This window comes from Streptomyces sp. NPDC048106, assembly GCF_040706415.1.
In the GTDB taxonomy this organism is placed as follows: Bacteria; Actinomycetota; Actinomycetes; order Streptomycetales; family Streptomycetaceae; genus Streptomyces.
Window position 1 is genome coordinate 1 of sequence record NZ_JBEZND010000029.1, and the last position, 115,343, is coordinate 115,343.

The following is a 115,343-nucleotide window of genomic DNA, read 5'->3' on the forward strand; positions in this document are numbered from 1 at the left end:
GCCGTGCATCGCAAGGCGGAGGAGGGCGACATGGCGGAGCCATGGCAACCGACGACAACGCCGCGAGGCGCGGTGCCAGGGCCCGCGAGCCCGGCGTGATCCAAACGAGAGGCCCTAGGAGTCGCCTCGGGCGAAACACGCCTCAGGCCCCCGGCGGCTTCTGGCCTCGGGCGTGGCGGGGGGCCAGCAGGCCGGCGTCGCGGGCCTGGGCGATCAGGCCCAGGGAGCGGCGGCGGCCGTGTCCGGTGGCCCGCATCACGGCGAGCACCGGATCGGCGCCCGCCTCCTGCGCGGCGCGGTACTCCCGGGCGATCAGCAGCCGGCCCTCGGCCCCGCGCGGCCAGGCCGGGCGGGCCCGCCGCCGGGTCGCGCGCGGGGTGCCGGGATCGTCGTGGTGCGCCGTCGCGGCCGGTGCGCGGCCCGCGGCCCGCTCGCCCGTCGAGAACGCCTCCAGCAGCGGCTCCTCGATCCAGTCCGCGAGCACCGCGAGGTCGTCCAGGGAGAGGGCGGGGCGGGCGCGGATGTCCTCGACGGAGACGCTGCCCCCGTCGCTCACGACGGCCAGGGCGTCCACCCCGGCGCCGTCGGGGAAGTCCAGCCGGACGTGCAGCCAGGACAAGGTGCCGCCGTGCTCGCGCACCTCCCACGCGGGCCACACCGACAGCTCGCCGTCCTCCGCGTTCCGCTCGCAAAGATCAAGAAAGGATGCCTCGAGCATCTGCGCAACGTATCCGCGCGCCCACCCTCCATCCGGTGGGACACGCGCCCGCGTCACCCGGCGGGCTCTGCCCCCGTGGGCCCGTCGGTGGGATCCTTAAGTCGTCCGGGCACTCTCCTCTCGCGTCAGGAGTACCGCAGTGCTGCGAGTCGCCGTCGTCGGATCCGGACCGAGCGGGTGCTACACCGCCCAGCACCTGGTCCAGCAGGACCCCGAAGTGCGGGTGGACGTGCTGGACCGGCTGCCGTGTCCCTACGGCCTGGTCCGCTACGGCGTCGCCCCGGACCACGAGAAGATCAAGTCCCTGCAGTCCGGCCTGCGTACGGTGCTGGAGCACGAGCGGGTGCGGTTCCTCGGCGGGGTGCGGGTGGGCGGGCCGGGCGGGGTGCCGGTGAAGGTGCTGCGCGGGCTATACCACGCGGTGGTGTACTGCGTGGGCGCCGCCACCGACCGCCGGCTCGGCATTCCCGGCGAGGAGCTGCCGGGCTGCTGGTCGGCGACCGAGTTCGTGGCCTGGTACAGCGCGCACCCGGACGCGGCCGACGCGGGCTATCTGCGGGGCGTGCGCTCGGCGGTGGTCATCGGCGCGGGCAACGTGGCGGTGGACGTCACCCGGATGCTGATGCGCGGCGCGGCCGAGCTGCGGCCCACCGACATGCCGCAGGCGGCGCTGGACACGCTGACGGCGAGCGGGGTCGAGGAGGTGCGGATGGTGGCGCGACGCGGTCCCGCGCAGGCCCGCTTCACCACCAAGGAGCTGCGCGAGCTGGGCACCCTGCCCGGCGTCCGGGTCACCGTGGATCCGGGCGACGTGGCGCTCGACCCGGCCGCCCCCGAGACGCTGCCCGCGGTGCAGCGGCGCAATCTGGAGGTGCTGCGCGGCTGGGCCGGGGAGCCGCCCGCGGAATCCGGCCGGCACATCGGGCTGCGGTTCTTCCTGCGTCCGGTGGAACTGCTGGCGGACGGCGACAGGGTGGGCGCGGTCCGCTTCGAGCGCACGGCGCCGGACGGGCACGGCGGGGTGACGGGCACGGGGCGGTACGAGGAGTTGCCCGCGCAACTGGTGCTGCGCTCGGTCGGCTATCGCGGAGTGCCGCTGGAGGGGCTGCCGTTCGACGAGCCGAGCGGCACGGTGCCGCATGCGGCGGGGCGGGTGGTGCGCGACGGGGCGGCCTCGCCCGGGGAGTACGTCGCCGGGTGGTTCAAGCGGGGTCCGTCGGGCGTGATCGGCACCAACCGGCCCTGCGCCAAGGAGACGGTGGCCGCCCTGCTCGCGGACGCCCCCGAGCTGGCGCGCGCCGACGTGCCGGCGGACCCGGTGCCCGCGCTGCTGGCGGCCGGGATCGAGCCGGTGGCCTGGGACGGCTGGCTGGCGATCGAGCGCGCGGAGTCCGAGCTGGGCGCGCGGCTGGGCCGGCGGGTGGTCAAGCTGGCCGACTGGGACACGCTGCTGGCGGTGGCGCGGCCGGCGTCGTGAAGGCGCGTGCTCAGGCTTCCTCGCCGAGCCGGGCGTACTGGCCCTCGACGGCGGCGAGGAGGGCGTCGAGCAGGCCCGGGAAGAGGTCGTCCAGGTCGTCCCGGCGCAGGCCGCTCATCTTGGCCGTGCCCCGGTAGCACTGCCGGATGACGCCGCTCTCCCGCAGCACCCGGAAGTGGTGCGTGGCGGTGGACTTGGTCACCGGCAGTTCGAAGCGTGAGCAGGACAACTCGTCGGCCGCCCTGGAGAGTTCGCGGACGATGCGCAGTCGTGCCGGGTCGGACAGCGCGTGCAGCACGGTCTCCAGCCGGATCTCCGCCCGGTCGGGGTGCGGCAGGACCCGCCCGGGGGCGGCGGTCTCGGTCACGGCGGCCCACCTTCGTCGCGGGAGTCTCGGGATGCCTTGTGCTCCGGATTGTACGAGAATCGTCGTAGTTTGACACTCCTCGTATTACGAGGCTTATCGTACGAGCAGACCTGTGGTCCCGTGAGGAGTGGAGTCCGTCGTGAGCGTGCTGTTCGAGCCCATCACCCTGCGAGAAGTGACCATCCCCAACCGGGTGTGGATGCCCCCGATGTGCCAGTACTCGGCCGAACCGGAGGGGCCGCTCGCCGGCGCGCCGAACGACTGGCACTTCGCCCACTACGGCGCACGGGCCACCGGCGGTACCGGCCTGATCGTGTGCGAGGCCACCGCGGTCTCGCCGGAGGGCCGGATCTCCCCCTACGACCTCGGCCTGTGGAACGACACCCAGGTGGACGCCTTCCGCCGGATCACCCGTTTCCTCTCCGCGCAGGGCGTGGTGCCCGCGGTCCAGCTCGGGCACAGCGGCCGCAAGGCTTCCACCGAGCGGCCCTGGAAGGGCGGCGCGCCGATCGGCCCGGAGGGCCGCCGCTGGCAGCCCCTCGCCCCGAGCCCGCTGCCCTTCGCCGACGGCCACCCGGTCCCCACCGAGCTGACGGTCGATCAGATCCGGGAGATCACAGGCCAGTTCGGGCAGGCGGCCCGCCGGGCGCTCGACGCCGGATTCGAGATCGTGGAGATCCACGGCGCCCACGGATACCTGGTCGACGAGTTCCTCTCCCCGCACTCCAACCACCGCACCGACGCCTACGGCGGCTCCTACGAGAACCGCGTCCGCTTCGCGCTGGAGGTCGTGGACGCCGTACGGGAGGCGTGGCCTGCGGACAAGCCGCTGTTCTTCCGCGTCTCGGCCACCGACTGGCTGGAGGAGGGCGGCTGGACCGCGGACGACACGGTCCGCCTCGCCCGTGACCTGCGCGCCCACGGCGTCGACCTCCTCGACGTCTCCACCGGCGGCAACGCCTCCGGTGTCAGCGTGCCGGTCGGGCCCGGCTACCAGGTCCCGTTCGCCGCCCGGGTGAAGGCCGAGACCGGGCTGCCGGTCGCGGCGGTCGGGCTGATCACCGAGGCCGAGCAGGCCCAGAAGATCGTGGCGAACGGCGAGGCCGACGCCGTCCTGCTCGGCCGCGAGCTGCTGCGCAACCCCTCCTGGGCCCGGCACGCCGCACGGGAGCTGGGCGGCGACGTGCGGGTGCCGGACCAGTACCTGCGCTCGGTCTGAGCGGGGGCCGTTCCGGGTCCGCCTCAGCTCGGCAGCAGCCGTACCACCGTCTCCTCCAGGCGGGGCAGCGCGCGCTGTCCCGCCAGGGCGAGGGCGATGGCGGCGGCCACACCGGCCCAGGCGACCGGGCCCAGCGGGGTGCAGCCGAAGGCCCGGCTGAACCCCGGGGTCTGGACGACGGCGACGAGCACCGCGGCCGAGCCCAGCGAGGTGATCCGCACCAGCCGGCTGTCGCGCCGGTCGAGGAGGGTCTGCACCAACTGGGTGCCGACCACCCCGCACAGCGCCATGGTGCCGGAGCGGCGGGCGGTGCCCGGGGTGAAGCGGCCGATCAGCCAGGCGATGAGCGCGCCCAGGCAGGTGGTCAGCGCCCGGTGCCTGATCTGCCGCAGCAACGGGTCGCCCAGCACCCCGGCGGCCTCCTCGACGTGCGCGAGATCGGCCTCGCCCTCCTTCTCCGTGACGGCGACCGCCATCGACGGGAACAGGTCGGTGAACAGGTTCACCATGAGCATCTGCCGGGTGGACAGCGGCGCGCGGCCGGACAGCAGGGTGCCGATGAGGCCGAAGCCGACCTCGCCCGCGTTGCCGCCGATGAGGATGGCGATGGCGTCGGCCACGCTGTGCCACAGGGCGCGGCCCTCGCCGACCGCGTCGATCAGGACCGTGAGGTCGTCGTCGGTGAGCACGATGTCGGCCGCGTTGCGGGCGGCGGCCGAGCCGCGGGCGTTGATGCCGACGCCGATGTCGGCGGCGCGGATGGCCGCGGCGTCGTTGGCGCCGTCGCCGACCATGCCGACCACCCGGCCCGCGTCCCGCAGCGCCTCCACCACCTGGAGCTTCTGCTCGGGCGCCACCCTGGCCACCACGCCCGCGTCGCGCAGCATCCGGGCCCGCGCCGCCCGGTCCGCGGCCGCCAGTTCGTCGCCGGTGACCACCACGGTCTCGGCCGGCCAGCCCAGTTCGGCGGCGATGGCCCGCGCGGTCTGCGGATGGTCGCCGGTGAGCACGACGGGTCGTACGCCCGCCTCGTGCAGTCCCTTCACCAGCGCCGTGGAGGTGTCGCGCGGCACGTCGGACAGCGCCAGGACGCCCGTGAACTCCAGCTCCCGCAGCGGCCGTTCGAGGACGTCCGACTCGTCCTCGCCGGTGCCGAGGCGCCGTTCGGCCACCGCCAGGACGCGCAGTCCCGAACCCGCCAGCTCCTGGGCCGCGTCGGCGGCTCCCGCCGGGAGGCCGGTGCAGGCGGGCAGTACGGTCTCGGGGGCACCCTTGACCACGAGGACGCGCGGGCCGTCCCCGGCCCGGCCGACGGCGGCCGCGTAGCCGCGGGCGGCCTCGAAGGGCAGCCCGGCGAGCTGGGTCCAGCCGGGATCGGGGCGGGCCGCGTCCAGGACGGCCTCGTCGGTGGCGTGCACCGGCCGTTCGGAGCCGCCGTTGGAACGGGGGCAGGCCCGCGCGGCGGCCCGTACGGTGTCCGCGGACCCGGCGTCGGCGACGGCGCGGACGGCGCCCCGGACGTCGGAGACCCGCACCAGCCGCAGCCGGTTCTCGGTGAGCGTGCCGGTCTTGTCGAAGCAGATGGTGTCCATCCGGCCGAGCGCCTCCAGGGTGCGCGGGGTGCGCACCAGGACGCCGCCGCGGCTGAGCCGGCGGGCCGCCGCCAGCTGGGCGACGGTGGCCACCAGGGGCAGCCCCTCGGGCACGGCGGCCACCGCCACCGCCACGCCGCCGCTGACCGCCTCGCGGATCGGGGTGCCGCGCAGCAGTGCCACGCCGGTCACCGCGGCGCCGCCCGCCAGGGTCAACGGCAGTGCCTTGCGGGTGAGTTCCTGCAGCCGGGCCTGGACGCCGGCCGCCGGGGGCGTGCGGGCGGCGAGGTGCACGGCGCGGGCGGCCTCGGTGTGCTCGCCGGTGTCGACCACGACGGCACGGGCCTCGCCCGCCACCACGGTCGTGCCCTCGAAGACCATGCAGCTGCGGTCGGCGACGAGGGCGTGCGGGGTGGGGTCGGTGTCCTTCTCCACCGGCAGGGACTCACCGGTGAGCGCGGACTCGTCCACCTCCAGGCCGTCCTGCCACAGCAGCCGCGCGTCGGCGGGCACCACGTCGTCGCCCTTGAGCTGGATCACGTCGCCCGGTGTGAGCTTGCCCGCCTCCACGGTGCGGGTGCCGCCGGCCGGGGCCTCCTCGTCCGGCGGCACCAGCCGCGCCTTGCGCTTCTGGTCCGCGACCAGACCGGACAACGCCCGCTCCGCGCGCAGCCGTTGGATCCCGCCGACGAGGGCGTTCAGATCGAGGGCGCCGACGACGAGCAGGGCGTCCACCGCCGAGCCGAGGATCGCGGACGCGGCCGAGCCGACCGCGAGGACCGGGGTGAGCGGGTCGTGGAGTTCGCCGCGGACGGCCTGACCGAGCTGGTAGGACCAGCGGACGGGGGCGACGAGCGGATGCCGGGAGACCCCCAGGGCCGCCTTGCGCAGCCCGCCGGTCAGCGGGTCCCACGGGGCGCGGTCGGCGCCGGGCTGGTGTTCGAGCCGGTCGCGGGCCTGGTCCGGGTCCAGCTCGTGCCAGTGCACCCGGGGCCGGGGGTGCGGGGCGCGGGCCACCGCCACGCCGAGCGCGCAGCGCATCCCCGACAGCAGGGCCATGGCGGCGCCCGCGTCGACGGGCGCGTGCCGCAGCCCCGGCAGCATGGCGAGCCGTCCCCGCCCGCCCTTGGCCTCGCCGACGGCCACCAGCAGTCCGGACAGCGCGGCGCCGGACCGGGCCATGGTCTGGGCACGGCCGCCGACCGCGCGGGCGGGTGGTATCGCGGTCAGCAACCGCCACACGTCGGGCAGCCCGTGCAGCGCCAGCATGTCCGCGCCCCACACCACCGCGCCGTCCCGGTCGGTGAGGGCGACGGCGACGTCGCTGCCGCGCAGCGCGGCCAGGACGTCGCTCTCCTCGGCCGAGCGCACCCGGGCGACCGTGAGCACGGCGTGCGTCTGGCCGCGTGCCTCGTAGACCACGTCGTCCAGCGGCCGGCGGGCGTCCACGACCTGGTCGGCGAGGCCGGTGAAGTCCTCCAGGGCGGGATCGTCCACGATCACCACCCGCAGCCCGGCCCGGCGGGCGGCGTCCAGCACCGGCTCGGCCCACGGGTCCGCCTCCCCGTCCGCGCCGCGCAGCGCTCCGGCGTGCAGGACGACGGTCCCGGCCATCTCCAGCTGGCGCAGCCGCTCCGGGTCGCGCACCAGCACCCCGGTCCGGGACAGGGCGGCGCCGAGTACGGCGTGGAAGGCGGCGGGGCCGTAACGGGCGGCCTTGGGCGATCCGGCGAGCACCGCCTCGGCCGCCTCGCCGCCGTCGTGCTTGACCAGCAGGGTGGCCGCGGCGCCCAGCAGGCTGCCCGCCGAGGCGTGCGAGGCGTACTCCTGGGCGGGCGACTCCCGCAGCGGCGGCCGCGGCTCGCCGCCGGGGGCGAGGCTGACGCGGCCGGGGGCGCACAGTTCGTCGTGCACCGCGTCGAAGGCGACCGCGCGGGCCACCGTCTCGACGACCTGGCAGGCGCGCAGGGTGCCGTCGAGCAGCAGGGAGGCGGGGGTCTGCCCGGCCCCGTGCACGGCGGCGTTGGCGGTGGCCAGCACCAGGTCCATCCGCTCGGGACCGAGGCGGGCGCGCAGCCAGGCGCGGAAGCGCGGGTTCTCCCGCAGCAGCGTCACCAGCGCGGTCAGCACCCGCGGCGAGGGCGGCAGCCGCAGCGCGTACCCGGTGACCGCGACGACGATGCCCAGCGCGTCGGCCGTGAGCGCGGCCATCGCGGTGCGCACCCCGGCGGGGTCGGCCGGGTGGGTGCTCTCCTCCACGTCGGCGGCGGCCAGTTCGAGGCCGTGGCGAGCGGCGAGCCGGGCGGCGTGCTCGACGACCTCGTCGGTGGCCTCCTCCTCGGTCGCGGCCACGACCAGCCGGGCCAGCCCTTCGTCCCAGTACGCGAAGAGCACGTCGGGGCGGTCGGCGAGGGTTGCGGCGATGCGGCGGGCGAGGTGGTGGGTGGGGTGCGGAGGCGCGGTGTCGTCAGGGGGCTGTGGAGGCGACTGGGGGGCCGGGTGCTCCGTGTCGGCCGCGTGGGCGTGGGGCGGGGTGCCGGTCGCGGGGCCGGTGTCGGGGCCTGTGTCGGGGGGCGTCGTCGTGTCCGCGCGGCGCGGTGCCGGGGGGCGCGCGCCGTGCTCGTGCTCGCGCGCCGGGGGCGCCGTCCGCTCCGGCTGATCGGGCACGGTGGGCTCGGTACCGGGGGCAGGGGGCTCGGTGGGGGCCGTGGGCCCGGATGTCGCGGGGCGCAGGGCGAGGTGGGCGCGGTTGCCCGAGCGCCAGTGGTCGCCGGCGCCGGGGAGGGTGTTGCGGGCGACGCGGGCGACCCGTACGGCGGTGTCGACGCCGCGCACACCGGCGCGCGCCGTCCCCGCGGCCGCACCGGCGGCCACCCCCACGGCGGGCGCCGCGGCGCGGCTGAGCAGACGTGGTGCCGCGGGCAGCAGCCGGAGTGTTGCCCGCGGCACGGTGAAGAGACCGGGCAAGGGGCCCTCCTCAGCGGGTGGTGCGGTCGGGACGCGCGGTCGGGCCGAGGGGGCCGGTCGCCGTTCTCGGGGTGGTGTCCTGGGGACCGTCGGCGGGGTTGGCTCCGTGTCCGTGTCCGTGTCCGTGTCCGTGTCCCTGTTCACCGTGGTGGCGGTGGGGCTGCCGCTCGGGTCCGTGGGTGTGCGGGTCGGCGCCGGAGCGGAGCGCGGCGGTGCCGAGATCGTGCGGGGCCGCCGCCTCGTCCTGCCGCGTCCCGTCTCCGGGCCGGGGCTGGGTGAGCCAGGCCACCGCCGCGCCGGTCAGGGCCACGGGCCACTCCACGACGCCCGCCGCGCCGAGGACGCCCGCTCCGGCGTACACCGCGATGCGCCGCCCGCGCGGGGAGACGGCACCCACCTTGTCCAGGGTTTCCTCCGCGACGCGGCCCACCGCCGTGGCACCCGGCACCTTGCGCAGCACCGAGGCGGCACCGCGCAGGGGTGCCGTGAGGGCCGACGACGCGTTGTGCTCAGCCATGACTCTCCTCGGGTGAGATCCTCCTCCCCCACCCCACCGAGTGCCCGCGACCGGCCTGGTCATCCTCCTTGTTCCCAGGGAACGCCCTGGGAAGCAGGGGCGCCACCTGCCCGAGGGGCGGTGCGCCGGCGCGGGCAGGCTCCGCGTTCCGCCACGGGGGCGTGCTCAGCGCGGCCCCTCACTCCTCCCCCGCTCCCGCCACCCCGCCGACGCGGCCACCTCCCGCTGATACCCGGCGTACGCCGTGCGCAGTTCGGGGCCCGGCCAGTCGGGGGGCAGCAGGGCCGGCGGGAGGACGGGGTCGCCGAGCAGGTGGCGGACGATCGCGGCGAAGGCGGTGAGGCGGTCGGCAGGACGGGGTGCGCCGGCCGCGTGGCGGAGCAGGGCGCGGGCGGTGGCCGCCCAGGCGTCCAGCGGCCACAGGCGGACGGCGAGATCGGTTGCGGGCTCGTCGGGGCGGGCGGTGTACGTCGCCGCCACCTGGTGCAGCTCGTCCGGCAGGCCCCGGCCGAGGTTGGCCGGGCGCAGCCACACTCCCTCGCGCAGCTCGGCCAGGCGCAGGGCGGTCAACCGGGCGCGCAGCTCGGCCCGTTCGGCCGCGCCGCGCCCCGTCGCCGTGATGACCACCATCTCCCAGTCGCCCTGCCACGCGCGGGTACGGGGGTGGACCGCGTCGTCCTGGCGGCGTTGCCTGGCCAGCAGCCGGTCGCTGAGCCCGTAGACCGCGTCCCCGCGCCACAGGTCGCCCGCGGCCACCATGCGGCTCAGCGCGGCCCGCAGCGTGGAGCCGCCGACACCGAAGGGCTCGACCAGGCGTACGAGGTCCTTGACCGGCAGCTCGGGCGGATGCACGGCGAGCAGCATGCTCAGTACGACCGACCGCGCGGACAGAGGCCGCAGGCCGGCCGTCGCGGGCCCGGCGGACACGTTCATGCGCATGGGCACGTACTTTACGTCCGCCTCCTTGTTGCACTATTGCTACAGCCGCAGAGGAAGTGCAACATGGCGCGTATGACCTCGACGCAGACAGAGACGCAGACGCAGACGCGGACGCCGTTCGCGGCGCACGACGCGGTCCCGGCGCACGACGCGGTGCCGACGCACGACCGGCCCGCGACCCACGACGTCACCAACCAGCCCCCGCCCCTCGCCCCCTACGACTCCGCCGCCGACGCCGCCCTCCTGGAGGGCCTGCGCCGGGAGGGCGCGGAGTGGGCCGAGGACGACATCCGCCGCCTCGGCGCCCGCGCGGGCAGCGCGGAGGCCCAGGAGTGGGGCGAGCAGGCGAACCGGAACGAGCCGGTGCTGCGCACCCACGACCGCTACGGCAACCGCGTCGACGAGGTCGACTACCACCCCAGTTGGCACCGGCTGATGCGGGCGGCGGTCGAGGCGGGCCTCGCCGGTTCGGCCTGGGCGGACGAACGGCCCGGCGCCCATGTGGCCCGCACCGCGGGCGGGTTGGTGTGGGGGCACACCGAGGCGGGGCACGGCTGCCCGGTGTCGATGACGTACGCCGCCGTACCCGCGCTGCGCGCGCAGCCCGAACTGGCCGAGGTCTACGAGCCGTTGCTCACCAGCCGGGAGTACGAACCGGGACTGCGGGTGCCGACCGGGAAGGCCGGGCTGATCGCCGGGATGGGCATGACCGAGAAGCAGGGCGGCTCGGACGTGCGGACGAACACCACGACGGCCACGCCCACCGGTGAGCCGGGCGTGTACACCCTGCGCGGGCACAAGTGGTTCACGTCGGCACCCATGTCCGACGTCTTCCTGGTCCTGGCGCAGGCGCCCGGCGGGCTGTCCTGCTTCCTGGTGCCGCGGGTGCTGCCGGACGGCAGCCGCAACACCTTCCGCATCCAGCGCCTGAAGGACAAGCTGGGCAACCGGTCCAACGCGTCCTCCGAGCCGGAGTTCGACCGGACCGTGGCGTGGCTGGTGGGTCCCGAGGGGCGGGGCGTGAAGACCATCATCGAGATGGTCAACTGCACGCGGCTGGACTGTGTGATGTCCACCGCGACGCTCATGCGCAAGACGCTCGTCGAGGCCGGTCATCACGCCCGCCACCGGGCCGCGTTCGGCGCCCGGCTGCTCGAACAGCCGCTGATGCGCAACGTGTTGGCGGACCTCGCGCTGGAGTCGGAGGCGGCGACCACGCTCACCCTGCGGCTGGCCGGTGCCGCGGACCGCGCGGTGCGCGGGGACGCCGGGGAGCGCGCCTTCCGGCGGATCGCCACGGCGGTCGGCAAGTACTGGGTCACCAAGCGGGGGCCCGCGTTCACCGCCGAGGCCCTGGAGTGCCTGGGCGGCAACGGCTACGTGGAGGACTCGGGGATGCCCCGGCACTACCGGGAGGCCCCGCTGCTGTCGATCTGGGAGGGCTCGGGCAACGTCAACGCGCTCGACGTGCTGCGCGCCCTCGGCCGGGACCCGGAGAGCGCCGACGCCCTGTTCGCCGAACTCGCCCTGGCCCAGGGCGCGGATGCCCGCCTGGACTCCGCCGTGGCCGCCCTCAGGACCGAGCTGCCCAGGGCCGACCAGCTCGGTGCCCGCCGCCTGGTCGAGCGAATGGCCCTCGCCCTCCAGGCCTCTCTCCTGGTCCGCCACGCTCCCCGACCGGTCGCGGACGCCTTCTGCGCCACCCGGCTGGCCGGCGACTGGGGCCACTCCTTCGGCACCCTGCCTTCCGGGACGGACCTGGACGCCATCCTGGACCGGGCCCTGCCCGACCGCGGCTGACCGGCGTCTCGGACGCGCCGGGCAGGCGGACGGCCGGTGCCGACCAGGGGATCGCACCGGCCGGCGGGCGGTCGCGTCACTCGACGTCGACCCGCACGGGGTCGCCGAACAGGTCCTCGCTGAAGGTCACGTACTTGGGCGTGAACGTGCCCTTGCCGGTGACGGTGCCCGAGATGTTCTCGCCCGGAGCCAGGTCCACGGTGTCGATCTGCTTGTCGTCGACGCCCAGTTCGTCGGTGTGCTTGGTGCCCTTGGTGTCCGTGACCGTGAAGTAGAGCGGGTTGACGCTGACCTTCTTGCCGCTGTTGTTGCGGATCGTGACGGACACGCTGGTGTAGGCGTCGCCGTCGGCGAGGACGCTCTTCGTGAAGGAGGTCTTCTTCGCGGTGATCTCCACGGGCGCCGGCTTCCCCGCGGACTTGGACTTGCCCGGTTCCGGCGAGGACGCGGCGCTCGGAGCGGCGCTCTTGCCGGCGTCCGCCTTGTCGTCGCTCTTGCCGCCGCCACCCGCCACGGCCGCGGTGACGCCGATCACGCACATGTCATCGCGGCACGAGCATCAGGGGGGCACATGAGTCGGCAGTACCCGCAGCGGCCCGGTGGAGACGCCCCGCAGCAGGGCTGGGGTACTCCGCCCCCGCCTCCGCAGCCGCCGAAGAAGTCGAGCACCGGGAAGATCCTCGGCTTCGGCTGCCTCGGCATTGTCGCGCTCGTTCTCCTCGCCATGCCGTCAGCGGACGACCCGGTCAGACCGTGCGTCCCCACTGCGGCCCGAGACGGGCCCACTCCGCGCCCCAGGCGGTCATCCGGCGGCGCTCCAGCCGAGCCCGCAGCAGCAGCCCGCCCGTGAAGGGGACGAACGCGGCGCCGAGCCCCGCCAGGACCCCGACGAGGCCGGCCCGGAAGGCCGCCTGGCCGGACGTGACGGGGCTGCCCACGAGGTGGCCCCGGGAATCGGTCCAGACCGTGATCCTGGTACCGGCCTCATTGCCGTGCACCACCCGGACCCGGCCGGTGTGCACGGAACCGTCGGCCACCGTCCAGCGCACCTCGGCCCAGCCCTGGTCCCCGTCGGATATGTGCCGGCGCTCGGCGGACAGGTCCGGGACCTCGGCGACGACACGGGCGGCGACGGGGCGCCAGTCGGCGCGTTCACGGGCCAGCCCCTGCCCCACCGACCGGGCCGCCGCGAACCCGGCGAGCACCCCGGTCAGCACGGTCAGCAGCCAGACGCCGAGCACCAACCAGCCCTCCAGCACATCCGCCCGGCGCCTGAGCGGATTGCGCCGCCACCGCCAGAGCCACACCCTCGGACTTCGGAACGCCCTCAACGGCATCCTCCTCGCGACCGCACGGACCGACCGGACCGCACACCTCGCGGGCGGCGTCGTTCCGCTGCTCATGACAGACCGTCGTCGACGTTCGCACGGCGGGCCCGCCTCGCGCAGGCGCATCGGGGAACGGAACCCGCGGATCCTCCCCGACGGCCGACGACACCCCCTGTGAACTGGGGCGATGGCCGCGCCAGGGGAGACTGTCAGTGGTGGGGTGCAGACTGGCCGATATCTGACGGCGACCCGGGCGAAGACGCCCCGGAGGTGATCGGCATGACCGAGGTACTGCTGGCGGTGGGCACCCGCAAAGGCCTGTTCATCGGGCGCCGGCGGGGGCCCGGCCCGTGGGAGTTCGACGAGAGCCCGTACTTCAACGCGCAGGCGGTGTATTCGGTCGCGATCGACACCCGGGGCGCGCGGCCGCGGCTCCTCGCGGGCGGTGACAGCGCGCACTGGGGGCCGTCGGTGTTCCACTCCGACAACCTCGGCCGCACCTGGACCGAACCGCCCCGGCCGGCCGTCAGGTTCCCGAAGGACACCGGCGCCTCCCTGGAGCGCGTCTGGCAGCTCCACCCGGCCGCCGCCGAGCCCGACGTGGTGTACGCGGGCACGGAACCGGCCGCGCTGTACCGCTCGGTGGACCGCGGCGAGAGCTTCGAGCTGGTGCGGCCGCTGTGGGAGCACCCCACCCGCTCCCGCTGGGTGCCCGGCGGCGGCGGTGAGGGGCTGCACACGGTGCTCACGGACGCGCGGGACAAGGCGGCGCTGACCGTGGCCGTCTCCACCGCCGGGGTCTTCCGCACCACCGACGGCGGGGCGAGCTGGGCACCTTCGAACTCCGGGGTGGCAGCGGTGTTCCTGCCCGACCCGAACCCGGAGTTCGGCCAGTGCGTGCACAAGGTCGCCCGGGACGCGGCCGCACCGGACCGGCTCTACCTCCAGAACCACTGGGGGGTGTACCGCAGCGACGACGCGGGCGCGCACTGGACCGACATCGGCGCGGGCCTGCCGTCCACCTTCGGCTTCGCGGTCGCCACCCACCCGCGCCGCGGCGACACGGCGTACGTCTTCCCCATCAACGCGGACATGGACCGGGTCCCCGCCGACCGCCGCTGCCGGGTCTTCCGCACGGCCGACGCGGGCAAGTCGTGGGAGCCCCTGTCCCAGGGCCTGCCGGCCGGGGACCACTACGGCACGGTGCTGCGGGACGCCCTGTGCACCGACGACGCGGACCCCGCGGGCGTGTACTTCGGCAATCGCAACGGAGAGGTGTTCGCCTCGGCGGACGACGGCGACAGCTGGCGGCAGGTGGCCGCGCACCTGCCGGACGTGCTCTGCGTGCGCGCGGCCGTGGTCGGCTGACGAAAAAAGGGGGGCACAGTGGTGTCGGCGGAACGGGGTTCCAGGGGGCCGGGGGCGAGGGGCGTCCGGCCGGGTTCGGGCCATGGGTTGATCATCGGCCGTCCTACGGCAGTAGGGTGACGCCCGTGGCACCACGACCCTTGCATGAAATCGTCGAACCGGGCTGGGCGAAGGCCCTGGAACCCGTGGCCGGACGGGTCGCCCAGATGGGCGACTTCCTGCGCGCGGAGATCGCCGCGGGACGCACCTACCTCCCGGCCGGCAGCAATGTCCTGCGGGCCTTCCAGCAACCCTTCGACGACGTAAGGGTCCTGATCGTCGGTCAGGATCCCTACCCCACCCCGGGGCACGCGGTGGGGCTGTCGTTCTCGGTCGCTCCCGAGGTACGACCGCTGCCGCCGAGCCTGATCAACATCTACCGCGAGCTGACCAGCGACCTGGGGCTGCCCCAGCCGTCCAACGGCGACCTCACCCCCTGGACCCAGCAGGGCGTCCTGCTGCTCAACAGGGCGCTGACCACCGCGCCGCGCAGTCCGGGCGCCCATCGCGGCAAGGGCTGGGAAGAGGTCACCGAGCAGGCGATCCGGGCCCTCGCGGCCCGTGGCAAGCCACTGGTGTCCATCCTGTGGGGCCGTGACGCCCGCAATCTGCGTCCGCTGCTGGGGAGGCTGCCGGCGGTGGAGTCCTCGCACCCCTCGCCGATGTCGGCCGACCGCGGGTTCTTCGGCTCGCGGCCCTTCAGCAGGGCCAACGACCTGCTGATCGAGCAGGGCGGACAGCCCGTGGACTGGCGTCTGCCATGACCGTCGCCGGGTATCTCGCCGTGGACTCCGGCGGTTCCGGCCTCCGGGTCGCCGTCGGCGTGCCGGGGCGGGCGCCCTCGGCGCAGCGGGAGACCCGGGAGCCGGTCCGCACCGGCGAGCGGGGCATCGACCCGGCCCATCTGATGTCCCAAGTCGCCCCGCTGGCCAGGGCGCTGGCGGCGGAGGCGGGCGTGGACGAGCTGGTCACGGCCGTCGTCGGCGCCGCCGGATTCGCCAGCCTGGGCGACGCCCTGCGCGCCGAACTGCCGGATGCCCTCGCCCGCGAACTGGATGTACGGCAGGTCGCGCTCGCCGCCGACGCCGTCACCGCGTACGCCGGGGCCCTCGGTTCGGGGCCGGGCGCGGTGCTCGCGGCGGGCACCGGGCTGATCGCGATCGGCACCGATCTCACCGGCTGGCGGCGGGCCGACGGCTGGGGGCATCTGCTGGGCGACTGCGGCGGCGGCGCGTGGATCGGCCGGGCCGGTCTGGAGGCGGCGCTGCGGGCCCACGACGGCCGCGAGGGCGGCTCGGCCGCGCTGCTCGGACGCGCCGAGGAACAGTTCGGGCCGGTCCGCGAACTGCCCGGCCGGCTCTATCCGAGGACCGACCGGGCGGCCGTACTCGCCTCGTTCGCGCCGCAGGTGGCCGATTGCTCCGCACACGACCCGGTCGCGGCGGAGATCCTGCGCGCGGCGGCGCGGCACATGGCCGACTCCGCCGCGGCCGTGTGCCCGGCGGACGGAGCGCCCGAGGTGGCGCTCACCGGCGGCCTGCCGAAGCTGGGCGAGCCCCTGCTGGTGCCGCTGCGCGAGGAGTTGGCGAGACGGCTGCCGCATGCCCGGCAGGTGCCGCCCGAGGGCGATCCGCTGCACGGCGCGGTGCGGATCGCGGCGGCGCTGGCGGCCGGGCGGCTCACACTGCCGGGTGACCCGGCGATGCTCCACGTCGTCGCCGCCACCCGTAAGCGGTCAGACAAAACCGGACGGATACCGCTCACCTGCACCCTCCCCGAACAGGGGCATCCGGGAAACCAGTAACATGCGGCGCCATGAGCTCCTCCACTGGACCCGAGTCCGGCCTCCCAGTACGAATGCCGCGACCCCGCCAGCCGGGACGGCACCGTCGGCCCGAACCGCTGGTGGCTCCCGAGGGCGCGCCCGCGCTCGTCCTCGCGGTGCCCGGTGTGCCCAGCGCTGCCACACGTGGCCTCGTCGAGGAGGTCGTGAGCATCGCCCGTTCCGAGTTGCCCGGCCTGGATGCCAGGGTCGGCTACCTGGACGGTGACGACGCCGAGTTCCCCTCGCTGCGATCGGTGCTGGCGCACGCCGCCGAGCAGCGCACCGCCCGTTACGAGCAGGCCGTCGCCGCCGGCGTCGAGGGCCTCCGGGAGCCCGACGGCCCGGTCGCCGTGGTCGTACCCCTGCTGGCCGGTCCCGACAGCGCCCTGCTGCGGCAGATCCGGCAGTCGGTGAACGACAGCCGGGTCGCCGCCGAGCTGACCGATGTCCTCGGCCCGCACCCGCTGCTCGCCGAGGCGCTGCACGTGCGGCTGTCCGAGGCGGGCCTCGCCCGCGCCGACCGTGCCCGGCTGTTCACCGTGGCCACGGCCGCCGACGGCATCATCCTGGCCTCCGTGGGCGGTGAGGAGGCCGTGCAGGCGGCCGGCATCACCGGCATGCTGCTCGCCGCGCGCCTGGCCGTGCCGGTGATGGCGGCGGCCCTGGACCAGGAGGGCTCCATCTCCTCCATCGCCGAGCAGCTGCGCTCCTCCGGTTCGCAGCAGCTGGCGCTCGCGCCGTACCTGATCGGTCCGGAGATCGACGCGGCGCTGCTCACGGCCGCCGCCGAGGAGGCGGGCTGTGCCACGGCCGAGCCGCTGGGCGCCTACCCGGCGATCGGCAAGCTGGCCCTCGCCAAGTACACGACGACCCTGGGTATCGCGCCGCAGCCGGCGCAGGGCACCCCCGCCCGCTGACCGCACGGCACCGAACGAGCAGGGCCCGCTCCCCTCGGGGGGCGGGCCCTGCTGCTTGGCGGATGCGGTGTCCGCCGCGCTTACCCGAAGACGACGCAGGAGGCCGCGGCGACCTGCACCGAGCCGTCGTAGCGCGGCATGCCGGTCGCCTCGTCCACGGCGAACCAGCTGACGTCGCCGGAGCGCTCGTTGGCCACGTAGAGGTAGCCGTCCCGCTCGGCCAGGGCGCGGGGCCAATGGCCGCCGCAGGGCACGGTGCCGAGCGGTCTGAGGCCGTCCGCCTCGACGGCGAGCACCGACAGGACGTCCTCGCCGCGGGTCGCGGCCCACACGAAGCGGCCGTCGGGGGCGACGACGATCCCCGAGGGGTAGGCGTCGCCGGCCGGGGCGCCCGGCAGCAGGGGGACCTCGGTGAGCGGCTTCAGGGAGCCGGCCGAGGCGTCCCAGCGGCACACGGTCACCGTCGGGGTGAGTTCGTTGACGACGTAGGCGTGCTCGCCGTCGGGGTGGAAGGCCAGGTGACGGGGGCCTGAGCCGGGCCGCAGCGCGCACTCGCGGTGCAGGGCCGGGGCGCCGGCCTCCAGGGTGCACACCCGCACCGAGTCGGTGCCGAGGTCGACGCTCACCGCCCAGCGGCCGCTCGGGTCCGGCTGCACCTGGTGGGCGTGCGGGCCGCGCTGGCGGCGGTCGTGCGGGCCGGAGCCGGTGTGCTGGAGCCGGCCGGAGGGCTTCGCGTCGAGGGTGCCGTCCGGGCGCAGCGGTACGGCGGTGACGCTGCCGCTGCCGTAGTTGGCGGTGAGCACGTGCCCCGCGTACAGGCTCAGGTGGGTGGGCCCGCTGCCGTCCACCGGCACGGGCGGCCCGGCGAGTTCCGGGCGGCCGCCGTCGACACGGTAGGCCGCGACGGCGCCCTCGGCGGTCTCGCTGACCGCGTAGAGCAGGTCGCCGCCCGGGGAGAGGGCCAGGTAGGAGGGGTCCGGTACGTCGTTGACGGCGGCGACCAGCGTGAGCGCGCCGCCCTCCGCCGCGACCTCGGCGGTCACCAGACCGGGCCCGCCCGCCGCCGTGAACGAACCGATGAACGCCCGCCGTCCGCCCGTCCTGCCGCCACCCTGCACCACCGCTGACCCCTCTCGTTCGACCCCGTCACGGCCCGACGGTAGCAGCCGGTCCACTCCGGTCTAGACCAAGAGGGCGGCGTGGGACCGGAGTTCCTCATTCCGGTTGTGGCGTCCCGCGCGGGCGGGCCGAGGCCGGACCGGGGGATCGCCCGCCGGTCGCGGTTCCCCGGCGGCCGGAGCACCGCCACCGGCCACGACGGGCCCGTACCCGCGGCGCTCCCGCCGGTACCCCGGCGCCGCCAGGCGTCACACCCCCACCAGCCGCGACCCCGCCGGCGCGCGCAGCGGCTCCGCGAGCGCGGCGAGCGCGTGCTCCAGGCCGTGCACATGGGCCAGCGCAGGCGACGCCGGAGCCTCGGCGGCAGCGGACGCCGGCCCGGCGGATCCTCCCGTCAGCGCCTCGACCGCCGACTCCACCCGCCGGCACGCCGCGGCCAGACGCGCGTCGTGCGAGGCCTCCGGGTCCGCCGCGACGGCGGCCAGGCCCCGGATCTCGCGGGCACAGTCGTCGAGCAGCTCCAGCACCCTGCGGGCCCGCCGCTTGCGGGCCCGCAACGGGTTCAGCGGATGCACCAGCGGCGCCACCGACAGCCGCACCCGGCCGAGGAGCTGCTCCAGCTCGGCCATCCGCACCGCGGGGTCGGCCGTCGCTGAGCCCGCGAGCCGTGCCGCCGCCTCCGCCGTGCAGGCGTGCACGCACCGCAGGGCCCGCTGGATCCACGCGTCCGTCGTGGCGTGCGTGGTGACCGGCAGCAGGAGCAGCACCGCGAGCGCGGCGCCGAGCGCCCCCACCGCGGTCTCGCCGAGCCGCAGGGCCAGCAGCCCGGGGGTGAGGACGCCGAGAAGGCCGTACAGCAGTTCCGCGAGGACCGTCACCCAGAGCATCATCCAGGTGTAGGAGACGGCGGCGGAGTAGAAGATGCCGAAGACGGCGACCGCGAGCAGCACGGCCGTCGGCACGGGCGCACCGTGCAGGGGGACGGCGACGAGGAAGCCCAGGCCGACGCCGATCAGCGTGCCGAGGACCCGGCGGAAGCCCCGTACCAGCGTCTCGCCGCGCGAGGCGGTGTTGACGAAGACCCACCAGGTGGCGCCGACCGCCCAGTACCACCGCTGGCCGGACACCAGCTCGCCCACGACCAGCGCGAAGCCCGCGCCCGCGACCGCCTGCACCGCCTGGCGCGTGGTCACCCGGGCGAGCCCGGCACCGGCGGGCAGCGGCGCGGGGGCGGCGACCGGGGGCAGGCGGCGCTCGTAGCACCACAGCCCGAAGCGCACGACGGCCGCGCTGAGCACCGACAGCAGCACGGCGGCGGACAGCTCGGGCAGCCGGCCGGGGGTGGCGTGCAGGAACTGGGCCGTGAAGAACATCATGAACGCGAACACGCCGAGGCTGTGCCCCCGCGGCCCCCAGCGGCGCGCGTACACGCCGGCGCCGACGACGGCGAGGAAGGCGAGGTCCCGCGCGACCGGGTACGGGTGCAGCGCGGCCGCGGCCGCGAGCACCGGCAGGCCCACGACCGGCAGCAGCGCGGTGGTGATCCGCTGCCCGCGCACGGTGGGGTCGGCCACGGTGAACAGGGCGAGCAGCGCGGCGAGGCCGCCGGTGACCGCGCCGACGACGGACTGCCCGACGAGCAGGCAGACCACCACGGCGAGCCCGATGCCGAGGACGGCCCGCGACGCCCAGCGCGACCGCGCCCGCCCCGGGTCCGGAGCCACGAACATCTTCTTCAGCACTGCTGCCCTCCCCAAGGGACACCTTGGAACACCAAGGAAGCCGGAAAACAAAAGGCGCCGCGGGGATCCGCAGCGCCATCGACCCGTCCATAAGAGCATCCTCCGCCGCACTGGCTCAAGTGATGCCCGATTCACTGGACCAATGGCCCACCGAAAGCCCTTGTCGCGAACGTCCGGCGGATCCAACGGCGCAGGTCCAGGGGTACACGGGTCCGAGCGGGTACTGGGCCATTGGTACAGTCGTACGTCATGGCCGTGGACGAACTCGACACCCGCATCCTGCGGCTGCTCCTGGAGCAGCCGCGTACCAGCGTGCGCGAGTACGCCCGCGTCCTCGGCATCGCACGCGGCACGCTCCAGGCCCGGCTGGACCGCATGGAGCGTGACGGTGTGATCACCGGCACGGGTCCCTCCCTCTCCCCCGCCGCCCTGGACCACCCGGTGCTGGCGTTCGTGCACATCGAGGTCACCCAGGGCCACCTGGACGACGTCGGGGACGCGCTGGCGGCCGTGCCGGAGATCGTGGAGGCCTTCTCGATCACGGGCGGCGGGGATCTGCTCGCCCGGGTGGTGGGCCGGGACAACGCCCATCTGGAGGACGTCATCCAGAAGCTGATCAGCCTGCCGGGCGTGGTGCGCACCCGCACCGAGGTGGCGCTGCGCGAGCGCGTCCCCTACCGGCTGGGGCCCCTGGTGGAGTCGGTGGGCCGCGCCGCCCGCGCCTGACCCCGGCATGCTGGAGCGCATGAGCGATCTCGGCGCCCTCGCGGTCATCTTCGATCTCGACGGAACGCTCGTGGACAGCGAGCCGAACTACTACGAGGCGAGCCGGCGGGCCCTGGCCGAGTACGGCGTGCCGGGCTACACCTGGGGGGACCACGAGAGCTACGTCGGCATCAGCATGCCCGAGACCGTCCTGCTCTGGCGACAGCGCTACGGCCTGCGCGCCCCGGCCGCGGAGCTGCTGGCCGCGGCCGACCGGCGCTATCTGGAGCTGGCCCGCGACCGCACCCGGGTGTACCCCGAGATGCGCGCCTTCCTGGAGCTGCTGGCCGCCGACGGCGTACCGACGGCGGTGGCCTCGGGTTCCACCCCCGAGGCCGTGTCCGCGGTCCTGACCGCCACCGACCTCCAGGGTCTCCTCCGCGTGGTGGTCTCGGCGGCCGACGTGCGGTGCGGAAAGCCCGCGCCGGACACGTTCCTGGAGGCCGCCCGGCGGCTCGGCGCCGATCCGCGCGACTGCGTGGTCCTGGAGGACGCGGCCCCGGGCGCGGCCGCGGCCCACGCCGCCGGGATGCGCTGCATCGCCGTCCCGTACGTCGCCGGACAGGCCGACGAACCCGGCTTCGGCACGGCGAGCCTGCTGCTGCGCGGCGGGCAGCGGGAGTTCACGGCACGGTCGGCGTACGCGTGGCTCCGGGAGACCACGAAAGACCCGTAAGCCTTGTCCAGGGACATGAACCGACGCGCCGGGTGTTCCTCTCTTACCCGCTCAAGGCCCGGCCGCTGCTTAGCGTGGCCCCATGACCATGGACATGGCCCGGCCGGCCGACGACCGGCGCTGGCAGGCGCTCTGGGTCTGTCTGACGGCGGGCTTCATGACGCTGCTCGACAGCTCGATCGTGAACGTCGCCCTCCCCTCGATGGAACGCGGCCTCGGCGCCGGCACGGCCGCCCTGTCCTGGGTCGTCTCGGGCTACGCGCTCACCTTCGGACTCGCCCTCGTGCCCGCCGGGCGGCTCGGGGACCTGCGCGGGCGGCGGACCGTCTTCCTGTTCGGGCTCGCCCTGTTCACGCTGACCTCGGCGGCCTGCGGGCTGGCGTCCGACGCCGGCTGGCTGGTGTTCTTCCGGCTGTCGCAGGGCGTGGCCGCGGGCATCCTGGCACCGCAGACCACGGGGCTGATCCAGCAGATGTTCCGGGGCCCCGAGCGGGCGCGGGCGTTCGGCATGCTGGGCAGCGTCGTCGGGCTGTCCACCGCGATCGGCCCGACCGCCGGCGGACTGCTGATCCATCTGTTCGGCACCGACGACGGCTGGCGCTGGGTCTTCTACGTCAACCTGCCGATCGGCGTCGCCGCCTTCTGCGCGGCGCTGCGGCTGCTGCCGCGCACCCCGCCCGCGACCGGCAGGCGGGAGGGCATCGACCTGACCGGTGTGCTGCTGCTGGGCACCGGCGTGCTCGCGCTGATGCTGCCCCTGGTGCAGGAGCAGCAGTGGACGGGGCGGCTGAAGTGGGCGCTGCTGCCGGTGGCCGCGCTGCTGCTCGCCGGGTTCTGGGCGTGGGAGCGGTGGCAGGGGTGGTGGGGCCAGGCGCCGCTGCTGGACCTGCGGCTGTTCGCCCAGCGGTCCTTCTCGCTCGGCGTGCTGCTGAACCTGGTCTACTTCGCGGGTTTCACCACGCTCTTCTTCGTCTACACGCTGTTCCTCCAGAACGGCGTGGGCTACACCGCGCTCGCGGCCGGGTTCTCCTCGCTGCCGTTCGCGTGCGGTTCGGCGATCGGCGCGGCCGTGAGCGGCCGGCTCGTCGTGCGCCACGGGCGCAAGCTGGTGATCGCCGGTCTCGGCGTGGTGGCGCTGAGCCTGCTCGCGGTGGTCGCGGCGGTGCAGCTGGTGCCGGGGCGGGGCGTGGCCTGGGCGGCGGCACTGCCCCTGTTCGTCGCGGGCCTCGGCTCGGGCATCACCGTCTCCCCCAACACCACGCTCACCCTGGCGAGCGTTCCCGTGCGGCGCGCGGGGGCGGCGGGCGGGGTGCTGGTGACCGCCCAGCGCATCGGCTCGGCCGCGGGGATCGCCGCCGTGGGCAGCGTGTACTTCGCCCATCTGGCCAACCACGGCAGCCCCGCGGGCGCGCTCCAGCTGGGCCTGCTGTCGGCCGTGGGCATCATCGCCGTCGCCCTGGTCCTCGCGGTGGCCGACCTTCGGGAACGGCAGGTGGAGCCGGTGGGCGCGGTGCGGGGCGCGGCGCGGCCGGAGGAGCACGATCCGGCGGCTTGAGAGGGTTTCGACCGGCGCCGGCGGCCAAGGCCGCCTCGTCCGGTGCCGGAACCAGGCGGCTTACGAGTGCCGCCGCGGCTTCCCGCGCTTCGCCGCCGGCTTGGCCCCGCCCGTGCGGGCCCGCTGGCCCCGGCCGCCCGACGACTTGGCGGCGGGCTTCTGCCGGGTCCCGGACTGCCCGGCGCCGCGGGGCTTCTTGTCGGGCTGGGACTTGCCCGCCGACCCGGCCGTACGGCCCTCCTTCGTACCGCCGCCGTCCGCCGGGCGCCCCCGCGTGCTGTTGACCGTGCGGCCCCGGACGATGCCGATGAAGTCCTCGACCAGGTCGGTGGTGGCCTCCTGGGGCCAGGACAGGGCGACACCGGACTGGGGCGCGTCGGTCACCGGGCGGTAGGTGAGGTCGCGGCGGTGGTGGAGGCGGGCCAGGGACTGCGGGACGACGAGGAGGCCGACGTTCGCCGCGACCAGCTCGATCGCGTCCTGGGTCGTCGCGGGCCGTTCGAACGCGGGTTCGCCGGGCGGCTGCTCCCAGTCGAAGACGTCGTCGAGGGGGTGGAAGAGCACCTCGTCGGCGAGGTCGGCCAGGGTGACCTCGTCGGCGGCCGTGATCACGTGGTCCTTGGGGACGACGACCACACTGGTCTCGGTGTAGAGGGGGATCGCGCTGAAGAAGTCGCGGTCGACGGGCAGTCGTACGAGACCCGCGTCGGCCTCGCCCGCGCGCAGCAGCTCCGGCGCCTCGGCGGCGGGGACCTGGACCAGGGTGAGCGGGATGCCGGGCAGGCGTTCGTGCCAGACCTTCACCCATTTGGCGGGCGTCACTCCGGGGACGTACGCGAGCCGGAACGACGGTGTTTCCTCCGAGCCTGTCACCAGGCCAGGTTACCGGCCGTCGCCGCACCCGTGTTCACCGGCCGTGATCCCCCTCGTCCGCCCCGGCTCGTGGTCGGCCCCCGGGCGCACGGCCGATACCCTTGTCCTCATGAAGTCGCAGCAGAGCACCCAGACGATGAAGCCCGCGACCGCGGCGAAGAAGCTGGGTGTGTACCTCCCCGCCACCCCCGCCTCCTTCCAGGAGGGTGTGGTCTCGCGCGCCGAGCTGAACGAGCTCCAGGCCAACCCGCCGCAGTGGCTGCGCGAGCTGCGAGGCAACGGTCCGCACCCGCGTCCGGTGGTCGCCGAGAAGCTCGGCGTGTCCATCGCCGGTCTGGCGCGCGGCGGGGTCACCGAGGCGCTGACCACGGAGCAGATCGATTCGCTCAAGCAGGAGCGGCCCGAGTGGCTCCAGAAGGAGCAGGCCACCCAGGCCGAGGTCCGCAAGGAAGCGGCTCGCATCAAGAACCTGAAGCGGCAGAAGGCTGCCGCCGAGGACTCCGCCCAGGGCTGACCGCCCGCCCCGTCCACGGCCCTCTCCCCAGCGCCCTCCGCCCGCCGGAGGGCGTTGTCAGTGGTCGCCCCTAGAGTTCCCGTCACTTGATCACTTCGGTGCGGGGAGGCACGTGATGGGGTGGGTGTCGGCCGGTGACTACGAGGTCGCCCTCGACGGCGGAAAGGTGGTGTGCCGCAACGCGTCCGGGCGACGGCTGAAGTCGGTGCCGCCGAAGATCGCGGACGATCCGGCGGTCGTCGGCCTGAAGCAGCTCGTCGAGTGGCTGGAGCGGCACGAGAAGCAGTGCCTGGCCGATGCCGAGCGGTGGATGGTCCGCTCGCTGCCGGTGCCGTTGGACGTGATCACCGGTGTGTGGCCGGATCCCGCCTGGCAGTCCGCGCTGCGCGACCTCGTCGTCACCGGCGCCGACGGAGCGGTCGCCGGATTCCTGCGCGACGCCGACCCCGAGCGGGGCCTCGGCCTCGTGGACCTCGACGGCGACACCGTCCGCATCGCCCCCGAGCTGGTCCGCATCCCGCACCCCGTACTCCTCGAAGACCTGGAGGAGCTGCGGGAGTTCGCGGTGGAGCTGGGCGTCGAGCAGCGCGCCCAGCAGCTGTTCCGCGAGGTCTGGCACCGCCCGGCCGCCCCCGACGCCAAGGCGACGCAGATCGAGGAGTACGCGGGCGGCGTCTTCAAGGAGCTGCGCTTCCTGCACGGCCGGACCGCCCAGCTCGGCTACCGCGTGCGCGGCGGCTACGCGGTGTGCTCCGTGGTGGAGGACGGCCGCGCCGTCGAGGCCCGCGTCTGGATCGGTGACTACGACGGCTATGCGCGCACCGAGACCGGCCCGCTGGCCTGGTCCGAGCCCGGCGGCCGGGTGCTGAGGCTGGACCAGGTCGGGTCGGTGGCCTGGTCGGAGGGCATGCGCATGGCGGCGGCGCTGTACGCGGGGCGGGACATCGAGGACGAGGAGCGGGCGGCATGACGTACGACGAGACCACGGTCACCGGGCTGCTGGACGCCGGCGCCGTACTGCCGCCGGGCAGCACCGCGCGCGAGGACGCCGACAGCCTGACGGTGCGCACGTACACGCATCCCGCGCTGGACGAGCGCCGGGTGGTCCGGCTGGTGCCGGGCACCCTGGGCGAGGCCGAGGACCTGGCGCTGGAGTTCCTGGGCCTGGCCCGCGAGCCCGAGGCGCCGGAGGTCGGGCAGGTGCGCCGGGAGACGCTGGGCTTCCCGGCCTGGGCGCTGGTCCACGACCCGGCGAACGGGCATCACGCGCTCGCCCTGGTGAAGGACGTCGAGCGGCTGGCCCGGCAGGCCAAGTCCCGTCCGGGCACCGCCAAGGAGGGCTTCGAGACGCTGGGCGAGCGGCTGGGGCGGGCGGTGCCGCACTTCCTGCCGACGTTCTACGAGCAGGCCGCGCGGGTCTTCCTGGAGCACGAGAACACCACGTACGCGGCGGCGTTCTTCGGCAAGGCCCGCGAGGCCGAGCGGGTGCACGCGCTGGCGGTGGACGAGGAGCGGCGGCGCGCGGTGTTCCTGGAGTTCGCCTTCGCCGGGGCGCTGACCGTCAAGGCCCTCAAGGAGTACGTCAAGGACCTCGCCGCGCGGCTCGAACCGGCCACCGCGTGGGCGCAGTTCCGGCGGCTGACCGTGGAGCGCTGCGCCGCCGGCATGCCTCCGTACGCCTCGCTGCCGCAGGACGCGCGCGGGCTGATCAAGGCGGCGGGCCTGGACCGGGTGACCGAAGAGTGCGCGCTGGTCGCCGAGTTGATCGCCTCCCCGGCCGCGGTGCGCGCCCCCCGGTCCTTCTGGACCGCCTACCGCGCGGTCCTGCCGGTGCTCGCCGAGCGCCGGCCCGAGACCCGGACGCGGCTGCTGGAGATCATGCCGGCCGGGCTCGGCCGGGACGTCGAGGACGACGAGTTCTGGCTGGCGCTGCTCGCGGAGACGGGGGCCGAGCGGCTGCTGACCGAGCCGGCGGCGGCCGCGGCGCACGGGGTCGATCCGGCGGACTGGCTGAGCCGTTGGGCGTCCTTCCGCAAGCACGGCGGGTCGTACTCGCGGCGCTCGCCGGGCACTCTCGCGCTGGTCGAGCGGATGACGCCGGGGCTGGTCGCCGCCGGGCGCCCGGTGAGCCTGTTCGCGGGCGGCTGGCACGCGGGCGCCGACCTGGACCTGCTCGACCTGTGTCTGACGGAGGGCATCGCGCTCACGGTGCCGGGCAGCGGCGAGCGGATGTTCCTGCCGCTGGCCGACTGGCTGACGGACACCCGGCAGGGCGCGCGTGACCTGGCGGCGGTGGCGGCCGACCCGCAGCTGCGGCGGCTGCTGCACACGGCCCTGGGGCCGGTCGGCGGCCATGCGCACTCCACGCGGATGCTGGACACGATCGCCGGGCACCCGGTCCTCCGCGAGGTGCTGCGGGAGTGGCTGGAGGAGGCCGCCGACGCCTTCACGGACGCGGTGGGCCTGCCCGGCGCCCAGCAGGCGCTCCACCGGCTGAGCCCCTTCCGGGGGATCGCCCCGGAGGTCAACCCCGAGGCCGTGGCCCAGGTCGCCGGACACCCGACGGCCCCGGTGCTCGCGCGTACGCTGCGCGCCGGCATCCTGGACGAACTGGGCTGGGCCGCCCTGGACGAGGCGATGGCCGTGCTCGACGCGCAGACCCGCGTCCGGCTGCCGGGGAACCGGCAGGCCGACTCGATCTCCGTGCACGAGGCATGGCCGGCCCTGATCGTCTCGCGCGGCCACAAGGCCATCGTGGTCGGCCCGGACAAGGTGCTCCTCGACCACGACCTGCGGCTGCCGCAGGACCTGGACCGCTGGCAGCAGCCCCGGTTCCGTTACGTGGACGGCGAGTTGCTCGTGATGTGGCGGCAGGGCAGCAAGCAGTTCGGCTACTGGTCGGCCCGGCCCGCCGCGGTGTTCGAACTCGGCGGCGAGCAGCTCCCCTCCTGGTGGAACCCGAACGAGTCGCTCGTCCCCTCGATCCCGCTGCCGGGCGGCGGCCGCGCGAGCGGCGGCAAGGCGCTGCACGCCGGTGACACCGTCCTGCCGCCGACGCGCGGCCTCCTCGGTGACGGCAGCACCTGCTGGCGCCAGGGCAGGGACGGCCGGCGGACGGTGTGGCTGGAGTACGACCCGGCCACCGGAACCCACGGCCGCGCCTCCCTGCCCGCACTGCTGCGCGCGGGCATCCGCGAGGACGCCGAGCTGCTGACCGAGCGCTGCGAGGTGCTGCCGCTCCAGCCCGGCCTGGAGGACAGCCCGTTCGGGACCGACGGCACCGTGCTCGGACACTGGGTGCGCGCGCAGGGCGAGGGCGACGGCAAGCTGCGCACCGCGGGCACGCCGGACGGGCGGACCGTGTCGGTGCCGGCGGCCGCCACCCAGCCGGAGGGCATACCGGTGGGCGCGCTGCGGCTGCCCGGCGGCGCCGAGCCGGTCGTCGTGGACAGGTTCCGCGGCATCGGGCTGATGACCCTGGGCGGCGACGGGTCCGGCCCCGGCGAACTGGGGCGGGTGACCCCCCAGGGCCAGGGCGGGGAGTTCGCCGCGGGCACCCGCTTCGTGCCCCCGCTGCCCTTCTGGCACGCCCTGCGCCCGCGCGACACCGAGGGCTCGGCCGTGCTGCGCGCCCTGTCCGACGAGCGGACCGCCGAGGTGCTGCGGATGGCCGCCGAGGCACTGGAGGAACGGCAGGAGGCGCTGGCCCGCGCCGGGGACGACGAGCAGGCCAGGGCCGCCGTGCCGAGCGCGGACCAGGTCGTCCGGCAGACCGTGGCCCGCGCCCTGCCGGGACTGACCGACGCACGACTGCTCATCGGCGTCGCCGCGCTGGTCAGGTCGGCGCTGCGGATCACGGACTCGGCGACCGCCTTCGCCCGTCCCCGGCAGGAGCGGCCGCGGCCGCCGCGCAACCGGACCGAGGGCATGTTCGCCGACTACCGCCCCGCGCACGGCGACGACCACAGCGTGTACGAGGCCGTCTCCGGGCTCGGGCCCCTGCACGGCTGGTGGCAGCGGGAGGTGTGGAACGCGCTGCGCCAGATCCGGTCGGTGAACCAGGTGCTGTCCGGCCACCCGGCCGACGGCAAGCCGCTGCCCGAGGGGAAGCGGCTCGGCGCCCTCACGGACGGCTGGGACAGCGAGGAGTTCACCGTCCCGGACATCGGAATGACATGGCCGTCGGTACTGGGCTCGCTGCGCGCGCTGGCCTACCGGGCCGCCTCGCCCGCCCTGACCGACGCCCAACGGGAGCCGCTGCTCCTGCTGTTCGAGGCCCTCGCCGAAGGACCGCTCGCCGAACCCGGCGGGACGGTTAGGCAGTTGGTCCTCACCGAGCCGCACGACAGGCAGCGGCGCGCCGGACAGGTGCTGCGCCGCGCGGGTCGCACGGTGGTGATCCTCGGCTGCCAGAACATCGACACCCAGCGGGGCCGCGTCAACTGGCTGGCGCTGGACCACGATCCGAGCGGCACGTTCGGCGCGGTCGCCCACTTCACGCTGAACCACGAGGTCCGGTACGACACCACGATCAGCGCCGGGGACCTGACCGCGCTGACCCGCCTGGTCCGGGAGAAGGGCGCCGCGCCCTGGACGGCCGGGGCACCCGAGGCGCTGGTCACGGCGAGCGGCGGCGGCCTCGGCCCCGTACAGGCCGCCGTCCTGCTCGCCGGCCAGCCCCAGGACATCGGGGCCGAGGGCCTGGCCGTGATCGGACTCAAGCCCAGGCAGCGGAAGTTCGGCGACGCCCTGCTGCGCGGCCTCGGCGCGGAGCCGCGCACGGCACTGCTGGGCGCGCTCCTGCCCGCTGACCCGGCCGCGCTGTGGTCGACCGGCCCGGACGCCGACGCCGCGGGCCGGGTGTGGGCCGAGCGGCTCGGCTCGCTGGTGCGCGTGTCCGAGGACATCAGGACCGAACTGACCGGACTCCCCGTCGGACACGCCGAGGAGGTGCTCAACCCGGCCCGCACCCCGTGGCTGAGCCGCACCACGGTCCTGCGGCCGGACAAGGACGGCAACCTCGTCCCCGAGGACCCGGCGGCGATGCCGTCCGGACGCGGCCTGGCGGACGCCGTCGACGGGCTCGCCGCCCTCGCCTACGGCCTGCCCCACGGTCACCCGCTGCGCTCCGCGCTGCCGGCCGGACTCGCCGCCGTACGCCACCGGCTGACCGACCCCGAGCTGATGCTCGGCCTCGGTGTCGAGCGGACGGAGAAGGGCACCCCGACCGCGGCCGAGCTGCGCAAGGCGTACGGGCTGCCCGCGACCGGCGGCGCCGACGCGCACGGCCTGACCCGGGTGGGCGAGGCGATCGTGCTGCGCCCCTGGTACCAGGACGTGGAGACGGTCCTGATCCGGCCGGCCGGGCTCGACGGGCCTGACGACGCCGTGTTCGGGCTGCTGGAGGGGCTGGTCGGACCGCACCAGGGGCGGCCCCTGAAGGCCGTACGCACGCTGCTCGGCGAGGAGTTGGGCCGCGCGGTCGCGGTCGGCGCGGAGGGCCTCTCGGGGTATGCGCAGGACCCGGCCCGCAGTGTGCCCGCGCTGGTCGCCGAGGTGGCGGAGGCGCACGGGCTGGGCGAGGACGCGGCCGTGCTCTACCTCCAGTTGCTCGCCCTGCCCGATCCGACGGACCGCAACCGCGCCCGCTGGACCGGCTGGCGGCCGGCCCGGCTGAAGAAGGCCCGCGCCGAGCTGGCCGCGACGGACCTGGTGGTCGAGGCCAAACGGCCGCGCGCCGGGCGGACGTTGTTCCTGCCGTGCGGCTGGCGCGACCTGAAGTCGCCCGCGCTGCCGGTGGAGACCTGGAAGGAGGGCCTGTACCCGGTGCCCCCGCACCAGCGCGCGGTGCCGCTGCTTCCGGTGCCGGAACTGTTCGCCCGCGCCTGGGACCGCGTCCGGGCGGGCGATGCCCCGGCGTACGAGGAGCTGCGGACCCGGGCGACCCGGCGGGGGAGGCGGCGGTGAGCGGCGCCGCCGGACGGTACGGCGGGGTCTCCCGCGACCGGGGCGTCCTGGTCGCCGGGCATCCCGTTGCCGGCTCGGTCCGTCCCGCCCACCGCTCGCCCTCCGCCGGCGCCCTCGCCCCATCCGCTTCCCTTTCCACCCGTACCTCCCTGAAGGACTCCCGCCGATGACGACCGTCCTCGCCCCCGACACCACCCGCCAGATCGTCCCGCCCGAGGACCGGTACGCCGCCGAGCTGGCCTTCCTCGCGGCGTACGACGCCGGTCCGCGGCCGCCCGCCTGGCGGCTCACGCCCCGTGCGGTGGTCACCTTCGTGATGGGCAGCGGCGGGCAGGCGCTGCGTCTGCCCGAGGACGCCGAGGTGCCGAAGGGGGCGCCGCGGCGGCTGGAGATCAGCGGCAAGTTCGTCGGCGACCGCGCGCTGGTGGAGCGGTGCGTCGTCACGCTCGCCGGGGAGCGGGGCCTGCTGCTCGTCGGCGAGCCCGGCACCGCCAAGTCCATGCTGTCGGAGCTGCTGTCCGCCGCCGTGTGCGGAACCAGCGGGCTGGTCGTGCAGGGCACGGCGGGTACCACCGAGGACCAGCTCAAGTACGGCTGGAACTACGCCCTGCTGCTCGCGCAGGGCCCCAGCAGGACGGCGCTGGTGCCGTCGCCGGTGCTCACCGCGATGACCCGGGGCGCGGTCGCCCGCGTCGAGGAAGTCACCCGGTGTCTGCCCGAAGTGCAGGACGCCCTGGTGTCGTTGCTGTCGGAGCGGCGCATCGCGATCCCCGAACTCGCGGGCGGCGAGGACGCGTTGGCGCACGCCGCGCCGGGCTTCAACCTCATCGCCACCGCCAACCTGCGGGACAAGGGCGTCTCCGAGATGTCGGCCGCGCTCAAGCGCCGCTTCAACTTCGAGACGGTCGGCCCCATCGGGGACCTCGACGCCGAGACCGCGCTGGTCCGCGGGCAGGCGCGGACGTCGGTGGAACGGGCGGGCGCGCCCTTCCAGGTCGACGACGCGGTCCTGGAGGCCCTGCTCACCGTGTTCCGCGACCTCAGGGAGGGCCGTTCGGCGGAGGGCTGGGAGGTGGAGCGGCCGTCCACGGTGATGAGCACCGCGGAGGCCGTCTCCGTGGCAGGCGCGCTGGGGCTGGCCGCCGCGTACTTCCCGGGGGACCGTGACGTCCTCGGGCTGCTGCCGGGCCATCTGCTCGGTGTCGTACGCAAGGACGATCCGGCGGACGCGGCACGGCTGCGCGGCTACTGGGACGGGCCGGTCCGGCGCCGCGCCGAACAGGGCTCCGCCACCTGGCGCACCCTGTGGGACCTGCGCACGGTCCTGGAGGGCTGACGGCCGTGCCGTACGAGACTCCGGACGCGGCCGTCGCCGCCCTGACCGACCCGGCGGCGCCCTACCTCATCGGCGTGCGCCACCACGCGCCCTCGCTGGCCGCGGCCGTGCCCGACCTGCTGGACGCGGCCGCGCCGGACGTGGTCCTGGTGGAGCTCCCCGCGGAGCTGGAGGAGTGGCTGCCCTGGCTCGCCCACGAGGACACCCGGGCCCCGGTCGCGCTCGCCGCCGCCCCGGCGACCGGGGCGGGCGGTCCGGCGTTCTACCCCTTCGCCGACTTCTCCCCCGAACTGGCGGCGGTCCGGTGGGCGGCGCGGCGCGGGATACCGGTGCTCGCGTGCGATCTGCCGTTGGCGGACCGGGCGTGGTCGGGGTCGCCGGAGGAGGACGAGCTGCCGGAGGAGCGCGCCCGCCCCGAAACGCCGGAGGGCCGGCTCGGGCTCGCCTCGGCGCTGCGCGAGCGCCTCACCGGGCGCCCGGGAGACGACCTGTGGGACCGGCTGGTCGAGGCCGCCGCGCCCGGTTCGCCGCCGGAGGCCCTGCGGCGGGCCGCGTTGCTGACGGGGTGGGCGCTGCGCCGGGAGGCGGTGGCGTCCGGCGGTGTGCCGGCGCTGGACCTGCGGCGTGAGCGGTGGATGCGGGCGTGTCTGGCCAGGGCCACGGCGCGCGGACAGCGGGCGGCGGTCGTGGTCGGCGCGTTCCACGCCCCGGCGCTGCTCGCTCCCGCGGACGGCGCCGCCGGGGACAGCGGCACCACGGCCGAGGAGCCCCCGGTGCCCGTCCCGGCCTGGACCACCTCCCTCATCCCGTACACCTACACCCTGCTGGACGCGCGGTCCGGCTACCCGGCCGGGATCCGCGACCCGGAGTGGCAGCACATGGTGCTGGACGCGGCCGGCGATCCGACGGCCCTGGAGGACGCGCTGGTCAGGGCCGCCGTACGGATCTGCGCCGCGCTGCGTGCGCTGGGGCATCCGTCCGGGCCCGCCGACGCGCGGGAGATCACGCGGCTCGCCGGGGACCTGGCCCGCCTGCGGGGGCTGCCCGCGGCGGGCCGGGGGGAACTGGTCGAGGCGGTGCAGACGGTGCTGGCCCAGGGCGAGCCGTACGGCCGCGGGCGCGCCGTGGCGAGGGCGATGGAGAAGGTCCTCGTCGGGACACGTACCGGCCGGCCCGCACCGGACGCGCCGCGCAGCGGACTGGCCCCGGCGGTGGAGGAGGAACTGGCCGCGCTGAACCTGCCCGGACCCACGGACCCGGCCCCCGGCACCGCCCGGGACCTGCGTCTCGACCCGCTCCGCTCCGACCTGGACCGGCGCCGCGAACTCCTGCTGCGCCGACTCGCGGTGTGCTCGGTGCCGTACGCCGAGCCGAGGGCGGTGACCGGCACGGGCGGCGCCGACGCGCTGACCTCGCGCTGGGAGGTGCGGTGGACCCCGGCCACGGCGGCCATGCTGACCGTGGCCGGCATCCGCGGGGTCACCCCGGCCCAGGCCGCCGAGGGGGTGCTGCGGGAGCGGCGGCGCCAGGAGCGGGACGAGGGCGGCCCCACGGCCGCGCAGGCCCTGCGGGGCCTGGAGGAGGCGGCGGAGTGCGGCCTTTCCGCCCTCGCCGACGAGCGCCTCGCCGAGACCGCCGAGGTTCTCCCGGACACCGCCACCCTCCCCGAACTCCTCGCCGGGCTGGCGCTGTCGGACCGGGTGCGGGCCGGGCACATCGCCGGGCTCGGGGCGGACGAGGAGCGTGCGGGGCGGGCGGCGGCCGTCGCGGGGACGCTGACCGCCGCCGCGGTACGGCAGCTCGACGGGCTCACCGGTTCCGAGGACCCGGCCGACGCCCGCGCCCTGCTGGAACTCGCCCAGCGCGCCGACCGGTCGGGCGGCATCCGGCTCGCCGACGCGCTGGCCCGGCTGGCGGCCGACGGTGCACCGCTGATGCGCGGCGCCGCCGGGGCCGTACGGGTGCTGCTGGGGCAGGAGGAGGCGCAGGCGTTCGGCGACCGGGTGGCCTCCTGGGTGGACGGGGCCGGGGACCCGGAGTCCCGTTCGGCGCTCACCGCCCGCCTGACCGGTCTGCTGACCGCGGCCGGTCCGCTGCTCGAATCGGCGGCGCCCGCGCTGGCACCGCTGCTGGGCCGGGTGTCGGAGCTGTCCGACCGTGACTTCCTCGACCGGCTCCCGGCCCTGCGCGGCGGCTTCGACACCCTCAGCCCGGCCGCGCGCGAACGGCTCCTTGCCGCCGTCGGGGAACGCCTGGACGGCGAACACCCCGCCGACACCGGTGACCTCGACCCCGTGGCCCTGGCCCGCTGGACCCGGGCCGACCTGGCGGCCCGCGAGGCGCTGGCCGCGCTGGGCCTGCTGCCAGCCGGCCGGTCCGCCGGGGACGGCCCGGCCGAGGACCCCGCGGACCGCATCACCGCCGCCATCGAGCCTCCAGCTCCGCCCACGGCCGACCCCGGCCCTGCCCCGACCCTCGCCCCCACCTCCACCTCCCCCCACCACCTCTCCCCCGCCGACCGCTGGCGTCTCCTGCTGGGGCGCCAGAGCAGCCGGCTCGCCGTCTCCGCCCGCCCCTTGGCGACCGCGCTCGACGAGCTGTACGGCAGCGGGCGCGGCGAGGGCAGCCGGGGCGACATGAGGGAGCCGGGGCGCGCCGGGCGCGAGGCGTCGTACCCCGGTGCACGGGAGTGGTCGCAGGAGCTGGCCGCGCTGTTCGGGCCGGGCATCCGGGAGGAGGTGCTGGCGGCCGCGGCCGCCGCGGGCCGGCGGGACGTGCTCACGGAGCTGGACCCGGACGCCGTACGGCCCTCCGTCGACCTGCTGCGCTCGGTGCTGCGGCACGCGGGCGGACTGCCGGAGGCCCGGCTGGCGGCGCTGCGTCCGCTGGTGCGCCGGCTGGTCGAGGCGCTGACCCGGCAGTTGGCCACCCGGCTGCGTCCCGCGCTGCACGGCACCGTCCTGCCCCGGCCCAGCCGGCGCCCCGGCGGCGGCCTGGATCTGCCCCGCACCCTGCGGGCGAACCTGGCCACCGCCCGCCGGAGGCCGGACGGCACGGTCCTCGTCGTCCCCGAACACCCCGTGTTCCGCAGCCGTGCCCGGCGCGCGGCCGACTGGCGGCTGGTCCTGGTCACCGACGTGTCCGGGTCGATGGAGGCGTCCACCATCTGGGCGGCGCTCACGGCCTCGGTGCTGGCCGGGGTGCCCACGCTGTCCACGCACTTCCTGGCGTTCTCCACCGAGGTGATGGATCTGACCGACCATGTCGAGGATCCGCTGTCGCTGCTGCTGGAGGTCCGGGTCGGCGGTGGCACCCACATCGCGGCCGGGCTGCGCCACGCGCGCGAACTGGTCACGGTGCCCTCGCGCACCCTCGTCGTGGTCGTCAGCGACTTCGAGGAGGGCTATCCGCTCGGCGGGCTGCTCGCCGAGGTCCGCGCCCTGGTCGGCGCCGGCTGCCATGTGCTCGGCTGCGCGAGCCTCGACGACTCCGGTCGCCCGCGCTACTCGACCGGTGTCGCGGGCCAGTTGGTCGCCGCGGGCATGCCGGTGGCCGCCCTCAGTCCGCTCGAACTCGCCCGCTGGGTAGGGGAGAAGATCGCATGAGCCCGCAACTGCCCCCGGTCGCCCCGGCCGTGACCGCCGAACTCGTCGCGGCGCTCTCACCCCGGTTGCGCAAACGCCTCGACTCCGGGATCGCCAAGCTGGCGGACCGGCCCGTGGCCCGCGAGGGCGACGTCGTCCGTATCGCCGTGGACGACGACACGGACCTCGAACTGCACGCTCCGGACGGTGCGGTGAGGGCGGCGGACGCCGTCCGCTGCGGCTGTCTGCTGGCCCCGGACTGCCTGCACCGCGCCGCGGCCGCCTCCCTGGCCCCGGTCGCGGAGGATGCCGGCTCCCCTGCTCCACAGGGCGGTTCGGAAGAGGAACAGCCGGCGGAGGCGGCCGTACCCGCCGAGACGGCCACGCCGGAGCAGCGCGCCGCCGCCCGCGCCGTGCAACTCGCCGCGTCCGCCGTGCTGGAGGCCGGTACGGACGGGGCGGGCGCCGTGCTCCAGGCGGAGTTGCTGCGGGCCGCGCACACCGCGCGGCTCGCGGGCCTGCACCGGGCCGCGGCCCTGGCCGTCTCCGTGGTCACGGCACTGCGCGCGGCCCGCGCGGCGGATCCGGCGTACCGCCTGGACGATCTCGTGGACGGTCTGTACGACGTCCTGTCCGTGGCCCACCGCCTCCCGAGCGCCTCGGGAACGGAGCTGGCCGCCCTGCGCGGCACCGCACGACAGCCCTACCGACCGGACGGGTCACTGCGTCTGTACGGTCTCTTCTCCGAACCGGTGCTCGCGGCGAGCGGCTACGCGGGCGCGGTGACCTGGACCGCCGACGCGGAGGGCCGGCTGTACCAGGTGTCCGACGTGGCCCCGGGCGGCGCCGGGCGGGCGGTGGGCGCGGCGGACCGGGCCGTACGGATCGGCGACACCGCGCTGACCCACCGGGAACTGGCCCGCGCCGGCCTCGCGGTGTCGGGCGCCACCGTCTCCCCCACGGGCCGGCTCGGGGCGGGCGCGGGGGTGCGGGCCGTACGGGCCCCCGGTGCCGGCTGGCACGAGGACCCGGTGGCCCGGCTCTGGGCGGAGCCGGTGTCCGAGCAGGTCTCCCGCGCCCTGACCGGCGGCCATGACCTGCTGTTCCTGGACGTCACCCTCACCGGCAGGGCGGCGGAGGCGGCGGGCGACTGTCTCCTCGCCGACTACGCCGGCGTGAGCCTGCGGCTGACGGCGGCACACGATGATCCCGCGCTCCCCCACCGCGACAACCTGCGCCTGCTGTCCGCCGCCCGCGGCACCCGGCTCCGGGTCGTGGCCCGCCTCGTGGCGGCCCCGCACCCCCGGGCCCAGTTGCTCGCCGCCGAGCACCCGACCGGGGCCGGCGCCCGCCTCGACATCGGCCTGGACCGTCTCCAGGGCGCCGACCTGCCCGCCGCGCCCGTGGCCCCGGCCCGCTCGGCGCCCGTCCCCGACGAGGCACCGGTCCATCTGCTGCGCCGCCGCGTCCACCAGACGGTCTCGGGCGGCCGCGCCGTCCTCGCCGTTCCCGGTGACACCCGCGCCGACGCCCGGCGCCTGGGCCGGTCCGGGCTCTCCACGGCGGCCGACCTGCTCACCGGTCTCTGTTCCGCCGCGGCGGACCGGGGCCATGACGTCTTCGGCCGGCTCCGGCCCGCCGACGCCGACCGCTTCGCCCGCGCCTGGCTGACCGCCGCCCACTACACCGCAGAGCTGGACCGCGCGCTGTGCCTGGCCGCCTGGGCGTCCTGACCGCGCTGCCGGCGGGGCGGGGCGACGGCGCCGGCCGTGCCCCGCCCGCCCGTGGCGGACCTCAGCTGGCGGCCGCCAGACCGAGGGCGATGTCGACGATCATGTCCTCCTGGCCGCCGACCAGCCGTCGCCGGCCGCATTCCATCAGGATGTCGCGCACGTCGACCTCGTACCGCTGCGCGGCGGCCTCCGCGTGCCGCAGGAAGCTGGAGTAGACGCCCGCGTAGCCCAGCGTGAGGGTCTCGCGGTCGACCCGGACCGGGCGGTCCTGGAGCGGACGGACGATGTCGTCGGCGGCGTCCTGCAACCGGAACAGGTCGCAGTTGTGCTTGAAGCCCGAGAGGTTCGCGACGGCGATGAAGGCCTCGATGGGGCAGTTGCCCGCGCCCGCTCCGTGTCCGGCGAGCGAGGCGTCGACGCGGTAGACGCCGTTCTCGACCGCGACCACCGAGTTGGCGACGGAGAGCGAGAGGTTCTCGTGGGCGTGGATGCCGATCTCGGTCGCCGGGTCCAGGACGTCGCGGTAGGCGCGGACCCGGGCGGCGACGTCGTTCATCGTGAGCCGGCCGCCGGAGTCGGTGACGTAGACGCACTGGGCGCCGTAGGACTCCATCAGCTTGGCCTGTGCCGCGAGCTGTCCGGGCTCGGCCATGTGGGAGAGCATCAGGAAGCCGGAGACGTCCATGCCCAGCTCCCGGGCGGCGGCGATGTGCTGCGCGGAGATGTCGGCCTCGGTGCAGTGGGTGGCCACCCGCACCGAGCGGACGCCGAGGTCGTAGGCGTGCCTCAGCTCGTCGATGGTGCCCACGCCCGGCAGCAGCAGCGTGGTGAGGCGGGCGTCGCGCAGGACCGAGGCTGCGGCCTCGATCCACTCCCAGTCGGTGTTCGAGCCGGGGCCGTAGTTGAGCGAGCTGCCGGCGAGGCCGTCGCCGTGGGCGACCTCGATCGCGTCGACGCCGGCGTCCTCCAGGGCCACGACGATGCGCTTGACGTCCTCGGGCGTGATGCGGTGCCGCACGGCGTGCATTCCGTCGCGGAGGGTGACGTCCTGGACGAAGATCGGGGTGCTCACTTGGCGGCCTCCTTCGCGGCGGCGATCTTCTCGGCCATCTGCACGGCGGCCGAGGTCATGATGTCGAGGTTTCCGGCGTACGCCGGGAGGTACATGCCCGCGCCCTCGACCTTGAGGAAGACCGACACCTGGTGGGTCGGCCGGGCGGTCGCGCCCTCCGCCAGCAGGGTCTCGACCGGCTGGTCGGCCGGGATCCCGGTGATCTGGACGTCCTGGACCATCCGGTAGCCCGGCACGTACGCCGAGACCTCGGCGACCATCTTCCGGACCGACTCGGTGATCTGCGCCTTCGCGGTCTCGCCGTCCTCGCCCTCGGGCAGGGTGACCAGCGCGAAGACGGTGTCCCGCATCATCAGCGGCGGCTCGGCCGGGTTGAGGATGATGATGGCCTTGCCCCGCTGGGCGCCGCCGACCTGCACGATCGCCGAGGAGGTCGTCTCGGTGAACTCGTCGATGTTGGCCCGGGTGCCGGGGCCGGCCGACTTGGAGGCGATCGAGGCGACGATCTCCGCGTACGCCACCGGGACGACCCGGCTGATCGCGGCCACGACCGGGATCGTGGCCTGGCCGCCGCAGGTGACCATGTTGACGTTCGGCGCGTCGACGTGTTCTTCGAGGTTGACCGCCGGGATGACGTACGGACCGATCGCGGCCGGAGTCAGGTCGATCATGCGGATGCCGAGCGGGCGCAGCTTCGCGTCGTTGTACGTGTGCGCACCGGCCGACGTGGCGTCGAAGACGATGCCGATCTCGTCGATCTGCGGCGACTTCAGCAGCCCGTCCACGCCCTCGGCGGTGGTCTCGAAGCCGAGGCGGGCGGCGCGGGCCAGCCCGTCGGAGGCGGGGTCGATGCCGACCATGACCCCCATTTCGAGGTGCTGCGCGTTGCGCATGATCTTGATCATCAGGTCGGTTCCGATGTTGCCGGACCCGATGATGGCGACCTTGGTCTTGCTCATCGTCGTTCCTTACGCGGAGAAGGTGACCGACACCGTGCCGAGGCCGGTGACGGTGGCGTGGACGGCGGCGCCCGGCGCCACGGGACGCATCGGGCCGAGGGCACCGGAGAGGACGACCTGGCCCGCGCGGAGCGGCTCGCCCAGTTCGCGGGCCTGGCGGGCGAGCCAGACGACGGCGTTGACCGGGTCGCCGAGGCAGGCGGCGCCGCTGCCGGTGGAGACGGTCTCGCCGTCGACGGTCATGGCCATCTCCGCGGCGACGGGGTCGAACCCGCTGAGCGGGACGCGCTGGGTGCCGAGGACGTAGCCGCCGGCCGAGGCGTTGTCGGCGACCGTGTCACCGAAGCTGATGTCCCAGCCGGCCACCCGGCTGCCGCAGACCTCGATCGCGGCCACGGCGTGGTCGATGGCCGCGCGCACCTGGGCGGCGTCGAGCGACCCCTCGGCCAGGTCGGCGCCGAGCACGAAGGCGATCTCGGCCTCCACCCGCGGCTGGAGGATCGCGTCGGCCGGCACGGCCGAGCCGTCGGCGTACTCCATGTCGTCGAAGAGGAAGCCGAAGTCGGGCTGGCCGACGCCGAGCTGCTGCTGCACGGCCGTGGAGGTGAGGCCGATCTTCCGGCCGACGACCGTGGCACCGGCCTCGATCCGCTCGGCGGTGAGCAGCCGCTGCACGGCGTACGCGGCCTCGACGTCGTCGCGTCCGATCAGGTCGCGCACGGGGGCGGCGGGGGTGCCGGTGGCGGCGGCCGTGCGGAGCCGGGCCGCGGCGGCGGCGATGCTGTCGGTGCCGACAGCGGCGTGGTTCTGGGACATGCCGTCCAATCTGCGGCATGGGGCGGGCGGGCTCCATGAGAGCGTTCCACTCAGCGGTACGCTCTTTTCCATGGAGGACAGCAACACCGTCCTGGGCAAGGCACTGGCGATCCTGCGCGCGTTCGGCCCGGCCGATTCCGTGCTGCCGCTCGCCGAGCTGGTGCGGCGTACCGGTCTGGCGAAGGGCACCGTCCACCGCGTCGCGGGGGACCTGGTCCACCACCGGCTGCTCGACCGGACCGACCACGGCTACCGGCTCTCCGGGGGCCTCTTCGAGCTGGGTCTGCGGGCCGCCACCGAACGCACCCTGCTGGAGCTGGCGATGCCGTTCCTGCAGGATCTGTACGAACGCACCCACGAAACGGTGCACCTCGGCGTGCTGGAGGGCCGGGAGGTCGTCTACCTCGCCAAGATCGGCGGGCATCGCCAGGCCAAGGCGCCCTCCCGCACCGGTGGGCGGATGCCGGTCCACTGCACGGCGATCGGCAAGGTGCTGCTGGCGCACGCCGGGGAGGACGAGCAGGCCGCGGTGCTGACCGCCCCGCTCGAACGCCGGACGCCGCACACGGTGATCGCCCCGGGCCTGTTGCGCCGGCAGCTCGTGAACGCGGTCGAGACCGGCGTCGCCTACGAGATCGAGGAGTCGACGCCGGGCCTGCTCTGCGTCGCCGCGCCGGTCCTCGCCCCCGACGGCCGGACAGCGGTCGCCGCCATCAGTGTGACCGGCCCGGTCGGGCGTTTCCGCCCCGAGTCCCATGCGAACGCCGTGCGCGCCGCGGCCACGGCCCTCGGCTCCACCCTCGCCCGCCGGCGCCCCTGAAAACGCCGTGGCCGGGTGTGACGCATCGCGTCACACCCGGCCACGGCGCACGAGGCGCGGGGGTCAGGCCGCCAGCTCCTCGACGGGCGCCGAGGAGAGCGGGATCGGCGTGAACATCTCGGGCTCCTCGTCCGGCGTCAGCGCGGTCGGGCCGTACACCCAGTCGGTGAAGGCGTAGTCGTAGGTGTCGCGCGCCCGCATGATCGCGTTGCGCCGGAGCCGGGCCTCCCCGTCGAGGTGCCACAGCTCGCCCCAGGCGCGGGCCGTCGTCTGCACCCGGCGGCAGTGCTCCACCCGGACCGCCTCGTAGGCGGCCAGCGCGCCGTCCCACTCCGGCTCGGCGCCCGCCGGGGCGGCCTCGGCCAGCCGGGCGTAGTGCCGGGCGAGCACCCAGCCGTCCTCGATCGCCATGATCGCGCCCTGCGCCATGTACTGGAGCGGCGGGTGGGCGGCGTCGCCGAGCAGGACGATCCGGCCGTGCACCCAGGTCTCGATCGGGTCGCGGTCGAACATCCGCCACCAGCGGTCCCGCCACATCAGCGGGATGCCCTTGTCCACCGTGTCACAGCTGCCCTCGAAGGCCGCGTCCAGCTCGTCCGGGGTGCCCCAGTCCTCCTGGCCGGCGATGGCCTTGGGCGACTCGAACACGGCGACCTGGTTGAACATCTCGCCGCCGCGCAGGGCGTACTGGACGAAGTGGCGGTGGGGACCGACGTAGACGGTGACGTCCTTCTCCGCGATGCCGTTGTCCTTGACCTGCTCCATCGGGACGGCCGCGCGGTAGGCCACGTAGGAGGAGCTGACCACGTCGTCGCCGATGAGCTGACGGCGCGCCACGGAGTGCAGTCCGTCGGCGGCGACGACCAGCGGGGCGGACTCGACCCGTCCGTCCTTGAGGAGGACCCGGGCACCGCCCGCGGTGTTCTCGTAGCCGACGACGACCTGGTTGTTCAGCAGCTCCACACCGGCGCGCTCGCAGGCGCGCAGGAAGATGCCGTGCAGGTCGCTGCGGTGGATGACCATGTACGGGAAGCCGTAGCGGCGTTCGAGGTCGCGCAGGTCGAGCCGGGTCAGCACCTGGGAGTCCAGCGCGTCCCGCATCACCATGTTCTCCGGGACCACGCCCAGCGACTTGGCCTCGTCCAGCAGGCCGTACTCGGCGAGGATGCGGGTGCAGTTGGGCGCGATCTGCAGGCCGGCGCCGACCTCGCCGTACTCCGGGGCCTGTTCGAGGACGCGTACCCGCAGTCCCTGGCGGGAGAGGGCGTAGGCGGTGCTGAGGCCGCCGATGCCGCCGCCGACCACCAGGACGTCGGGCTGTCCGGCAGAGGTGGGTTCAGTGTTCATGTGCTGTTCCTTCGGTGGGGCAGGCCCCGGATCAGAGCCAGGCACCCAGCGCGGGGACGGGTGAGCCGTCCGCGGTGCGCAGGTCGGCGTGCCGTCCGGTGAGGTAGGCCGCGATGTCGTGCAGTTCGCCGGTGACCGGGACGGGCTCGCCGTCGCCCGGCAGTTCCCAGGTGGCGCCGGTGGCCGGTACCCGCAGGGTCACGGCCGGGCCGGGGGCCGCGGCGCGCTTGCCGGTGACGTCGTCGCACAGGGCGGCGAGGAAGTCGGCCGGCAGGTCGGCGAAGGAGACGCCGGTCAGCAGGTCGACGGCGTGGACGCACACCTCGCGGGAGCGCATCCAGGGCAGTTCGGTGGCGGGGACGGTCCGGCCCTGGGCGGTGACGACCTCGTGCCGCCACTGCTCCTCGCCCAGCTCGTCCATCCGCGCCTCCAGCGCGTCCGCGGAGCGGCGCAGCCAGGCGGTCAGCCGGCCGGCCGGCAGGGCGCGGCCGCGTTCGATGCCGGCGGCGCGCTCCTCGGGCGAGGCGTACATCGGGGTGGGCTCGCCGGTGGCGGCCCAGTGCACCAGGTTGCACAGCGCCTCGGCGTTGGCGGCGACATGCGCGGCGACGTGCGCACGGGTCCAGCCGGGCAGCGCGCTGGGCGCGGCGTAGCCGGCGTCGTCGAGCCCGTTGACGGCCTCGGAGACCAGCTCGGCGCCGATCAGGGCCCACCGACGGGCGTCGGCGAAGGCGCGGGTGGTGCTCGTCACGCCTCGACCACCTTGTTGACGCAGGCCCCGAGGCCGGCGATCTCGGTGACCACGGTCTGGCCGGGGAGCAGGAAGACCTTGGGGTCGCGGGCGTTGCCGACGCCGGCCGGGGTGCCGGTGGCGATGATGTCGCCCGGCCGCAGGGTGATGACGGTGGAGATGTAGCGCACCAGGAAGACCGGGTCGAAGAGCAGCGTGCCGGTGTCGTCCTGCTGCATGACCTGGCCGTCGACGACGGTGCGGACCTGGAGGGCGGGGCGGACGCCGCCGACCTCGTCGGGGGTGACGACGTACGGGCCGACCGGGGTGGTCGCCTCCCAGATCTTGCCCTGGGTCCACTCGATGGTGCGGAACTGCCAGTCGCGCACCGAGATGTCATTCATGACGGTGAAGCCGGCGATGGCGTCGGCGGCCTGCTGCTCGTCGGCGCGGCGCACCTGCTTGCCGACCACGACGGCCAGCTCGACCTCCCAGTCGAACGCGTCGGTCTCGGCCGGCTTGACGATGTCGTCGCCCGCGCCCAGCAGGGTCTCGGCGAACTTCGGGAACAGGGTCGGGTAGCTCGGCAGCTCCCGGCCCATCTCCTTGATGTGGTTGGTGTAGTTGTGGCCGACGCAGACCACCTTGGACGGGCTGGGGACGACCGGCGCGAAGTCCGCGCCCTCGACCGGGTAGGTGGTGCCGGAGGCGGCGGCGGCCTTGGCCTGCCAGTCGGCCTCGGCGAACAGCTCGCCCAGGTCGGCGTAGCCGAGGTCGACGTGGACCTCGCCGTCGAGGCGGACCGCCCGGGTGCCGGCGGCGGTGCGGATGGTGGCGAGCTTCATGGTCAGGCGTCCTTCTGGGTGCGGTTGAGCTTGAGCGCCTCGAAGACGGGCGCGTCGGAGAAGCGGAAGAGGTCGAGGGCCCCGGAGTCGGAGTCGGTCCCGCCGGCCTCGGACCTGGCGGAGAACGGCTCCCAGGACGGGACGACGAACAGGTCGCCGCGGCCGACCGTCCAGGACTTCTCCCCGACGGTCACCACGCCGGAGCCGTCGAAGACCTGGTAGACGGAGGAGCCGGTCTCGCGCACCGGCGCGGTCTCGGCGCCGCGGGCCACGCGGTGGAACTCGGCGCGGATGGTCGGCAGCACGTCGGAGCCGTCGTGCGGGTTGGTGTACCGCACCGCCGCGTGACCGGGCTCGACGGTGCCGCCGTAGCCCTCCCTCTCCAGCAGTAGCTGGTCGCGCAGGGCGGCGTCGGTGTACTCCCACTTGTAGGAGAGCAGCGGGCTGCCCGGGGTGGCCGGGGCGGCGGACAGCGGGCGCAGGCCCGGGTGGGCCCACAGGCGCTCGGAGCGCGACCGCCGGGGGGTGATCCGCTCGGCGTCGCCGATCTCGTCGCGGCCGAACTCGAAGAACTGCGCCTCGGTGACGTACTGGAACGGGATGTCCAGGCCGTCGATCCAGGCCATCGGCTCGGAGGTGGCGTTGTGGTGGGCGTGCCAGTTCCAGCCGGCCTGCGGGAGGAAGTCGCCGCGGTTCATCGGCACCGCGTCGCCGCCGACGACGGTCCACACGCCCGAACCCTCGACGACGAAGCGGAAGGCGTGCTGGGTGTGGCGGTGCTCGGGGGCGTCCTCACCGGGCATCAGGTACTGGATGGCCGCCCACAGCGTGGGGGTGGCGAACGGCCGCCCGTTCAGGGAGGGGTTGGCCAGCGCGATGGCGCGGCGCTCGCCGCCGCGGCCGACCGGGACGAGGTCGCCGGCCCGGGCGGCCAGCTCCCGCAGTCGCTCCCAGCGCCACAGGTGCGGTACGGCGCGCGACCGGGGGTGGGCCGGCATCAGGTCGCCGATCTCGGTCCACAGCGGGACGAGCAGCTCGTTCTCGAAGCCCCGGTACAGCTCTTCGAGCGCCGGGGTGACCTCGGGCTGCCCCTCCGCGGCGACGGCGTTCAGCCGCACCGGGGAGCCCGAGGTGGTGTCGTGGGCGAGGGAGGAGTGAGTCACAGGCGCTAGCGTGCGCCGTTTCTCCATGAAGAACATGTAGATTCTGTACAGCAGAACAAGCACGGGAAGCAGACCATGGACAAGCCGCTCAAGACCCCGCCGCCCTACCCCATCGCCAGCGTGGACCACGCGCTGCGGGCCGCGACCATCCTGCAGTTGGAGGGCGGCGCGAGCGTGTCGCAGATCGCCGAACGGCTGGGCGTCGCGAGGTCGACCGCGCACCGGATCCTGGCGATGCTGGTGTACCGGGACTTCGCCGTCCAGGGCGAGGACCGCGTCTACCGGGCGGGCCCGGTGCTGGAACTCGCCTCGCACTCCCAGTCCCTGGTCTCACGGCTGCGGGCGGCGGCCCTCCCGCATCTCCAGCGGGTCGTCGACCTGCTGGACGAGACCGCGAACCTGATCGTGCGCACCGGGGACACGGTGCGGTTCATCGCCAGCGTCGAGTGCCGGCAGGCCCTGCGGGTCGGCTCCCGGGAGGGCATGGTGTTCCCGGCCCACCGCACCACGGCGGGGCTGCTGCTGCTCGCCGAACTCTCCGACCAGGAGCTGGCCGAGGTGTACGCCGCCGAGCCGTCCCAGGAGCGTCCGTCCGACCGCCCGGATCCCGACCGGCTGCGGGCGGAGCTGCGGCGGATGCGGCGCAACGGCTTCGCCGTCAACCGGGGGCGGTCCGAACGCGGTCTCGTCGCCGTCGGCGTGCCGGTGCGCGACCAGGACGGCACCGCGCTGGCCGGTCTGTCGGTGTCGCTGCCCAGCGTGCGTTACGACCCGCACCGCCTGCGGTCCCTGGTCGCCACCCTGGAGGCGGCGGCGCACGCCCTGGAGCAGGACCTCGCCGACGAGGGCCCCTGAACAGGCGGACGGGCCTGTACGACACCGCCGCGTCGGCGGCGGTGTCACACAGGCCCGTCCACGCCGGCCCGTCGCTCAGTTGTTGGCGACGAAGTCGGTGACCAGCCGGTTGAACTCGTCGGCGTGCTCGATCATCGCCCAGTGGCCGCAGTGGTTGAGCACCACCAGGCGGCTGTTCGGGATGTTCGCCAGCAGGAACAGCGAGTTCTCGTAGGAGACGACACGGTCGTCGCGGCCGTGGATCAGCAGGGTCGGCACCTGGATCTTCGGCAGCAGCTCCGGCTCGACCCACTTGGGCAGCGGGGCACCCTTGGGCATGCCCTCGACGTAGTTGCGCAGGTGCTCGGGGCGGGCGAGCGCGGCGTCCGAACGGGCCTGGCACAGCTCGGGAGTGGCGAACCGGGCCTTGTCGAAGACCATGATCTCGACCAGCCGGCGCATGTTCTCCGGGCTGGCGTCGCGGTAGGCCTCGATCAGGACCTTCAGGCCCTCGGACGGGCCGTCGCCGGCGCCGAACAGGGTCGGCCGGATACCGACCGGCGGGCCCATGGTGACCAGGTGGGAGATCCGCTCGGGGTGCTCGGTGGCGAGGCGGAGCGAGGTCTGGCCGCCCATCGAGTTGCCGACGAAGGCGGCCTTGTCGATGCCGAGGGCGTCCATGAACTGGACCGCGGTCTCGACGTGGTCGAGCTGGTCGACAGTGGCGGCGTCCGACTCGCCCCAGCCGGGCATGTCGACCGCGTACACGTGGAAGTGCTCGGCCAGGGCCTCGATGTTGCCCGCGAAGTTGCTCCAGCCGGTGGCGCCGGGGCCGCTGCCGTGCAGCAGGATGACCGGGTGCCCGGAGCCCGCCTCGTAGTAGCGGAGCTTGAAGTCGGCGAGTTCGACGGTGCGGGCGATGTCCTGCGGGTCGAGGGTCATCAGTGGTTCTCCTCCATCGGGTTGGGCGGGGCGGCGAGCAGGCCGGCGACGACGCCCGGAGGGCGGTGGCCCCAGCTGTGCAGCCGGTCGAGCGTCCTCACCTCCCAGGTCTCGTCGTCGATGATCAGCCCGCCCCAGCCGTACTCGATGCTGAAGCCGGACGGCGTGAGGACGTAGAAGCTGAACATGTGGTCGTTGGGGTGCATGCCGAGCGTCATCTCGAACGGCTGCTTGGCGTCCATGCACCGGTCGTAGGCCAGGCCGACGTCGCGGATGTCGGTGACCTCGACCATGAAGTGGTGGGTCTTCTTCGGCGACGGCATGTCGCCGAAGGCGACGGTGTGGTGGCGGCCGTTGCAGTGCAGGAAGATCAGGTCCGCGACGATCCCGGGGGCGAGTTCCTCGACGATGATGTCGCTGATCCTGAAGCCGAGCAGGTCCATGTAGAAGCCCAGGTAGGTCTCCCGGGAGACGCCGTGGGTCATCAGGACCTGGTGGCCCGCGCCGCCGGCGCCGGTCACGAAGCCGCCGAGCAGCGACGCGGACTCGAACGGCGTGGCGGCGTCGGCCAGGCCGTTGACCAGCTCGACCCGGTTGCCCATGGGGTCGGCGGTGACGAAGATCCGGTCGACCTTGCGGGCGGCGGCGAGCGTCGCGTCGCCCTCGGTGACCTCGATGCCGGCCGCGCGCAGTTTCCCGACCAGCGCGTCGAGCGCGTCCGCGCCCTCCACCTCGTAGCCGGTGGCGACCAGGTCGTCGGCCGGGCCCTCGGTGACGATCCAGCGGTGGGCCTTCTCGTCGGTGCGCAGCGTGAGCCCGTTCGCGGTCTTCTCGCCGAGCTGCATGCCGAGCAGGGTCACGCCGAAGTGCTCCCAGTCGGCGAGGCTGCTCACCTCGTAGACGACGTATCCGAGTTCCTTGACTCCAGACAAGTCCTTCTCCTTCTTCGCGGGCTCGATCAGACGGCGGGCACGGCGAGGCCGTGGGTGTCGGCGGCGGCGACGAACCTGTCCGGACGGACCGCGACGACACGGGCGCCGTACCGGCGCATCCAGGGCAGGAGCGTCTCGTCCAGGTCGACCAGTTCGTCCGGCCCCTGGGTGTGCGCGGTCTTCGGGCGTACCGCGCGGTAGCGGGCGCCGAGCTGGTCCCAGCCGGCCTTCTCCTCGGCCGACAGCACGGCCGCCGGGTCGACGTCGTCGCCGAGCAGCACGAAGTGGTCGCCGAGGTGGTGGTCCAGGCGGGCCATCCGGCCTGCGGTGTCACCGATGACCGGCTGCGGGATCATGCGGCCGATGACGCTGGCGTCGCCGGTCTCGCCGCGGATCCAGCCGCCCTCCAGGACCGGCGGTGCGGTGAGCGGCGGCTCGTACGGGGTGACCGTGTTCTCGGGCACCGCGTTCATCGCGGCCTGCTCCTCCTCGGAGGCCTCCTGCTTGATGACCCGGCCGAGGCCGACCGCGAGGCCGGTGTAGAAGGCGGCGCTGGGGCGCCGCTCCGCCTCGTAGGTGTCCAGCCAGCTCTCGGGCAGCTCGCCCTTGATCACCCGGGCGAGTTTCCAGCCCAGGTTGTAGGCGTCGCGCATGCCGGTCTGCATGCCCGCGCCCGCCCACGGCGGCATCATGTGCGCCGCGTCGCCGGCCAGGAACACCCGTCCCTGGCGGAAGCTGTCGGCCATCCGGACGTGGTGCTTGTAGAAGGCGTGCTGGTGGATCTCGACGTCGTCCTCGGAGACGCCGATGGCCTTGAGCAGCGGCCAGATCTCGGCGCTCGTGGGGTAGTCCGCCGGGGTCTCGTCGGGCTTGAGCGTGAGCTCCCACCGGTGGTTGCCCGCGGACAGGGCGATGTCGACGACCGGGCGCTCCTTGTCGGACCAGAAGGTCAGGAAGTCGCGGTCGGGCCACCAGCGCTTGACGTGGCAGTCGACGACCACCCAGGTGACGTTGTCGGTGTCGCCCACCAGCTTGCAGCCGATCCGGCCGCGGGTGGCACTGCTGCCGCCGTCGGCGCCGATCGCGTAGCGGACGCGGGTGGTGCGGCTCGCACCGTCGGCGTTCGAGGTGATGGTGACGCCGTCGGCGTCCTGCTCGATGCCGGTGACCTCGTCGCCGTAGTGGACGGTGACCAGGTCGTCGTACTTCTCCTGGATGGCCGCGCGCAGCTCGGCCTCCATCGTCGGCTGGTAGATGTTGTAGAAGCGCGGCGTGCGGCCCAGGGTGGACGGCGGATGCTCGATCCGCATGATCTCCGTGCCGTCGTAGGTCATCCAGCGCAGAGCCCGCTGCGGGTCGATCACCTTGTCGACCCGCTCGTCGACACCGAGGTCCTGGAAGATCCGCATCGTCCAGTCGTTGACCGTCACGGCACGCGCCCGGGGGTAGATGTCCCGGTCGCGTTCGAACGCCACGGCGGAGATGCCGAATCTGGCGAGGGTGAGGGCGGCGATCACACCGGTCGGGCCGTAGCCGACGATCGCGACGTCCGCGTCATAGGTATGGGTCATGCGCTGGCTCCGTTGCTCACGCTTGAACGCAGAGGAAAGTTTTGGACCGATCGGTCGGTACATTTTGAAGGCACCGGCGCCGGTTCCGTCAAGAGATTGCGGGCAGGATTTTCCGCACGCCGAAAGCCGTCCCCGGTCGCGGGCCGCGGTGATCGGCCCTGGTGGGAGGCGCGCGCCGGGCGTCGCCTAGACTCCGGAAGGTGGAGAAGATCGAGCCGCTCGCGCCGGAGACGCGCACCAACCGCCGCGGCCGCCGGTCACGGCAGGAGATCCTTGAAGCGGCCGCCCGCGTGATGTCCGTACGCGGTTACGCCGGTACGTCGATGTCGGCGCTCGCCAAGGAGACCGGCCTGCCGAAGAGCGCCTTCTACCACCACTTCGAATCCAAGGCGGGGCTGCTCTCCGCCGTCATGGAAAAGGGCGCGCACGGCTTCTTCGACGCCATGCGCGAGGCCCACCGCGATCCCCCGGCGGGCGGCACCCCGCACGAGCGGCTCCGCTGGTACCTGCGCCGGACCGGCGACGTCATGGAGAACGGCGAGGAGTTCCTGCGCCTGCTGCTCGTGCTGGTGATGAGCCGCGAGGCGGCCGAGGCGCCCGAGGCCCTCCAGACCGTGATCGCGGTCCGCGACGAGGGGCGCGACTACATGGCGCACATGATCCGCTCGTCCTTCCAGAGCGCGGGCGAGGAGACCGCCGAGAAGATCGGTCAGGCCCTCGCGCCCTTCGCGATGGCCGGCTACGACGGCGCCTTCGTCGCCGTGCAGTCCGAGGGCGGCCGATCCGTCTCGGCATGGATGGACCAGCTCGCCGACTCCATCGCGGCACTCGGCGCGGCGATCATCGCCGCCGGCTGACGGGACGGCGACGGCCCCGGGCGGGGGGCGGGCGGACACGCGGCGGCACGTCCGCCTCGTTCCCGGGCTCGGGCCGTCTCCCGCGCAGGGGTCCGCGGCCGGTGTTCCCACCCGCATGGCCGAGCCGTCGGAACACCCGCGCCACGTTGGGCGTTAGAGCCTCCATGGCAACTCTCGGACTCATTGGCAGCGGACTCATCGGCGGCACCCTCGCGCGCCTCGCGGTCGACGCGGGGCTCGACGTCGTCCTCAGCAACTCTCGCGGGCCTGAGACGCTCGCGGACCTGGTGGCCGAACTCGGCTCGCGGGCCCGTGCGGGCACCCCCGCGCAGGCCGCCGAGGCGGGCGACTGGGTCGTGGTGACCATCCCGCTGAAGGCCTACCCGCAGGTGCCGGTGGAGCCGCTGGCCGGCAAGACGGTACTCGACACCAACAACTACTACCCGCAACGCGACGGTGCCATCGAGGAGTTGGAGTCGGGCGCGGCCACCAGCAGTGAACTGCTTCAGCGGCACCTGCCCGAGGCACACGTGGTCAAGGCGTTCAACAACATCTTCTACAAGCACCTCGCCGACCTGAACCGCGCGCCCGGCGCCGACGACCGCACCGCCCTGCCGATCGCGGGCGACGACGCGACGGCCAAGGCCCACGCCAAGGACCTGCTCAACACCCTCGGCTACGACACCGTCGACGCGGGCCCCCTCGCGGAGGGCTGGCGGCAGCAGCCCGGCACGCCCGTGTACGGAGATCCGTACGCCCTGAAGCCCGGTCCCGACTTCGCCGAGCAGCCTTCCGGGCCGGCCTCCGCCGCCACGATCGGGGAACTCCTGGCGCGCGCCACACGCTGAACGCGGACAGCTCAAAAGGGGCCCGGCATCAGCCGGGCCCGCTCAACCGACCGTGAGCACGATCTTGCCCTGGATATGTCCTCGCGCGGCGCGTTCGTGCGCCGCCCGGGCGTCCGCGAGCGGAAACGTGCTGTCCAGGGCGACGCGAACCGTGCCCGCGTCCAACAGGCGTCCCGCCTCGGCAAGTTGCGCACCGTTCGAGCGGACCTGGGTGCCCGAGACGGTGACACCCAGTTTCGCGGTCTCTTCCTCGTCGTATTCGCCGAAGAACACGGGGAACAGGGCGCCGCCGCGCTTGAGCGTGCGCAGGAAGCGGCTGCTGTCGCGGCCGCCGACGGCGTCGAGAACGAGGTCGACGTCGCCCACGAGTTCCTCGGGGCGGCCCTTGGTGTAGTCGATGAACTCGTCAGCGCCGAGCCCGCGCAGAAACGATTCATGCGCGCCCGACGCCACCGCGACGACCCGTGCGCCCTGCCACTTCGCCAGTTGCAGCGCGAAGTGCCCCACGCCGCCCGCGGCGCCGTTGACGAGCACCGTCGTGCCGGCGTCGAGCGCCACCGGGCGGTGCCGCGCCGCCTGGAAGGGCGAGGGGTGATCGTGTCCGAGCTCGATCAGGAACTGCCACGCCGTCAGCAGGGACATGGGCGCCCCGGCGGCGTGCGCGTGATCGATGCCGGCCGGCTTGCGTGCGAGGTCGGACGCGGGCGCGGCCACGTACTCGGCGTACGCCTGGCCGTCGAAGCTGGGGAAGCGGAGCAGACCGAAGACCTCGTCACCGCCGGAGAAGCCCGCCACGTCCGCGGCGACGGCCTCCACGACGCCCGACACGTCCGTCCCCGGGATCACGGGCAGGTCGAACTTCGGCCTCGTCTCCGGAGGTATGTTGCGCAGCCCGTCGCGCAGGTACCAGTCCGGGGGGTTGATGCCGACCGCGTGGACGCGGACGAGTACCTCACCCGGCTTCGGCTCGGGAATCGGCACCTCGTCGTACCGCAGAACCTCGGGGCCGCCGTGCTCGTGCAGTCGGACGGCCCTCATCGTGCGTGCTGGCATCGTTTTTCCTGCCTCTTCCGGGGAGGGGTACGCTGACCGGATCAGCGATCCGGTTATCCGGATCACTGATCCGAATATATGGACCACTGATCCGGATAGTCAAGGGGGACAGATGCGGGCCGACGCCAGGAAGAACCGTGACCGCCTGCTCGCAGTCGCGGGCACCGTCATCACCGAGCAGGGCGCCGAGGCATCGCTGCGCGACATCGCGCGCAAGGCCGACATGGGGCTCGCCACGCTGCTCCGCCACTTCCCCACCCGCGAGGCGCTGCTCGACGCCCTGCTTCGCACGAGCTTCGACGAGTTGACGGCGAAGGCCGGCGAACTCGGATCATCGAGCTCGCCCGACGTCGCCCTCACCACGTGGCTACGCGACTGCGCGGCGATCGCGCACAAGTACCGGGGCGTCACGGAGCTGATGGCCGCCGCCATCGAGGAACCCGAGTCCGCACTGCACGCCTCGTGCGTCACCATGCGCGCGGCCGGCGCGGGGCTCCTCGCCCGCGCCCAGGCCGCGGGCACAGCGCGGACGGACATCGACGGCACCGATCTGTTCGCACTGGTGGCGGCGCTCGCCTGGCTCGGCGACCAGCCGTCGCTCGCGCCACGCGCCGATCACCTTCTCGATGTCGTCGCGAGCGCGATCCTGACGAGCTGAGGAGCCGAGGAGCACAGGGACCGCCTGCGACGAGGAAGTCGGCGACGCCCTGGCGGCACTGCCCCGGTGTCAGAACTGGCTGGCCCCGCCGTCGACATGGACCTCCGCGCCGGTCATGAAGCTGCTGCGGTCGGAGGCGAGGAAGGCCACGACGCCGGCGGTCTCCTCGGGCCGGGCGAGGCGGTTCATGGGCACGGTCGCGATCATGGCCGCGCGCTCCTCCTCGCCGTAACCCGTCACCCCGAGCAGGCCGGGGGTCTCGGTGGGACCGGGGGCGATGGTGTTGACGCGGATGCCCCGACCGGCCAGCTCCGCGGCGAAGGTGCGGCCGAGGGAACGGACGGCGGCCTTGGTGGCGGCGTAGACGCTCATCGCCGGCGATGCCTTGATGGCCACGTTGGAGCCGCAGAGGATGACCGACGAGCCGTCCTTCAGCAGCGGCAGCGCCTTCTGGACGGTGAACACGATGCCGCCGACGTTGGTGTTGAACGTGTCCGTGAAGTGCTCCCAGGTGATCTCGCCCAGGGGGGCCACCTCGGCGACGCCCGCGTTGGCGAACAGGATGTCGAGGCCCCGGCCGCTCTCCCCGACGGCCGCCATGACCCGGTCGAGGTCCGCGAGGTCGGTGACGTCGGCCTGGATCCCGGCCGCCCGGTCGGCACCGATCCCGGCCACGACCTCGTCCAGCTTCTCCTTGCGCCGCCCGGTCACGAAGACGTACGCCCCCTCGGCCGCGAGCGCTTGAGCCGACGCGAGGCCGATGCCGGAGGTGGCGCCGGTGACGAGGGCGGTCTTGCCGTCGAGCTGACCCATGAGGTGACTCCTTTTTTTGAACCGTTCGGTTGCACGCCACCGTAACAGCTTTCTGTACCGATCGGTTGGCGAGGGGGCCATCATTTTTGTACCGAATGGTAAAGTGGGCGCATGAGCAGCACCGCTTCCTATCGCGGCAGGGGGCGTCCGCGCGGTTTCGTGGAGGACGAGGCCCTCGACCGGGCGATCCATGTCTTTTGGGAGCATGGTTACGAGGGCGCTTCGCTGAGCGATCTCACTGCGGCCATGGGCATCAACAAGCCGAGCCTGTACATCGTGTTCGGCAGCAAGGAAGAGCTGTTCAAGCGTGCCGTCGCCCGTTACCGGGACACCTATGTGGCGTACGCGGCGGGCACCTTGGAGGAGCCGACCGCGTATGCCGCGATCGAGAGCTATCTGCGCGCCGGTGTCGACGCACTGACCGGCAGCGGTCATCCACCGGGCTGTCTGTCCATCCAGGGTGGCCTGTCCTGTGCGCCGTCGAACAGCGGTATCTCCGAGTTCCTGGCCGACTACCGGGCGGTCTTCGAGGGTGAGCTCGCGCGGCGGCTGGCCCGGGCGGAGCAGGAGGGCGACCTGGCGGCCGGCACCGACACCGCCGCTCTGGCCCGTTTCGTCATGACGCTGAGCCAGGGCCTGGCCGTCCACGCCGCCGCCGGCGCGAGGCGTGAGGAGCTGCAGGCCGCGGTGGACGTCGCGTTGCGGGCGGTCGCCGCTTACGCTGTGCGGACTTGATCAGCCTTCTCCTGCGCACTGATGCCTGGCTCTTGCGTACGCAGGCGCTGCCGGTACCGGAGGGGTGACAGTCCGACCTGGCGCTTGAACGCGGTGCTGAACGCGCTTTCGGACGTGTATCCCAGCTTCGAGGCAAGGACTCCGACCCGGACGTCACCGTCACGCAGCGCCTGTCGCGCGAGCAGCATCCGCCAGCGACCGAGGTAGGCCAAGGGCGGGACGCCCGCCACGGTCCGGAATCGTTCGGCGAACGAGGTGCGTGACATCGCGGTGGCGCGGGCCAGTTCGTCCAAGCTCCAGGGCTTTCCGGGATCGGTGTGCATGAGGGCGATCGCCGGACGCAACCGCTCGTCGGTCAGCACGCGCAGCCAGCCCGGGGGCAGTTCGGCCTGGCCGGCGTAGGCGCGCACCATCTCCAGCACCAGGAGCTGTACGTGCTGGCGGATCGCGAAATGTGCGCCGATCCGGCGTGTGCTCACCTCGTCGAACAGTCGATGGATGGTGCCGCGCAGGTTGTTCGCGGCGGCGGCCGATCCCCGCACGTGCCCGACCGGGGGGAGCGCCTGCACCAGCAGCGCCTGACCGGTCGGGTCGAGGTCGACTCGGCCACCGACCACGACGTCGTCGGTGTCGAAGTCGACTCCGCGGAGGTCGGTCGAGGGAGCGTTCTCCTCGGGCAGGATCTCGCGGGGCGGCGCGTCGCCGGTGCCGCCCCGGAGCTCCAGCCACGACCGGTTGTTCAGTACGGCGACGTCGCCCGGCTCCAGTTCGACCGGCGCGTCGATGCCGTCCGTGGTCAGCCGCGCACGACCACTCACCAGCGCGAAGAACTTCAACGGGGTCCCGAGGGCCCCGCGCGCGACCCACGGACCGCGCGCCGCGAACCCGCCGGAGAGCACACCGCGGACCTCGATGAGGTCGAACACCTCGGAGAGCTGATCTCTGTCCACCTCCGTACTCTCGCGAAGAAAACGCGGACTGACAAGTATTCAGAATCCCATCGCGACGGCACAGGCTGGAGGCATGACACCAAGCACCACGCACGATCAGCGCCCCATCGGATCCGGCTTCACTCCCGCGTCGACGGTCGACGACGTCATGGCGGGCATCGACCTCACCGGCAAGAACGTGATCATCACCGGCGGCCACTCCGGCCTCGGACTGGTGGCCACCCGCGCGCTGACCAAGGCCGGCGCCTCGGTCACCATCGGCGCCCGAAACCCCGACCGTGCCGAGAAGGCGGTCGCCGGAATCGCGGACGTCGAGGTCCGTCGGCTGGACTTGCTCGAACCGGCGTCGATCGACGCCTTCGTCGCCCGCTACCTCGACTCCGGCCGGCCCCTCCACATCCTGATCAACAACGCGGGCTACGCGGGCTCGGCCGAGATCGAGCACGACGCGCGCGGCTACGAGGCACAGTTCGCGGCCAACCACCTCGGCCACTTCCAGCTGACGCTGGGCCTGTACCCCGCACTGCGCGCGGCCGGCGGCGCCCGGGTCGTCAACACCACCTCGGGTGCCCAGCGAATGTCCGACATCCTGTGGGACGACCCGCATTTCACCACCGGCCGGTACGATCCCGCCCTCGCCTACCCCCAGTCGAAGACCGCCAATGTCCTGTTCACGGTCGAGTTGGACCGCCGCTGGGCCGCCGACGGAATCCGCGCCTACGCCCCGCATCCCGGCATCGTGCCCGCCACCGCCTTCAACAAGGCGGTGGGCGAGGAGGCACAGCGGGCCATGGGCCTCATCGACGAGTCCGGTGAGCCGGTCATCGACCCGGACCGTGGACAGAAGACGCCGGAGCAGGGCGCCGCGACCATCGTGTTCGCGGCCACCAGCCCCTTGCTCGCCGACATCGGTGGCGTCTACCTCAACAACAGCGACATCTCACCGCTGGACGAGGACCCCAGGCCCATCGACCTCACCGACCCCGACACCGAGGTCCCGGTCGACGTCGTACCCCACTCCATCGACCCGCGGTCCGCCCAACGCCTGTGGGAGCTGAGCGAGCGGCTGACCGAGAGGCCTTCGGCCTGACTTCACCCACTACCGCTCTCGGGCCGTGCCTGTGGCGGCGGGGCGGTCGCGGAGAGGGTGCGCAGGTCGTCGAAGGCTCGGCGGAGGTGCGCGTCCAGGTTCCGTGAAGGGTCGTCGATCCAGGCCTGGGCCGCGTGGTGAAAGGCGGCCCAGCCGGTCTGCGCGGCCAGGCCGGCCAGCCGGTCCGCGACACCGCGCTGCCGCAGCGCCTCCGCGACGGCTTCCGTGAGCAACGCGGCCTTGGCCAAGTCACGTTCGCGAAGTGCCGGCGTCACCGCGATGATCGCCAGGCGCGGTTCGGAGAACGGGCGGTTCTCCTCCAGGATCCGTCCGGCTTTTCGGAAGGCGCGGAGCAGCGTCTCGAGCGGCTGCAGACCATCGGGCGCCTCGGCCACCGCCGCCATCAGCGCGGCACGCAGATCGGCTTCGCCGTCGAAAAGCACCTCGCGCTTGTCCGGGAAGTGCCGGAAGAACGTGCGCTCGTTGACGCCGGCCCGGGCGGCGATCTCCGCTGTGGTGGTCTGATCGAACCCGCGTTCCCGGTACAGCTCCAGGGCCGCCTGCTGAAGGCGGCGACGCGCTTCTGCTCCGCTCCGTGGCACCCCCCGAGAGTACCGCATGTGTCAGTCACTGGCACTACTTGACGCCAGTCACTGACACTACCTAGGGTCGGCGACCGGCGCACGTAGCGCCAGTAACTGACGTTAAACGGGAGAGGGTTCCATGCATGTCTTTGTTACCGGCGGATCCGGCCAGACCGGCCCCGCAGTCGTCGCCGAGCTCATAGCGGGCGGCCACACCGTCACCGCTCTGGCGCGCTCGGACGCCGCAGCCGCCCGGCTGGAGTCACTGGGCGCCACACCACACCGCGGCTCTCTGGACGACCTCGACAGTCTGCGCAGCGGCGCCGCAGCCGCCGACGGCGTCCTGCACATGGCCTACGGCGGCGACTTCTCCGACCTCGACGACATGATGAGGCGCGACCGGACCGCGATCGAGACGCTCGGCCGGCCGTTGGAACACTCGGGCAAGCCGCTCGTCGTCACCTCCGGCACCCTGGTGATGCCCGCCGGCCGGGAGGCCACGGAGAACGACGAGCCCGACGCGGCCGGCATCGCCGCCTTCCGCATCGCGGGTGAGCGGGCTTGTCTGGGCTTCGCCGCCCGCGGCGTGCGCGCGAGCGTGGTCCGCCTCGCCCCCACCGTCCACGGCCCCGCGGACCACGGCTTCATCCCCATGCTCATCGCCACCGCCCGGAAGACCGGCGTGTCGGCCTACATCGGCGACGGCAGCCACCGCTGGCCCGCGGTGCACCGGCTCGACGCGGCGGTCCTGTTCCGCCTGGCACTGGAGAAGGCGCCTGCGGGCAGCGTGCTGCACGGAGTGGCCGAAAGCGGCGTCACCCTGAAGAGCATCGCCAAGACCATCGCCCGGGGTCTCGATCTGCCCACGGTCTCACTCACCCCCGAGGAGGCTGCCACGCACTTCGTCAGCCCCTTCATGGCCACCGCCTACGGCCACGACGGGCCTGCAGCCAGCTCGTGCACCCAGGAGCTGCTCGGCTGGTCACCCACCCACCCGACGCTGCTCGAAGACCTGGAACACGGCGATTACCTGGCCGTGCCTGCCTCCTGACCCCCTCATGAGCGACGCCGAAGGCACCCGGCGCTGAACGAGCCGGCCGCCTCGGCTCCCCCGGGCCCGGCGCTCACCGAAGTCCGGGACGGCTCGGGCCGGAGGGACGAGCATCGGACGCGCCGCCGGGCCGGCGCCGGCCCGGCGGTTTCCCGGTGGTCGCGGGTCAGGGCTGCAGGGGCATGGTCCAGCAGTTGGACGTGACGGCTTCACCGGCGAGGCGGTCGGTCAGCCAGGAGATGGCGTCGCCCTGGTCGGTGATGAGCGGCACCATGTGGTTGGTGAGGATCTTGTCGCCGAGGTTCGGCAGATTGATGGCGTCGTAGGTGACGTTGCCGCCCTTGCGGCACCAGTCCACGGCCAGTTGCCGGGCCTGGGCGTGGGGCACGATGTCGTCCTGGACGCCCGTGGCCACGCGGACGGGGCCGGCGGGCTTGAGGGTGCCGATGCGCTGCTTGTCCAGGGCGGCCTGCGCGCGGGGGTCCGCGGCGATGACCTCGCTGAGGGACTTGCCGCTCTTCGTCCACTTCTTGCTGCTGGTGAAGCCGTAGCCGAAGAGCGCGTCGCCGACGCACATGGTGGACGCGTCCGCGAGCGCCGCCCTGCCGGTGTCGCTGATGTTCGCGTCGACGACCGCGCGCAGATCGGGGTCGGCCTGGGCGAAGCCGTTGACCGACCAGGCCAGCGCACCGGCCAGGGCGCTGCCGTCGATGCCCTTCATGGTCGCGGTCAGATCGGCGGGCGGTGCGCCGGCGTAGGTGCCGGCGAGCGGGACATCGGGGGCGTAGGAGGACTGGAGTTCGGCCGCCGCCGCGCTGGCGCCGCCGCCCTGGCTGTAGCCGTACAGGCCGGTGGCGGAGGACGAGGTGACGGAGGCACCGGGCACGGCGCGGGCCGCGCGGGCCGCGTCCAGCAGGGCGTGCCCCTCGTCGACGCGGTTGACGTAGGTGTGCAGACGGTCGGTGGTGCCCAGGCCGACGTAGTCGGTGAGGACGACGGCCGCGCCGGTGGCCAGGATCCGATAGACGGCGAGCGCCTCGTAGCCCACGGACATGGTGTCGCCGGTGAGGGTCAGCGGGTGCTCCAGGGAGTACGACGGCGCGCACTGGTCGCCCTGGCCCATGGTGCCCGACGCCATCGCCACCAGCGGACGGGGGCCGGACTTCTTCCACGCCGCCGACGGCTCGATGTAGGTGCCGGTCACGGCGACGGGCTGCCCGTTGGAGTCGGTGGACTTGTACATCAGGCGGGTCGCGGTGCCCGGCATCGGGCGGCCGTCCAGGCCCGGGATGCTCAAGCCCAGCGACATCGGCTCGGTCCGGACCAACGCGCCGTTCGCGGACGGCAGTTCGGACGGCGGGTTGTAGAAGGTCGGGATGGTGACGCCACGGGAGACGACGGGCTGCGTGTCCGAGGCGGCGGCCGGGACCGTCGACAGGCAGACGCAGACGGTGCCCGCCGCGGCGGCGGCGAGCAGCCGCAGGCCGATCCGGGCGGTGCGGCGCCGCGTCGGCTCCGCCGAAGGCGCATCCATGGAGGTGGAACAGGAGGAGGATCTCTGGCGGCTCAAGGCGTGCTCCTTGTTCGTCGCGGATCGGTCGGATCACCGTGCGGACGTCCCGGGCGTCACTGTTGTCGTGCGCATGCCATATGAAGCGGCGGTTACTTGCCGGTTACCTACCGCAGAGTAAGTTCCGTTGTCCTTCAGTGACAAGACGTCTGAATGTGCCAGTCGGCGGAGCGCCCTGGAGGCGCGGGCTGGTCGAGCGGATCCGTAATCGCGGGTCGCGGGTTCGGGTGGTCACGGTCGAGGAGGCCGTGGAGATCACGGAGAGCCGTATGGCGCTCGAAGGGCTGTGCGCGGCCAAGGCGGCGACCGGCGCCACCGACGCGCAGCTCGACGAGCTGGCCGGCCTGGGCAAGGCCATGCCCAAGGCGGTCGCCGACGGCGATCCGGTCATCTGCTCCGAGCTGAACCACGAGCTGCACGCCCTGGTGGGGGACGTCTCCGGCCAGCACACGGCCATCGGCCTGCTGGAGCGGCTCAACGCCCAACTGGTCTGCCACTGCTTCCAGTTGGCGTTGCGTCCCGGGGTCCCCAGCAGTCCCTGAGTGAGCACCTGGCCATGATCGAGGCGATCAGGGCGGGGGGATCCGCAAGCGGCCGAAGAGGCCGTTCGCGCCCACCTCAGCAGCGTGATCGACGCCCTGCGCGCCGACTGACCGCTCCGGGGGCGAGAAGGTCAGCGCGCAGGAGCTCCGGCCGGCTCGGAGTTCGGCCATGCGTCGCAGCACGCCGTTCCTGTCGTCGTGGACCGTCTCGGAGATCATTCCGTCGTCGAACCTCTGCGGGAACCACTCCGCGACACGAGCGTCCAGCAGCGGCGCGGGGCGACGAACGCGGCCGACGCCCACGGCCGGCAGTGGCCGGACGGCCAGAGAGACTCGGCTCCGGCGCTATGGAGCACCCCGACGGGTCCGGTACACATCACACTTCGGCGATCAGAGGATCACTCGCCAAGAGTTGCGCCCCTGCCTACACGCCGCCCATGCGCCGCAGTGTCTCCTCCACCCTCTCCTCCCAGTCGATCCGGTGGAAGTGGAGCGCGCGGAACATCTCCTCGGGTGCCGATGGTGCGGGCGGGGCGCTCTTGCCCGCCTTGACCTTGTTGGCGGCCGCGGCGTTCATCCCGACGGCCTCCACACGCGGGCGGCGGAGCGCTTCATAGGCGGCGAACGCCTCGCCGTACGTGGGGAGATCACGCAGACACCGGCCCAGCTCGATCGCGCTCTCGATGGCGAGCGAGGCCCCCTGCCCGGAGCTGGAGGACGGCGCGTGCACCGAGTCGCCGACCAGCACCATCCGCCCGCGGTGCCAGTGCGGTACGGAGGGCATCCGCTCCATCTGGCCTACCACCATGAGCGATTCGGGATCGGTGTGCCGCAACAGGCGCTCGCCCGGGAAGTGGCCCGCGTACAGCTCGCGCAGCCTGCCCAGCCACTCGGCGGCGGGCACCCGCGCCAACTCGGCCTGGTTCGGCGGGTTGTCCGTGGGCAGCCCGCCGAACCAGATCAGCTGCCCGTCCGGGCCCCGCCAGTACCCCATGAACGCGCGGCCGAACGCGAAGTACGTCACGCCCGGTTCGACCTTCAGCTCCGCCCGGAGGTCGTCCGCCACCGTCGCGTAGCCGCCGAGGCTCAGCACGCCGCCGTACTCGGGCGCGGGTGCCTGGGCGTCGATCACCGTACGGACGGTGGACCGGATGCCGTCGGCGCCGATCAGCAGGTCGGCGGTGGCGGACGAGCCGTCGGCGAAGTGCGCGGTGACGCCGTCGGCCGTCTCCACCGCGTCGACGAGCCGCTTTCCGTAGACGAAGCGGACACCCTCGGCGACCGCGTGATCGGTCAGCGCCCGGAACAACCGGTCGCGCGGCATCATCATCGTGGCCGGTAGTCCGGGGAAGCCGTCGAAGCGACTGAAGTGGTTCCCGGCGCCGTCCGCCATCACCACACCGGGCACGGGCTGCCCGGCCGCCCGCACCACCGCGTCCGCGCCGACCGTCGCCAGCGCCGCCTGACCGTTCGGCGCCAGGCCGAGCCAGGCACCGATCCCGTCCGCCGCGGTCGGGTAAGCCTCGTGAACCGTCGCCGTGATCCCGGCCTTCCGCAGGGCGAGCGCCGTCACCGGACCCGCCACTCCCCCGCCGATGACGAGTGCCGTCCGTACCCCGGCGACGTGACTGCCCTTGCCGTTGCTGACGTTCATGGCCCCTCCCAGGCTTCGCGCTCACCATCGCGTTATCCCCTCCATAGTCGCAAAGCAACTAGTCTCAATGCAACTAGTTGTCGCGACGACTACGATGACCTGCATGACCGCTCCCGTGAAGAGCTCCCCGCTCGGCCTGACCGTGCTGGTCCTGCTGCACCACCGACCGCTGCATCCGTACGGGATCCAGCAGTTGCTCAAGCAGTGGGGCAAGGAGCTGGTGGTCAACGTCGGCCAGCGGGCCGGGCTCTACCGCACCATCGAGCGGTTGCAGGCGGGCGGGCTGATCGCCGTCCGGCACACCGAACGTGACCAGCAGTACCCGGAGCGAACCGTCTACGAGGTCACCGACGAGGGGCGGGTGGTCGCCCGCGAATGGCTGGAGCACATGGTGGCCGTCCCCAAGGCGGAGTTCCCGGTGTTCCCGGCGGCGCTGGCGAACCTGGTCATGCTCAACCCGAAGGAGGTGGCCCCCCTCCTGGAGCGGCGACTGGAGCGGATCGCCGCCCGGCGCACCGAGCTGGAGGGCCAGATCGCCGGGCCCCCGGCCGGCCTCCCGCGCATCACTCTGATCGAGTGCGAATACCTTCTCGTCCTCCTGGGCGCCGAGGAGCGCTGGCTCCAGGGAGTGATCAGCGATCTGCGGGACGGCAGTCTGACGTGGTCGCCGGAGATGCTCGCGGCGTTCGAGGACGCCGCCGAGTCCGAACCGGAGCCCGAGCTCCGAGGCCCGGCCTGAGCCCGAGGCGGCTGCCACGATTTCGCGGCCCGCCGGGGTCCGCGCTACGGGACTGCGCCCGTCGACCCGGGCTCCCATCGCGCCGTGGGCCGCGGCCCGCACATCCGCTCAGGCTGTCGTGATGACGGCTTCGACGCTGCGGTGCCGGGCGGCGCCGTGCGCGAAATCGGGTACGCCTGACGTGCCCTCGCGCAGGTCGTCCAGGAACTGCCGGTAGGCATGAGCAACCGCGTAGGCCGGCGCGTCGGCTCGGGGGTCCAGTCGCGGGACGCGAACGTACGAGTCCGGCACCGTCATGGGAGCGAGCCCGGTGGACGTTCCGCGACCGCCTTCGAGGGTGACCGGGCTGAGCTGGGGATGGCCGATCGGGGCGGTGAGGACGAGGTCGCCCTCGGTGCCGTTGATCTCCCAGCGGAAGTTGGTGCCCCGGCTCATGCCTCCGCGGTAGTGGAAGGTGACTACCGCGCCGCCCGGCAGCCGTCCCGAGGCCACCACCTGGTCCGCGGCGGTCATGGGCACCGGCTGTCCGCTCTCGGTGTCCACGGCCGACGTACGCCGCGACGCCAGTTGGATCCGCAGTTCCTCGGGCTCTCCCAGGACGGACGCGAGTCCGTCGAGGGTGTGGCTGAAGGGAATGGTCAGCAGTGTCGCGCCGTTGGCGGCGTCGAGCACGTAGTGATCGCCGGGGCCGACGGTGGCACCCCAGGCGCCGCCGGAGCCGACGACCGTCGTGGACAGCACCTCCCCCACGTAGCCGTCGGCCACGAGATTCCGTGCGTAGGCGAGGGCCGGATGCGACCGCGCCTGGAGTCCGACGGCGGTCGGCACGGCGCGGCTGCGCGCTTGCCGCGCCATGTCCTCGGCCTCCGCGAGCCCGTTGCCCAGCGGCCACTCGCACAGCACGCTCTTGCCGGCGCTCAGCGCCGTCTGCACCAGTTCCCGGTGGTGCGGCACCTTCACCGCCACGACCACGAGGTCCACCTCGTCGCAGGCAACCAGTTCGGCCGCCGTCCCGAAGGCGCGGGACACACCGTGCTTCTGTCCGGAGCGCTCCGCCGACTGTTTCGAGCTCGTGCTCAGGGCCCTCAGCTCGTAACCGGGGACGGCGCGCAGGGCCGGAAGGTGAGAGCGCTCGGCCCAGCTCCCGTGCGCCCCGAGTCCGATGATCCCTACTCCGATCGGCTTCTCGGAGCGGGCCAGCCCGGCGAGCAGTGACTCGGATGTGTTCATGATTCGCAGCCTCTTCCGTAGGTGTCGCGGAACTTCCGGCTCGGTTCGCCGAGCATGCTGAGGGAGACCATGTCGGTGGGAGCCTCGGAGTCCGCCTGGCCGTCGGCGGTCAGTTCCGTGTGCTTGCGGACGGCTTCGGGCCGCGCTCGCTGTCCAGCAGAGCCATGAGGGGTGCGGCGTACCGGGTTCCAGCCACCGCGTCGGCCGGGATGATCTCGTCGATCGTGCGCAGGTCCGCGTCGGTCAGGGTGACGTCGGCCGCGGCCAGGGCCTCCTCGACGCGGTGCGGTCGGCGGGTGCCCAGGACGGCCACGATGGTGCCGCGCTCGCGGCTCTGGGCGATGACCCAGGCGGTGGCGAGTTGCGCGACGCTGATGCCGCGTGCGTCGGCGAGCGGCCGCAGCCGGTCGGCGACGGCAAGGTTCGTTTCGAGGTTGTCGGGGTGGAAGCGGGGCAGCCAGTGGGCGCGCGGGTCACTTCCGGCGGGTTGTCGGTAGGTGCCGGTGAGCAGGCCGTGTGCGAGGACCCCGTAAGCGGTGACGCCGATCCCCAGCTCACGGCAGGTGTCCAGGATGCCGTTGGTCTCGGGATCACGGCTGAACAGGGAGTATTCGATCTGCACATCGCAGATCGGGTGCACGGCGTGGGCACGGCGGATGGTCTCCGGCCCTACCTCGGACAGCCCGACGTGGCGCACGTATCCGGCCTGGACCAGCTCGGAGATGGCGCCGATCGTGTCCTCGATCGAAATGTCGGGGGCGAGGCGCGAGGGGCGGTAGATGTCGACGTGGTCGGTGCCGAGGCGGCGCAGCGAGTAGGCGAGCGCGTTCTTGACGTGGGCGGGACGGCCCTCGATGCCGACGAAGGCTCCGTCGGGGCCGCGCAGACCGCCGAACTTGACGCTCAGGAGCGCCTGTTCGCGATCGCCGGCGCGGAGGGCACGGCGGATGAGGTCCTCGTTGTGGCCCATGCCGTAGAAGTCGGCGGTGTCGAGGAGGGTGACGCCGGCGGCGAGGGCCGCGTGGATGGTGGCGATGGCGTCAGCCTCGTCGGCGGGGGCGGTGTGGTCGGACATGCCGGCGCAGCCCAGCGCGAGTGGGGCGACCTGCGGGCCGCCGGTTCCAAGGGGTCGGGTTTGCATGGAGCCTTCCGGGAGGGGGCGGGAGAGACAGGCGCGGCCCGACGGGTCAGGCGAAGCAGCGGCCACCTGTTAGCGTTGATATTTCAACACTAGGAAGAGGGGCGTTGATATGTCAACACCAGGGGGCGGGGCCGCCGGGCCGGACGAGCGCATGGGCGACGCCGCACCGGAGCCCGTCGACCTCTGGTCCGCCTTCAAGCGCGCCCACGAGATCGTCCGAGCCCGTGTGATCGCGGACACCGCCGAGGCAGCGGGCCTGTCCGAGCCGGACCTGACGATCCTCGTCAACCTCAACAAGGCGGGCGGCTCCCTACGCCAGAGCGAACTCGCCGCGTCGCTCGGCTGGGACCGCACACGCATCTCCCACCAGCTCACCCGCATGGGCAAGCGCGGACTCGTCACCCGCGAACGCGCCGGCGGTGTCACCGTCACCCTCACCGACACCGGACGCCAGGCCATCACCGCCGTGCACCCCGGCCTGGACGCCGCGGTACGGCGCCACTTCACCGACAAGCTCTCCGCGCAGGAGATCGAAACACTGAGCTCTGTGCTCCGACGGCTGTAGCCGAGTCGATCGCGCGGCGGGACCGGTCCAGCTCACCGCGAGCACCGAGTTCGTCGAGAACCAGGCGGTGAGGCTTGGCCCACACTCTGGCCTTCGTCCACGTGCCGGCGCCGGCCGCCACCTCGCGGCCGAGCCGGCGGCTCTGGCACCACCCGCTGGAACAGCTCCCCCCAACTCATCCGGCACCGGCCGTGCCACGATCATGGGGCCGCCCCCGAGGCCGGTATCGCGCCGAGCGGTGCGATACCGGCGCCGCTCAGGTCTGTCAGCGCATGTCTGTGAGGAGGGTGTTGAGCTCGGCTTCCTGTTGCGCCGGCGGCATCGGCGGGTTCGGGTGGTCGATACCGAAGGTCTTCAGGACCTGGTCCATCTGGGCGTCGATGAACGTCCAGCCGGTGTTGTCCAGCGGCTGCAACGACGCCTGGTCGGCATCCCAGAGGTCTCGCAGCGACTGGGCGGCGGCATGGGCCCCGGTCGCGTTCCCCGACCGTGCGTCCTTGAGCGAGGTCGAGGCGAGTGCCTTCAGCGCGTCGACCTTCGCGGGCGGGAACTTCTTCACGGCCTGGCCGGGGGCGAGGTGCACGGTGGAGGTGGCGTCGGTCTCCGGGGCCGGGCCGACGTGCGGCCGGCTGTGCGCCCAGACCAGCAGGCCCACGGTGGCGACGGCGAGCAGGGCGAAGCCCGCCAGCGCAGTGCGCTCCCTGCGCGGGTTGGCGGTGGCCTGCGGGGTGTGCGTAGCCTCGTCGGTCTCGGTCACGTCGGAGCGCGTCACCGTCAGGTAGATGACAGTCGCCAGGATCAGGCCGAGGAAGATCAGGCTGGTGGTGAAGGTGCCCAGCGCAAGGCCGGTCGGCTCGCCCGGTTGAGCGACCTTCGGGGAGGCGAGCCAGTCGCCGATGTTGGCACCGAGCGGCCGGGTCAGGATGTAGGCGAGCCAGAAGGACAGCACCGGGTTCGCGCCGGACTTCCACAGCAGCGTGATCGCCGCGATGAGGCCGAGCGGCAGCAGGACCGAGACTCCCGGGCTCCAGCCGGTGAGTTCGAGGGTCCAGTCACCGGTCGCGGTGCCGAGCGCGAAGGTGACGAGCACGGCGAGCCAGTAGAACGATTCACGGGGCAGCGTCGTGACCGAGTGGATCGAGAGGGTGCGCTCGCGCAGCCACCACACGCCGAAGACAACGGCGAGCAGGACCGAGAACACGGCGGAGCTGATCCACAGCGGCACGTTGAGCTGGTCGGTCAGGATATCGGTGTACAGCGTGCCCGTGACACTGACAACGACCACGGTCAGCCAGTACGGGAACGGGACGTACCGCTTCAGCCGCAGCTGGGCACCCAGAACCACCACGAACACCGCGGTGAAGATCCAGGCCGTGTTCACCAGGCCGACGCCCAGCTTCATGTTGATCCAGTCGGCGAAACTCTCGCCGACGGTCGTGCACAGGATCTTGATCACCCAGAACCAGACGGTGACCTCGGGAACCTTGTTCAGCATCAGCCGCCCGCTGCGGCGCGTGCGGGCTTCGCTCGTCATTGTCATGCGACGAGGTTGGCTCGGCCAACCTGCACACAACCTGACTGCGCGATCGCCTATGGCGTGGGGAAGGTCACCTCGACGCGACCGTGACCATCCGCGATCGCACGGACTGCCACTCCTGCGGACGCGGCGAGACGCCTTACCACGGCCAGCCCCAACCCGTGCCCGTCGCCGCTGGTCACACCGGCCTCGAAGACCCGATCGACCTCCGCCGGATCGAACCCCGGGCCATCGTCGAGGACATCGATCACGACGCCCTGGGGCTGGACGCGCGCCGTGACCCAAACGCGCGAGCTCGCATGGCGCAGGCCGTTCTCCAGCAGGGGCGACAACACAGCCACGACGAGTTCGGTTGCCACGGCGACGTCGACATCGGTCGGGACGGCGAGTTCGATGGAGCGACCGGCTATCGCCTGTCGCGCCGCCGTTCTGAGATCGCAGCGGGTACCGCCGTCGATCCGGGTGCGGGCGGCACTCAGAATCGTCGTGATCGCCGCGGTCAGACGGTCGACCTCGGTCAGAACAGCCTCTGGTGCAAGATGGTGATCGGAGAGTTGCGCCAACTGTGCCTCGCCACGCAGGGCCGTCAGGGGCGTCCGCAACTCGTGGGCGATCTCATCGGTGAGCCGGCGCTCGTCCGCGAGCGCGTTGTCTATGCGGTCGAGCAGGCGATCGAGAGTTCGCCCGAGCTCCCCGAATTCATCGCGCGGAACGCCGAGGTCGAATCGGCGCCCGGGTTCGTGATCACCCCAGTCGTCGGCAAGAGCGGCCATCTCGTGAACCACCCGCAACGCACGACCCACCACGAGGTACGCGACGACGCCCGCCAGCAGGATCGTGATGCCACCCAAGATGAGCGACATCGCCAGGCTGCGCTGCTCCGACGTCTCGTACGGCGTCAGGTCCACCCTCACGACCGTCACGACGCGGTGGCCTTCGAGCCGGATCGGCTGGGCATACAGCAGGTATCTGCCGATCGTGGTGGTCTGGGACCGCGCGGAGCCGGCAAGCGCATCGACGCGGTCAAGGAGGCTGCCCGGCACGATCCCGTCAACGAGCTGCCCATCGGCATACACCCACGAGACCGTGTCCAGCGCTTCGTTGCCGCTCTCGATCAGCACGACGTGGCCACGGCGTACGGTTACGTTCGCCGCCACCGCCTCCGCACGCGTATGCGCCAGAGCGTTCGCGTCGGCGTCGGTCACCCGGCTCAGCAAGACATGCGAAACCACCACCAGCACTGCGGCCACCGCTGTTGCGATCAGAACCGCAAGCGCGACGACTCTCCCACGGAAGCCCGTCACTCCCATCGATAGCCGACCCCACGGACCGTCGCCAGGCGATCGGCCACGCCCAGCGCACCGAGTTTGGTCCGCAGCCGGCGCACGAAGGAGTCGAGGGTGTTGTCGCTGACCTGCGCGCCATGCGGCCAGCCGGCAGCGACGAGGGCGTGGCGGCGTACAGCGTCGCCCTGTGAGGCGATGAGCCTGCCCAGCAACCGGAACTCGGTCGGCGTCAGACTCTCGCTCGCCGAACCGTGGATCACGACATGTTTCGCCGGATCGAGAACGACGCCCCTTGGCGGGGTCGTCGCGGTTGTTCTGCGCAGCAGGGCGCGGACCCTCACCAGCAACTCCGGGATGTCGAACGGTTTCGTCATGTAGTCGTCGGCTCCCGCCTCGAAGCCGCCCACCTTGTGATGCATGCCGTCCAGAGCGGTGAGCATCAGGACGGGGGCATCAACGCCGCGTGCCCGCAGCGCCAAGCAGACATCGCGACCGTCGGCGTCCGGGAGTCCGAGATCCAGGACGACCAGGTCAGGGACTGGATCAAGGTTCCGCAGCAGGCTGTCCGCGGTAGGAGCGACCGCGACCTTGTGGCCGTCGTGCTCGAGTGCGCGCTTGAGTACGTCGCGGACCGCCGCGTCATCCTCGCACACCACGATAAAAGCCACGCGCCGACCCTAGGTATTCCAGTGAGAGTTCTCCATTCTCCCTGTTCAGGGTCCTGCCGGTGCGCGATGTCCGTAACGGTTTCGCGCACTCGCACATCGTCATGGGCGTCCAGCCGGTGCCACACGGCTCGGCTCACCCGGCGTGATCGCCACGATCTTGATCGTCCAGAGCAATGCGCCGATCAGGGGGCCCTGCCGGAATGACCGGCCGGAGGCGTGTCGGGGAGTGGTGCGCCGAGCGGTCCGGCAACCTTCCTAGGGCGATCCAGCCCTCGGCGCTCGGCGATCAACGCCGAGAGAACGAGCGCGGAGACCGTCGAGACGATGCCGCCGAGGATCAGGGTGGAGCGGGTACCGAAGGCGTCGGAGACCATGCCGACGAGGGGGGCGCCGATGGGTGTGCCGCCGAGGAGGACGAGGAAGTACACGGACAGCACGCGACCGCGCAGGTGCGGCTCGGCACGCAGTTGGGTCAGTGCGTTGGCGGTGGTGGTGACGGTGACCGCGGCGTAGCCGGTGGGAATCAGCAGCGCCATGAACGTGCCGTAGCCCGGCATCAGGCCCAGCGCCGCTTCCAGCACTCCGAAGACCGCGGTTGCGGTGACCAGACGCCGTGCGGTGGGAGGCTGACCGCCGTGGGCCGCGAGCGCCGCGCCGATGAGGCTGCCCGCGGCGTAGGCGGCCGAGAGGCAGCCGAAGGCGGCGGCGCCGGAGTGGAAGACCTTGGTGGCTACGAGGGAGATGGTGACCTGGAAGTTGAGGCCGAAGGTGCCCACGACGGCGATGAGCGTGATCGGCAGCAGCATCTCCGGGGTGGCGGTGATGTGACGGAACGCCTCGGTCAGCCATGGACCGTCGCGCCGCGGCCCGCTGGGCTCGCGCGGCGCGCCGGGGGGATCGGTGATCAGCCCGTACAGGACCGCCAGGTAGGAGACGGCGTTGATGAGGAAGACCGGGCCGGTGTCCATGGCGGCGACGGTCAGACCGGCCGCGGCGGGGCCGAGGATGCGGGCGACGTTGAACTGGGCCGAGTTCAGGCTGACCGCGGCGGGCATCCGCTCCCGGCTGACCAGTTCGGCGATGAAGGCGTTGCGGGCGGGGCTGTCCACGGCGGTGGCGGTGCCGAGGGCGAGGGCCAGCGCGTACACGGACCACAGGTTCACCGCCCCGGTGACGGTCAGCAGCCCCAGCAGCAGGGACTGCACCGCCATGGCGGTCTGCGTGATCAGCAGCAGGCGACGCTTGGGAAACCGGTCGGCCAGGACACCCCCGCTCAGGCCGAACAGGGTCTGGGGCAGGAACTGCAGCGCGGTCACGACACCGACCGCGCTGCCGCTGTTCCCGGTGAGGTGCAGGACCAGCAGATCCTGGGCGGCACGCTGCATCCACGTGCCGATGTTGGAGGTCAGCTGGCCCAGCAGATACCGGCGGAAGGGGCGGACGGTGAGCGTGTCGAGCGCCGCGCTCGAAGCCTTGCTTCCCCTCTGTTCGCCCGCTTGGTGATCCGTGCTCATGCCGTCTGGAAGGCGCAGGCGTCTCCGACGGGAGCGTCGGCGCCGTCGACGTGGTGGAAGGTCGGGTGGGGGTGCATGAGGAACTCGTGGTGGGAGATGTTCCATGCGTAGGCGCCGGCCATCGCGAAGGCGATCCGGTCGCCCACCCGCAGCCGGTCGACCATGGCGCGTCGGGCCAGGACGTCCTTGGGCGTGCACAGTTGCCCGACGAGGGTTACCGGCTGGTCGCGGGCCTCGGGGCGGGCCCAGGGGTGGTGCCAGGAGTCGTCGGGGACGACCTCGAAGGGCTGGTCGTGCTGTTTCGCGGCGGGTGTGCGCAGGTGGTGTGTGCCTCCGCGCAGGACGGCGAACGCCTCGCCGCGGCTGGACTTGATGTCCAGGACCTGGGTGACGTACCAGCCGCAGTAGGCGGTGACCGAGCGGCCCGGTTCGATCCGCAGCGTCAGGTCGGGGTGGCGCTCCAGTGTCCGGCGCAGTCCGATCCCGAAGGCCGGCCAGTCGAAGACGTCGCGAGGGTCGGCGTAGTCGACGCCCATTCCGCCTCCGATGTTGACCTCGGTCAGCGGGATCCCCCGTTGGTGCGCCCAGCGGTCCGCCCAGCTCATGACCTGGTCGACGAGGGCCAGGTGGGCGCGCGCGTCGAGGCCGCTGGCCAGGTGGGCGTGGAGCCCGTGCAGCCGGATACGCCCGTCGGCGGCGATGATGCGCAGGCATCGGTCCAGTTGGGAGGGGTCCAGACCGAAGGGGCTGGGCCGACCGCCCATGGCCAGCGCGGCCGAGCGGACCACTACCGGTACGTTGACGCGCAGGAGGACGTCGGCGGTACGGTCGCCCAGCAGGGTCGTCAAGGTGCGCAGCTCGTGTTCGCTTTCGATGTGGAGGCGTTCCGCCCCGGCGTCCAGGGCCTGGGTCAGTTCGGCCGGGGTCTTGCCGGGGCCGCCGAAGGCGATCGGCGTGTCGGCGAGGAGGCCGCGGATGTGGCGGATCTCGCCGCCCGAGGCCACCTCGAACCCGTCGATGTGCTCGGCGAGGGCACGCAGCAGGCGCGGGTCGGAGTTGGCCTTCGCCGCGTACAGGAACTGGACGCGCTGCGGCAGCGCGGCCCGGATGGTGCGGGCGTGGTCGCGTAGGCCGGGCAGGTCGTAGACGTAGGCGGGCAGGTCGTCGTCGGCCAGTTGGTGGACGTGGTGCAGCAGGGCGGGTCTCACAGGGCGACCTCACGGGGGAAGTCCGCGCCGAGCGGGCTGGTCAGGGGGACGTAGGTGGCGTGCCGGTCCGCCTGGCGGGCCCAGCGCAAAAGGAGGTTGGCCTTGGCGGGCAGCGGCACCCCGCAGAGCAGGGCACGGAGCCGTGGCGGTTCGGCCGCGGTGGCGGCGTAGGCGCCGAGGTGGTCGCGGACCAAGCTCCACAGGGCCGGCTCGCGTGCCGGATCGAGGTCGGCGAGGGCGCCGAGCATTTCGGCGACGTGGTTGACCAGGAGGCAGTACGCGACGCGGTTCCAGCCGCGTTCGGCGTCGTAGGTGAGGGGCCCGCTGACGTCTTCGGGCAGAGCGGCGAGGGCGCTGCGGTGGTGGCGGGGCAGGAGTTTGGTGCCCTCCAGGTCGCGAAACAGCATCTGGGCGGGCATGCCCTCCGCGTTCACGCCGACGATGACGTTCTGCAGGTGAGGTTCCAGGACGACGCCGTGGTCGAGGTAGGCGGCCAGCACTGGCGGCAGCAGCAGCCGCAGATACGCGTCCCACCAGGCCAGGAGGTCTCCGTCACCACGGGCGAGCAGGCGGGAGACGTGGGCTTCGCTGGTGGGGTACTCGTCCGCGACCGCGGCGGCGAGCAGGGGTGTGACGCCGGGACGCAGGTGAGGGCGCAGGCCGGAGCGGAGGATGACGCCGAAACCCTCCAGCAGGGCGGTGTCGTCGTCGACGGCGAGCGTGCGGTAGCCCGGCTCGGCGAGCAGTGCGCAGCCGGGGAAGCGGTCGGCGATACGGGCCATGACGGGCTGGACCAGCTGGTTCAGGGCGACCGCACCGGACAGTTCGTAACGGGCGTGCTTGCGGACGCAGTTGGTAAGGCGGACGTTCAGACTGAACTTCAGAAAGGTGTCCGCGTCCGGCTGGTACAGGGTGCGCACCGATGCGGTCGGCACCCACGCCGGCCCGCTCAGGCCGGTGTCCACGACCTCGCCCGCGTCCATCGCCGCGCGCAGCAGGTGGTGGTCACTCAGGAGCCGGAACTGCCAGGGGTGCACCGGCAGCGTCACGAAGTCCGGGTCCGCCCCCGGGCACAGTGCGTCGAGATCCCTCAGGTCGCCCTCCTCCCGCACCAGGTGGCGGCGTACGGCCAGATGGCGAAGCCGGAAGCGGGCGCCGGTTTCCGGCCCGTAGGCCAGCCAGTCCGCTGGGCCCCCGGTGCGGGCTTTGGGTGTGGGGTGAAAGCGGTGGCCGAACACCAGGGCCTGTTCCGAAGCGAGGTAGAGGTCCGTGTGCGGGGTCGCGCCGGCCCGGTGCTCCAGGGCCGTGCGGATGGTCTCGCGGCTGTCGCGGACCTGGTCCAGGAATTCGTCGTTGGCCGTGCCGGTGCGCTGCTCCAGTTCGTCCTGGACGTAGCCGGCCAGTTCCTGCCAGCCGATGGTGCCCCAGCCGTCGCTGTCGAGCCGCTCGGCCGACCCCTGGAAACGGTGGGCGCCGATCAGCGAGACCCTGCGCAGTCGGGCGCGCAACAGCAGGCCACGTCGGGGCAGGCGCAGCAGGAGGTGGTCCTGGTCCACGGTCACCTGGTGCTCAGGAGCGGAGACCTCGCGGATCAGGCAGTTGAGCAGTGTGTGAGCGGTGACGATGTCGGCCGTCTGTGTGGGGCTGTCGGTTGCGGTGGCGGCGGTGACGGTCGTGGTGGTGTCGCTGGGGGCAGTGGTGGAGGTGGTCATGCAGTGGCTCCAGTACGTCCGAAGTCGTGTGTCGGTCGTCGGCCGGCCGTCGTGCGGCCATGAAAGGACCGCTTGGACAGGCCCTTCCATGGCCGCACCCGGGGCTGCGGGGGTCAGCGGTGCTGCGCGAGAGGATTGGGGACGGCAGTCCACTGCGCCGTGCCGGTGTCCTCGGCCAGACGCATCGCGATGGTCGCCTTCAGTGGCAGTGTGTCGCCGAAGAACGCTGCCGCGTCCCCGTCGTCGGGCAGATGGCTGTACACGCGGCGGCCGGCCTCGGCCACCGTCTCCCACAGCGTCCCGGGATCCGCGGCCCGCGTGCGGGCGAGCACGTCGACCAGTTCGCTGAAGACCCCGCTGAGCAGTCCGCCGAACAGCTTGGTGCGCAGCGCGTCCATGTCGTCGCCGGCGCGGGTGCCTTCCAGCGGCGGCAGCGTGAACCCGCAGGCGGCCAGCCGACGGGGACTGACCCGTACCCCGTCCAGGTCTCGGTACAGCACCCGCACCGGCCGTCCGTCTCGCAGGACCACCAGGGTGTTCTGGCCATGGGCCTCCAGGGCCACCCCCATGGACAGCAGCGCCAGCACCGGAGGCAGTACGAGTTCCGCGAAGTCCGCCAGCCAGCGCACAGGATCACCTGCCACGACAGCGGCGCCGGTGGCGTGCACCGCCGTCAGCGGAACGGCGATCTCGCCGTCGTCGAGGTGGTACTCGGTGGACTCCCTGACCATCGCGGCCAGGCTCGCGGACGCCTGGCCGTCCACCCGTACCGCGCCGCCGCCCAGTTCGCGCAGGACTCGCAGGCTTCCGCCGACCCCGGCCTTGTCGACGACCGCCGAGACGAGCTCCGACAGGGGCGGGCCGTCGGCGAGCTCGACCGGTGAGATGGTGCGGCGGTAGTTGGTGACCTGTACGTCGAGCGCGGTCTTGATGTGGCAGCCCGCGAGTCCGGCCGACGGCGCCAGGGTGCGCAGCGACAGGAGCGGCCGGGCCGGCAGTGTGTGCCGCGTCAGGGTGAGGTCGCGGTGGCGTACCAGCACGTGATCCCGCTGCCAGGGATGCACCGGGACCAGGAACGTGTCCCCGTCCCGCAGCTCCGCGGGCCACGTGCCGGCTTGCTGCAGGCGGTCGGCCGGGACGGCGAGCAGGGCCAGCTGGACCACCGGATGGTGTTCGGGCGCGTAGGCGAGCACTTCGGCGACGGACATGCCGGTGCGGGTGCGGCAGCACGGGTGCTGGGGGTGGCCGTCGACGACCGCCTGCTCCGCGTCGGCCGAGTCGCGCAGCCGAGGGGGGCCTCCGGTGTTCGCGGCGCGGGCCAGGGCAAGGTTGACGACAGAGTTGTCGAGCTCCGCGGCGAGCCGGCTTGCCGCGGCGGTGCGCGACTTCAGCTGCGCCAGCAGCTCTGCCGGGCCCCGGAGAGGCCCTTCGGGCCCCATCACGGTGAAGTCCTCGGGAATCCGGGCGAACCGCTGGGCACACGCGTCGGACGCGGCGAGACGGCCGCCGCTGTCCAGAGTGACCACCAGCGTCTCCGCCTCTCGCCGTCGGCCGGTCACTCCGGGAACCGGCTCCCGGGCGAAAGCGCCCCACAGCCGGCCCAGCACGGTGGCACGCGCCGCCGGGAGCGCGTGCATGAACGGCTCGACAAGATCCGGGCGCACCATGCGCAGCTCTTCGACTGCTTTCTGATACATCATCACCGTCCCGGAAGAGAAGGAGACGGCCGATTCGTAACCGCAATTGAGTCTGTGTTTGGCATCCCTGTTTCCAGACATTGTGTTGGCGGTTCCTTCGCTTGACACGCCTGTGGCCCGCCGCATTTCGACAGTACGGGGAAGCGTGTAAGCGAATTCACAGCGCATATACAGCGAGCGCCGCGAGGAAGGGAACATGCCGGGAGAACTGCCTGAGCTCCGGAACTTTCCTGTCCCGCGTTCGGATCGAGGCAGTTATCACGCCGCAGCAAAGAACGGACAGTGGAACAGCGGCTCTTCCACGAGGTCAGGCTCTTGGTCACACTCCATGCGACGCGACCGACATCAGGGGCTCTTAACTGTTTGCTGACCAGCCGCTATCGACACACTGGATGTCCGGGCACTCTCCTGGCCCTCCGACTGCGCCGTCCGGTGGAATTCCAAAGAGCCCATCGGGGGCCTCACCTGCGCCGACGTCACGGAACTGACTCGAACAGGATCACCGCCACGGGGGAACGCACCGGCGATTGGCCCGCACGGTGCGCACGCCGTTTGTGAGCCTGACCCCATGCACGTTTTGTTGATCGAGGACGACGACCGGGTGGCCGAACCACTGATGGAGGGGCTGTGCCGCTTCGGGTTCACCGTGGAACACGCGCGGACGGGTGCCGACGGCCTGTCTGCCAGGGAACCGGAGATAGTGCTCCTGGACCTGGGGCTGCCCGACATGGACGGCATCGACGTCTGCCGGGAACTGCGGGCCCGTTCCGCCGTCCCGATCATCATGATCACTGCCCGGGACTCCGAAGTCGATCGCGTACTCGGCCTGGAACTAGGCGCGGACGACTATCTGTCCAAGCCGTTCGGGACCCGGGAGCTGGTGGCCCGGATCCGCGCCGTCACGCGCCGGACCCGCGCTCCGTCCCCCGGCCCGGGCGGTCCCGTGGCGGAGTCTTCCAACGGCCCGGACCGGGGCGGTGTACCGGGCGCCCAGCGGATCGGGCCCCTGACCATCGATCGCCGCACCCGTCAAGTGCACCTGCACCAGTCGCCCATCGCCCTGGCTCCCAAGGAGTTCGACCTCCTCGTCTGCCTCGCCGAGGACCCCGGAGCCGTCTTCTCCCGCCAGCAGATCCTCGACACCGCCTGGGAGCCGCACTACTTCGGCCCGACCAAGACGCTCGACGTCCACATCGCCGCCCTGCGTCGCAAACTCGGCGACCCCTCCTGGATCGAGAACATCCGCGGTATCGGGTTCCGCCTCGTACCGCCGCCGGCAAGGGCCGACACCACCTACCAGGCACCGCTCGAACAGCCACGCGGAGGTGCCCTATGACCCGCCGCCTCCTGCTCAGCTACCTCAGCCTCATGGCGCTCGTCCTGCTCGCCCTCGAAGTGCCGTTCGGTTTCGTCTACGCCCGCAGCGAGCTGAACCGCTTCTCCCACACCGCGGAACTGGGCGCGGTGACACTCGCCTCGGTGTGCGAGGAGAAGCTTGAGCACGGGCTGGCCTCCGATCTGCCCCAACTCGCCCGCGCCTACGCTCGGCGCACCGGCAGCAGCGTGCTCGTCGCCGACCGGAGGGGCATCGTCCTCACCGACACCACGACCGCCCACGCCGTGGGAAGGAACCTCTCCTCCGAACCGGACATCGCCGCCGCCCTCAGCGACCGGCCCGCCACCGGCATCAGCCACGACCTCGTCCCAGGCGGCAAAGTACTGTTCGCCACCGTGCCAGGCACCTCCAGCGACACGGTGCCCTGCGTCGTGCGAACCCTGTACTCCCTCGACCCACTCGCCCAGAAGGTCCGCGCCACCTGGATGGCGCTCGCCCTGGTCGGGCTGGGCGTGCTGGCCATGGTCGCTCTCATCGGGTTCGCATTGGCCCGCTGGATCACCCGACCCCTCCGCGCCCTGGAATGCGCCACCAGGCAACTCGCCAACGGCCGACTCACCGACCCTCCGGCCACCGACCGCGGGCCGCCGGAACTGCGACAACTGGCCACCTCCTTCACACACACGGCAGACCGGCTCCAACATCTGCTCCGCGCCCAGGAAGCCTTCGCCTCCGAGGCGTCGCACCAACTGAAGACCCCGCTGACCTCACTGCGCCTGCGCCTTGAGAACTTCGAGCCCCATCTCGCCCGCTGCGCCCAGCACAGCCTGGGCGAGGCGATCGGCGAAGTGGGGCGGCTCAGCCGCATGGTGCAGGGGCTGCTCGCCCTGGCCCGGCTGGAGAACTCGGCGATCACACCGGAGGTCATCGACCTGGACGCGGTCGTGGCCGATCGCGCGGACATCTGGACGGCGTTCGCCGGTGAACAGCACGTCGACATCACCGTGGCCGGAACCCCGGCCGGACCGGTGTGGGCAGTCCCGGGAGCGCTCGAACAGATCATCGACAACCTGCTCTCCAACGCACTGCGGGCGTCTCCTCCCGGCGGCACCATCACCCTCGCCACCGCACCGGCACCCACCGACTCCGGCCGTACACCACGCATGGCCGAGCTGCACGTGGTCGATCAAGGCCCAGGCATGACCGAGGCCGAACGGCGACGCGCCTTCGACCGGTTCTGGCGTGCCACCGACGCCCACCACGACGGCACCGGCCTCGGCCTGTCCATGGTTCAGCGGCTCACACAGGCGGGCGGGGGCGACGTCACACTCGACGCCGCACCCCACGGCGGCATCGACGCCCGCGTCCGGTTCCGGCCCGCACAAGACGCCCGCATCCGAAGACATCCCGTGAGCCGCGCCGGGCCACCGCACCTCACCCGTGCCGGGGCCGCCGACAAGGAACACGGGCAGGCGCACCTCCTGGACGATGGCGCGGGCCACCGGGCCCAGCCCGACGGTCCCTAGGCGATCCCTAGGCGACCGCCCTCGCCGCGGCGGCCCCGGACCGACGGGCAGGCGGTGACGCGATCCGGACTCGGCACGCGGCTCGCGACACTGGTCGTGAGTGTCTTCAGCCCGGTCCTGCGGGCGACGACCAGCAGTTCGATGACGAGGTGGAGGATCGACCCGGCGGCAAGGCCGAGGAAGGCGATCGACAGGGTGCCGTCGACCAGGTGCCGGCCGATGAGCGTGCCGAGGAAGGTGGGACCGCCGCCGATCAGGCCGAGCCACAGCAGGGTCGGTCAGGACAGGCGTTCGCCCTCGGCGGCCAGGGGGCGCGAGCCCGCCCGGCTGCGGGTCCTCTGTGCCGGCTCGGCGGTGGCGGCGGCACCGGGCCCCCCGAGCCGGGTGGAGGAGGCCCGGCGGCGGCTGACCGAGGCGCCGTGGTGGACGAGACCGTGCGCCACCTTCCTCACCGAGTTCAGCCGGTCGAGACCGACACGCTCGCGACCGGAAGGGCAGGTCCGAACCCCGGATCGGCAAGAAGCGGCAGCGGCCCCGGACGGTCGTGGACGTGCTGCCGCTTTCAGCCGCAGGCTCACCCACGGGGAGACACCCGCGTACCTGACCGCGCGGCCCGGGTGGTCCACAGCAGGACAAGCGCCGCGACCTGGATACCGGCGACAACGATGACCAGAACGGGGACGGAGACGTCGTACAGCGCCCCGGTCAGTGTGCCGCCGGCCAGCGCGGCGACGCCCGTGATCCCGGCGAAGACGCCGTAGGCGGTGGCCCGGCGACCGGCCGGTACCAGATCGGCGACGGTGGCGCGCAGAGTGGACTCCTGGACACCGACAGCGGCCCCCCACACCAGCGCACCCACCACCGCGATCCCCACCGTGTCGGTGAAGGCGAGGGCGGGAACGGCGGCGGACAGCAGCGGAAGGACGACCAGGACCCGGGCGCCGAACCGGTCGTACAGCCAGCCCGTGGCCAACGCCGCCAGCGCGTCCGCGGCCATGGCCGCCGCGTACAGCACGGGCACCGTCGCGGTAGCCAACAGATGGCGGGTCACCAGGTGGTAGGAGAGCACACCGAAGGTGGCGAAACCGGTCAGGGTCGCGGCTGTGAAGGCCGCGTAGGCCCAGAAGGATCGCGGCAGCCCCGAGTCCCGGGGTTCCACGGGGGAAGGGGCTTCGGACGCCGGTGTGCCGGCGTCCGTCTCGTAGGCGATCGGGTCGGGGACCCTGGCCCGCAACCACAGCAGCAAGGCGATGGCGGCCACGCCGGGCAGGGCGAGCACTCCGAGTGCGGGCGCGTAGTCATCACGGGTGAGGGCGAGGACGCCGGCCACCGTGAGCGGACCGAGCAATGCGCCGACCTGGTCCATCGCCTCGTGCACGGCAAATCCCCGGCCCCGCCCGGTGGCGGCGGTGGCGTGTGAGAGCAGCGTGTCCTTGGCCGGAGAGCGCACCGCCTTGCCGACCCGTTCGGCGACCACAAGAGTGCAGGCCACCCACAGGACGCCGGTCAGACCGAGCACCGGAACGCTGACCGCGGTCAGGACGTATCCGGCGATCGTCCAGGCCCAGAAACGGCGGCTGCGGTCGGCCAGCGGACCGGAGACCAGCCGCAGTCCGAGCGCGGCGGCCTCCCCCGCCCCCGTGACCACGCCGACCACGGCCGCCGAGGCTCCCAGGTGGGCGAGCAGCGGGCCGGTGATCGAGCGGGCGCCCTCGTAGACATAGTCCATGAGCAGGCTGACGGCCCCGAACGCCACCACGAACCGCCACGGCGACAGGCGCCGGGCAGGTCCGTCCGGCGGTACGGACGCAGTGCGGGCGGGCTTCACATGTCCTCCCCCGGAGGTTCGCCCCGCGTCGCCAAGGGCTCGGTGGCGCGGGTGCGGAGTCGGCTTCGGGAGCACCAGGCACGCCCTTCGCGGTCAACGTAACAGTGCCGGATGGTGCCCGGCAGGCACACCAGGCCCGGCATCCGGGCCGTGGACTCGCCCGCCGCCGTGGGCGGAGGCGTGGGACGAGGATCGTTTCCGGCCCTGCGAGGACGTCTCGGACGTGACATGGTCGGTCTGCGCCGCCGTCTCGCTCGGGCGGCCGGGCATCCGGCCGTTTCTGTCGGCTGCCGCCGAACAACCGGCCCCGGCCCGAGCCCGCCCCGGGTGTGCCCGAGCGCCATCCAGTCGGTGAGCACCTTGATGATCCACGACATGGTGAGTTCTTGGAGTCGCGTAGTACCGCGGTACCACGTGCGCGCTCCGTTTCAGCCTCCGGTACCACCGAGTCGGGCCGATCGGGGACTTAGCGTTGCGGGATGAGGCGTCGGATCCGGCGGACGCCGAGCCCGGGAGAAAGAACGCCCATGATCGACGCGCAGCAGCTGACCAAGAGGTACGGGGAAAAGACGGCCGTAGACGGCCTGGACTTCGTCGTGAAGCCAGGCACGGTGACCGGCTTCCTGGGGCCCAACGGAGCGGGCAAGTCCACGACGATGCGCATGGTCGTCGGACTGGACGCCCCTACCAGCGGTTCCGTCACGGTGAACGGTCACCGCTACGCCCGGCACCGGGCACCGCTGCAGGAGGTCGGCGCCCTTCTGGAGGCGAAGTCGATCCACCCGGGCCGCTCGGCCTACCACCATCTCAGGGCATTGGCGCTGACGCACGGCATCCCGCGCCGCCGGGTCGACGAGGTCATCGAACTCGCCGGGCTCGGCAGCGTGGCGAAGAAGCGGGCCGGTGCCTTCTCCCTCGGTATGGGCCAGCGACTCGGCATCGCCGCGGCGATGCTGGGCGACCCACAGACGGTCATGCTGGACGAACCCGTCAACGGGCTGGACCCCGAAGGCGTGCTCTGGATACGCAACCTGCTGACGTCGCTCGCCGAGGAGGGACGCACGGTGTTCGTCTCCTCGCACCTGATGAGCGAGGTGGCACTGGTGGCGGACCATCTCATCATCGTGGGGCGCGGCCGGTTGCTGGCCGACACGACCGTGCGGGACCTGGTCCACCAGGCGGGGGGCGACACCGTGCAGGTGGCCACGCAGGACCCGGCCCGGCTGCGGGACGTCCTGGCCGGACCGGGCGTCGACATCACCGGACGCATCGGTTCAGAGGAACTGCAGGTGACCGGCCTGACCGCCCGCGAGATCGGTCTGAAGGCCGCCGAGCACGGGATCGCGTTGTTCGAACTGAGCACACGCCAGGTGTCGCTGGAGCAGGCGTTCATGGATCTGACCAGGGATGCCGTGGAGTACCACGGCTCCACGACCGGCACCGAGACCGTCGAGCCCCTTGAGAGGACCGCGTGACCACCCTCACCGCCACCACCACCGACACGCCTCCCGCCGCCCCCTCCCGCCCCCCTTACCGGGTGACCGGGCCGCGCGTGCTGGCCTCGGAATGGGCCAAGCTCTGGTCCCTGCGGTCGACCTGGATCACCCTGGGACTGGGACTGCTGTTCCTGATCGCGTTCGGACTGATCGCCTCCAGCCGGTACAAGTCCGGGATCGGCTCCGGCCACATGGACGGGGACTTCGCCCATTCGACCGCCGTGAGCCTGTCGCTCTTCGGAACGAACTTCGCCCAGCTCGCGTTGGGCGTCCTCGGCGTGCTGGTCACCGCAGGCGAGTACTCGACCGGCATGATCCGCTCCACCCTGGCCGCGGTGCCGCGCCGGCTCCCGGTCCTGTGGTCCAAGGCAGCAGTGTTCGGCCTGGTCGCGCTGGTCATCGGAACGCTCGGCGTGTTCGTCGCCTTCCTCTTCGGCAGCCGCATCGTCTCCGGCACACCCGCCGCCATGGACTTCTCGCATGCCGGCGTCGTACGCAGCCTGCTCGGCGCCGGCCTCTACCTCGGACTGGTCGGCGTGATCGGTACCGCCCTGGGCGCCCTGCTGCGCTCGGTGGCCGGCGGCATCTCCGTACTCGTCGCCACGCTGATGCTGATTCCCGGCCTGGTCTCTCTGCTGCCCAGCTCCTGGCGCGACGACATCAGCCCTTATCTGCCCAGCAACGCAGGCGAGTCGATCTTCGCCCTGACCCGCGACGCCACCAGCCTGTCGCCCGGGGCCGGCCTGCTGGTCTTCCTCGGCTGGACGGCACTCGCCCTGGCCGGGGCGGCATACCGGCTGCTGCGCAGCGACGTGTGACGCCCTGCATCATGAACACGTGATCCCCGTGACCTCCCTGACCCCCGAGGCCCCCATGCCCACCGAAGACATCGGTGGCATGGGACCGCTGGTCGCCCGGTTCTCCCGGGCCGGCCAGCGGTTGCGGCATGCCGACCGGGCGTATCCATGGGTGCTGGACACCGCGGTGGTGGTGTTGGTCTTCCTGATGTTCTGCCTGCCGGACCTGCTGCACGCAGGTGGCGGCGACGGCGACGGGCCCCGCCGGTTCCGGCTCGCCTTCATCCGGCTGCCGGTGGCGGGGATGCTCGCGCTGCAGGCCGGGCTCGTACTGCCCCTGCTGTGGCGCCGACGCGGCCCCGCGGTCGCTTTCGGCGCCGTGGCCGCCGTGTTCGTCCTGCAGTGGTCGCTGGGTGCCGCGCTGCGCGCGGACGTCGCCCTGTTCATCGCCTTGTACAGTCTGGCCCTGCACGGGCGGCTGCGGCAGTTGCCCTGCGCCTGCGGGGTCATGGCGGCCGCGTTGGTGCTGGTCGCCCTGCGGGCATCGGCGGCGGTGTCCGTCGGGGACGCGCTGTTCTTCCTGCTGAGCACGGCGACCGCGGCCCTCGCCCTCGGTCTTGTGGTCCGGATCCGCAGGGCCCAGGTCGCGGGGCTGCGGGAGCGGGCGGCCCGCCTGGAAATCGAACGGGACCAGCGCAGCCGGCTCGCCACCGCGGCCGAGCGCGCCCGGGTGGCCCGCGAGATGCACGACATCGTCGGCCACAACCTGTCCGTCATCATCACCCTCGCCGACGCCGGGGCCTACGCCACCGCCGCCGCTCCAGAACGGGGCAGGGAAGCCCTCCACCTCATCGGCGACACGGGCCGGCAGGCCCTCGGCGAACTGAGACGTGTGCTGGGCGTCCTGCGGGAGGCGTCGGACGGCCCGCGGAACGGCCCGGAACTCAGCCCGCAGCCCGGCCTCACGGACATCGACGAACTGTGCGAGAGGGTTCGAGCCGCCGGCCTGGAGGTCGTCTACCGGACCGCCGGTGACGTTGACGCCCTGGACAACGGGGTCCAGCTGACGGTTTACCGCATCGTTCAGGAAGCCCTGACGAACACACTGAAACACGCCGGAGCCGACGCACGTGTGAACCTGGCCATCGTGGTGAAGGACATGCGGCTGACCCTCACGGTCCAGGACACCCGCCCGGCCGGTGCCTGCCGCCGACCTGATCCAGCGAACGAGGAAGGACATGGTCTGGTGGGCATGCGAGAACGGGCCGCTCTCTACGGCGGGAGCCTCAGCGCAGGCCCTTCCGGCGGAGGATGGACAGTCGAGGCCGTCCTCGACCTCACCCCCCAAGGCGGTGCCCAGTGACCACCGTGCTCATCGTGGACGACCAGCCGCTGCAACGTTACGGCTTCAGACTGCTCCTCGACTCCGTTCCCGAGACGGAGGTCGTCGGCGAGGCCGCCCACGGCGGAGAAGCGGTCCGCAAGGCAGCCGAACTCCGCCCCGACGTCGTCCTCATGGACGTCCGCATGCCCGGCATGGACGGTATCGAGGCCACCCGCCGCATCACCGCCACGGGCGACCGCTCCCGCGTCCTGGTGCTGACCACCTTCGACCTCGACGAATACGTCCACGCGGCCCTGCGCGCCGGAGCCAGCGGCTTCCTCCTCAAGGACGCCCGCCCCGAGGAACTCCTCGCCGGTATCCGCGCCGTCGCCGTCGGCGACGCCGTCATCGCACCCTCCCTCACCCGGCGCCTCCTGCACGAGTTCGCCCACCTCCTGCCACCGCGCCCCGGCGGCCCCGCCGAAGACACACGACTGAGCTCCCTCACCGACCGCGAACGCGAGATCCTCGTCGCCATCGGCAAAGGCTGGAACAACGGCGAGATCGCCACTCACTTCGTCCTGTCCGAGTCCACGGTGAAAACCCACGTCGGCCGAGTCCTGGCCAAAATCGGCGCCCGCGACCGCGTCCAAGCCGTCATCTTCGCCTACGACCACGGCCTGGGCCGCCCCCATGCCGAGTGAGCCGAGGTAGACGCACCGACGTGGCGGCAGAAACAGGGCCCCGCGCAGCGCCCCGCGCCGGCAACACGACCGAGTCCGCTGCGCAGCCGCTGCGCAGCGATGCGCAGCGATGCGGAGCGGAATCGGGCGCGCGCGACGATGAAATGCCCGGAGCCGTGACTCCGGCCGTACCCACGTGCGCTCGCTGCCCTCGCCCACCCGCGCAAGCTCGACATCCTGGCCCAGACCGCCGCAGGCTTCGGCATATCCGTAAGGACCGCCCGCGCCTACACCGCCGCCGTACGGCTCCTCACCAACCGTGGAAGCGGCGGGGACCAGGTCGTGGGGCGCCCGTCAGTCGAGTGCGCCGGCCCCGGTCGCCGAGACAACCCGCGGGTAGACCCGGAGACCGGCACTTTCCTCCCTAGGTCGTGGTCTGGGGCATCCGTCCGACCCCGTTTGCCCCTGTCGTAGCCGAGGTGGAACGCCTCCTGCCCAGCCGCGTCGAAGGTCGTGCCCCGGGCCGTGGGTGAACGGGTTGTCTCAGCGCGCGAAGGTGCCGTCCGCGGGCAGGGCCCGCTCACTGTCGGGTATCGCTGCCTGCGGCGAGCGGGACGATCACGTTCGGTGCGATGCCGACGACGTGGGTGTCGATGTCGTGCAGGTAGAGGCCGGCGAGGTCCGCGTAGTACGCGTCGGAGGGGTTGCCTCCGGAGAGGTCGGATGCCTTCACTGTCGGCGAGGTGTCGGTGCCGTCCGTGGAGACCGCGGCCGCGAAGTCGAGTACCTGCGTGGGGTAGTTGTCGAGCAGGTAGCCGTTGACCTGTTCACGGGCGGCTTCCTGGGTGGCGGTACCTGGGTGGGCAGCGGTGAACGGAGGGATGGTGGTGAGGTAGACGGTGAGGTTGGTGTTCTGCGTGACCGGCTGCCCGTTGGCGTACGCCAGTCCGTCGTCGGTCGCATACGAGCTCAGTTGGGTGTTGAGTGCCTCCAGTCCGCTCTCGACCTTCGTCGCGCACGTGTTGGCGACGCTGGTGCAGTTGAGCAGGTCGGCGGCGCCTGTGGAGACGAGGACGGTGCGTACGTTGGCCTGGGCCAGGACGTTGCGGTCCAGGGGGTTGAGCGCATTCACGGGGGTGTCGCTGTTGGTGATCTGCGGCAGCAGGCTGTTGTCCAGGCTGGTGCTGTCGGTGCCTGCGTTGAGGATGCCGTAGTCGACGGAGCCGTCGCCGTTGGTGTCGGTGGCGATGGCGTCGGTGATGGCGTCGCTGAGGTGGTGTCGGCCGTCGCTGGTTCCTGTGTCGGCGTTGACGTTCTGGTCGCCGTAGAGAACCAGGGAGCCGGTGGGATCTGCGGTGGGCGTGGTGACGTCGATCGCGGCCAGGTACGGCAGGCCGGTGTAGGTCGTCTGCGTGAAGTCGCCGCCGACGGTGTCACCGGTGCGGTTGGCCGCGCTGCTGACCCACACGGGCGTCCGGGCCATAGCGTGGCCGGGCATGGCGGACACCGAGCCGTGCACCTGCACGCTGACCAGCAGGGTCGCCTGCTGTGGGACGTCCAGTGTCACCGGGTCGCTTGTCACGTCGGCGCCCGCCGGAATGGTGACGGAGGCGGCACCGCCGAAGGCCAGTGTGGTTGGTGCCGTGGCTGCCGTTGCGCCGCCCGCGGTGGAGTCCTGCAAGGCGACGGATGCCGCGTCGAAGGTCACGGGGGCGGTGCCCATGGCGTTGGACAGGTGGATGCGGACGCCGTTGCCGCCATCGGTGCCGATGCTGACATGCGCCGGGATACGCAGCGTCTGCCCGCTGACGGTGGCGGTGCTGCCGCCGGACTGCTGCACCTGGGCGGTGTCCTGGACGGAGGACCAGGTGCCGACCCAGTGCTGAGTGCTCGTTCCGCTGCCGGTGACGGCCAACGGGCGTATACCGAGGCCGAGGATGTGCAGGGCGGGCTGGCCGGCCTGCACCCCGTTGGTGAACAGGGGCAGGGAGATGCTGCTGACGACGGAGCCGGGGCAGACCAGCGGGACACTGACGGCGTAGATCTTCGGGCCGGAGCCCGGGCTGGTCTGGGTGTTGTCCTTGTGGTTCTCGTGGACCAGGGTCAGCGAAGCCGAGGTGGTGGGTCCGCTGATCCAGTCGGGCACGGTGTCCAGCTGGTATGTCTGGTCGGCGGGGTTGCCGTCCGGGTCCAGGCAGTTGTTCTTGGCGTAGGTGATGGTGCCGGTGGCTCCCTTGGCCGCACCGCCGGTGGCGAAGGCGAGGAAGACCACCGCGTCACCGGTGTTCACCACGCCGCTGTCCGGGACGGTGATGGTCTGTCCGGAGGCGAGCATGTTGTCGTAGGTGCCGGTGCCGAACTTCGGCAGTGTGACGGTGGCGCCGTCGACGGTGACCGTCTTGCCGCTCTGCCAGCCCGAGGTGCTCGTGAGGTCATCGGAGTTGATGCTGTTGCCGGAACCGTCGGCGTCGGCCGAGCTGGTCGTGGTGGGGTACGTGCTGGTGGCGGTGTTGTTCAGGCAGCTACTGGTGGTGTTGATCGCGCACGTCGGAGCCGGTGCGATCCGCGGCACGTCGACACCCGCCTGGAGTCCCGAGGAGCTGGGGTTCTTGCGGGCCAAAGCGTGGACGCCCGTGGCGTCGACCGCGCGCGTGGACAGCGCCGGGGCGTGCGCGGTGGTCATCGTCCTGCCCGTGCTTACCGTGGACTCCGCGTGCGGCCGGGTGGGGGCGTCCGGCGCCGCGTGGGCCGCCGCCGAGCTCAGAGACACGACGGCGAGAGTCGCGGCTACCGCGACCGCGACGGGTCTGAAGGTGGAATGTCTGGATGCCCGCAAGGCTGGGCGAAAGGCTGACATCGAAGTTGGGGTCCTTCGCGGACTCAGGCGGCCCCCCCTTGGGTCCGCGCCGCCTCACATTCTGAATCAAGGACAAGCGGGAACCATCGACAATCCACCGACAAGCCCACGCGGCTGGCTCGTTCTTGACGCGTTCGCCTCGCCGGTCTCGATATCTGAATGGCCGCCCAGACGGACACGTTCGACCGCGCGTCTACCCTCAGCGACAAAGACACTGAAGTCTGGCTGTTCACCTAAAGGTTCAACGCCCTGCGGGACGGCGCCTTGCCGGTCACACGTGGCCTCAGACATGAGCTGGGAGGTGCCGGATGAACGCGGGTCGTCTCTGGATGTCGGAACCTGCCCGCGGCTTCGTGGAGAAGCAGGATCCTGGCGGGCTCATCCGTCTCGGTCGTACGGGACTTGGCTGGCGGCTGGAGAATTTCGAAGGCCGGCTCAGATGCTCAGCCGAGGTTCTGCCGCATCTCGACGAGCGCCCCCGTCGGCTCTACCTGGCCAGCGAGGTTGCGGCTCACCGAACTGGCCGGAGAGCCGGTGCTTGCGAGGAGGGTCTGAGCCCCGGGAGCCGGTCCGGTGACCCACGGAACGCCCCCGCATCGGCGGGGAGGACCACGGCGGCCGACGCTGTCGGCGTCAGGTAGGACCAGCCTTGACGAGCGGCGCGTTGTCGCGCGGGCCCGCGTACGCGAGGGCGTTTGAACCCGCCCTTCGTCGTACGGGCCGGCAGGAAGACGGACAGTACCCGGCTGCCGGTGAACGCCGCGTCAGCAGCGGCTTGTAGGGGGCGGGGGGTGCTGCGCTCGTCGGCGGGCAGCAGCGTGCTGCTTCCCGCGAGAGGGTGCGGCGGTACGGAAGTGGCCTACGGCCGCCGCCCGTTGGGGGCAGGCTGCTCCCCCTCTCCCCCGGCATCCCGTGCCCATGCAAACGGCGCGGGAGGTGACGTCATGTCACGGAACGATTTCCGCCATGTAGCTCTTGTATACGACTGCCCCCGACGATGATCATTCCGCGTCCGACCACGTGCATAGTGGGGTGCACTCCAGCCAGCTGGAGCATGACAAGAATCAGCCACAGGGGGACCAGGCTCCATGCCATTCATACGCCGCCGCGGCATTGCGGCCGCTGCCGCCGTGATCGCCGCGCTCTTGGTGACCACCACGGCCTGCGACAGCACGAAGGGCGAGGGCGGCAACGCGTCCGCCTCGTCGTCGGACGGGGCGGGCCAGAACGATCCGGGCGTCGACACCGGACAGGACGGCGGGACGCCGCTCGGCGGCTACAAGCTGCCGGCCGGTGTGCCCACCGACCTCACCGGCCAGGCCCTGCAGAAGTGGAAGGACGGCGGCTGGAAGGACTTCAGCCACTGGAAGTCCAAGGCCGAGGACTTCACCAACCCGTACATCAAGGACTTCTGGACGCCGGAGCGGGTCGCCAAGGCCGCGTCGAGCATTCCCGGGGTCACCGTGGCGGACAGCACCAGCACCGGTGGTGGCGGCACCACGTACATGTACATGCCCGACGGTGCGGTGAAGCGGAAGTCGGCCACACGGGTCGCGACGACGTACCACCATTACGCGGCGCCCGTCGGCAAGCTTTTCTTCAGCACGCCGCAGGGTGACATGGTGTGCTCCGGCACGGTGGTCACCGACCCGGCGCACCCGGGCAAGTCCAATCTGGTGTGGACGGCCGGCCACTGCGTGCACGCGGGCAAGGGCGGCGGCTGGTACCGCAACATCGCCTTCGTTCCGTCGTTCGACAACACCGGCCAGTACACCATGGGTCAGGCCGGGCAGCGCATCCGCTCCACCGCCGTCTCGCCCTACGGCATCTGGTGGGCTGACTGGGCCACCACCTCCCAGGCATGGATCAAGGGCGGCGCCCATCAACAGACGGTGGCCTCGGCGTACGACTACGCAGTGATCCACGTGAAGCCGGAAAAGGGCCACAAGTCCCTTCAGGAGACGATCGGTTCGGCCCTTCCGGTGTGGTTCAACGCCCCGGCCGCCAACAAGATCAAGACCATGAAGGTGCGCGGCTACCCGGCGGAGTCCCCGTACGACGGCTCGAAGCTCTACGACTGCCGTGGCGCGACCAAGCGCGCGGTGCTCGGTTACAGCTACCCGAGCAATTACCCGGCGCAGTACATGATCGGCTGCACGATGAACGGCGGTGCCTCGGGTGGGCCCTGGTTCATGACCCACAACGGCCGTACGTACCTGGTCTCCGACAACTCCCTGAGCGACCGCCGGACCTTCGTCAGCGGTCCGCGCCTCGGTGCCAACGCCAAGCAGGTCTACCTGGCCACCAGCCGCAAGTTCGGATAGCCCCGACTCGACGCGGCCCCCGGCGTTCGGCGCAGGGGGCCGCGTCGTGCCTGGTCAGGTGAGTTGGAGGCCGCCGGTGTGCAGGAACCTCGACCGTGACAGGACTCTCCCCTGCCGGCCGAAGGCCGACCGCGGTTCAGTCTTGAGGCTGAGAACCACCGCCCGGGTTACTTACCTCCCTGGTGTTGGGGTCAGGACTACGGGGCCTCTGCCGGGTGAAGTGCTTTGCGTACGGCGAGGCGGAGCAGTCGGCTCAGCACTGCGGTGCCGTCGGAGGGGACACCCGCTGCGGTGTCGGAGTCGTAGTCGACCTCGATGAGGACGTTTCGGCAGAGCAGCAGGGCGTGCCCGTACGTCTCGTGCTTCTGGTCGTCGTACGTCGCGGTGACGGACGCGTGTTGCCAGTCGCAGGGGATGGCCAGGGGATCGGCGACGGGCGGGGTGCGGGTGTACGGGCGTGTGTAATCCACGAAGATGCGCCGTGCGATCTGGACGCCGCTCAGGTCGGGGGTCGGCTTCTCCGCATCGGTGGCCAGTGACAGGCGCGAGCGGTTGGCGTCGGTGTGCCAGCTGCACCACACGTCATCACGTCTGGGAATGGGCACGTACAGTCCGCCCATCTGTTGTGCCTCACGGTCACGCACGGGGTCGCCGTGGAGGGCCGAGGTGACCGTGTGTCCGTCGAGGAGAGAGCAGGCGGGCGGAGGAGCGGCATAGGGACCGGCTGGCCGGCTGATCCGGCTGACGGACTGCGTGATGTAGTCGCTCCCGAAGAACAACACGGTTCCTGTCAGGAGGAGGACAGGCCAGCGACCCAGCAGCCAGGGGGCCCGCGGCCACGGGTGGAGACGGCCCCTGCCGTTTCGGGCCGGCGGCGCTTCGCTGATCAGATGCTCCTGCAACCGCGCGTGGCGGAACTGGAACACCCCGCCGGTTTGGCGCAGTACACCGCGGACATGGGCGTCCTCAAGGAAGGCCATCGTCCGCCAGGGCAGCCGGCCGGTGGCCGCCAGAACGACGCGCGCCGCGGCGTGGCGGCCCCATGCCGTGTTGGTGATTCCCTGCAGGACGGTGATGACAAGAACGCCCGACACAACGGTGACCCACTGCGCCGGGCCTGTCACCTCCGCTCCAGCGTGGTCGCTCCAGGTGTGGAAGACCAGGATGGGCAGCAGCACCACCGCTTCCAGGCACCAGCGGCGCGGCCCGGTGACCGAGTGGTTGACCGCCAGGGCCAGGGAGGCGACCCGGTCGGCTCTCAGCAGGGAGCGTGGAGTGGCCGACGTCACGTCCGTCGTCATGCTCGGCGCGGCCCGCATGACGAAAAGGATCCCCAACATGATGGCCACGGGGACGGGGAAGCCGGTCGGATAAGGGTCCTTCTCACTAGGGATGTTGGTCAGCCAGGCGAAGCAGACGCCGGTGCCGCTTCCGGCGGCGCGCCAGGCGATCGTGGGCATGCGGCGACGCAGTTGCAGACGCGCGGGGAGCGGCTCGGTGGCGTAGACATCCACGAGGGCGACGAGCAGGGGAAGAACACCGAGCAGCGCCAGCGCGCCCCAGGGCGGGAGCGTCATGCCCCACCACCGGATGGTGCCGTGCGGCGGCAAGGCGGCGGTGAGGGCCACGGCGGCGCCGTAGACCAGGGTGACGGCCACCGCCGTCGCGGCCTTCGCCTGCTCGGAATACCAACGCCACCAGGCGAGTTCACCGCCGGGAACGCCGTGCCGGGCGGCGTCCTGTGCCAGCCGGCTCAAGTGACGTTCGGCGTCCTCCGCTCGCCGGCGGGACGGTCTGCCGACATCGGGCGGGGCCGTGTAGACGGCGGGGACGAACTGGGCGATGAGGTGCTTCTCGATCCTGGCTCTGCTCGGGAACGCGGCCGCGTCCAGCAGCTCGGCGGGATCGGAGTCCGTCTCACCGTAGACGCCGAGAGCCAGTCCGAGCATGAGTGGCGACGACAGTACGGCGCGCAGCCGCCGGGCATGGGGATCGTCGCCGTCACGGATGCGGCCGAGAACGGGCTCCCACTGCGGGGTGCCGTCCGCCCGTCTCCGCCGGGTGCTGGTCCTCAGGTACTCGCTCAGCTTCCGCACGGTCAGAGGCTGGAGCGTCACGGCCGCCGCGCCGCTGAGTACGTCGGCCCGGCGCACCGTGTTCCGGTATTCATCAGTGCGGCTGGTGACGACGAGATGAGTGTGTTCGTCCAGGCTTTCGTTGAGCGTCCGCAGGGCGACGGCCCGTCGCTCGGCAGGCATTTCGTCGAGCCCCTCGAGGATCAACAGGAGCCGCTCGGGCTTCGCCACCTCTTCGGCCAGTACGGTTCCGAAGCCGGTCGGTGCCGACAGTTCGGGGTGCTCGGTGGTGAGCCGCTGCGCGGCCCATCGCCACAGGCCCGTCTCGACCGGGTCCCAGGAAGCGAGGGGGAGGATCACTGGGACCCGGTCGGTCGGTCCTCGTCGCTCCAGGAGGCGCAGTCCGAGCCGGAGCGCCGCGATGCTCTTGCCCGCGCCCGGCTCGCCCAGGATCACCAGCCGTCCGGAGGGCACCAGGCCGTAGAGCCGGTCGATCTCGGCGACATCGCCGTCGAGGGGCAGGGGTTGGTCACTCCCTTCGCCGGTTCGGATGTTGGACCAGTGGTCGAACAGATCGCGCTCGGCGGCCTGGCACAGGACGGGCAGCAGGCGCGGGCCCTGTACGCGGCGCACGATCGTCTCGTCCCGCCACTGTTGGGCCTGCTCCCGGGCGAGCCCGCCGAGCACGCCGTTCACCGTGGCGCGCAGGGCGTTCTCGTAGCGGCCGCGCGACAGCTGACGGCTCTGCCAGGTCACCCATCCCACGGAGTACGCCGCCATCAGCAGCGCGAACCCGGTGACGACCAGCCAGGGCGCCCTGCGGCCGGTCGTGGCGGTGAGCCCCGTACTCAGCAGGAAGCCGCCAAGAGCCACGAGGACCGCCATGACCGCGCAGCGCCGGACGACCAACCAGCCGGACAAGGGCCTCAGATGGAAGGGGATCACCCCGTAGAGGTGCACGCGGCCGATGGAACCGGCCTGGATGACCGTCTGGGCGTCACCATGAAAGGTGTTGTGTACGCCGTGAGACCTGCTCCCCACGTCTCGCGCACCTCCACCATCTCCTGATCGAGCAGGATAGTACGCGTCCCCGGAGCGGTCCAAGTAGGCTGATTTTGCCTGGAGTTGGTAACTGATCACCGGGAAGCGGAGGTGGCGGGATGGACGCCGAACTGACTGCGCTGGCCTTGTCCGGGGCGACGACCCTGGTACAGCTGATGGCGGGCGACGCGTGGGCCACGGTCAGGGATCGGGTGCGGGCGCTGCTCGGGCATGACCGGCCCGGCCGGACGCGGACCACGGACGCGGAGCTGGAAGAGGTCCGCGCGGCGGTGGTCGTCGCCGCGAACAGCGACGATCGGGCGGCCCTCGCCGAGATCGAGTCCCATTGGCGGGCGCGGCTGCTGCTCCTGCTCAGGGAGGATCCCGCGGCGGAGGCCGAGCTGCGTGCCCTGCTGGCGGCAGCAGGGCACGTCTCGGCGCAGGGCACCACCGTCCACAACACCGTCAGTGGAGGCGACATCCGCGGTCCCGTGATCCAGGCCGGCACCATCAATGGCGACCTTCACTTCGGCTGACGGTCTCCGCCGCACGTTCGCAGAGGTTCACGAGAAGTAACGGCTGTCGTCTGTGAGGGCGTTCGCGCCGACGAAGCCCGGGCCAGGAAAGGTCCTCAGCCCGCGCGGCGTCTGTCCGGACACCGGGCTCGCCCGGCTGTCGTACGGGCAGGCCCGACGACAGTGGCGCCGCTCCGGCTGGGGAAGCGGCCACCGCCTCGCCCGAGGAGATCGAGCCGTCCCTCGCCGGCCACCCGAGGCCACCCGAGGCCACCCGAGGCCACCCGGCCGACGATGCCCCCTCACGGTCACCGTGTCGCACAGTCCAGGTGCAGGGGCCTGCCACGGCAAGCACGTACTGATCGTCGCGCGGAGCCGGGACGGCACGATCGTGCCCTGTCCTGACTGCGATACGCCGACTCGGCGAGTCCACAGCCGCTACCGGCGACCGCCCAGTCGTACGGCCGGACGGGCCCCGGCGCCGGGCTCGCGGCCGTCCTGCGTATCCCGAACAGCCGGACCACCTTGCTCAACGCAGCCAGGGCGCCGCCGGATCCGCCCCAACCTGCTGGGCGTGCTAGGCGTCGACGACTTCGCGATCCGTCGGAGCCGGCGCTACCGGACCGTGCTCGTCGACCTGGTCTCCCATCACGTCGTAGATCTGCTGCCCGGCCGCGAGAAAGCACCCCTGATCGCCTGGCCGGCAGATCACCCCGGTATCGAGATGGTCTGCCGGGACCGAGCCGGTGCCTACGCGGAGGCAGCAAGCGCCGGAGCACCCCAGGCCCGGCAGGTCGCCGACGCCTGCACCCGTGGGACAACCTGGCCCACACGGTCGAACGCACCGTCATCACCCATCGGCCCTGCTTGCCACCACCGCCACCGCAGCAGGCCGAATCCGCATCGTCGAAGACGCCCGACCCCGCCCTCGACCCGCACACCGGTGCCGAGCAGTGGCTGATCACCCGCGCCCGGGAGCGCTACCAGGCCGTCCAGGACCTGCTGGCCCAAGGATGGACGATCAGCGCGATCGGACGCGAACTCGGACTGGCCCGCCACACCGCCCGCCGCTACGCACGCTGCGAGAACCCCGAGGCCCTCCCCGACCGCGCGAACCAGGGCTGCACCAACGCCTCCGCCCGCTTCCACGAGATCCAGGCCCAGGGCCACCCAGGCCGCACGCCTCAGGCAGTTCGCCGCTTCCTACGACCGCCGCGGGACACCGCGAAGGCGGCGCGCACCCCGCCGCCCAAGCCTCAGGACCTCACCAACTGGATCACTCGTCACCCTGGACGCCTACGAGCCGAGGACGCCGACCCAGCCGATGATGCGCCCCCCGACAGACCGCGGCGGCGGTCAGCACGTCCTCGCGTTGCCGCTCCGGAGACGACGTGGCGAGCTGAGGCGGGCGTTCGATCATGCTCAGGTCCGTACCGCGTAGGACTTCTCCGTTACGAACACGCAAGGGCCGGAGACTCGGCGGCCGCACCCAGAACGATCTCGCTCAGCCCAGGAAGCTCAGTCGAACCTGACGGTTGGCGTTGTCTCGGTTGGTGTCCACCAAACTCCGTTAAGGCAACACCAGCCTATCCGGATGGCAAGGGCCGGGGCCGGCCCTTGCCACAACCCCGCGGTCACTTCTCCAGCAGGGTCACAGGGGCCTGAGGACGAGGAGGTGGCAGTCGAGGATCTGGCGGGCTTCCCTCCGGCGGGAGCGGCGGGGGTGCAGCAGGGCGACTCCGACGATGACGACGTACACGGTGATCCAGATGTGCAGGACGGTGATCAGGACCCAGAGCAAGGGCCCGGTGGTCGGGAGCAGGGCGGTCAGTGCAGTGAGCATGGTTCCTCCTAATGTGCCGCCGGGCCGTGCGCTGCGGCGTTCCCCCAGGTCACCAGGCCCGGTGCGCCCGGCCCGGGTAAAGGTGGGGGGTCTCTAATTCCCGAAGGCGCGGCCTCTTCCGACGGAAGTAGGTAGGTTCGCGGCATGTCTTCTCCTGGTCCGGTCTCCGCTGATCAGCAGCTCGTCGAGCACGCGCGTCAGCACGGTTTCGTGGTGTCAGCGAAGCAGCTTGCGTCGTGGCGGCGGGCGGGGCTGTTGCCGGAACACACGAAGCGGGCGCTGGGCCGCGGGCGCGGGAGCACGTCGGTTCCGGACGACGAGGCATTCGGTCTGGTCGTGGCGCTCGCCCGGCTGGTGCGGAGGGGCGCTCGGCCCTCTCATCTGGCGCTGGCGCTGTTCGGCGAAGGGCACCCGGTGCCGGAGGAGACCGTGCGGGACGCCTTCGGCAAGGCGGTCCGGGGCCTGGGCGCCGGGCTAGGCGAGGAAGGTCCGGAAGAGGGGGAGAACGAGGAGGAGTGGGCGGAGCGCGTCGCCGACGAGGTGGTCGCCTCGGGGCAGCGGGTGCGGCTCGTTCCCGCGCGGGTGCGTCGGATCGATGAGGGCATCGCCCGGTACATGCGTGACCGGGGGGTGGTGTGGCCCCCTCCCGAGCTGGCCGACCTGGACGCGAACCCGGAACCTCCGAGCCTGTCCGGCGGGGAGGTCACGGCTGCCGCGGTGACCACGGTGCTGCGTGGAGGTGCCGCCGTCACGCCGCAGGGGATCGGTGACGTGCTGCGGGCCGTGCAGCCGACGGGGTGGGGCAACCCGGGGGCGTCACTGGCCGAGTACACGGTCGATGACGTCCCTGATGCCGCCCAGGAGGTGTTCCTTCCGGACGGCGGGATGAGCACCGTTCCCGACGGTGACGTCCGCGGCGCCCTGCTGAGTCTGGCGGAGACGGCCACCCTGGAGGACCTGCGGGACGCCTGGGAGGTGAGCGGGGCGACCCGCGAGTGGGCGCTGGACCTGTGCGCACGGGTCGAGGCGGAGCTCGAGGCCGGCGAGCTGGGCGACGCGGCCCTCGCCTGGCTGATGGGCAGGGCCTTCGTGTCGTGGCTGGTGCTGATGGCCCAGGTGGGAGACCGCCACTGATCCCCCACAGACCGGGCGTCGGACTCCCTGATCCTGTTGATGATGCGGCGGTCGTTGCGCGACCTCGACGGCAAAGTGCCGGACTGCCAATGGGAGCTGCTCGGATCCCCCGCCGTGCTGCCGGCCCCGCTGATCCCGTTCCTCCAGCCGCGGCACGCCTCCAAGATCCAGTAGGAGAATCATGATCCAGAGCCCTCGTGAGACCGTGGCGGCGGCCATGGCCGAAATGGCGGTGCTGCGTGCTCTCCAAGTGGCCGGTCGGCGCTTGCTCGCGCGGCGGAGCCGGGCGGTACGGGGCCCTCTGCGGACCGTCCCTCCGTGGGAGCTGCATGTCCATCTGCCGGTTGGCGATACCGATCTGGCGCTGCTCCTGCGGGATGCGTGGGTCATCCCGGAGGCCGTCGGCCTGCCCTCGACCATGATCGAGGCACTGGATCAGCACGTGCGAATTCTGCTTGCCGCGGGGCTCGGGTACCGCCGGGACGACTTGTTCAAGACCTTGTCCCGTCTGCCGCTGGAACAGCTGGTACTCCCTTGGGACGCGCCTGCCGGGACGGACAAGGCTCATGCCCCGAGCAAGTGATCCGGTGGAGCTGAGGGCGGCAGGCGTCCTGCGGTACTGCACGGGTGAGACCGTCGAACCGTATGACCGCTGCCCTCGGTGCGGTGATTTCCACGAGGTGCACGCTGCCCCCGACGGGCGCTTCGACTTTATGTGCGGCGGTGATCGGGCAGTTGAGGTCACACAGGTGACCAGCAGTGTGGCTGAGCGGAACCGGCGCTCCTGGGAGCCGTACCTCAAGAAGCGTGCGGTACCCGAGTTGAATCTGGGCTGGCACGTGGTGTTCGAGAGTACGGCGAAGGCAACCTACGGGGGCCGCAAGGGGAACCCTCGCTTCAGGGATGCCTTGACCGTCATCAGCCCGGCCCTGGCCGAGCTGGAACGGCGTGGTGTGCACCGCTTCACCCCTGGCACGGCCTGTATCGAGCATCAGTTCCACGAGGAGGCGTGCCCATACAGCGTCCTGGGCAGTGCCGGGGTGATCTCCGGCTGTTCCATGCCCAGCGACACGACTACCGGCTACATCAGCGCCGGCCTGCTGACGGGGTCCGACCAGATGCCGGCTTTCAACCCAGACCACTGGGCCGGGAAGGCCGAGAAGAACCGCCGCCAGGGAAAGCCCCCACCGCCCTCTCCCCTCCCGGAACCACTCCGGATGGGCCCGGTGCTGTGGTCGTTGGATCCGGACTTCCTCGCTTCACTGGAGAAGCGCCGGGCCGAGGACGAACAGAAATCGGCCGAGACGACGCGAGCCCTTTTCCCCGGTCGCCACACCGATGCTGAACTCGCAGAACTGGCCTGCCGGGACGTGAGCGAACGGATTACCCTCGCACGATCCCTGACCTGGCGGACCGCGCTCCCGGCGAACCCGCCGCCCATCGCTGACGCCGACGGCGGAACGGAACTGGTGGACTTGCTGGAAGTCGAGTTCGGGCTGCACGAGGACCTGGCCCTGAAGCTCAACGCGGCTTCCGACCGACCGCGCCGCGAGGTGTTCTTCTGGCTCACCTGGATGCGTTCCTCGGCATGGCACCGCCTCGCCGCTCCAGGCCTGCTGCCCCCGCGGTCTCCGAACGTACCGGCCGGCATCACCGGCCTCTGGGTCGGCTGCCTGCTGGACCAGACCCACGTCCTGCACTGGGACCACGACACCGGCTGGACGCGCCACCCGCTCCCGAACCCGCTGCCTGTACCCCGATTCCTCGGCTGCCCCTGACCAACGACAGGACAGCACAGAGGCATTTCGGCCCCCTCATGGGCCGAGGTCGGACTGTGAGGAGGACCCGCTTTCCGGCTATAGGCACGCTCCGCAGTTGTCTATGTTGCTAGCCCTCGACTCCGCGAAACTCCGTTAAGACAACTGTGAGCCTAGACCCTAAACTGGGCCTCGTAGGGCCCCTCGTCGTTCGGGACGAGTAGGTCGTCGGTTCAAATCTGGCCACCCGGACAGCTGAAACACCAGGACAGGGCCCTGATCCGCATCACGGGTCAGGCCCCTGACGGCTTTACGCCAGCCGACCAGCCAGCTGCAGCCGACCACTGTCAGTCAGGACCTACCTCGTACAGCGTCAGCATCACTGCCACAACGGCAACGCCGACCAAGAGCGCAGCGCCCAGCCGTTCGTCGCGCCGAGATTCGCGCACGACGAAGCAGCCGACCATGGCGATCAGAGCGAGAGTCAAGGTGTCAGGCATTCACGTCTCCCGCGCTTCCGCCGCACGGTCATCGACTCGACCGACAGCAGGCGACTGGGCCGCTCGGAACCGGGACGGCTCCTCGCCATCCCGGCTGTGGTGCACACGGCGACCGAGCCGCTTGAGTTTGCGACGTACTCGCTCACCCAGAGCCTCGGCATCACCCTGCACGTAAGCCTGCGAAGTGAGGGCCAACACCGTGGCGGCCGCCTCGGTCCAACTAGACGTCCCCGAACGGGACCAAGCGAGCGCGACGGCCGGCCCTCTCTATCGGCAACATCTGCTCCAGCACGGCGAGCACACGCGGATCACCCGGCAGCACCCCCGCAAGGATGTCAGCTGGGTCGGGCCCTCCTGCGACGAGGTCGGCGAGAGTCAGCCCATTCTCCAGAACGGGGACATCGAGGCTGAGCAACCGCTCTCCGGCGCAGCGCCGGCGCCACAGTGGCGTGAGCTGTCGGTGGATCTCGCTCACCTCACGCATCAGCCGGGAGAGAGCCCCCCGGCGAATGGTGCCGTGGGTGTACAGGGTGCTCGCCCAGTCGCCGAGGAGAGCCGTGGACACCGGTTCCTGCCAGCGGGCCCCTCGCCACAGGCCAAGGTCGACGGCCATGAACTTCTCGATGAGCTCGGTGTTGCCGAGCGCCGCCTCATTCCGAGCTTCGACGGCTCGTGCCGCGAGCCTGGCCTCGCGGGCCACGGCACGAGCCTCCGGGGAGCTGGGCTTCGCGTCGCTGGCCGCTCCATCCCACGGGCGGTCGACTTCCCCGTCCGTCCAGGTACGGACGACTTCCCACGGCTCGAGTCGAGGGCTGTCCAAGAACAGACGTCCCGCCAGCAGTCGCCCGCCGTTCCTTTCGTTGCCGAAATAGAAGTAGGAGCTGTCGCGGACTCCCCCGTCACCCCCCGTACGCAATGAGGTCGTCCTCACTCAATACAGGGAGGCCGTGAGTGGACTGTGGAGCAATGGGTACGGACTTCGGCTCAGGAAGTACCCGCCACCGCCTGACCAGACCGTAGCGTGCGTAATAGGCGTCTAAGGGCTGTCCCGCAAAAGGCTGGCTGGCGCCCGCGTCAGGTGCTGAGCGGGATACTCGCGGGACTCCGACGCAGGGCTGTGACAGCCTGCGGACATGTCAGAGTTGCGTGTCCATGCGGGTCGTCACTACGCCATCCAGTTCCACTACGCCTTGCCGGACGACGCCTGGTGTGTGGAGCTGAGCGCGGCCGTCCCGGCGCCGGCCGCGTGGGCTGAGATCCCCAACGCCGAGACGCGCCTGCCTGGAGCTGCCTTCCTGGTGGCGGTGATACCCGACGAGGATCCGGATCTGGAGCCGACCGTCCACATCCACAGCCACGACGAGCACGTCATCCCCTACGAGATCATGCGCTGGTTCATGGAGCACGTGGCCGAGCAGGTTGAACGCTGCCGCATCGCCTTCGAGCAGGGAGAACCTGAAGCAGTGGAATGATCACGCAGTGACTGGTGTGATCACGGCGTCGGAGCCCTCCTGGATAGCCCCGTTCAGCGGGCTGAGCCCGCGTCAGTTCGGCAAGCTGATCACCGCGCTCCGGCGCGAGGGTGCAGATCCGGTGCGCAAGGGCCGGCCGTGGAGTCTGCCGCTGGAGGACCGCGTGCTGCTGGTCGCCGCGTACTGGCGGACGAACCTGACCCTGCGCCAACTGGCGCCGCTCTTCGGGGTGTCCAAGTCCGCAGCCGACCGCATCATCGATCACCTCGGACCCGCGCTCGCGCTCCAGCAACGCAAGCGGTTCCGCAAGGACACCGTGTTGATCGTGGACGGCACCCTGGTCCCCACGCGCGACCACAGAATCGCCGAGCGGTCGAAGAACTACCGGTATTCGACCAACCACCAGGTCGTCATCGACGCAGACACTCGGCTGGTCGTCGCGGTCGGCCGGCCATTGCCCGGCAACCGCAACGACTGCAAGGCGTGGGATCTGTCCGGAGCGAAGGACGCCGTCGGCAAGACCACGGTCATCGCGGACGGCGGTTACCGGGGCACCGGCCTGGTCATCCCGCACCGCCGTGAACCCGGCCAGAGCGAACTGGAGGCATGGAAAGAGGAACACAACACCTCCCACCGCAAGGTCCGCGCCCGTGTCGAGCACGCCTTCGCCCGGATGAAGACCTGGAAGATCCTCCGCGACTGCCGCCTCAAGGGCGAAGGCGTCCACCACGCGATGCTCGGCATCGCCCGCCTGCACAACCTCGCCCTCGTCGGGTGACGACGAACAGGCAGGTCAACGCACACGTCCTAGATCATTTACGGGACAACGCTTAGGCATCCCACGCCTAGAACGCGCTCAGATCGTGCCGCTGTTACCGACAAAGGAGCGGAGGTCGAAGTGGCTTACACGTTGTTCAGCAGCCCCACCATGATGTTCTCCACTGGCTCCAAATTGTGAAGTGACGGCTCGAAGCGGCCCCGCCTTCGCCTGGCCATGACCAGCGGCAACCGATAGCCCCGGCCACGTCGAACGGTCATGGATCTTCACGAACTGGGCCAGCTCCAGCCGTCCGGGCGGGGCCGGATGACGACATCAGAGCCAGGTCGAAGGCCGCTCGATGCTAATGAACGCCTTCCCCGTGGTCGTGGAGAAGTTCGGGACACCTACGCCTGGTCGGAGGTGTCCCGCTCCGGGCTTGCTCGTGAAGGACAGCGTCTCGGTCCACGCCGGGACGGCGTGCAACCGGAGGGGCGAGAATTGGCCAGGCTGTGGCCGGTGTTGTGCTTCGGGCTCTGGAGCAGCAGGTGGGGCGTAATGTCGGTAGTGGGGAGTTGCTGACGTACCGTGGGGGGACGCTTGGCCGGTATGCGCGGGCAAAACGGGCCGGACCTGTTCTCCGGTTCGCATCCTGAGGATGACTTGCAGGCACAGTTGCCTCCTTTCATCGCTCCGGTCGCGGCATCTCGCGGTGCGGTGGTAGAGGACGCCACGTCGTTGCGGATCGCCGAGGCCATCCACGATGCGTTTGGTGATCTGTCGTCCGAGCGGGGCTTGACGCGTTCCGAGCTCGAGGCGGCCTGCTCTGCGGTGGCTGGTCCGGAGGCGTTCGAGCAGCGGTTCGGGGTCTTCGTCGCGCTGCGGCTGCTGGAGCGGGTGCGGGAGAAGGCACACGAGGGCCGCTACGTGTTCAATCCCACCAGCGGCGCTGCGCTGCTCGTCTTCGAGCGTCTGGCCGAGGCCGGTGGGGTGGAGGATATCATGTCTCTCCTCGACCGGACGCAGCGGGATGTGGCCGAGGGAGTACTGGACGAGAAGGAGCTGGTGCGCAAGCTCAGGCGTGTGCGGCGCGACTTGCGCATTACCACGGACTATCTGCTGCGGCGGGTCCGGTCCCGCCCGATCGAGGAGCTGCTCGGGCAGCGTCATCATCATCGTGCGAAGGCGGCGCTGATGGTCAACGCCCGGCGGTTGGTGGAGATGGTGTCCCGCGACTTTCCGGGGCTGCGGGCGGATGGGACACACCTGATCCGGGAAGCGCTGCGCTACTCCGCGGCCGTCGACGAGTTCTATGACCGGCTGCTGGCCCAGGCCAGTACGCGGCGGGACTTCAGCATGCTCCCGGCGGAGCAGTATCGGACGGCTGCACTGACGTCGTCGGTGGCGGCGCTGGCCGGTGTGTTCTCGGAGGTGGTGTTCGATCCGCCCGCAATGCAGGTGTCGCCGGCGGGGATTTTGGAGGCGGCCGAGAAGCACCGTCCGCCCGCTCCGCGTAGGCGGGCCGCTCCCCCGCCGGAGCCAGCGCCGGGGCCCGATCCGGTCGAGACGGCGCGGGCGCGTGCCGCTGCACTGCGGGAACAGCGTCTCGCCGCGATGGAGTTGCTGATCGGCGGGCGGGACGAAGCGGACCTGACGCAGGCGCTGCGGGGACGGTCGTGGAGGGCGGCTGTCACGATGCTCGCCCGTGTTCTGCGTGCCTCGGCTGACCCGTCGGTGCCGTTCATGGTGGAGGTGTCCGGCGGGCTCGCGATCGATCCGGCCGGGCCGGTGACGTACGCGTCTCCGGTGTCGCTGTTCCGTGTCCCGCAGGACACGTCCGCCGTCGACGAGGTGTCACAGACCCTGCCGGAAGACGCCGATGAGCGGTGACGACGCCTACCTGCTGGCCCGGGCGCGGGCCCTGCGGGTGGTTCCGGTGCCGGACGAGGCGGACGTCCTGCAGCGCCTGGGCCGTGCGGCGGAGGCCGTGGAGCGGAGGCTGGTCACCCTCGCTGCGGGCGACGGTGCCGCGGGGTTTTTGGTGACGTGGGGGCAGGATGTTGAGCTGGCCGGGGCCGGCCAGGAGCGGAGCGGCACGCACCGGGAGGCCTCGCCGTCGGTGCTGCTGATGCTGGGGGCGTGCCTGCGGGCGTGCTGGACGGATGTGGAACAAACCCCCTACCCCGGCACGGCTGCGGCCGAGGAGGACGTGCTCGCCGCGGTCGTGCCGCCCGATGCGGTGACGGTGCGTGCGGGCATCGCGCATTACGCGCCGACGGCCCCGTACCGCAAGGCGCTGCGGGTGCTGCGGGCGTGCGGATATCTGGCCGCGGACGCCGGGGACGGCATGGTGCGGCTGGGGCCGGTGGTGGCGGCCTGGCCGGAGCGGGACGTGGACGAGCTGCGCCGCGGCTATCCGGTGCTGCCTCACATCGAGGAAGGGTAGGGGCGTGGATACAGGGTTGTTGGAGGCGTTGTCGCCGCAGCGCCGAGCGGATGTGCAGGCCGCGGTGTACGCGGTGGAGACGTCGATGCTGCCGGTGCCCGCCTCCGGCTACCGGGCGTTAGCCGAGACGCCGTTGCGGATGGTGGTCGAGAGCGTGCTGGCCTCGGCGGGCCGGACTCTGCTGGCGGTCGGCCCCGGTTATCTGTCCGGCTACGACGATAAGATCCGCGGGCGGCTGGTGCGGGAGGGGCTCGGTGTCCTGCCCGTCGAGGACCGCGCGGTGCTGACGCTGGTCGTGCTGTTCTCCGTGGTCATCCCCCGGGCGTCCGGTGCGGTGCTCCCGGAGACGTTGTGGACGCAGGGCGAGCCGGTGCGCAAGGAACGGTTGCGGGAGGCCGCCGTCTCCGACGGGGTCCTGGACGCGGCCCTGCGGCGGCTGGTCGACGCCGATCTGGTGCGCTCGGTTCGGCCGGGGCTGCTGCTCGGGCACCAGTTCCTGCGACTGACGCCCCGGGTCGAGACGAGGCTGTTCGAGGAGCTGGTGCTGCTGGCGGACCCGCACGGGGCGCTGGCCGAGTCCATCCAGCGTCGCCGGGAGGGGCCGGGCGAGGATCGGAGCAACGGCGGGGAGGAGAGCGGTGGTTGAGGCACTGCCCGGTCTGAATGAAGGGCGCGGGGTCGTCGGGGGCCGGCATCTGGTCGCCCTGCAGACTTTCGACATCGCACGGCTGACCACGCACGCGGTGCCGGTGGTGCCGGAGGGGTTCATCGCGGTTTCCGGTATGGGGCCGCGCGAGGACTCCAACGGCTCCGGCAAGACCTCGTTCCTCATCGCCGTCTCCGTGCTGCTGGCTGATCCGCAGTGGCGCTTTGAGTCCAACGGCGGCCGGTATGCCAGCGAGATCCTCTTCAAGCCCGATGCCGCGGGAGTGGACCGGGCCCAGCAGGCATCGGCCGCACCGCACGGCTATGTGATCGGGGTCTTCGCCGAGCCGGACCGCGCCCCCGCGAGCGCCCTGACGGTGTGGGTTCGGATCGCGACCACCGCGCCCTACGTGCAGGTCAAGTGGGTGCAGGGACTGCATGTGGCCGACGGGGCCACCCACACCGAGCGCACGCAGCAGGCCGATGCGTTGTGGCGCGAGCTGGGCGGTGGAGTGGTGTCGGCGCGTCGGATGGCCGGTGAACTGTACGGCAACGCCCCTCGGTGTCTGACCTATCTCGATACGGCTCTGCGTCCGGCCGTGCCGTCGCTGCTGAGCCAGCAGCTGTCCGAGATGGAGCCGGAGGCGATCGGCGCCTCGCTGATCGCGCTGTCGGGAATGACCGAGCTGCTGGAGCAGGAGGAAGCGTTGCGCGGACAGGCGCTGGACCGCCGGGTGCGCATGGACCAGGTCCGCAAGGAGAACGAGGAGGCGGACACCGCGGACGAGACCGTCCTGTCGGGCGTGCGTGCCCGGGACGCGGCCCGGCTGGCCCTGGAGGAGGGGCAGTCGCAGTGGCGGCGGTACGTCGCGACCTGCTACGTACGGGCCACCGAGGCGGACCGGGAGCTCGTGGCCAAGGGCGGCGGGCTGCGGAAGGCGGCCGCGGAGTGCCGGGAGGACGCCCAGGGCACCCGGGACGCCCTGGATGCGCTCCGCGCGGCCACCGGCCTGTCCGAGGTCGCAGGAGTGGCCCGACAGACCTGGTCGGACGCTCAGGACCTGCTGCGGCAGACGGAACGCCGGCGCACCCAGCTAGAGACCCGCAAGGAGGACCTGAAGGGGAAGCGGGCGAAACTTCTGCCGCAGGCGGACGGATGGCAGGGCACATCCCCCGACACAGCCCGGCAGCTGCTGGAGGCAGCCCGGGGCCAGGAGTTCACCGCCGGCCGGGACCTGCAGGATGCACAAGAGGCGGTGAATGCCGCCGAGCAGGTGCTGGCCGAGGTCGAGCAGGGCAGACACGGGCAGGCCGGTGCCGCCATCGCCGTCCTGGAGACCGCGGGCATCGGCGCCGTGGGACTGCTGGACCAGCTGCATCTGTCCGAGGCGGCACGCGCAGTCTGGGAGCCCCGGCTGAGCCCGTGGCGCGACGCCGTAGTGGTGGACGCGGGACGGGCGGACGAGGCGCTGGAGGCCCTGCGTTCGCTGCCCGGCGCTCTGGTCGTCGCCGCCGATACCGCCGGTGCCCCGACCGCCGTGTTCGACGGTGTGAGCAGCGACCGTTGCATCTCCGGGTTCCTCACAGCCCTCGAGCAGCGCCTCGCGGCGCTGTCCTGCCCGTCCGGGGCCCGCGACGATCGCCTGCACCTGACGGTGGTCGGCGGGTTCCCCGATCCGCTCGCCGGGCGGGCCCTGCGGCTGCAGCGCGCCGAACAGGACCTGGAGGCGCGCAGAGGCGACGTCGAGTCCGCGCGGAACGTCCAGCGAGAGAAACGGGCAGCACGGGTCCTCGCCGAGGGCGAGCACCGGGCGGCGGCCGCGATGCAGCAGCTGGACGACTTGCAGGAACGCGAGATGGAACTCGACAAGCAACTCGCCGCCGTGGTCGGGGCAATGGGAGAGGTCGTCGACGACGTGGCACAGAAGCTGGCCGCCTATGAAAAGGCCCGGGACCTGGCGGCCAGCCACGCGGAGAAGGTGAAGACGGCCACGCTGACGGCCCGGGCAGCGGCGGAGGCCGCGCGGGCGGCCGGCCAGGCGATCGCCGCGCTCGAGCGGGAGCGTGAGCGTCTGCAGGTGCAGGCCTGGCAGTCCCGGTGGAGCGGCAGCCTCGAGGAGGCCGCCGACGAACTGGCCGCACCGGAGGGACGATCGCCCCGCCCCGGGCTCCTGCACCGGGCGGCCGAGGGCCGGCTGCGCCTCGCCTACGAACGCTACGGGCTGCGCGAGGGCCAGCCTGCCGACATGCACGAAGACCTGCTGCGCGGAATGGAGTTGTGCCGCGACCTGGCCGCGCAGGACCCGGCAACGCCGCCCGTAGTCGGCTTCGAGGACGCCGCGGCCCCCTTGCGGATCCGGCTCGACGGCCAGGCCGACATGGACCGCGTCACCGCCGCCCGGATCGAGGCCGAACGCGAGCTGCGGCAGGGCGCCTGGGACGAGCTCGTCGCCGGGGTCGACGAGAGCGCCCAGCAGCTCACCACGCTGCAGGACATGATCGAGCAGCATCTCGACGGCCTGTTCAAGCAGATCGATCAGGCCTTCAACCAGCTCGACCTGCAACGCCCGGGCGGACACGGCGCCACGCTGGAGGTGCACAGCGTGCGGCCCGACGGGCCACGCCCGTGGCGGTGGGAGGTGACACCGCGCTGGAAACGCTCGCCCTACAGCAGGTTCATCTCCTACCGGGAGAACGCCAACAGCGCCCAGGTGAAGGTGTATGCCGTGCAGTTGGTCCTGGCCGCACTGCTCGCGGATTCCGAGACCCAGGGGCGGGTGCTGATTCTGGACGAGCTGGGCAACAGCCTGGGCGAGAACAACCGCAAGGACCTGCTGGCGTCCCTGCGGGACGTCGCCGCGCGGCGACGCATCACGATCCTGGGCACCTGTCAGGACAGCGTGCTGACCGATGCCGCCGACGTGTGCGACGAGCTTTTGTGGTTCACCCATGCCTCCACGTCCGACGTCTACAACCAGCCCACCTGCGCCTGGGCCTACGACGCCGACACCGGGCGCGTCGAACTGACCGCCGACTGGCTCACGGCGGGACGCCCGCATGTCTGAACCCGAGGCCGATGCACCGCGGTTCCCTCTCCTCATCGGAGAGACGCACGGCCGCGAGCCCGTCCCACTGCCCGGGCTGCCAGCTGGCGTCATCGCCGTCACCGTTCCCCGAGTCACCCGCACCGAGGACGACCTCCCGGATGTCCGGGTCCCCCGGGACCGCAAGGGCCGCGTCAACACCCGAGAAGTGGATCTCGTCGCCGCAGCCCCCGTGAACGGCTACGCACCTCCCCCGGGCCTGAGCACACGCGACTTGATCAAGGTGCTCACCACGGGCGACCACAAACGGTGGGCCACGATCGAGGGCGACTTCGGCGACCGGGCCTGGGACGTGGCCGTCGCGCTGATCCAGTGCGGGGCCGTCACCCTGCGGTGCCGCGTCGAGCGGGCCGTCCGCTACGCACCGCGTCTGTGGCGGCTGACCGAGATCTGGGAGGACGTCCGCGAGGACAAGCTCGACGAGCTCCGTGGCCGCCCCGACGCCCTGGCGCTCCATGCCGAACTGCTCGAGGCAATGGCGCAGGTTCCGCAACTGGCCGACGAACGGGAACTGCTGGCGGCGACACCGCCCGGCCGGACTCTGCAGGTACCGGCCTCCAGCACGAGCGGGACCGGGGACTGGCGCGTCTACGAGATCGCCGTGCGCGCCGCATGCTTCTGGTGGCCCGCACACAACAGCCCCCAACCCATCACCGCCAAGGCCCTGGCCGGCAACGCACTGCGCAACACCAAGAGCGCCTGGACCGCCTCCCGCCGGCAGGCCTTCGCCAACCTGATCGGCCGGCCCTTCGACCGGGCCGTCGAAGAGACGGACACCGAACTACGCATCCGCGGGCCGCTCCAATGGCGCGTCGGCTCCGTCGTCGCCGACGCGGCCGCCTGCCGTCCCTGGCTTGGCCTGCCCGCCCGCGGTCTCCGCATCCTGGGAATGATCGACTGCGACGCCGACGGCATCGTCCTCGTCGAGAACGAGGACGCCTTCCAACAGGTCTGCAAGATCCCCGAGATCGTCGACCACTGGCTGTGCATCTGGGGCGCCGGATACGCCACCGACGGACTCGTCGAATTCCTTCGCACCATGACCCCACTGCCCGTTGCCGCCTGGCAGGACCTGGACGCCCACGGTATCCGCATCATCCACAACCTCACCGAACGCATCGAACGCCACGTCACTCCCGTCGGCATGGACGTCGAGCTGTACCGAGCCGGCCCCAAGTACAAGCAGGAGCCCAGCAAGCTCGAGAAGAACCGCGAGCTCGCCTCCGAACTCGCTCTGGAGGGCCCCCTGGCGCTGCGGGAACTCGCTGCGGAGATCGCCGCCAACGGGGGTGAGGGGTGTGAACACTAAACCCTCTACGCACAGGTCCTGCCCACACTCAGTGTACGGCTGAACGATGTCCTCGCACGACAGCCTGACCGGTGAGAACGCTGTCCGCCCACACACACGAAGTTCCTTTGCCACGGCAGGCCGCAACCATAGATCGGCCCTGTACCTCCGGGGGACCTGGATCCGTCGGAAATGCGGTTAGTTCGCGTCACCCATAAAAGCGTCGCCCTCGGGTGGTCTTCGACAGCGTGCCGGAACGCACCCGTACGGTCGACAGTCGCAGTCATGCCGAGGCCTGACCTCGCTCATCGTCGGGTCGGGCTCGTGGTGAGGCGTCGAGGCTCGCGCGGGATGCCGCTTGTCACCAGCGATCTACGATCGCTAGGGCCAGACCTCATCGTGCTCGGCTAGCAACTCTCTGAGATGTGGAACGGAATGGGGAGCGTGGAGGACGCCGCAAGGCTCTTGGGTTTCGCGAGCAAAGAGGTACGACCTGATCCGCAGGGGGCGGTTCCCTTACCGCGTGCCTCGCTTCAGACGACGCTCGCGCGTCGTCTCTGCGAAGTCGCAGGTCAGCAGCCATGGCAGGGGTGTACCACCAGCAGACGAACAACGTTCTTTGTTCCTACAGCGCGAAGAAACGCGGGTTCTTCTAGAGCCTGAAGTCGGCTGCCTGGAGGCGCCGTTACGCTCCAGGCAGCCGACACCGGAGTCACTCTGGGTAAGCAACAGGCTGCCTCAGGTCGATGGTCGACCTGCACAAGGGCTCCCCCGGACCAGTCACGGACCAGACCCCCGCCCGGGGGGAGGCAGGCGACAGCCCTCTGACACGTGTGGTGGCACGACCTAGCGGGACCGCTCAGGCGCTGCAGTACGCTCCGCGGGCATGGGAACATGCTTTGAGCCCGACCACCCTCCTCCGTGGTAGTTCACGAACGTGGCAGCTGCTGCCACCGTGCAGTCAAGGCAGGCTGGTTGTCGGCGCGTGCGCGTCACGAGACACGGTGCCCTGACCACGCCCTTGTAGAAGGAGCGTGAGACTCCACCCCGTCTCGGAGGTAAGGTGCTCCTCGGCCTCGGAGCCGCCGACCCCGAGCTGGCGGGCAAGCGCGTGGGCATGCAACTGAGTGCTCGCCTCAACGAGATGCGCGTAGGTGTCGGCGGCGTCGCGGGAGCGGCGCCAGGCAGTGGTCGAAGTGACAGCCGCGATGATCAAAGCCGGCCACCAGATCACTGTCAGCGCGAGGTAGAGGACCCCCCAGCCAGCCAGAGTGGTGGCGCGCTGCAGGGCCTCACGGGCCGCGTTGATCTCAGTGCGTTCAACATCAGGCAAGGTCAACCACAGCGATGGCCAGACGACTCCGAGATCGAGACGGTATGCGGCGTCAAAGCGGACTGAAATGGCATTGATCCGGTCACCGGTCCAGGTGGGGCGCTGGGGTTCGAACTCGGAGACACGCGTCATTCGTCGATACGCGGCATCGAGGAGCACGTCCGGCCCGACTTGCGTCTGCTGTCCCGGCCCGGCGTGTCGCCCGGTCAGGGCTGCAAGGGCCTTGCGGCGCGCGGCAGCGTCCATCTCCCTCGCATAGCGGGCCCGTTCGCGCTCCCATCTGTGGCGCCTGTTGTTGACGCACCGCTGAGCGATCTGCCGCAACGGGGTGGGCCAGGAATCCCATCGGCTTGCCAGTACGGAGTACTCACAAGCCGAGCCGAGGGCTTGGGCGGCAAGCCCGGCCGCAGCGGCCGCAAGCAAGAGAGCCAACATGGTCACGATCAGGCCGGCAAGGCCGCCCGCCCTCACCGCGGTTGGCCAGTGCTTCACCTCGCGCACCAACCGGGTCAGATCGAGCGCATGGCCCTGACCGAGGACGCGGGCAGCCGTGGCGGCCGACACGAACAATGCACCGGGGAGGACCAGCAGGGACAGCCAGCGCTCCGCGAACTTGCTGCCGAGCGTCGCCAAGAGGCCACCCATGTCAGAGCCACGTCTGGCGCAGCACCAGGCTATCGATGGCACAGACCGGCGCGGAGGCGGCCGGTTCTGGCCAGTCATGCCGGGTGCAACGTCCGGTCGGGCAGAGTAGGAGAGCTTCCCTCGGTCGGGAGACTGCGACCCCAGTGAGCCGCACACCACTCGCAGGAGATCGGCTGTGGCCGTACACGCCCAGGGCATCACCCGCTGCTGCAAGGCCACATGAAGGGCATTCAGGAGAGCGGTGACATCCTCGCCGGCACGTACCGCGACCAGGAGCTGGTCCAACGGTCCCGTTGCGGGCTCAAGCGCTTCGCGGATCCCCACCGCGTCTTTGCATACGTACGCAACCACGTCTGCAAGGTCGTCCTCTGACCTGTCGGTCACTCGCCCTCCCAAGTGTCGCTGCTCCAACTCGGTACTTCCTGCCGCGCATGGAGCTAAGCCCGAGATGACGATACTGCAGGAGCGTCGGACGAGGTCGGACGGTGCTTGGGGCCAGACCCACGGAAGAGCAGCCTCACTGATGATGCGTCAGTTCCTGGTTCGTCCGGACACGGTTCTCAACGGCTGTCACGATCGCTGGACAACCCTCCTGCGCAATGCACCCCGGAGCAGCCTTGTACCAGGACCATCTGAACACCGCTATGAACCACCTGCGTTCGGCCCGCTCGTCAGATCCGGGAGCAGCGCTACGGCCCGAGATACTCGTGAACGCGCAGCGGCTCGAACAGAGCCTGCGGAAAGGGGAGGGTGGTATCGAGGGGTGGCTGGTGCTGGGTTGGGTGCACTTCTACCGCTTCAAGGCTCAGGAGCTGGGGACGAGCCGCGATGACTTTCTCGCGGCTGTCGCAGCGTTCGCACGATGCTTCATCGCCGACGTCGAGCCCCTACCCGGGGACCTGTTCCCTGCCATCGTCGACGGTGCCGCGATCAACGCGACCCATCTTCTTAGCGCCGTTGATCGATACACGGTTCGCGCGGTCAGCCGGCTGTGGCACCGCATCGTTGCGGCCACCGCGCCTGATGACTCCATGCGAGCTGTGCGCCTGTCACATCTGAGTACCGCCCTGCAAAGGCAGTTCGACCTACTCGGCGATTCTGCGGACCAGGAGGCTGCCATCGCTTTCGCCGAGGACGCGGTAAGGAGCACTCCAGCGGACCACTCCCCGCCCGCAGGGCTTCTGTACAACGCGGGCTCCTGCCTGTGGAACAGGTACACACTCTCTCAGGAACTTACCGATCTCGATCAGGCCCTTGACTACATGCAGCGGGCCGTCGCTGCCGGCCTCCCGAACTCGCCACTGCTGGGAGAGGCGTTGTCCACGTTCGCGGTGGCCCTCCAGGAGCGATTCCAACGCCGCAGCGAGCTGTTCGACCTCGACGAGGCGATCGCCGTCCTCGAACGGGCAGCTGAGGCTGTTCCGGCTGGAGACGGGCAACGTTGCGCTGCTCTGGCACTACTGAGCGGGGCGTTGCTCACCCGCTTCAGATCTGCAGGCGCGCCAGCAGATCTCAACGCATCCCTCGGTGCCGCTAGGCAGGCGGTGGACCAGGCCGCCACGATCACACCAGCCCTGTCATCGGCTCTCGGTGAGGCGTTGTTGATCGCTTTCGGATGCAACGGGGACCTGAAAGACTTGGACGAGGCTGTCGAGAGGCATCGTCAGGCAGTGCAATTGGCCCAGCCCCAAGACCCTGTACTCTCCGGATGTCTATCCAACCTCGGCGTTGCTCATCGGATCAGGTTCGAACAGTCCGGGGAAGCGGAGGATCTGGACCAGGCCATCGCATTGGGACGGCGTGCGGTCGACGCTGCACCGGCCGACTCCTTGTTGCTGCGGGGAGCCCTCGGCAGTCTCGGGCACGCGATGCAGACCAGATTTGAAGCCGGCGGGGCGGTGCAGGACATCGATGATGCCGTTGACGCCCTCGGCCGAGCCTTGGCAGCCACCCCGATCGGGCACCCCGAGCGACCGGAGGCGCTGTCCAACTACGGTGGCGCGCTGCAGGCGCGATTCCGGCTGACGGCGATGGCTACGGATCTGGAGAGTGCCATCGAAGCTCTGCGGGAGGCGGTCGAGCTGGCGCCGACCCGTCACGTCGAGCGGGCGACCTACCTGTCCAACCTCAGCATCGCATTGAGCGCCCGGTTCCGATTTGCCGGGGCAATCGCGGACCTGGAGGCCGCCATTGCCTTCTCAGAACAGGCGGTCAAGGCGACACCAGAGGGCCACCCGGGGAAGCCCGGCTACCTGTCCAACCTTGCCCTCGCCCGGGGTGACAGGTTCAGGCGGTCTGGCGCCCTGGCTGACCTGGACGCCGCGATCTCGTACGGAGAGCAGGCGGTCGCGGCGACGCCGCAGAACCACCCCGACCGGGCGATGTACCTGTCCAACCTCGGTGGAGCCCTACAGGCGAGATTCTGGCGCACCGGTGCGGAGGCAGACGTGAACGCGGCCGTTCAAGCGAACACCCAGGCCACGCGTCTCACGCTGGCCGACCGTTCCGATCGAGGGCTCTTGCTGTCGAACCACGCGCTTTCCCTGGCGGCGAGGTACGGGCTCACCGGCAACGTACGGGACCTGGATGATGCTATCGAACGGCTCCGTCAGGCCGTGGATGTCACCCCGGCCGGCCACCCCGAGCGCGCGGGCTTCATCTCCAACCTGGGCGGCGCGCTGCGTTCGCGATTCACGGCCACCCGAAATCTGCGCGACCTGGAGTCCGCGATCGAAACCGGCTGGCAGGCGGTTGCAGCCAGCCAGGCAGACCAGCCCTCGCTGACGGCTGTGCTAGCCAATCTCGGCGTGTCCCTGAACGCCCGGTTTGTTGCAACCGGTCATGGCAGGGAGGAGGCGGTCGGCGTCTTCGAGGCAGCGCTGAAGCTCACCTCGGGTGCGCCAGCCACTCGGATCCGTGCCGCGAGGGCGGCCACGGCACTGCTCGCAGACTCGGACCCGGCGCGTGGTGCCGAACTGCTCGCTGACGCAGTCGAGTTGTTGCCAATGGTTACTGAGCGGTGGCTGCGGCGAAGCGACCAGCAGCACGAGCTCGGTGAACTGTCTGGACTCGCCGGTGACGCCGCAGCGCTGGTTCTGGGTTGCTCCGGCTCGGAACCGCCTGAATCCTCTGCGGTTGAGCGAGCACTGATCCTGTTGGAGTCGGGGCGCGCGATCCTGCTGGGGCAGGCACTGGAAACGAGAACAGACCTGACGGACCTTCGGCTGTCCCACCCGCGTATCGCGGACCGGTTCACTGCGTTGACCGATGTACTCGACACCGACCTCGCCCTTCCGATAGAGGCAGGCGCCCCCAAGCGAACCAGCACGCTGGATACGACGCAGCAACTCGGCAGGCATCGAGCAGCTCTGGACCTTGCCGAGCTGATCTCACAGGTGCGGTCACTGGATGGCTTCGCGGATTTCCTTCGCCAACCGACCGCTGATGACCTGATCAAGGAAGCTCAACTGGGACCTGTAGTGCTCTTCAACGTCAGCGGGTACGGCAGCGATGCCATTGCAGTGACGGGGAACGGCGTCAGCAGGATCCACCTCGAAGGACTTGATGCCGAGTCGCTCGCCGAACGGATCAACGCCTTCTACACAGCCCTCGCCACGGCGGCCGACCCGCAGGCTCTTCGGACGGAGAGAGTCCAGGCACAACGTGATGTCTCGGCGATTCTGGAGTGGCTCTGGGATGTCGTTGCTGAGCCGGTTCTCGTAAGGCTGGGCCTGGATTCTCCCCCGTCGCCCGATGCACCGATGCCGCGTGTCTGGTGGATCCCAGGCGGGATTCTCGGACTCCTGCCCCTCCATGCCGCCGGATACCACCGAGACCCGGAGGGCCAGCAGGACGGCCGCACGGTGTTGGACCGGGTGATCTCCTCCTACGCACCCAGCATGGGTGCGCTGCGTCACGCGCGGCGGATCGTGCGAGGTGTGCCTCCCGCCGATCGTCGATCGGTAATCGTGGCCATGCCCATCACACCCGATCTACCGAACGGCGCCCCGCTGGTGAAGGCTGCGGCCGAAGCAGACTTGGTGAGCCGTCGTCTTCCTTCCCCGCAGACCTTCATCGCGACGGCACATCCCGACGCTCGAGCCAGTGCTGAGAACCCGACGAAGAAAAAAGTCCTCACTGCGCTGGAACAAAGCGTCATCGTTCATTTCGCCTGTCACGGGATCACCGACCGGACGGACCCATCACGGAGCCGTCTCCTGCTCAGCGACCACCGGTCCGACCCGCTGACCGTGGCGAGCCTCGCTCGGATCAACCTCGACTCCGCAGACCTCGCCTATCTCTCGGCCTGCAGTACCGCGGCAAACACCAACACCGATATCATGGATGAAGGTATCCAACTGACCAGTGCATTCCAGCTGGCGGGCTTCCGGCATGTCATTGGTACGCTCTGGGAGATTGACGACGCCGTCGCGGAACAGGCCGCAGCGTCTTTCTACGACTTGCTCAGCAACGAGTCGGGCGGGCTCGAAACCACCCGATCCGCTGAAGCCCTCCACCAGATGGTGCTGAAGCTGCGGGACCAGTACCGAGCAGCGCCGTCGTTGTGGGCGGCATACGTGCATACCGGTGCATGACGCGACGAAGCCTAATACTCCAGTGAGAGTTCGTGTCCTGAGCTGGTGTGTGTCGTTGTCAGGGCATGGTGGGGATGGTTGACGCCGAGGTGTGGGCGGCGGAGCTGGAGTCGTTGTTCGGGCGGGTTGCGGGCCGGTTTTCGCGGGTGGATCTGCGGTGGCGGATGCGGGGGTATGTGCGGGGATTGCTGTCTTCGGTGGCCCGGAAGAACAGCTGGCAGCTCGCGGAATGGGCAGGTCACCGTGATCCGGCCGGGATGCAGCATCTGCTGGCAGGGGCCCGCTGGAACCCGGATGAGGTCCGCGACGATGTGCGGGACTACGTCACTGAGAGGCTCGGCCCGGGTGGTGTGCTGATCATCGATGACACCGGGTTCATCAAGAAGGGCAGCACGTCGGCGGGGGTGGGCCGGCAGTACACCGGCACCTCCGGAAAGATCGACAACTGCCAGATCGGGGTGTTCGCCGCCTACGCCACCGAACGCGGACGGGCCCTGGTAGACCGGGAGTTGTATCTGCCCAAGGCGTGGACGGCCGACCGGGAGCGGTGCCGGGCGGCGAAAATTCCCGATGAGCGGGCCTTCGCGACCAAGGGCGAGCTCGCCAAGGCGATGGTCACCCGAACTCTGGCCGCGGGCCTGCCCGCGGAGTGGGTCACGGCGGACGAGGCCTACGGCCAGGAGTGGAAGTTCAGGCGCCTGCTGGAGGAACTCGGCGTCGGATATGTGGTCACGGTCCCGAAGTCGCAACAGGTCAAGAGCCTGGCGGGGTTCTGGCGGATCGACGAACTCATCAGCGAAGCACCCAAGGATGCCTGGCAACGGATCTCCTGCGGCAACGGCGCCAAGCGCCCGCGGGTCTATGACTGGGCCAGTGCCAGGCTGCCGGCGATCAGCTTCTTCGACGGCGACGAGCCCACCCACCACCGCTGGGTCCTGGCCCGCCGCAGCCTGAGCCGCCCCGAGGAGATCGCCTACTACTTCGCCTACGCGCCCGTGGCCTGCACGATTGCCGACCTCGCCCGAGTGGCCGGGATGCGGTGGGCGATCGAGGAATGCTTCCAGACCGCGAAGAACGAATGCGGGCTGGACGAGTATGAAGTCCGCCGCTACACAGGCTGGTACCGACACATCACCCTGGCCATGCTCGCTCACGCCTTCCTTGCCGGCCTCGCCGCCGACGAGGCCGCAAAGGGGGCTGCAGAAACGACCCCACCAGCATCGCCGTCCTCACCGTGGCTGAGATCCGAAGGCTCCTGGACATTCTCTGGACCCGCCCCCGACCCCGAGTCCATCCACGAGACCACGCACTGAACTGGTCCCACTGGCGCAGACATCACCAAGCCACCGCCC

The 115,343-nt window shown here is 71.9% G+C and carries 92 protein-coding genes and 4 pseudogenes; 52 read left to right on the top strand and 44 right to left on the bottom strand.

What is annotated here, in order from left to right:
• Positions 1-142 precede the first annotated feature (142 nt).
• Positions 143-718, bottom strand: coding sequence for a DUF6214 family protein (locus AB0927_RS26475; protein ID WP_366670212.1), 576 nt, complete (start codon positions 716-718; stop codon positions 143-145).
• Between the two features lie 139 nt (positions 719-857).
• Between AB0927_RS26475 and AB0927_RS26480 the strand changes: the two genes are divergently transcribed.
• Entirely contained in the window at positions 858-2,195 is a 1,338-nt protein-coding gene (locus AB0927_RS26480) for an FAD-dependent oxidoreductase (RefSeq protein WP_366670213.1), read from the top strand.
• A gap of 10 nt (positions 2,196-2,205) precedes the next feature.
• On the opposite strand, the gene AB0927_RS26485 is transcribed toward AB0927_RS26480, so the two are convergent.
• Positions 2,206-2,562 carry a helix-turn-helix domain-containing protein gene (locus AB0927_RS26485; RefSeq protein WP_366670214.1) on the bottom strand — a complete coding sequence of 119 codons (357 nt, stop codon included), beginning with the start codon at positions 2,560-2,562 and terminating at the stop codon, positions 2,206-2,208.
• Positions 2,563-2,701: 139 nt separating this feature from the next.
• Between AB0927_RS26485 and AB0927_RS26490 the strand changes: the two genes are divergently transcribed.
• Entirely contained in the window at positions 2,702-3,781 is a 1,080-nt protein-coding gene (locus tag AB0927_RS26490; RefSeq protein ID WP_366670215.1) for an NADH:flavin oxidoreductase/NADH oxidase, read from the top strand.
• Between the two features lie 23 nt (positions 3,782-3,804).
• Here the strand turns inward: AB0927_RS26490 and AB0927_RS26495 are convergent, their stop codons facing one another.
• The 3 genes from AB0927_RS26495 to AB0927_RS26505 form a co-directional block, all read right to left on the bottom strand.
• Positions 3,805-8,340: a cation-translocating P-type ATPase gene (locus tag AB0927_RS26495; protein WP_366670216.1), complete on the bottom strand. Its 4,536-nt coding sequence runs from the start codon at positions 8,338-8,340 to the stop codon at positions 3,805-3,807.
• A gap of 10 nt (positions 8,341-8,350) precedes the next feature.
• Positions 8,351-8,857, bottom strand: a complete 507-nt coding sequence (locus tag AB0927_RS26500; protein WP_366670217.1) for a hypothetical protein — start codon at positions 8,855-8,857, stop codon at positions 8,351-8,353.
• 165 nt (positions 8,858-9,022) lie between these two features.
• Entirely contained in the window at positions 9,023-9,796 is a 774-nt protein-coding gene (locus AB0927_RS26505; protein WP_366670218.1) for a PaaX family transcriptional regulator C-terminal domain-containing protein, read from the bottom strand.
• 72 nt (positions 9,797-9,868) lie between these two features.
• Here AB0927_RS26505 and AB0927_RS26510 point away from each other — a divergent pair, with 72 nt between their 5' ends.
• Positions 9,869-11,596: an acyl-CoA dehydrogenase family protein gene (locus tag AB0927_RS26510; RefSeq protein ID WP_366670219.1), complete on the top strand. Its 1,728-nt coding sequence runs from the start codon at positions 9,869-9,871 to the stop codon at positions 11,594-11,596.
• Between the two features lie 76 nt (positions 11,597-11,672).
• Here the strand turns inward: AB0927_RS26510 and AB0927_RS26515 are convergent, their stop codons facing one another.
• Together AB0927_RS26515 and AB0927_RS26520 are read right to left on the bottom strand one after the other, a co-directional pair.
• A complete protein-coding gene (locus tag AB0927_RS26515) occupies positions 11,673-12,131 on the bottom strand; it encodes a DUF4352 domain-containing protein (RefSeq protein ID WP_366670220.1) in 459 nt (152 codons plus the stop codon).
• 211 nt (positions 12,132-12,342) lie between these two features.
• On the bottom strand, positions 12,343-12,933 hold the full coding sequence (locus tag AB0927_RS26520) for a hypothetical protein (protein WP_366670221.1): 591 nt from the start codon (positions 12,931-12,933) through the stop codon (positions 12,343-12,345).
• 270 nt (positions 12,934-13,203) lie between these two features.
• Here AB0927_RS26520 and AB0927_RS26525 point away from each other — a divergent pair, with 270 nt between their 5' ends.
• From AB0927_RS26525 to AB0927_RS26540, 4 genes are all read left to right on the top strand, one after another.
• On the top strand, positions 13,204-14,292 hold the full coding sequence (locus AB0927_RS26525; protein WP_366670222.1) for an exo-alpha-sialidase: 1,089 nt from the start codon (positions 13,204-13,206) through the stop codon (positions 14,290-14,292).
• 125 nt (positions 14,293-14,417) lie between these two features.
• On the top strand, positions 14,418-15,095 hold the full coding sequence (locus tag AB0927_RS26530) for a uracil-DNA glycosylase (RefSeq protein WP_366670223.1): 678 nt from the start codon (positions 14,418-14,420) through the stop codon (positions 15,093-15,095).
• Positions 15,092-16,135, top strand: a complete 1,044-nt coding sequence (locus AB0927_RS26535; RefSeq protein ID WP_366670224.1) for a BadF/BadG/BcrA/BcrD ATPase family protein — start codon at positions 15,092-15,094, stop codon at positions 16,133-16,135. The genes AB0927_RS26530 and AB0927_RS26535 overlap by 4 nt, the downstream gene beginning before the upstream one ends.
• 11 nt (positions 16,136-16,146) lie before the next feature.
• Entirely contained in the window at positions 16,147-17,073 is a 927-nt protein-coding gene (locus AB0927_RS26540; RefSeq protein ID WP_366670225.1) for a hypothetical protein, read from the top strand.
• Positions 17,074-17,153: 80 nt separating this feature from the next.
• Here the strand turns inward: AB0927_RS26540 and AB0927_RS26545 are convergent, their stop codons facing one another.
• Positions 17,154-18,191 carry a lactonase family protein gene (locus tag AB0927_RS26545; RefSeq protein ID WP_366670300.1) on the bottom strand — a complete coding sequence of 346 codons (1,038 nt, stop codon included), beginning with the start codon at positions 18,189-18,191 and terminating at the stop codon, positions 17,154-17,156.
• A 249-nt stretch (positions 18,192-18,440) separates the two neighbouring features.
• Positions 18,441-19,934, bottom strand: a complete 1,494-nt coding sequence (locus AB0927_RS26550; protein ID WP_366670226.1) for an FUSC family protein — start codon at positions 19,932-19,934, stop codon at positions 18,441-18,443.
• A 249-nt stretch (positions 19,935-20,183) separates the two neighbouring features.
• Between AB0927_RS26550 and AB0927_RS26555 the strand changes: the two genes are divergently transcribed.
• The 3 genes from AB0927_RS26555 (at position 20,184) to AB0927_RS26565 (ending at position 22,930) form a co-directional block, all read left to right on the top strand.
• The gene (locus AB0927_RS26555) at positions 20,184-20,660 is read left to right on the top strand and encodes an Lrp/AsnC family transcriptional regulator (protein WP_366670227.1); all 477 of its coding nucleotides are present in this window, start codon (positions 20,184-20,186) and stop codon (positions 20,658-20,660) included.
• Positions 20,661-20,679: 19 nt separating this feature from the next.
• The gene (locus tag AB0927_RS26560; RefSeq protein ID WP_366670228.1) at positions 20,680-21,375 is read left to right on the top strand and encodes an HAD family phosphatase; all 696 of its coding nucleotides are present in this window, start codon (positions 20,680-20,682) and stop codon (positions 21,373-21,375) included.
• A gap of 82 nt (positions 21,376-21,457) precedes the next feature.
• Positions 21,458-22,930, top strand: a complete 1,473-nt coding sequence (locus AB0927_RS26565; protein WP_366670229.1) for an MFS transporter — start codon at positions 21,458-21,460, stop codon at positions 22,928-22,930.
• A gap of 60 nt (positions 22,931-22,990) precedes the next feature.
• Here AB0927_RS26565 and AB0927_RS26570 read toward each other — a convergent pair whose 3' ends face one another.
• Complete coding sequence (locus AB0927_RS26570) at positions 22,991-23,803, bottom strand: LysR family substrate-binding domain-containing protein (RefSeq protein ID WP_366670230.1); 813 nt, start codon at positions 23,801-23,803, stop codon at positions 22,991-22,993.
• A 109-nt stretch (positions 23,804-23,912) separates the two neighbouring features.
• On the opposite strand from AB0927_RS26570, the gene AB0927_RS26575 reads away from it, so the two are divergent.
• From AB0927_RS26575 to AB0927_RS26600, 6 genes are all read left to right on the top strand, one after another.
• Positions 23,913-24,317 carry a DUF5997 family protein gene (locus AB0927_RS26575; RefSeq protein WP_366670231.1) on the top strand — a complete coding sequence of 135 codons (405 nt, stop codon included), beginning with the start codon at positions 23,913-23,915 and terminating at the stop codon, positions 24,315-24,317.
• A 115-nt stretch (positions 24,318-24,432) separates the two neighbouring features.
• Positions 24,433-25,287: a DUF4132 domain-containing protein gene (locus AB0927_RS26580; RefSeq protein WP_366670232.1), complete on the top strand. Its 855-nt coding sequence runs from the start codon at positions 24,433-24,435 to the stop codon at positions 25,285-25,287.
• Positions 25,284-30,284 carry a hypothetical protein gene (locus AB0927_RS26585; RefSeq protein ID WP_366670233.1) on the top strand — a complete coding sequence of 1,667 codons (5,001 nt, stop codon included), beginning with the start codon at positions 25,284-25,286 and terminating at the stop codon, positions 30,282-30,284. The genes AB0927_RS26580 and AB0927_RS26585 overlap by 4 nt, the downstream gene beginning before the upstream one ends.
• Before the next feature lie 166 nt (positions 30,285-30,450).
• Entirely contained in the window at positions 30,451-31,620 is a 1,170-nt protein-coding gene (locus tag AB0927_RS26590) for an AAA family ATPase (RefSeq protein WP_366670234.1), read from the top strand.
• A 5-nt stretch (positions 31,621-31,625) separates the two neighbouring features.
• Positions 31,626-35,225 (top strand): DUF5682 family protein, encoded by a 3,600-nt coding sequence (locus tag AB0927_RS26595; RefSeq protein WP_366670235.1) that lies wholly within the window; start codon positions 31,626-31,628, stop codon positions 35,223-35,225.
• Positions 35,222-36,937, top strand: coding sequence for a hypothetical protein (locus AB0927_RS26600; protein WP_366670236.1), 1,716 nt, complete (start codon positions 35,222-35,224; stop codon positions 36,935-36,937). Before AB0927_RS26595 ends, AB0927_RS26600 begins: the two co-directional genes overlap by 4 nt.
• 61 nt (positions 36,938-36,998) lie before the next feature.
• On the opposite strand, the gene dmpG is transcribed toward AB0927_RS26600, so the two are convergent.
• From dmpG to AB0927_RS26615, 3 genes are read right to left on the bottom strand one after another with little or no spacing between them, the layout of a single operon-like run.
• On the bottom strand, positions 36,999-38,009 hold the full coding sequence (dmpG, locus tag AB0927_RS26605; protein ID WP_366670237.1) for a 4-hydroxy-2-oxovalerate aldolase: 1,011 nt from the start codon (positions 38,007-38,009) through the stop codon (positions 36,999-37,001).
• A complete protein-coding gene (locus AB0927_RS26610) occupies positions 38,006-38,968 on the bottom strand; it encodes an acetaldehyde dehydrogenase (acetylating) (protein ID WP_366670238.1) in 963 nt (320 codons plus the stop codon). The genes dmpG and AB0927_RS26610 overlap by 4 nt, the downstream gene beginning before the upstream one ends.
• Positions 38,969-38,977: 9 nt before the next feature.
• The gene (locus AB0927_RS26615) at positions 38,978-39,784 is read right to left on the bottom strand and encodes a fumarylacetoacetate hydrolase family protein (protein ID WP_366670239.1); all 807 of its coding nucleotides are present in this window, start codon (positions 39,782-39,784) and stop codon (positions 38,978-38,980) included.
• A 70-nt stretch (positions 39,785-39,854) separates the two neighbouring features.
• On the opposite strand from AB0927_RS26615, the gene AB0927_RS26620 reads away from it, so the two are divergent.
• Positions 39,855-40,604: an IclR family transcriptional regulator gene (locus AB0927_RS26620; protein ID WP_366670240.1), complete on the top strand. Its 750-nt coding sequence runs from the start codon at positions 39,855-39,857 to the stop codon at positions 40,602-40,604.
• A 63-nt stretch (positions 40,605-40,667) separates the two neighbouring features.
• Here AB0927_RS26620 and AB0927_RS26625 read toward each other — a convergent pair whose 3' ends face one another.
• Genes AB0927_RS26625 through AB0927_RS26640 form a run of 4 tightly spaced genes read right to left on the bottom strand, consistent with a single transcriptional unit; the run spans position 40,668 to position 44,689 of the window.
• A complete protein-coding gene (locus tag AB0927_RS26625; protein ID WP_366670241.1) occupies positions 40,668-41,951 on the bottom strand; it encodes an FAD-dependent oxidoreductase in 1,284 nt (427 codons plus the stop codon).
• Between the two features lie 31 nt (positions 41,952-41,982).
• The gene (locus AB0927_RS26630; protein ID WP_366670242.1) at positions 41,983-42,702 is read right to left on the bottom strand and encodes a maleylpyruvate isomerase family mycothiol-dependent enzyme; all 720 of its coding nucleotides are present in this window, start codon (positions 42,700-42,702) and stop codon (positions 41,983-41,985) included.
• Positions 42,699-43,526 (bottom strand): fumarylacetoacetate hydrolase family protein, encoded by an 828-nt coding sequence (locus tag AB0927_RS26635; protein WP_366670243.1) that lies wholly within the window; start codon positions 43,524-43,526, stop codon positions 42,699-42,701. The genes AB0927_RS26630 and AB0927_RS26635 overlap by 4 nt, the downstream gene beginning before the upstream one ends.
• A gap of 2 nt (positions 43,527-43,528) precedes the next feature.
• Positions 43,529-44,689 (bottom strand): cupin domain-containing protein, encoded by a 1,161-nt coding sequence (locus AB0927_RS26640; RefSeq protein WP_366670244.1) that lies wholly within the window; start codon positions 44,687-44,689, stop codon positions 43,529-43,531.
• 75 nt (positions 44,690-44,764) lie between these two features.
• Here AB0927_RS26640 and AB0927_RS26645 point away from each other — a divergent pair, with 75 nt between their 5' ends.
• Positions 44,765-45,544: an IclR family transcriptional regulator gene (locus tag AB0927_RS26645; protein ID WP_366670245.1), complete on the top strand. Its 780-nt coding sequence runs from the start codon at positions 44,765-44,767 to the stop codon at positions 45,542-45,544.
• 75 nt (positions 45,545-45,619) lie between these two features.
• Here AB0927_RS26645 and AB0927_RS26650 read toward each other — a convergent pair whose 3' ends face one another.
• From AB0927_RS26650 to AB0927_RS26660, 3 genes are read right to left on the bottom strand one after another with little or no spacing between them, the layout of a single operon-like run.
• The gene (locus AB0927_RS26650) at positions 45,620-46,465 is read right to left on the bottom strand and encodes an alpha/beta hydrolase (protein ID WP_366670246.1); all 846 of its coding nucleotides are present in this window, start codon (positions 46,463-46,465) and stop codon (positions 45,620-45,622) included.
• Positions 46,465-47,397: a VOC family protein gene (locus tag AB0927_RS26655; RefSeq protein ID WP_366670247.1), complete on the bottom strand. Its 933-nt coding sequence runs from the start codon at positions 47,395-47,397 to the stop codon at positions 46,465-46,467. The genes AB0927_RS26650 and AB0927_RS26655 overlap by 1 nt, the downstream gene beginning before the upstream one ends.
• 26 nt (positions 47,398-47,423) lie before the next feature.
• Positions 47,424-48,968 (bottom strand): FAD-dependent monooxygenase, encoded by a 1,545-nt coding sequence (locus AB0927_RS26660; protein WP_366670248.1) that lies wholly within the window; start codon positions 48,966-48,968, stop codon positions 47,424-47,426.
• Between the two features lie 200 nt (positions 48,969-49,168).
• Here AB0927_RS26660 and AB0927_RS26665 point away from each other — a divergent pair, with 200 nt between their 5' ends.
• Together AB0927_RS26665 and AB0927_RS26670 are read left to right on the top strand one after the other, a co-directional pair.
• On the top strand, positions 49,169-49,825 hold the full coding sequence (locus AB0927_RS26665) for a helix-turn-helix domain-containing protein (RefSeq protein ID WP_366670249.1): 657 nt from the start codon (positions 49,169-49,171) through the stop codon (positions 49,823-49,825).
• A 164-nt stretch (positions 49,826-49,989) separates the two neighbouring features.
• Positions 49,990-50,673: an NAD(P)-binding domain-containing protein gene (locus tag AB0927_RS26670; RefSeq protein ID WP_366670250.1), complete on the top strand. Its 684-nt coding sequence runs from the start codon at positions 49,990-49,992 to the stop codon at positions 50,671-50,673.
• Between the two features lie 42 nt (positions 50,674-50,715).
• Here AB0927_RS26670 and AB0927_RS26675 read toward each other — a convergent pair whose 3' ends face one another.
• Positions 50,716-51,726 (bottom strand): NADP-dependent oxidoreductase, encoded by a 1,011-nt coding sequence (locus AB0927_RS26675; RefSeq protein WP_366670251.1) that lies wholly within the window; start codon positions 51,724-51,726, stop codon positions 50,716-50,718.
• Between the two features lie 112 nt (positions 51,727-51,838).
• Between AB0927_RS26675 and AB0927_RS26680 the strand changes: the two genes are divergently transcribed.
• The gene (locus AB0927_RS26680) at positions 51,839-52,384 is read left to right on the top strand and encodes a TetR/AcrR family transcriptional regulator (protein ID WP_366670252.1); all 546 of its coding nucleotides are present in this window, start codon (positions 51,839-51,841) and stop codon (positions 52,382-52,384) included.
• Between the two features lie 69 nt (positions 52,385-52,453).
• Here the strand turns inward: AB0927_RS26680 and AB0927_RS26685 are convergent, their stop codons facing one another.
• On the bottom strand, positions 52,454-53,197 hold the full coding sequence (locus AB0927_RS26685) for an SDR family oxidoreductase (RefSeq protein ID WP_366670253.1): 744 nt from the start codon (positions 53,195-53,197) through the stop codon (positions 52,454-52,456).
• A 111-nt stretch (positions 53,198-53,308) separates the two neighbouring features.
• Between AB0927_RS26685 and AB0927_RS26690 the strand changes: the two genes are divergently transcribed.
• Positions 53,309-53,932 carry a TetR/AcrR family transcriptional regulator gene (locus tag AB0927_RS26690; protein ID WP_366670254.1) on the top strand — a complete coding sequence of 208 codons (624 nt, stop codon included), beginning with the start codon at positions 53,309-53,311 and terminating at the stop codon, positions 53,930-53,932.
• Here the strand turns inward: AB0927_RS26690 and AB0927_RS26695 are convergent.
• The gene (locus tag AB0927_RS26695; protein ID WP_366670255.1) at positions 53,914-54,882 is read right to left on the bottom strand and encodes an AraC family transcriptional regulator; all 969 of its coding nucleotides are present in this window, start codon (positions 54,880-54,882) and stop codon (positions 53,914-53,916) included. The two genes, AB0927_RS26690 and AB0927_RS26695, sit on opposite strands and share 19 nt — an antisense overlap.
• Before the next feature lie 73 nt (positions 54,883-54,955).
• Here AB0927_RS26695 and AB0927_RS26700 point away from each other — a divergent pair, with 73 nt between their 5' ends.
• The gene (locus AB0927_RS26700; protein WP_366670256.1) at positions 54,956-55,972 is read left to right on the top strand and encodes an SDR family NAD(P)-dependent oxidoreductase; all 1,017 of its coding nucleotides are present in this window, start codon (positions 54,956-54,958) and stop codon (positions 55,970-55,972) included.
• A 2-nt stretch (positions 55,973-55,974) separates the two neighbouring features.
• On the opposite strand, the gene AB0927_RS26705 is transcribed toward AB0927_RS26700, so the two are convergent.
• On the bottom strand, positions 55,975-56,574 hold the full coding sequence (locus AB0927_RS26705) for a TetR family transcriptional regulator (RefSeq protein WP_366670257.1): 600 nt from the start codon (positions 56,572-56,574) through the stop codon (positions 55,975-55,977).
• Between the two features lie 121 nt (positions 56,575-56,695).
• On the opposite strand from AB0927_RS26705, the gene AB0927_RS26710 reads away from it, so the two are divergent.
• Positions 56,696-57,607 carry an SDR family oxidoreductase gene (locus tag AB0927_RS26710; protein ID WP_366670258.1) on the top strand — a complete coding sequence of 304 codons (912 nt, stop codon included), beginning with the start codon at positions 56,696-56,698 and terminating at the stop codon, positions 57,605-57,607.
• Positions 57,608-57,773: 166 nt separating this feature from the next.
• Here AB0927_RS26710 and AB0927_RS26715 read toward each other — a convergent pair whose 3' ends face one another.
• Positions 57,774-59,177: a lipase family protein gene (locus AB0927_RS26715; protein WP_366670259.1), complete on the bottom strand. Its 1,404-nt coding sequence runs from the start codon at positions 59,175-59,177 to the stop codon at positions 57,774-57,776.
• A gap of 185 nt (positions 59,178-59,362) precedes the next feature.
• Here AB0927_RS26715 and AB0927_RS26720 point away from each other — a divergent pair.
• Positions 59,363-59,830 (top strand): annotated as a pseudogene (locus tag AB0927_RS26720) (GntR family transcriptional regulator); the annotation flags it as partial.
• A 313-nt stretch (positions 59,831-60,143) separates the two neighbouring features.
• Here the strand turns inward: AB0927_RS26720 and AB0927_RS26725 are convergent.
• Entirely contained in the window at positions 60,144-61,373 is a 1,230-nt protein-coding gene (locus AB0927_RS26725) for an FAD-dependent monooxygenase (protein ID WP_366670260.1), read from the bottom strand.
• Between the two features lie 103 nt (positions 61,374-61,476).
• Between AB0927_RS26725 and AB0927_RS26730 the strand changes: the two genes are divergently transcribed.
• Positions 61,477-62,112: a PadR family transcriptional regulator gene (locus AB0927_RS26730; RefSeq protein ID WP_366670261.1), complete on the top strand. Its 636-nt coding sequence runs from the start codon at positions 61,477-61,479 to the stop codon at positions 62,110-62,112.
• Positions 62,113-62,220: 108 nt separating this feature from the next.
• Here the strand turns inward: AB0927_RS26730 and AB0927_RS26735 are convergent, their stop codons facing one another.
• Together AB0927_RS26735 and AB0927_RS26740 are read right to left on the bottom strand one after the other, a co-directional pair.
• On the bottom strand, positions 62,221-63,342 hold the full coding sequence (locus AB0927_RS26735; RefSeq protein ID WP_366670262.1) for a Gfo/Idh/MocA family oxidoreductase: 1,122 nt from the start codon (positions 63,340-63,342) through the stop codon (positions 62,221-62,223).
• 109 nt (positions 63,343-63,451) lie between these two features.
• Positions 63,452-64,483, bottom strand: a complete 1,032-nt coding sequence (locus AB0927_RS26740; RefSeq protein WP_366670263.1) for an aldo/keto reductase — start codon at positions 64,481-64,483, stop codon at positions 63,452-63,454.
• 151 nt (positions 64,484-64,634) lie between these two features.
• On the opposite strand from AB0927_RS26740, the gene AB0927_RS26745 reads away from it, so the two are divergent.
• On the top strand, positions 64,635-65,048 hold the full coding sequence (locus AB0927_RS26745; protein ID WP_366670301.1) for a MarR family winged helix-turn-helix transcriptional regulator: 414 nt from the start codon (positions 64,635-64,637) through the stop codon (positions 65,046-65,048).
• Here the strand turns inward: AB0927_RS26745 and AB0927_RS26750 are convergent.
• The 8 genes and pseudogenes from AB0927_RS26750 to AB0927_RS26785 all read right to left on the bottom strand — a co-directional run.
• Positions 65,044-65,227 (bottom strand): annotated as a pseudogene (locus tag AB0927_RS26750) (IS5/IS1182 family transposase); the annotation flags it as partial. The gene AB0927_RS26745 and the pseudogene AB0927_RS26750 overlap by 5 nt on opposite strands.
• Positions 65,228-65,313: 86 nt before the next feature.
• Positions 65,314-66,588: a hypothetical protein gene (locus tag AB0927_RS26755; RefSeq protein ID WP_366670264.1), complete on the bottom strand. Its 1,275-nt coding sequence runs from the start codon at positions 66,586-66,588 to the stop codon at positions 65,314-65,316.
• A gap of 50 nt (positions 66,589-66,638) precedes the next feature.
• Positions 66,639-67,835 carry a HAMP domain-containing sensor histidine kinase gene (locus tag AB0927_RS26760; protein WP_366670265.1) on the bottom strand — a complete coding sequence of 399 codons (1,197 nt, stop codon included), beginning with the start codon at positions 67,833-67,835 and terminating at the stop codon, positions 66,639-66,641.
• A 50-nt stretch (positions 67,836-67,885) separates the two neighbouring features.
• A complete protein-coding gene (locus AB0927_RS26765) occupies positions 67,886-68,539 on the bottom strand; it encodes a response regulator transcription factor (RefSeq protein ID WP_366670266.1) in 654 nt (217 codons plus the stop codon).
• Between the two features lie 182 nt (positions 68,540-68,721).
• The gene (locus AB0927_RS26770) at positions 68,722-70,053 is read right to left on the bottom strand and encodes an MFS transporter (protein ID WP_366670267.1); all 1,332 of its coding nucleotides are present in this window, start codon (positions 70,051-70,053) and stop codon (positions 68,722-68,724) included.
• Positions 70,050-71,261, bottom strand: coding sequence for a type III PLP-dependent enzyme (locus tag AB0927_RS26775; protein ID WP_366670268.1), 1,212 nt, complete (start codon positions 71,259-71,261; stop codon positions 70,050-70,052). Before AB0927_RS26775 ends, AB0927_RS26770 begins: the two co-directional genes overlap by 4 nt.
• The gene (locus AB0927_RS26780) at positions 71,258-72,973 is read right to left on the bottom strand and encodes an IucA/IucC family protein (RefSeq protein ID WP_366670269.1); all 1,716 of its coding nucleotides are present in this window, start codon (positions 72,971-72,973) and stop codon (positions 71,258-71,260) included. The genes AB0927_RS26775 and AB0927_RS26780 overlap by 4 nt, the downstream gene beginning before the upstream one ends.
• A gap of 113 nt (positions 72,974-73,086) precedes the next feature.
• Entirely contained in the window at positions 73,087-74,673 is a 1,587-nt protein-coding gene (locus tag AB0927_RS26785; RefSeq protein WP_366670270.1) for an IucA/IucC family protein, read from the bottom strand.
• 565 nt (positions 74,674-75,238) lie between these two features.
• Between AB0927_RS26785 and AB0927_RS26790 the strand changes: the two genes are divergently transcribed.
• Positions 75,239-76,006 carry a response regulator transcription factor gene (locus tag AB0927_RS26790; RefSeq protein WP_366670271.1) on the top strand — a complete coding sequence of 256 codons (768 nt, stop codon included), beginning with the start codon at positions 75,239-75,241 and terminating at the stop codon, positions 76,004-76,006.
• Positions 76,003-77,532, top strand: a complete 1,530-nt coding sequence (locus AB0927_RS26795) for a HAMP domain-containing sensor histidine kinase (protein WP_366670272.1) — start codon at positions 76,003-76,005, stop codon at positions 77,530-77,532. Before AB0927_RS26790 ends, AB0927_RS26795 begins: the two co-directional genes overlap by 4 nt.
• A 278-nt stretch (positions 77,533-77,810) precedes the next feature.
• Here the strand turns inward: AB0927_RS26795 and AB0927_RS26800 are convergent, their stop codons facing one another.
• Together AB0927_RS26800 and AB0927_RS26805 are read right to left on the bottom strand one after the other, a co-directional pair.
• On the bottom strand, positions 77,811-77,975 hold the full coding sequence (locus AB0927_RS26800) for a hypothetical protein (RefSeq protein ID WP_366670273.1): 165 nt from the start codon (positions 77,973-77,975) through the stop codon (positions 77,811-77,813).
• Positions 77,976-78,106: 131 nt separating this feature from the next.
• Entirely contained in the window at positions 78,107-79,360 is a 1,254-nt protein-coding gene (locus tag AB0927_RS26805; RefSeq protein ID WP_366670274.1) for an MFS transporter, read from the bottom strand.
• A gap of 527 nt (positions 79,361-79,887) precedes the next feature.
• Here AB0927_RS26805 and AB0927_RS26810 point away from each other — a divergent pair.
• The 5 genes and pseudogenes from AB0927_RS26810 to AB0927_RS26830 form a co-directional block, all read left to right on the top strand.
• Entirely contained in the window at positions 79,888-80,835 is a 948-nt protein-coding gene (locus tag AB0927_RS26810; protein WP_366670275.1) for an ABC transporter ATP-binding protein, read from the top strand.
• A complete protein-coding gene (locus tag AB0927_RS26815; protein WP_366670276.1) occupies positions 80,832-81,674 on the top strand; it encodes an ABC transporter permease in 843 nt (280 codons plus the stop codon). The genes AB0927_RS26810 and AB0927_RS26815 overlap by 4 nt, the downstream gene beginning before the upstream one ends.
• A 55-nt stretch (positions 81,675-81,729) precedes the next feature.
• The gene (locus tag AB0927_RS26820; RefSeq protein WP_366670302.1) at positions 81,730-83,016 is read left to right on the top strand and encodes a histidine kinase; all 1,287 of its coding nucleotides are present in this window, start codon (positions 81,730-81,732) and stop codon (positions 83,014-83,016) included.
• Positions 83,013-83,681 carry a response regulator transcription factor gene (locus AB0927_RS26825; protein ID WP_366670277.1) on the top strand — a complete coding sequence of 223 codons (669 nt, stop codon included), beginning with the start codon at positions 83,013-83,015 and terminating at the stop codon, positions 83,679-83,681. The genes AB0927_RS26820 and AB0927_RS26825 overlap by 4 nt, the downstream gene beginning before the upstream one ends.
• 165 nt (positions 83,682-83,846) lie before the next feature.
• Positions 83,847-83,951 (top strand): annotated as a pseudogene (locus AB0927_RS26830) (IS5/IS1182 family transposase); the annotation flags it as partial.
• A gap of 289 nt (positions 83,952-84,240) precedes the next feature.
• Here the strand turns inward: AB0927_RS26830 and AB0927_RS26835 are convergent.
• Positions 84,241-86,430, bottom strand: a complete 2,190-nt coding sequence (locus AB0927_RS26835; protein ID WP_366670278.1) for a hypothetical protein — start codon at positions 86,428-86,430, stop codon at positions 84,241-84,243.
• A gap of 1,175 nt (positions 86,431-87,605) precedes the next feature.
• Between AB0927_RS26835 and AB0927_RS26840 the strand changes: the two genes are divergently transcribed.
• Positions 87,606-88,841: a hypothetical protein gene (locus tag AB0927_RS26840; protein ID WP_366670279.1), complete on the top strand. Its 1,236-nt coding sequence runs from the start codon at positions 87,606-87,608 to the stop codon at positions 88,839-88,841.
• A 197-nt stretch (positions 88,842-89,038) separates the two neighbouring features.
• Here the strand turns inward: AB0927_RS26840 and AB0927_RS26845 are convergent, their stop codons facing one another.
• Entirely contained in the window at positions 89,039-91,957 is a 2,919-nt protein-coding gene (locus tag AB0927_RS26845) for an NACHT domain-containing protein (RefSeq protein ID WP_366670280.1), read from the bottom strand.
• 119 nt (positions 91,958-92,076) lie between these two features.
• Between AB0927_RS26845 and AB0927_RS26850 the strand changes: the two genes are divergently transcribed.
• From AB0927_RS26850 to AB0927_RS26865, 4 genes and pseudogenes are all read left to right on the top strand, one after another.
• Positions 92,077-92,493 carry a hypothetical protein gene (locus AB0927_RS26850; protein ID WP_366670281.1) on the top strand — a complete coding sequence of 139 codons (417 nt, stop codon included), beginning with the start codon at positions 92,077-92,079 and terminating at the stop codon, positions 92,491-92,493.
• A gap of 73 nt (positions 92,494-92,566) precedes the next feature.
• Positions 92,567-92,650: pseudogene (locus AB0927_RS26855) on the top strand (site-specific integrase); the annotation flags it as partial.
• Positions 92,651-93,097: 447 nt separating this feature from the next.
• Positions 93,098-93,433 carry a transposase gene (locus AB0927_RS26860; protein ID WP_366670303.1) on the top strand — a complete coding sequence of 112 codons (336 nt, stop codon included), beginning with the start codon at positions 93,098-93,100 and terminating at the stop codon, positions 93,431-93,433.
• A complete protein-coding gene (locus AB0927_RS26865) occupies positions 93,340-94,137 on the top strand; it encodes a helix-turn-helix domain-containing protein (RefSeq protein ID WP_366670282.1) in 798 nt (265 codons plus the stop codon). The genes AB0927_RS26860 and AB0927_RS26865 overlap by 94 nt, the downstream gene beginning before the upstream one ends.
• On the opposite strand, the gene AB0927_RS26870 is transcribed toward AB0927_RS26865, so the two are convergent.
• Positions 94,124-94,315, bottom strand: a complete 192-nt coding sequence (locus tag AB0927_RS26870; protein WP_307128264.1) for a hypothetical protein — start codon at positions 94,313-94,315, stop codon at positions 94,124-94,126. The genes AB0927_RS26865 and AB0927_RS26870 overlap by 14 nt on opposite strands.
• 144 nt (positions 94,316-94,459) lie before the next feature.
• Here AB0927_RS26870 and AB0927_RS26875 point away from each other — a divergent pair, with 144 nt between their 5' ends.
• The 3 genes from AB0927_RS26875 (at position 94,460) to AB0927_RS26885 (ending at position 97,227) form a co-directional block, all read left to right on the top strand.
• Positions 94,460-95,449, top strand: coding sequence for a hypothetical protein (locus AB0927_RS26875; RefSeq protein WP_366670283.1), 990 nt, complete (start codon positions 94,460-94,462; stop codon positions 95,447-95,449).
• Between the two features lie 181 nt (positions 95,450-95,630).
• The gene (locus tag AB0927_RS26880) at positions 95,631-96,032 is read left to right on the top strand and encodes a hypothetical protein (protein WP_366670284.1); all 402 of its coding nucleotides are present in this window, start codon (positions 95,631-95,633) and stop codon (positions 96,030-96,032) included.
• Positions 96,033-96,198: 166 nt separating this feature from the next.
• Positions 96,199-97,227: a hypothetical protein gene (locus AB0927_RS26885; protein ID WP_366670285.1), complete on the top strand. Its 1,029-nt coding sequence runs from the start codon at positions 96,199-96,201 to the stop codon at positions 97,225-97,227.
• A gap of 326 nt (positions 97,228-97,553) precedes the next feature.
• Here AB0927_RS26885 and AB0927_RS26890 read toward each other — a convergent pair whose 3' ends face one another.
• Both AB0927_RS26890 and AB0927_RS26895 read right to left on the bottom strand, forming a co-directional pair.
• On the bottom strand, positions 97,554-97,706 hold the full coding sequence (locus tag AB0927_RS26890) for a hypothetical protein (RefSeq protein ID WP_366670286.1): 153 nt from the start codon (positions 97,704-97,706) through the stop codon (positions 97,554-97,556).
• A 220-nt stretch (positions 97,707-97,926) separates the two neighbouring features.
• On the bottom strand, positions 97,927-98,406 hold the full coding sequence (locus AB0927_RS26895; protein ID WP_366670287.1) for a hypothetical protein: 480 nt from the start codon (positions 98,404-98,406) through the stop codon (positions 97,927-97,929).
• A gap of 433 nt (positions 98,407-98,839) precedes the next feature.
• Between AB0927_RS26895 and AB0927_RS26900 the strand changes: the two genes are divergently transcribed.
• The 7 genes from AB0927_RS26900 (at position 98,840) to AB0927_RS26930 (ending at position 107,439) form a co-directional block, all read left to right on the top strand.
• Complete coding sequence (locus AB0927_RS26900; protein ID WP_366670288.1) at positions 98,840-99,178, top strand: hypothetical protein; 339 nt, start codon at positions 98,840-98,842, stop codon at positions 99,176-99,178.
• A 7-nt stretch (positions 99,179-99,185) separates the two neighbouring features.
• Complete coding sequence (locus AB0927_RS26905; protein ID WP_366670289.1) at positions 99,186-99,956, top strand: transposase; 771 nt, start codon at positions 99,186-99,188, stop codon at positions 99,954-99,956.
• A gap of 588 nt (positions 99,957-100,544) precedes the next feature.
• Positions 100,545-101,825: a hypothetical protein gene (locus AB0927_RS26910; RefSeq protein ID WP_366670304.1), complete on the top strand. Its 1,281-nt coding sequence runs from the start codon at positions 100,545-100,547 to the stop codon at positions 101,823-101,825.
• A complete protein-coding gene (locus AB0927_RS26915) occupies positions 101,815-102,381 on the top strand; it encodes a hypothetical protein (RefSeq protein WP_366670290.1) in 567 nt (188 codons plus the stop codon). The genes AB0927_RS26910 and AB0927_RS26915 overlap by 11 nt, the downstream gene beginning before the upstream one ends.
• 4 nt (positions 102,382-102,385) lie before the next feature.
• Positions 102,386-103,027: a hypothetical protein gene (locus AB0927_RS26920; protein ID WP_366670291.1), complete on the top strand. Its 642-nt coding sequence runs from the start codon at positions 102,386-102,388 to the stop codon at positions 103,025-103,027.
• Positions 103,020-106,091, top strand: a complete 3,072-nt coding sequence (locus tag AB0927_RS26925) for a hypothetical protein (RefSeq protein ID WP_366670292.1) — start codon at positions 103,020-103,022, stop codon at positions 106,089-106,091. Before AB0927_RS26920 ends, AB0927_RS26925 begins: the two co-directional genes overlap by 8 nt.
• The gene (locus tag AB0927_RS26930) at positions 106,084-107,439 is read left to right on the top strand and encodes a Wadjet anti-phage system protein JetD domain-containing protein (protein WP_366670293.1); all 1,356 of its coding nucleotides are present in this window, start codon (positions 106,084-106,086) and stop codon (positions 107,437-107,439) included. Before AB0927_RS26925 ends, AB0927_RS26930 begins: the two co-directional genes overlap by 8 nt.
• Positions 107,440-108,379: 940 nt before the next feature.
• On the opposite strand, the gene AB0927_RS26935 is transcribed toward AB0927_RS26930, so the two are convergent.
• Positions 108,380-109,384 (bottom strand): hypothetical protein, encoded by a 1,005-nt coding sequence (locus AB0927_RS26935; protein WP_366670294.1) that lies wholly within the window; start codon positions 109,382-109,384, stop codon positions 108,380-108,382.
• A gap of 231 nt (positions 109,385-109,615) precedes the next feature.
• On the opposite strand from AB0927_RS26935, the gene AB0927_RS26940 reads away from it, so the two are divergent.
• The 3 genes from AB0927_RS26940 (at position 109,616) to AB0927_RS26950 (ending at position 115,304) form a co-directional block, all read left to right on the top strand.
• Positions 109,616-109,768, top strand: a complete 153-nt coding sequence (locus tag AB0927_RS26940; RefSeq protein WP_366670295.1) for a hypothetical protein — start codon at positions 109,616-109,618, stop codon at positions 109,766-109,768.
• A 272-nt stretch (positions 109,769-110,040) separates the two neighbouring features.
• Positions 110,041-113,991 carry a CHAT domain-containing tetratricopeptide repeat protein gene (locus AB0927_RS26945; protein WP_366670296.1) on the top strand — a complete coding sequence of 1,317 codons (3,951 nt, stop codon included), beginning with the start codon at positions 110,041-110,043 and terminating at the stop codon, positions 113,989-113,991.
• Positions 113,992-114,065: 74 nt separating this feature from the next.
• Entirely contained in the window at positions 114,066-115,304 is a 1,239-nt protein-coding gene (locus tag AB0927_RS26950) for an IS701 family transposase (RefSeq protein WP_366670297.1), read from the top strand.
• Positions 115,305-115,343: the final 39 nt, after the last annotated feature.

What these genes read in the sequence shown, in the direction of transcription:
- AB0927_RS26475 (WP_366670212.1), bottom strand. Translation starts at nt 718, where the DNA reads ATGCTCGAGGCATCCTTTCTTGATCTTTGCGAGCGGAACGCGGAGGAC.
- AB0927_RS26500 (WP_366670217.1), bottom strand. Translation starts at nt 8,857, where the DNA reads ATGGCTGAGCACAACGCGTCGTCGGCCCTCACGGCACCCCTGCGCGGT.
- AB0927_RS26505 (WP_366670218.1), bottom strand. Translation starts at nt 9,796, where the DNA reads ATGCGCATGAACGTGTCCGCCGGGCCCGCGACGGCCGGCCTGCGGCCT.
- AB0927_RS26510 (WP_366670219.1), top strand. Translation starts at nt 9,869, where the DNA reads ATGACCTCGACGCAGACAGAGACGCAGACGCAGACGCGGACGCCGTTC.
- AB0927_RS26520 (WP_366670221.1), bottom strand. Translation starts at nt 12,933, where the DNA reads ATGCCGTTGAGGGCGTTCCGAAGTCCGAGGGTGTGGCTCTGGCGGTGG.
- AB0927_RS26525 (WP_366670222.1), top strand. Translation starts at nt 13,204, where the DNA reads ATGACCGAGGTACTGCTGGCGGTGGGCACCCGCAAAGGCCTGTTCATC.
- AB0927_RS26535 (WP_366670224.1), top strand. Translation starts at nt 15,092, where the DNA reads ATGACCGTCGCCGGGTATCTCGCCGTGGACTCCGGCGGTTCCGGCCTC.
- AB0927_RS26540 (WP_366670225.1), top strand. Translation starts at nt 16,147, where the DNA reads ATGAGCTCCTCCACTGGACCCGAGTCCGGCCTCCCAGTACGAATGCCG.
- AB0927_RS26555 (WP_366670227.1), top strand. Translation starts at nt 20,184, where the DNA reads ATGGCCGTGGACGAACTCGACACCCGCATCCTGCGGCTGCTCCTGGAG.
- AB0927_RS26560 (WP_366670228.1), top strand. Translation starts at nt 20,680, where the DNA reads ATGAGCGATCTCGGCGCCCTCGCGGTCATCTTCGATCTCGACGGAACG.
- AB0927_RS26565 (WP_366670229.1), top strand. Translation starts at nt 21,458, where the DNA reads ATGACCATGGACATGGCCCGGCCGGCCGACGACCGGCGCTGGCAGGCG.
- AB0927_RS26575 (WP_366670231.1), top strand. Translation starts at nt 23,913, where the DNA reads ATGAAGTCGCAGCAGAGCACCCAGACGATGAAGCCCGCGACCGCGGCG.
- AB0927_RS26580 (WP_366670232.1), top strand. Translation starts at nt 24,433, where the DNA reads ATGGGGTGGGTGTCGGCCGGTGACTACGAGGTCGCCCTCGACGGCGGA.
- AB0927_RS26585 (WP_366670233.1), top strand. Translation starts at nt 25,284, where the DNA reads ATGACGTACGACGAGACCACGGTCACCGGGCTGCTGGACGCCGGCGCC.
- AB0927_RS26590 (WP_366670234.1), top strand. Translation starts at nt 30,451, where the DNA reads ATGACGACCGTCCTCGCCCCCGACACCACCCGCCAGATCGTCCCGCCC.
- AB0927_RS26600 (WP_366670236.1), top strand. Translation starts at nt 35,222, where the DNA reads ATGAGCCCGCAACTGCCCCCGGTCGCCCCGGCCGTGACCGCCGAACTC.
- AB0927_RS26610 (WP_366670238.1), bottom strand. Translation starts at nt 38,968, where the DNA reads ATGAGCAAGACCAAGGTCGCCATCATCGGGTCCGGCAACATCGGAACC.
- AB0927_RS26615 (WP_366670239.1), bottom strand. Translation starts at nt 39,784, where the DNA reads ATGTCCCAGAACCACGCCGCTGTCGGCACCGACAGCATCGCCGCCGCC.
- AB0927_RS26620 (WP_366670240.1), top strand. Translation starts at nt 39,855, where the DNA reads ATGGAGGACAGCAACACCGTCCTGGGCAAGGCACTGGCGATCCTGCGC.
- AB0927_RS26625 (WP_366670241.1), bottom strand. Translation starts at nt 41,951, where the DNA reads ATGAACACTGAACCCACCTCTGCCGGACAGCCCGACGTCCTGGTGGTC.
- AB0927_RS26635 (WP_366670243.1), bottom strand. Translation starts at nt 43,526, where the DNA reads ATGAAGCTCGCCACCATCCGCACCGCCGCCGGCACCCGGGCGGTCCGC.
- AB0927_RS26645 (WP_366670245.1), top strand. Translation starts at nt 44,765, where the DNA reads ATGGACAAGCCGCTCAAGACCCCGCCGCCCTACCCCATCGCCAGCGTG.
- AB0927_RS26650 (WP_366670246.1), bottom strand. Translation starts at nt 46,465, where the DNA reads ATGACCCTCGACCCGCAGGACATCGCCCGCACCGTCGAACTCGCCGAC.
- AB0927_RS26660 (WP_366670248.1), bottom strand. Translation starts at nt 48,968, where the DNA reads ATGACCCATACCTATGACGCGGACGTCGCGATCGTCGGCTACGGCCCG.
- AB0927_RS26670 (WP_366670250.1), top strand. Translation starts at nt 49,990, where the DNA reads ATGGCAACTCTCGGACTCATTGGCAGCGGACTCATCGGCGGCACCCTC.
- AB0927_RS26675 (WP_366670251.1), bottom strand. Translation starts at nt 51,726, where the DNA reads ATGCCAGCACGCACGATGAGGGCCGTCCGACTGCACGAGCACGGCGGC.
- AB0927_RS26680 (WP_366670252.1), top strand. Translation starts at nt 51,839, where the DNA reads ATGCGGGCCGACGCCAGGAAGAACCGTGACCGCCTGCTCGCAGTCGCG.
- AB0927_RS26685 (WP_366670253.1), bottom strand. Translation starts at nt 53,197, where the DNA reads ATGGGTCAGCTCGACGGCAAGACCGCCCTCGTCACCGGCGCCACCTCC.
- AB0927_RS26690 (WP_366670254.1), top strand. Translation starts at nt 53,309, where the DNA reads ATGAGCAGCACCGCTTCCTATCGCGGCAGGGGGCGTCCGCGCGGTTTC.
- AB0927_RS26700 (WP_366670256.1), top strand. Translation starts at nt 54,956, where the DNA reads ATGACACCAAGCACCACGCACGATCAGCGCCCCATCGGATCCGGCTTC.
- AB0927_RS26710 (WP_366670258.1), top strand. Translation starts at nt 56,696, where the DNA reads ATGCATGTCTTTGTTACCGGCGGATCCGGCCAGACCGGCCCCGCAGTC.
- AB0927_RS26725 (WP_366670260.1), bottom strand. Translation starts at nt 61,373, where the DNA reads ATGAACGTCAGCAACGGCAAGGGCAGTCACGTCGCCGGGGTACGGACG.
- AB0927_RS26730 (WP_366670261.1), top strand. Translation starts at nt 61,477, where the DNA reads ATGACCGCTCCCGTGAAGAGCTCCCCGCTCGGCCTGACCGTGCTGGTC.
- AB0927_RS26735 (WP_366670262.1), bottom strand. Translation starts at nt 63,342, where the DNA reads ATGAACACATCCGAGTCACTGCTCGCCGGGCTGGCCCGCTCCGAGAAG.
- AB0927_RS26740 (WP_366670263.1), bottom strand. Translation starts at nt 64,483, where the DNA reads ATGCAAACCCGACCCCTTGGAACCGGCGGCCCGCAGGTCGCCCCACTC.
- AB0927_RS26745 (WP_366670301.1), top strand. Translation starts at nt 64,635, where the DNA reads ATGGGCGACGCCGCACCGGAGCCCGTCGACCTCTGGTCCGCCTTCAAG.
- AB0927_RS26755 (WP_366670264.1), bottom strand. Translation starts at nt 66,588, where the DNA reads ATGACAATGACGAGCGAAGCCCGCACGCGCCGCAGCGGGCGGCTGATG.
- AB0927_RS26770 (WP_366670267.1), bottom strand. Translation starts at nt 70,053, where the DNA reads ATGAGCACGGATCACCAAGCGGGCGAACAGAGGGGAAGCAAGGCTTCG.
- AB0927_RS26780 (WP_366670269.1), bottom strand. Translation starts at nt 72,973, where the DNA reads ATGACCACCTCCACCACTGCCCCCAGCGACACCACCACGACCGTCACC.
- AB0927_RS26785 (WP_366670270.1), bottom strand. Translation starts at nt 74,673, where the DNA reads ATGATGTATCAGAAAGCAGTCGAAGAGCTGCGCATGGTGCGCCCGGAT.
- AB0927_RS26790 (WP_366670271.1), top strand. Translation starts at nt 75,239, where the DNA reads ATGCACGTTTTGTTGATCGAGGACGACGACCGGGTGGCCGAACCACTG.
- AB0927_RS26795 (WP_366670272.1), top strand. Translation starts at nt 76,003, where the DNA reads ATGACCCGCCGCCTCCTGCTCAGCTACCTCAGCCTCATGGCGCTCGTC.
- AB0927_RS26810 (WP_366670275.1), top strand. Translation starts at nt 79,888, where the DNA reads ATGATCGACGCGCAGCAGCTGACCAAGAGGTACGGGGAAAAGACGGCC.
- AB0927_RS26820 (WP_366670302.1), top strand. Translation starts at nt 81,730, where the DNA reads ATGCCCACCGAAGACATCGGTGGCATGGGACCGCTGGTCGCCCGGTTC.
- AB0927_RS26840 (WP_366670279.1), top strand. Translation starts at nt 87,606, where the DNA reads ATGCCATTCATACGCCGCCGCGGCATTGCGGCCGCTGCCGCCGTGATC.
- AB0927_RS26850 (WP_366670281.1), top strand. Translation starts at nt 92,077, where the DNA reads ATGGACGCCGAACTGACTGCGCTGGCCTTGTCCGGGGCGACGACCCTG.
- AB0927_RS26870 (WP_307128264.1), bottom strand. Translation starts at nt 94,315, where the DNA reads ATGCTCACTGCACTGACCGCCCTGCTCCCGACCACCGGGCCCTTGCTC.
- AB0927_RS26875 (WP_366670283.1), top strand. Translation starts at nt 94,460, where the DNA reads ATGTCTTCTCCTGGTCCGGTCTCCGCTGATCAGCAGCTCGTCGAGCAC.
- AB0927_RS26880 (WP_366670284.1), top strand. Translation starts at nt 95,631, where the DNA reads ATGATCCAGAGCCCTCGTGAGACCGTGGCGGCGGCCATGGCCGAAATG.
- AB0927_RS26890 (WP_366670286.1), bottom strand. Translation starts at nt 97,706, where the DNA reads ATGCCTGACACCTTGACTCTCGCTCTGATCGCCATGGTCGGCTGCTTC.
- AB0927_RS26900 (WP_366670288.1), top strand. Translation starts at nt 98,840, where the DNA reads ATGTCAGAGTTGCGTGTCCATGCGGGTCGTCACTACGCCATCCAGTTC.
- AB0927_RS26910 (WP_366670304.1), top strand. Translation starts at nt 100,545, where the DNA reads ATGCGCGGGCAAAACGGGCCGGACCTGTTCTCCGGTTCGCATCCTGAG.
- AB0927_RS26915 (WP_366670290.1), top strand. Translation starts at nt 101,815, where the DNA reads ATGAGCGGTGACGACGCCTACCTGCTGGCCCGGGCGCGGGCCCTGCGG.
- AB0927_RS26930 (WP_366670293.1), top strand. Translation starts at nt 106,084, where the DNA reads ATGTCTGAACCCGAGGCCGATGCACCGCGGTTCCCTCTCCTCATCGGA.
- AB0927_RS26940 (WP_366670295.1), top strand. Translation starts at nt 109,616, where the DNA reads ATGAAGGGCATTCAGGAGAGCGGTGACATCCTCGCCGGCACGTACCGC.
- AB0927_RS26945 (WP_366670296.1), top strand. Translation starts at nt 110,041, where the DNA reads ATGAACCACCTGCGTTCGGCCCGCTCGTCAGATCCGGGAGCAGCGCTA.
- AB0927_RS26950 (WP_366670297.1), top strand. Translation starts at nt 114,066, where the DNA reads ATGGTTGACGCCGAGGTGTGGGCGGCGGAGCTGGAGTCGTTGTTCGGG.